Origin of the sequence: Ktedonobacter racemifer DSM 44963, assembly GCF_000178855.1 — a bacterium.
Lineage (GTDB): Bacteria > Chloroflexota > Ktedonobacteria > Ktedonobacterales > Ktedonobacteraceae > Ktedonobacter > Ktedonobacter racemifer.
In genome coordinates this window covers 690,667-806,009 of record NZ_ADVG01000003.1, presented here as the reverse complement: position 1 = coordinate 806,009, position 115,343 = coordinate 690,667, and the positions used below count along the sequence as shown (strand labels likewise).

Below are 115,343 nucleotides of genomic sequence, written 5' to 3'. Positions count from 1 at the left end.
GCCAATTCTGCACCGTCAAGCATGGCGAGATTGGCACCCTCGCCAGCGAACGGTGACATCAGGTGAGCGGCATCGCCAAGCAAAGTTACCCCAGGGGTACGTTCCCAACGGTGACCAACTGGCAGTGTGTAGATGGAGCGAGGAATAAAATTTGCATCACTCTCAGTAATGAGGGCGCGTAACTGGTCATTCCAGCCAGTAAAGTGGTTGAGTAGCCAATGCTTAGCTGCCTCAGTATCACGAAAGTCGATCCCATTGGAAGCCGCCCAGAGCTCGGGAGTCTTCAGCGCAATATAGACATTGATCCGCCCCTCGCCGTCTCGGTGCGTAATCAGCCCCTTTTCGTCGGACAGCGCAAACATCGAGCCGTGTCCAACCAGGGCAGCGCTCTCAGGATGATGCACATCTGCATCAAGGAGATGAGCTTCAACGAATGAGATACCTAAGTAGATCGGTTGCGCGTCTGAAAGCAACGGCCTGACTTTTGACCAGGCACCATCCGCGCCGATCAACAACGCTGTCGTAAACGTCTCTCCACTTGCCAGCGTTACCTCATGTCTTCCACCTTCCAGTTTGACAACATTGGTCACTTTGCTTCCCCAATGAATGGTGTGAGCTGGCAGTGATTGTAACAAGATGTCGCGCAGCGCCCCGCGATCAACCTCTGGTCGAGTATCGTTACCACTGTCTTCCCAGCGAACGGTCCCGGTCTTGTCAAGAATACGCATGTCATCGCCACTTGGAATGACAATCTCTCTAAAAGCCTCAAAAAGTCCAGCCTTCCGTAAGGCAAGCTGACCCGATTCTTCGTGCATGTCCAGGACGCTTCCCTGATGACGGGCCGTAGCCGTTGCTTCAAGCTCGTAAATCGTGGCGTCAATACCGTGCCTATGCAGCACACTGGCGAGGGTGAGACCACCAAGGCCCGCGCCGATAATAGTTATGTCTTTTTCCAATAGAGTATTTTCCTTTCTGTTATGAACGATATATCGTTTATGTCTACTTTCTCAAAGGTCAATGAACGGTCAGCTTGAGTGCCGTGGCCGTTAAGAAGAGCGCAAACGCCATGATCGCTACCCACGTACGAGCCCTATCGAGTCGCTCCCACCGGCTGACCAGAGCCTGCCAATTCTTCGGTGGTGCACCAGGCTGCCAGGTGAGCACGGCTGCGTTGATGGGGGCCGTGCCGATGAGGGCGAGCACAAAGCTGCTGAGCACAACAAGCAGTCCCGTTAAGCGGAAGGCAAAGCCCTGATCGAACCCATCTAGAACTGTTATGGCAACTCCCAGGAGGATCGTCAGAATAAAGATGACAGGCATCAATATACGCAGGCTTCGTATCAAGGTTTGGCGTATCTGGATCTGCGACTGTTCGTCCAGGATGGCGGCGATTGCGTGCCCCACACCGTAGTCAATGACGAAAAGTGCGCCAGCTAAGATACCGGCGAAGAACAAGGTCACGAAGTCGAGGACGATAGCCGGATTCATGCCTCTTTTCCCCTTTCATTTTCACCTCTATCACACAATACGATATATCGTTATCGTTATTCGAAGAATAAACGATATATCGTTAACTGTCAAGGGTGCATGAAGATAGTTTTTTAAGCAAGATCCAAGAAGTTTTTGTTACTCCGGCATGCTATGCTGATTTCACATGGATTTGAAAATATGAATTGGAGGGATCAGCATGGATATTGTTTTCGCCAGTACCACGCAGCTGGCCAGTGCTATTCGGAAGGGTCATGTTTCCGCTACAGAGGTGCTGCAAGTGCACCTGGCGCAGATTGAGGCGCATAATCCCACCCTGAATGCAGTCATAACGCTCGATGCTGAGCGAGCATATGAGCGGGCGCGGGAAGCGGACGCGGCCCTGGGTCGCGGTGAGATATGGGGACCGCTGCATGGTGTGCCCTTTACGCTGAAGGATGCCCATGCAACGGCGGGTATGCGTACCACGACAGGCTTCCCTCCGCTGGCTGACTATGTGCCGCAGGAAGATAGCACCGTCGCGGCGCGTCTCAAGGCAGCGGGCGGCATCCTCATGGGGAAAACAAATGTACCTACTATGCTGGCCGATTACCAATCCGCTAATCCTATCTTTGGCAGCACCAATAATCCCTGGAACGTCGAGCGTACACCAGGTGGCTCCAGCGGTGGAGCGGCTGCGGCCCTGGCCTCTGGGATGACCCCCTTTGAAATTGGTACGGATCTCTCGGCTTCAATCCGCATTCCAGCCCATTTTTGTGGTGTGTTTGGGCTGAAGCCAACTGAGCAGCGTGTTCCCCTTACCGGTATGATTCCTGGCCTACCAGGACCCCGGCCTGTACGCATCATGTCCTGTATCGGACCTATGGCTCGCAGCGTGGAGGACCTGGCTTTGCTGTATGCACTCATTGCCGGACCAGATGGACAGGATACCGAAGTCGCGCCTGTACTGGTCGACGAGATGCCAGAACTCGCGCTCAAGAACCTGCGGGTGGCTTTTGCGCCAACTTTCCCAGGCATTCCGGTTGCGACGGAGATAAGGACGGCACTAGAAGAGCTGGCGCAGCAGCTTACGCCCCTCTGCGCAACCGTTGAAGAGGCGACACTGCCTCAAGTGGATTTTAACCAGGATCTGGCGCGAGCCGGCGCAATGATTGGCATGATGACCGGGGCCTTCCAGCCCGAAGCGCAGGAGCATCCCACCACCCTCGCCCAGTACCTGGAGGCCCTTCACTATCGCGACCAGTCCATTCTCGCCTGGGAGCGCTTCTTCGACGAGTGGGATATCCTGCTGTGTCCGCCCACAATGGTAACGGCCTTTCCACACTGTCAGCCGGGATCACCAATACAGGTTGACGACCAGGAAGTCACATACTATATGACCGCAGCCTATGGCACGCTATTCAATTACACCGGCCACCCGGTAGCCGTGCTCCCATATAAGCGGGATCAGGCTGGTTTGCCCATCGGAATACAGGTGGTAGGCAAACGCTGGCAGGAGTCGTTCCTGCTGGCAGTAGCCCAAGCCCTCACAGAAGTAACCGGAGAGTTTCAGCGACCGCCCGGCTTTTAAAAGGTCAACTGCTACGACCAACCGAAGACGGTGGACGCTAACACGCCGATAATTGCTATAAATAAAGTCCAGGTGAGCAGGCCAAACCACCAGTACCGATTGTATACGTTAGGTGGTAGCTTGAGGATGTGTCTAATACCTTGTTCGGGGATTATAGCCAGGCCAACATTAAGGAAACCTATCCAAATTCTCACATTAGTGGGCAGAAGATACTCTAATAGACCAAGGAGGCTTAAAGCGCATCCAAATACTACACCCATTATAAATATAAGAGTGGGGCCGGCAGGGAGTTCCTCCAGGCGTGACCTTACCAGCTTCATGTTCTTTGGACGGCGCGAGGCCTCAGTAGAGAGCATCTTATCCAGGAGCCTGCGGAGGTTGGGTGAGATCGGCTTAGGATTGCTCGTCCTCCGCTAGCTCCAGGGGGTCGCGCCCGGTGAGCAGGGTTTGCAGGGTCGCGCCCAGGCTGTAGATATCGGAGCGTGGGCTGGTCTGGGCGCGACCGTACTGCTCTGGGGGCGCATAGCCAGGCGAGCCGAGTGGTACGGTGTCCCTTGCCTTATCGCGCGTAAAGCTGCGTGCAATGCCAAAATCGATCAAAAATATCTTGTTATCGGGCGTGAGCATAATGTTCGCGGGCTTGAGATCGCGAAAAATAACCGGTGGCGCCGTGATGTGCAGGGTGTGCAGGAGGCCCGCGAGCTGGACGCCCAGTGCGATGACCTCTTTCTCCTCAAGATAGCCGCCTGGAGCTTTCTGCAAATACTCCTCCAGGGTCTGGCCCTCGATATATTGTGTGACCAAATACCAGTTCCCCGCGTCGGTCAGGTGCTCGCAATAGGCGGGAATGCCGCTCAGGTTCTTCACGCGTGCCAGCATGGCGATCTCGCGGTTAAAGGTCTCGGTGGCATCAATGATCTGGCGTGCGGAGAGCTGCTTCAATTGAATACGTTTGATCGCGACCAGCGCCTGGTCGCGGCCAGCTTTCAGGTCCAGGGCGCGATAGACAGTAGAGAAGCCGCCGCGCCCGATCTCTTCCTGAATCTGGTAGCGCCCGGCCAGGACGCTGCCGGGTCGAAAATCGCAGGCTAAGGTGTTGGATGCTGTTACAAGCGCAAGCGACTCCTGGTCCTCCAGGTCCAGAGCGGCCCCGGCGCGCACTTCGAGTACTGGCTTTGGGGTAAAAGTGATAGGTGCAATCGGTGGAGTGTCGCGTTCACTATCCTGGCTCTGATGGGCAAGTGAATGCTGGCAGGAGACACAATGGCTGGCGGTGGCTTCGTTAGCCAGTCCGCACTCATCACAGAAGAGTACCATCGATGATTGCTGCATACATTTTTCTCTATCTTGCAAAGTAGTTTTTCTCAAGAAGTATAACACGCGAATGTGCAAATGATGAGGTCAATATTGTATTTAAGTCATGGATGTTTGTCTGATTGTTTGCCGCTGATATAGCTGATGAGCAGAGCGATGACCGTGACGAGGTAGATCTGGCCGGAGAGGGCTTCGATGACGACCAGGGAGCGGGCGAAGCCGCCCTCGGGTGCGAGGTCTCCATAGCCCAGCGTGGTAAGGGTGACAAAGCTGAAATAGAGGTAGTCGCTGATAGTCGGTTTCATGATTGTGGTAAAGACTGGTACGGGAATGAGGAAATCAAAGACTGTATAGAGGCAGCCGAAGAACAGCCCGATTAGGAGATAGATGCAGAGTGCCCCCAGCAGTGTTTGCATGTTGATAATGTGGCGCAAAAAGAGGCGGCGCGCGATGACAATGGGCGTAATCATGATCAAGAGCATATCTATTGTCTCCGGCAGCCAGAGATACTGCTCCCCGCGAACGATGGCCTGTACAAAGACTGTGGCAACGCTGATAGTCAGCGCGCCCAGACCAAAATACATCGTGCGCTGTCCCGAGCCAGAGGCCCACAGCGCGAGCAGGAGCGTTATTGACGTCAGAAGGACGCTGAGCGCGATCACCCAAAAGTGATTGGCGCTTCCAGCGATAATGCTAATTGAGAGCACAATAAAGACCAGCACCAGGCCATAGTTTCCCACCAGAGTAATGTGTGGATGGCGAATTTTCATCCATATTGAGGACTCGGACGTTACCCCTTCGGGTGGATCTCCAGGCTTCATACGCGCTCTCCTGGCAATTGTAGGCTGTAGAGTTAATAGATGCCTTGCATGAGCAATCTTATAACACCACTATATATGTGTTATAAAAGCAGTCAAATTTCAGCTAAAGCCTCTGCATCACATAGGCGTTACGCCCAAAGCTCCACTGGAAATTTTGTTCAGACAAGTTCCACATAAGAGACAGTCTGCCAGTACGCGAGATGGCCTCCTAAGCCCGTAGGGACCAGCTTTAGCGCGTTCGAAGGCGATTAATCGCACTTCGGCGCTAGCCAAAACTATTCCTGGACACCATTTCGCGTAATAGATTGCCATTTACCAGCCAAAATAGGCTAACGCCGCACTGCCATGAATGGCGTTCGGACGCGCTAAAGCTGGCCCCTACCGAAAAGTTGCTTTTTGCCTATTGTACCCCAATCCTTGCATGCTGGATCATCTCAACACAGAGTCGCGCCAGGGGGACCTTCCCCGGCGTTTATTTATCATCTGGTTTTAAGTTTTCCGGCTTGGTTGCATACATAGCAGTATATCCACACACAAGGCAGGTAAGGGCGACTGTGTCAGAGTATTTGCTTTTCTTGCTGAAGAGTGGGGCTGAACGCAAGGGTTGCTTGAGCATAAGGAGATGAAATCCTCCCTGAGCGGGTGTTAAAGCCTCGACCATTACACGCCTCCCTCCACATTCCGGACAGGGCTTAATATAGGGTTGTGTCATACATGTACCTGCTCCAATTAATGTAGTAAAACGTATGCATGCATAGCTCTACTGCATTTTTCGTTGTTCCTGCTTCGTTCCCAGTTGCGCTCCCACCGTAGTGTGAGTCGTCTTACACCAAGTCCACAGGCGACTTTTACGACCCGTCCGAGCCAGTACCGTGGTCGACTTCACATGGTGGGAATGCAGCTACCAGGCGCTGCGCTTCCTGCAAGAGATTGAGCGCGGCATTTTTGTCGCGGTCCGCCACCAGACCGCAGCTCTTGCACACAAAGACGCGATCAGAGAGGCGAATATCCTTCCAACGCCACCCACACCGTGAGCAGAGTTGGCTGCTGGGAAAGTAACGATCCACCTTGACGACTACCCCACCTCGATGAGTCACTTTCATGCTCAAGAGCCTGAGCAATCGACCCAGAGCCGCGTCAGAGAAGGAGCGAGACAGTTTCCGGTTCTTCATCAGCCCCTTGATGTGCAGGTCTTCGATGCCAACCAGCGCAAAGGTGTTCGCCGCTTTTGTCGTCAGTTTCTGCAGCACATCCTCACGCATGCATGCCACTTTATAGTGGAGTCGGGCGACTTTGCGACGGGCCTTCTCACGATTCTTGGATCCAGGTTTTCGACGATGGAGCCGCTTATTGGCTTGACGAAGCTTCTTCAGCGCTGTTTTCAGGAATCTTTGGTTCTCAAATTCCGTTCCATCGCTCAAGGTCGCCAGGCGATTTAAGCCAACATCGACGCCAACACTGGGGCGCCCCTTCCTCAGGGGAAATTCATCTGGCACCTCGACGGTCACACTCACAAACCACCAGTCAGCTTGACGTGTAAGACGCGCCCCAGTGACTTTTCCTGTGAAGCGAAGCTTCTCTGCCATGTTGACCCAGCCGAGCTTAGGAATCCAGATGCGATAGTCCCCAAGTTCAAATTGATCGTTTGCCAGGTAAAAGCCTGGTCTGCTTTTCTTCTTGCTCTTGAATGTGGGCCGACCGGTCTTTGTCCCGTTCTTCAAGCCCTCAAAGTAGGCGATCCAGGCTTTTGCCAGATCGAGGAAGGGCTGATCTGAGGCATTTTTGGTCACTTCCCAGGTCCAGGGATACTGCTCCCGCCTGATCTTGTTGAACTGCTTCTTCAACTTGAGTGCGGTAGGTCTCTCACCAGCCTCGTATTGCCGATTCCATTCGGCAAGTGCCCAGTTCCAAACGAAGCGTGCGGTTCCTGCGGCTTTGGCAAAATAGCCTTTTTGCTCCTCTGTAGGATGGAGGCGTATCTTATGGGCTTTGATCAACCTGGTCCTCCCTTTCCAAAACGACCGCTCGCTTCCTCATCACGTCCCTGAGAGTTTGAGAGAATAGCTATTCTCGCTTCATGCATTTTAACGCAGTATCATACATTTTTCAATACTGTTACCAACTCTTTTCGTGTTCTATAGTTTTAGACGTATGTGGATTATAGTCATCAAACAACTCTGCTATGCTATACTGGGGAAACTGAAGTATATTTAGCTTTGTTGTTTTTCTAATGGAAGGAGCCAGGATGCGGCGTGTCGCGCTCTTGCGGTCTTTGTCTCATCGTTCGTTTCGTCTCTTATTTCTGGGCCAGGCCATTTCTAACCTGGGCGACTGGTTAAATTACCTGGCGATTATCAGCATCATTGTCTACCGCTGGCATATGGGGGCCAACGCCCTGGCAGCCTTTTCCATTGTGATGTTCCTGCCCATGATCCTGCTTGGACCTGTGGCGGGGGTGTGGGTGGATCGCTGGCCGCGTAAGGCTACGATGATTGTGTGTGATCTCGTGCGGGCTGGCCTGGTGCTGGGCCTGGTCTGGGCCGCAAATATTTATATTATGCTGGTGCTGGTGGTCCTGGCGAGCGCCGTGAGTACCTTCTTTGATCCGGCCAAGCAGGCGCTCATTCGTGGGACGGTTCCGGAAGAGGATCTGCTCTCCGCTAACTCGCTCAGCCAGACGATGTTCCAGGTGGCGAAGATTCTGGGACCGGCCCTTGGTGGCATCATTGTTTTGTTGGGTGGCGCGTATGCCGCCTTTGTGTGCGATTCGGTTAGCTTTCTGGTCTCGGCCCTCTTCTTAAGCTTTCTGCCACGCCTGGTGCTTCCCGTTGCCACAGACACAGCCGAGGAGAAGGAGGCGCCAGCCAAGGGCAATTTCTGGCTGGAGTTTCGCGCTGGCTTTGCCTATATCCTTCAGCGGCGCTTATTGCTGGCTGCTGTGTTGAGCGCATCCGTGGCTCTTTTTATTATCGGTACCTTTGACTCAATGTCGGCGCTGGCGCTTCAAGCCCTGGGCTTTGATTCCTCTCTCTTTGGCTTCGCTGTGGGTTCTATTGGCCTGGGAACCGTGCTCGGTGGTCTGATCGTTGGTCAGTGGGGGAAGCGCTTCTCACCACTGCGCTTGATGGCCTTGGGCGATATCGGGGTGGGCGTGATGATTGGGCTGATTGGCCTGGGCATTATTATCCAGTTGCATATATGGCCCCCGTTCTGGACTGTTCTCTGGCTGCTGGGGGGGCTGGCCGTGGCGGGGATGATCATTCCCTATGGCTATCTCCTACAGAAGGAGACGCCGCCCGAGATGATGGGGCGCGTCTCCGGCATGGCCAACGGCATCCAGACGGCCTTCCAATTCCTCGCGCCCTTGCTGGGGGCCGTCATCGCTGACCTCTTCGGCGTGGGTAACGTCTTCGCCGTGGCGGGCGTCGCGCTGCTGCTGGTAGGCGCCTGCATCTGGCTGATGCGCGTATCGTCCAGCGTCGCCGAGCCTGAGCAGGCGGCGCCTGGTGTGCTTGGCGAGTAATTTTTGGCTGTTGCCTCGATGCAGTGAGGGTGGTGTCGTTCATTTTAGAAAGAGGAGGAATATGAATTTCTCTATTCGACCTGGCTCGAACGATGATATTGAAGACTTAGTTCAGTTATCATTGTTGGCGTGGGCACCCGTTTTTAGCTCATTCAAGCAAGTATTGGGTGAGAAAATCTATTCACCCAAAACGCCGCAGGATGCCCCTGCCCTTTCAGGCATGGGGAGGAATGCGGCGTTCCTTTGTCGGTGACTTGGGTGGAATACGCCGTAGACATTCTCTCATCTGCTCATGTATTGTTGACAGTCAGATGAAAACTATGGTATAATTTAGCGCATGCAAACGGTAGTAACAGCGAAACTCAAATTGAATACAACGCCCGAGCAATTCAAGGCATTACATACAACGCAACTGGCGTATCGGGATTCTCTCAACTATGTGAGCCAGTACGCCTTTGCGCATGGCAAGATGAGCAATGCTGTTCGTTTGCAAGATGCCACCTACGAAGAGATCCGCCTCCGTTTTCATCTGCCTTCGCAAATGGCCTGTTCTGTTCCTCGCCAAGTTGGTGCCTCGTATAAAACCCTCTGGACAAAGGTCAAGAACAATGCTGTTCATCGTAAGGAAGGGAAGACCAAGAAACGCTACAAAGGGCTTGATAAGGCTCCCAAGTTCATCTCCCCCACGTTGACCTATCAGTACAAGAAAGACTACACCTTCAAGAAAGAGCAGCAGGTGAGCATCCTGACCCTTGAGGGACGTGTTATCGTGCCCTATACTGGCTACAATAAGCATGTGGCATTGATCCAGCGTGGAGCGGAGATTGGTGCATCGAAACTCTGGTATGACAAGCCCAAGAAACAATTTTACCTTCTTGTCTCTCTTGCAATTGAGACGGCTGATCCTACACCTGAAACGCACAAGCAGGTCGCCGGAGTGGATGTGGGGATGCGATACCTTGCCGTCACGGCGACGATGCAAGGGGATTGCACCTTCCATTCAGGCAAACAGATTGTCCCCAAGGCAAACCACTACGCACGACTGAGAAAACGTCTGCAAAAGAAAGGCACTCGTTCAGCGACAAGAAGGCTCGTTGCCATCAGTGGACGAGAGAGACGGTTGAAGCAGAATACCAATCATGTCGTGAGTAAGCGGATTGTCCTACAGCACCCTCAAAGCTTGATTGGACTGGAGCATCTGACAGACATTCGAGAACGTACCAAACGACGCAAAGGCAAAAATGCAAAACAGCGAAAAGCCAATCGTACCTTCTCCAAATGGTCCTTCGCTGAGTTGCATAGCATGATTGCCTATAAAGCGCTCTTACATCGAAGTATGGCAATCAAGGTCGATGCCAACTATACCTCGCAGGCCTGCCCCAAATGTGGGCACACCTGCAAAGAGAATAGGCCCAACAAAGGATTGCTCTTCGTCTGTCAGAATTGTCAGTACACGCTCCATGCCGATCTGGTTGGTGCAAGAAACATTGCGATGCGAACGCTTCTTATCCGGCAAGACTGGATAGGAACGGGCCTCTTGTCAGTACGCCCTGATGTGTCGGACGATGAAGCCAAAGCAGCACGCCTGAAAAGGTATGCTGAATTACGGTGGAGTTCAGACACAACTCCAAGCCCTCGGCTTTAGCCGTAGGGTACTGACTCATTTATCCAGATTGGAGAAGACAGCAGAGAGAAGTAGTTGAAAGGATATGTACAGATGACGAGAAAATGCTTGTCTGGGTAGCAGAAGCAGATGGAATAGCGACTGGATTTATCGTCTATACATTAAATCGGAAGGAAAAAACTGGGGAAGTTGAATTACTTGCGGTGCATCCCGACTATCAAAACCGTGGGATTGGGACAGCATTGAACCAACTTGCGCTTGAAAAGATGAAAGCAAGCGGGATGAAGATAGCTACGTTAGGGACAGGGGGAGATCCAGGCCACGCCCCTGCCAGAAGATCCTATGAGAAGGCCGGTTATACCGCTTTACCTTTAGTTCGGTATTATAAAGACTTGTAGCAATGGGATGATTGCAGACCCTTCGCTACTGCGCTGGGTCGCGCTCTTGCTCAGCGAAATAAGCTTGCAGCAGGGGGTGCGTGAAACTGTAGCCGTTAGCAAAGTGGCGCAAAAGGTGATGCTCTGTGGTCTCTTCGAGGAAAGGGTGGACATCCAGGGGGAAAACGTTACTATAGGCTAGCCAGTAGCGTATGCTGGCGCGGCGTATAGGTGCCTCAAAATTGCTGAGTTGCTCACCGATCATCTGGATAAGTACTATGAACTGAAATACGATCAACAGGTAGAAGAGCACGAGGAGGGGTTGCTTGAGAAATGTTGGCCCCAACAGTCCTCTGGCAGTCACGTAATCAAGAGGAAGAAGTATTTGCTGGTTTAGCGATTGCCATGTTTCGCTCATAGGGGCTTCTTCTGCTGGCTTACGCTTTTTCTTCCGGCTTCTATGATGGAAGAGCCAGGCAAAAAAATCCCTTATGAAAGGCAACGTGATCTGCACGATGAGTATTCCTAAAAGCAGCCAGCCAGCAAATCCTGAGAAAAATCCATAGAGGAATGCACTCAAAAACTGCCACGAAAAGAGCCATGAGTACAATCCATAAACGACTCCAAAAAATAGGCCGCTTACCACTCCCACAACTGACCCCACAATGAGGTTAATGCTCAACTTACAGAGACGCCTTGGTTTAGTGGGTAGCCAGTCTGGCTGCGGGCTCTCTGGAAAGAAGACCGTTTGATTATGGGTCTGCATCTGCTGGGCCAGCCAACCAAGCCATCTGAGCGTGTCCGAGGGGGAAGAGCGTTTCAAATCTTCCTGGTTGTTGACCATACGCTGTACATAATCAGTCCAGATTCGCTGTCGCGCCTGACTCTCATTGTTGGGGATAGCCTGTAGTGATGCGCCACGATAGGTACGTATGAGTATTTGTAGCAGTAAAGGCGTGGTTGCCAGTTTCTGGAGTGTGGAATGCTGTTGGAGCATGGTGCGCAAGTTGGTCAATGGCTCGCCTGGCTCTTCCAGATACGTATCGACTTGCTCACGTGTGAGTGGTTGTATAACAACGGCGGCATGTAGATCCAGTTGCTCGTGGGTTGAGGCCGTCTCGTACTCGTCGCCGCTACTACAGACAACTATGGCGCTCATACGTTCTTTTCGATATGTGTTGATAGCCTTGATACAGGTGGCACGATCCGAGGCATCTACTTCGTCGAGACCGTCGAGTAGAGGCACGATAGATGCCGTTTTAGCCCATTGTTTGCTAAGCGATTCAGGAACCTTGTAGAGTAGGGTTATCTGTTGAGCCATCCAGTGTTGTAAATGCTTGAAATCACCTGGCCAGGAAGAGAGTGGCAACAGAAACGGTAAGGGCTGCGTCTCGTCCTGCTTTGCCTGCTCAACCAGGTGATATGCCAGTTCGAGAAGTAGGGTCGATTTGCCTCCCCCTTGCTCGCCCAGGATGAGTAAGGCCTGCCGAGCCTGGGCATAAGCCTTCCCAATAAACATAGGGGAGGATAGCTCTTCTTCGGGTTCCTCGGCTAGACTCTGGGATGGGTTTGACGTGTTCTGCACTGCCGTGGGTTGAGCAACCAGCTCTAGTGCTATCGGTTTCGCCCCCTGTAAGGACTCCGCGAGCATCTGCTCATAGTAGGCATGGAGGTATCCCAGCATCCGCTCACGGTTTTTTGGGCTGGATGCACTGGCTTCCCAGCCGTTTTCTTCCTGATCTGTTGTTGGCCTTATAATGCGTGCGAGAAACAAGAACGAGAGGCCAGCCAGCAATATAACGAACCAGTTGGCGAGAATCCACCTGGCGGGGATACCCGGAGGGTAGTTTGGGAACCAGAGAAGAAGAGCACTGTAGGATAAACCCAAGAATATGAGCAATGCTATATAGATTGTAGCCCTCCAGAGCCAGCGGCTAATTCCGGTCCTTCGTGATCTAGAGTCTTCGGAAGACGATGCTGCTTGCATTTTCCCTGGTATCACGCTTGTACCATCCTTTACAAAATATCTCTACAATAGAGAGACGAAAAAATATAAAAGAGATAAAAAATGTCTGGGTTGCCTGAAAAGCTGTTGTAACAAAAATTTCATCTATACGATGTATTCTGCGAGATCTCAAAAATACATAAAGTAGGGGAATATATGCGGCAAGAGCACACTCCCTCGCTGAATGATAAGGCCTATTTGACCGCGGTCTATCGACAGTACTCGCCAGCGCTCCTGGCTTATCTGTACCGGCATCTGCGCTCGCTGGAGGACGCGGAGGACCTGCTCCTCGACGTTTTTCTGGCGGCCCTGGAGCGTCCCGGCTTTGAAGGCCTGGGCGCGAAGGAACAGGAGGCCTGGCTCTGGTGCGTGGCGCGCAACAAGGTGACGGATTACCATCGCAAGCTCAAGCGCCGACAGGGCGTCTCCCTGGAGTTCGTGCCAGAGGAGGAATATGAGCAGGACTATGTGACCCCTGAAGTCGTGCTGCTTCGCAAAGAAGAGGCGACACGCCTTCATGAGCACATTAAGCGTTTGCCAGCCCTGCAACAGGAGCTGGTGCGCCTACGTTTCGCTCATGGCCTGCGCAGCGCTGAAATTGCAAATATTGTGCAGAAGAGTGAGGGCGCGGTCCGTGTCATGCTCTCACGCGCAGTCAAATTATTACGCAAAGTCTACGAAAATGAGTAGGAGGAAAACACATAGCATGAATGAACACAATGAGCCTTTCTCCCCTCAGCGCGTAGACGAGTCAATTGAAGAGATGTTGACCACAGGTCAACCTCATCTGCCTGGACAGCGATCTGAGGACGTGAATGTACGCCTGGTGCAGGACCTACAGCGTGTATATGATCCAGAGTTTACGCGTTATCAGCAGGTGTTGCAGCGGGTGGAGGAGCGCCTGGTGGAGCAGCGCGGATTGATAGAAAAGATCGGCGCCGCGCCGCGTCCGCCTCTCAGGCCTCTTCCAGCTCCGCAGGAGCGAGCGCTGTTCCAGGCACAACGCATACAGCGAGGAAATAGAAAAAACATCATGGACGATAAAAAAACTGGTCTTAGGCGCTACGAGCGCTCTCTGAGCCTCCTGGTCGCCGTCATTATCCTGGCCGTCCTGGTCGGCGGCTTCTTCGTCGCGCAGAGCCGTTTCGTGCAATTGGGTGCCTCCGGCTCAAACAATCCCAAAGTGGCCTCTAGCCCAACGCCAAAGTCGTCGCCTACTGGCAACAATGCTGTAACCATTCCAGGTGACCAGATGGGCTTCCAGAGCGTGGCCTGGTCAAACGATAGCCAGAGGATTGCCTCCACCACTGATAATGGTGTAAAGATTTGGGACGCGGCTACTGGTAAAACGCTCCAGGCAATTAAGCTTCCTGGAGAGAATGAGTGGGCTTATGGCGTGTCCTGGTCGCCAGATAGCCAGTCGCTCGCGATTGCGACGAATCAGGCCTTGCGTATCGCCAACAGTCAATCGGGTACGGTGGTGCGCTCGTATACGACATCGTTGGCGAGCACTGCAACTCCAGGAGCCATGAGCTCGCTGGTTGGTGGCTCTCATTACTCGACCCTGTTTCCTACCAGCGGTGGACTAGGCTTCAGAGGTGCTGCCTGGTCGCCTGATGGTCACTCCATCGCGGTAAATGTGAGCGCGGGACCCTCTGGATACATTCAGGTTGTGAATGCGCAGACGGCCACGCTTGACTACACGCTGAAGTGGGATGGTAGCTACAATGGGGATGGCCTGGCATGGTCATCTGATGGCCAATACCTGGCTACAAACATTTTTGATGCGCAAGGTGGAGATCCCGCAAAATCAAACTTTGTATGGGCCTGGAAACTTGCTAGTAAAGCGCTTGTCTTCAAACAGGCTGGCGGCGGTAACCCTGGCTCGCTTGCCTTCCAGCCAAAGACGCACAACCTGGCTTTCAACACATACACTATGAACGCCCCTGTGCTCATTCAAGTGTGGAATATAGAGACCAATAAACCGGTTGCTAGCCACTCTGGAGCTTATCTGGCGACGTGGTCGCCCGATGGTCAACAGTTAGCCTATAATGGTTCTACACAACTGGGTAAGAATAGCTATGAAAGCAATGTCACGATTGTAGCTGCTAATAGCGGCAAGGTCGTGCATGTTTACAAAGAGGGTGCTGTGCAAATTGCTCAGCTGTTCTGGTCGCCCAATGGCAAGTATATGCTCGCCATTGAGAAGAAGACCATAATGAGCAAAGGCCAGGTCACACCTTCAACAACGCCCGATACCCAGCCCACCACAATTCCCAATATACAGACCGTTGCTCGGGTGTTTCCGGTAGCCTGATTTACCTGAGCGCTTTGCTATAAAAGCAAGAGGGCATGGGAGGTGGGGCTGACAGCCTCGCCTCCCATGCCCTCTTGCTTTTATGTTTTACGGCAATATGCTCAGCTTGTTGCAAAACGATCTGGCGATGTGATATGACACGACGAGACAGACTGCCTGACACTCTACGATAAAAAGTGGGATATATCGTACGCGCTCCTGCAAAAGGTGCTATACTGGCTTGTGTAAGCCCCCCATGACCATGATGCAGGAGGTTTTCCCGCCCCCGGTTTGTAAGAGATAAGGAGTAATATCGTGCAACAACCACCATCCCCAGGCCCAGCGAATTATCCTGGATCATTCCCACCAGCTCCCCAGCAGCCGGGGCAGTCCCAGGCGTATCCGCCTGCATCTGCGCAGCCCAATTATGCAGGATATCCCAGTCAGCCTGGTATGCCACCTGTTAGCTATCCTTATCCTGGCTATCCGCCTCAGTCGGCGCCACCGCGTACCACAGGGGCCACTGCTTTGAAATATGGGCTGATCTTCGGCGCGATACTGGTGGTTGCTTATCTTATCAATCTCGGTGTGGGCCGTGTGCTCGTTCAGGTTTTGATAAGTGCTGAATATTCCCCAAGCGCCATCGGTGCCCTTTCCTATATACCAACTATTATCTTCACGCTGGTTTACTGGGTGATCTATTTCCTTGCAGGCCTATTCGCCGCTCGCCAGGCGCGAAATGTGACAGCCGCCACCCTGACAGGTTTGTTGGCGAGTCTCTGTTTCTTTGTGGTCTATTTTATAGTGTTGATCATCAATGTAGCCTCTGTCTGGGGAGTGATTACGCGCTATGGTGAGGTAGGAGGCTACCTGACTAGCCTGGGTGTGGGCATAGCGGTCACTCTCATCATGCAAATAGGCCTGGGTATCGGCCTGGCCGCGCTCGGTGGTTTGCTCGGAAAGGGCAAGACGGCATAGCTCGTGTTGGTGAAAAAGCAAAGGGGGAGGGTGCAGAGGATCTTCCTCCACACCTTCCCTCTTTTCGCTATGCCGTAAAAGTTGCCCAATCCATAAAAACCAGGTAAGATACGGAAAAAGTTTCCACCTGTATCCGGTGGACAATCTGGGATAGAGGGATAGTAGACGGTGAAGAGACCGAACATAGTCAAGATTTATTCAGAGAATAACCAATTTCAATATATCGAAACGCTCCGCAGAAAACGGGAGAAACGGCTCCGCCACAAAGAGTTCTTTATCGAGGGCGTGCGACCTATCAACCAGGCGCTTGCGCACCATTGGACAATCAATGCCTTCGTGTATTCGCGCGAGAAGCAGCTCTCGGACTGGGCGAAGGGTATTCTAGCGCGCTCACAGGCACAGACGCATTTTGAAGTTCCCCTGCACTTGCTAGAGAAATTGAGCAATAAAGCCGAAAGTTCAGAGCTGCTGGCGCTGGTTGCCATGCCCGAGGACAACCTGGCACGCATTCCCCTGACTCAGAATTTACTTGTGGTGGTCTTTGACCGACCGGCCAGCCCTGGCAATCTGGGAACGATCATTCGCTCATGCGACGCGCTTGAGGCCCATGGCTTGATTCTCACCGGTCATGCCGTCGACCTCTACGATCCTGAAACGATTAGCGCGAGCACCGGCTCCTTCTTTGCCCTGCCAACGGTCAGGTTGCCCTCGCAGAGAGATATTGAACCCTGGCTGCAAAGCGCGAAAAAGAAGCTTGGCGCCTTACAGATTATTGGCACAGACGAAAAAGCCGAGCAGGAAATCTCGCAGCATGATTTTACTGTTCCAACGGTCCTCATTGTCGGCAACGAAACCTGGGGCATGAGCGCGGCCTACAAGGAATTGTGCGACGCGGTTGTGCAAATCCCCCTTGTAGGCTCTGCCTCCTCGCTGAACGTGGCCTGCGCGACCTCCATCTGCCTCTACGAAGTGAGCCGCCAGAGGCGCCTGGCCTCACGAGCCAGCTCAACAAGCCAGCCTAACAAGACGGTAGTGACCCGCTAAAGCGGGTCCAAACCAATAATTTGGGCATTTCCAGTATTGGTATTTATATATGTTCTGATGTACGCCAGATTATAAATTTTTATATAATCAAGAGGTGCCGGGTGGGTGGGATAGCGAGCCGGGTGTCTCTGGCAATCAGGCTTGCAGGGCCTGGACCTGGTTGTGGTGTAGAAATTTGAGAAAGCGGTGCAGCGTGAAGGGGAGCAGCAGACAGGAGATGTCGTGCTCGCTGCACCAATCAGCCACCTCATCGTAGGCGGTGGTAACAATGGTTGGGATGGGGCTGCCCAGGAGCATCTCCAGGGGCAGCCCCACTTTTATAATACTATCGCTACTTACTACAAGCATCTCGTAGCCTTGTGAACGCTGAAGGTTAAAATGAAGCATGCTAGGGAAACTGGTGGCGTCTATATGCTCCATTTCGAGAAACTTTTCGAGCACATAGGCCAGATCGTTATTGTCTTGCACAAGGGCAATCATTGCTACGCTCCTACTCCGAATACCACACTACCAAAACCTTTGAAGCATGCCTCATATTAACATGCATCAGGATATGCGTAAATCAATGAGTACTATAGTAATAGGCTTTTTCATTCATCCTGTTCATCTTCGAGCGTTTTGTCGCGATGTGAGGGTGGCGTACGCATCCATTCCGCCAAATCGATGATCTTCTGCTGGACATAGGTCTCGTCGTCTGAGTTCTGGGCCTGCTCTTGTCCTTGCTCTATGAGGTAGTAGCGCTGGAGCAGACCGATGTACTTGATCGCCAGCTCCAGACGTTGTTTGCCGTTAAGCTCGTCCAGGTCGACGCCATCAAGCAGAGCGTTGACCTGTTGCTCTATCCGCTCGATCCAGTAGCGCAGGGTGAATTGCGGGGTATTTTTCTTGGCGTTGCGGCCCGGTTTCTGCTCTGGCATAGTGTTGTGTCCTTTCTAGGATTTTTGTTTCGGCTGATTACATGATGTAGCCATAAATGTAGACTGTGGCGTAACTGGCGATGCTGGCGTTCAACACGAACTGTCCACTGCTGAGGGGCACGGTACAGCTCATGTCGATCTCCTTATTCGTCGCCTGGACGTTCATAGTACAGGTGGGCGCGCCCGTGGGGCCAATGCTCAGGGTCGCGCTGGCGCTACTGGAACAGATGTAGGCAATATTGCAGAGCACGGCGTTGGCCGCGCCGGGAATATTGCTGACACCCGCCGCCGTGACGGTTGTCGTGCCGACGGGGAGGCTGGCGTCGTAGATTTTGTATTTAGGGATGAAGGCGACGCGTCCCAGTTTATAGGCCGGAATGCTACCACTGGTGGGACTGGCATAGGCAGCGATGACGACGGCGTCATTGAGATTATGCTCATCGAAGAAGAGGATGGCGCAGTAAGCCCCAGTCAGCATACTCGTGTTGTCCACGTGGAGCGCGACCGGTACGTTATCAAGCGTGACGGTTTGCGCCTCCATGAGGTAGATCGAGCAGGTATAGGCCGCCGGGTTAAAGCTGGCGATGAAGCCGCGCTTGATGATCTGCGCCATGCTGTCCTCCTCCTATCTGGACGTTTGGGTATTTATTGGGTTTAGGCGTCGTTGCAGGCCTGGCCGAGCTGGCTGGCGGGTAGGGCGTCGCTGCCCGCGCTGTAGCTATGGAAGTTGCCAGCGGTATAGGCTGTACCCAGGACAGTGTTGATGGTGCTGGCGATGACTGTGGCGGTCAGGGTGGCGTTTGTGCTGAGCATGTGCCACGTACCCGCCAGGGGGAGCGACCCATCGCTGGTCTGCTGGTAATAGGCGAAGGTACGCATGTTGACATAGGTGCCGATGGGGCAGGTCTGCGTGCCGCTATAGCGACCAAAGTTGATTTCCATGGCGTTCATCATAATGCTTGCTCCTATCTAGCAATAATGTATTTATTTGCGCTAAAAGGCCTCTCAGGTCGGTAGGGACCCGCTTTAGCGCGTCCAAAGGCGATTGATCGCCTGTAGGCGCAGCCTTAAACGTTCCTGAGCACTATTTTGCCTTACTTTTGCGTGTTCCCCGGCAAAAAGAGGCATGCGCTGTACTGCCATGAATGGCATTTGGACGCGGTAAACCGGGTCCATACCGAAAAACACGCATTTCGCGCTTACAGTTCGAGCCACCTATAGGTGATTTTCCAGTCGACGGCGGCGGCGAGGTCCAGGTAGAGCGTGAGGCTGTTGCTGGCGCTGGCTGGCAGCAGGAGCAGGGAGCCGTTGCCCAGGACCTCGATGAGCTGGCCTGCGGGAGCGCTGAAGGCGTCGAGGGCCGTGCCGCTGATGGTCTGGTTGCTATTGGCGTAGGTCACGTTGCCAGCGGGCAAGAGCGAGCTGTTTCCGCCCAGGCTAGCGTTGCTGACGAGCGCGTTACTGCCCAGGGCCAGGTTGCTCGTGCCACGCGTGAGCTGGTGCGTGCGTGTGCTGCCCGAGAGGCAGGTAATCGAGTAGAGCAGCACATTAGCGCTGGTATTGTTGTAGAGCGAACAGGCCACAACTGCCGCGCCGCTGGCCGTTTGCTTGCCCGTGGTGGCGCTAAAGCTCTTGCCGCCCAGCAGGGCGTTCTGGAGCGTCCCGCCCGTGACAAGCAGGTTCCCGCCCGCGTCGACGCGCAGGGCCTGCCCGATCCCCTGCGGGTTGAGCGCGCCAACCAGGCCCGAGCCGTCGTTATTGGTGAATCCACTCATATGTAATGTTGCCTCCATTTAAGGCGCTTCCTAATCGGTAGGGACCAGCTTTAGCGCGTCCGAATGCCATTTATGGCAGTGCGGCGTAAGCCTGAAGCTCGCTGGTTCACAAGGCCACTCATCACGTGATATGTCGAAGCAGGAACGTTTTAGGCTAGCGCCGAAGTGCGATCAATCGCCTTCGGACGCGCTAAAGCTGGTCCCTACCGGATTAGGAAGTCTTTAGTCGACCCTACAAACTGGCTCTAGACACCCCTATAGAGGCCACGGAAATCTGTGACGCACGCTCCATATTCGTGGCGACACTTAAACGTCAGGACATCCTGTGTAAAGTTGAGGCCGAGCATGGGCTGGTCCTGGATGAAGAGGGCGGGGTTGACCTGCCCACCGACGAAGCCAACCTCGATGGTGTCGATCTCGCGGGGGGGCGGCTGCCAGGAACCACTGCGTAGAACTAGTCAACTGGGGCGAGACGATAGGTTGGACATAGCCGAGCATGGGGTTGATGTCGTTGTTGGGTGAGCCGGGAATGCCGGCCGACTTGGTCACGACCATCGAAGTCCACTCTAGCTCGGGCGGTACGATCAGGTAGCGTGGGCGAAGGCCGATGCGCTTGCCCGCGAAGTTGGTCTGCTCGCGCATAGCGGTGACGCCCTGCTGTAGAGCGGCCGTTGAGAGGGTCTGTGCTCCCAGGTTGTTATGGGGCGCGCCTGTGGTAAAGAGGAGCTGCCCATCGTAGATGCTCGGATTATTGGCGAGGAAGCCATAGACGAACTCGGCCAGGGTATAGGCGGCGGCCACGGCCAGCTTGCCGGGAATCTGTTTGATGGCGTGCAGATCGTCGTTGATGATGGCCTCACGCGAGATGGGTACGAGATTGCCGCGCTTCTGCGCCACATAGGTCGCGGCACTATCGCCTAGCGTGATGCTCTGGTAGGGGCTATCCTCGGGCACGATGGCGAGGCTACCAAAGGCACCCATGCGCACGCGGCTCTGCTGTTTAAAGTCGCGAATGGGGGCGATGGAGACAAACTTCATCCACTCGGCGGGCCAGGCCTGGTAATCCTTGAGCAAGCGCTTGTTCATGCTTGATCCCAGCAGGTAGGAGAAGCTGGCCGTGGTGACATCGGCCTCGCTAATGAAGCCCGTGGGACCGAAAGGAGACATAGGAAGCTGCCCAAGCAGACTGGAGCCACTAATGCCGCCCTGGAGGCTGGAATCGCCCGTTACGCGGGCGTAGGCCTCGCGGATGCTGGTGAAGCCGCGCACATTGCCCAGGCGGCCCGTGTCGATCTCCAGGTCAAACATGACGTCGAAGGAGGCCTGGACCTTCTCGGCCTCGCTCATCACGCCCGTAATGCTGGACTTCTCATAGCCATGGCCGCGTACGAGACCCTCGCGCGTCAACTGGGCCATCATCGTGAGCGCGGCCGAGAGCTCGTGCTCCAGTTCTTGCTCCTCGAAGAGGCGTTGTTGGAAGCGGTCGCGCACCTGGGACTTGACCGGCTCGGGCAGGATGCTCTCGCTCAGGCGGCGTTCCAGCAGCAGCTCACAGCGCTGGCGTTGCAGCTCCTCCCGCAGGCGGTCGATCTCCTGGGCGGCGATAGAAGGGGTGCTGGTAATGGGCGCATCTATCGGAGTAGTAGAGGCTGAGGCGGTGATTTCGGAGGTCTGTGTGTTATGCTGCTCTGCCATAGGATGTTCTCCTTCTGGTAGTGACGATAGTGACGACTCGGCGTGGAGAATACGGCGGAAGGCGCCGCCCGCGCTGGGTCGAGTAACGACATCGCAGGAGTTGAGGGTGTGTATGGCGCTGATCTCTTTCGCGCCCGTGGCTTCGTTGACCTGCCAGGCACCGAACAGGTCGACCGAGAGACCGATCAGCTCGGGGCGACCCAGGGTACAGGCCTCGTTAATCAGTGTCCAGAGCCAGTTGGCGGCCTCGAAGATGTGCAGAGTGGCATCGACATGTCCTGGCTGCCCTGCCGGACCCGCGATATACTCCGCGTCGTGGTAGAAGCCCACGACATCGCGGACACTGCGCGTCTGGAGGTCGGCCTCCGAGCGTGAGTGATCTGCGTAGGCGTGCGTGTCTTCCAGCAGCGCCGCGATCTGTCGCAGCGCTGCCTGGTCATAGACGAAGCCGTTTTTGGAGCGCCCACCCTGGATGACGGTCACGCGCACGGCATGCCCGGCGCCTACGCTGGCATCTGCCAGGCGTTCAATGATACGCGCCTCTGTGATCGTGATCGGTTGTTGAGAGGCGTTTGTGAGCCCCCCATTCGGGGGCATGGGCGCACCTACCTGGTGCGGGTGCTGGTTCATGAGTTCGGCTCCTGCTCGCCGTCCTCCCATTGTTCTTCTTGCCAGAGCTGATCGTCTGCGAGTCCCTGGGCCTGGAGGGTCAGGTCACGACTGCGGTGGCTATTGATGTTGGATTGATCCATGAAAACCTCGGGATATATCTTCTCCCCAATGTCCTCATTGTGTAGCTGCTCATCTAGCATCTCCTGGGCCTGGGGGGCCAGGTCACCAGGGTGCTCATCCTTCGCTGGCGGGGGAGGCGTCTCTGGCAGTGGTGGGGTAATCTCCAGGCCCAGCCAGAGCTCCATTTCCAGCTGGTCGGTAAAACCCAGGTCCTGGTGTGTGGGGAGCTCGCTCTCGAACTGAGGTTGAATGGGATCATGCGCCAGAGAGGACATATTGCGGACGCTATAGGGATTGCCGGGGTAGGCATCAGGCTCCAGTGTGGGGCGCGTACTTGTGGGCGGGATCGCGTCCGCCTCGTGAAAGGAGTTGTGCATATGTATATCAAGCTGTTGTTTATTTTTCATAGCATTGATCCTTTCTTCATATACATTCAGGGGTATAGACTTCTCGCCGCTGCGCGGCTCGCTGAGGGTAAGGGTGTGTTGGTGGTGCCTGGCCGGAGGCCAGGCACCACCAACACACCCTTACCCAATAAGAGGTGCTGTTTGTCTGGCGATAAGATGGCTTGTCGCTCATACTCTGTGGATTGCCCTTGGCCAGCCGGGTCAAGTGTGTTGGATGGTGCGTCGCCTCCGGCGACGCACCATCCAACACACCCACAACTCTATCTGAAACGGCGCAGGTAGACACGTAGATGTGTGCCGCCTGGGATGATGCCGGCGGGAACGCTGGTGATGATCTCATACTTGGGCGCGGCCTGTACGGATGCGGTGGTCGCGGTCGGCGTGTCAGCGATGAAGACGACGCCGGCCAGATTGGTGCCCAGGGGTGCGATCAGCACGAGTTCCGCTTGCGCGTGTGGTGGCATCCCGCTTTGATCGGGTATTTGTGGATCGACGGCCAGGTCGGGTCGGAAGACGACCGCCATCGCGCTATAGCTGTAGCTGCCAGCAGTGTTGGTGACCAGCACAACGTTGCGTTGACGGCCGGTGAAGCTTTTATTCACCATCTGCTGGATGTGAGCCGCCTTCCGGTTATCGAGCGGCATGGACTGCACCCACGAGGAAGATTGGGCTGCTTAGTAGTAGTGATTGTGGCAATCGTAGTAGTTGTCTCATTGTGGAAAACCCCTCTCCATCCCATCCTTACCAACCTTCTCCCGTCCCACGTGCCCCGCCAGTGAACGTGTAAACCCTCTAGCATGTGGATAGGAGAATATGTTATACGACTATGGAAGTACCAGACATTGATCTGGTGTATATAGGAGTCAACTACGAGCAAAACATTATCATTACAGTAACCTTTGCAACTATAACATATGTTTACAAAAAATGCAAATAGAAGAGTGGTGATTTGTGAGGATGGACGACGCTACTAAATTACGCGTCTACATATAATGGTACGGAAAGTACGCGCTTATATATGGTGGCACGGAGCGTGCCGTCAAAATGGTGCCTTTGTAGGTAGAGGCTTCTTTGCGAATACCAGTGTCAGCCACCAGAGCATACCTCCTGCCAGCAAAACTAGTAGTGGTTCAATAGGAGCACGAAAACGCATATCACTATAAAAGGCAATATTTTGCATTATTGTCATTGCTAGAAAGAGATAGACTGTAAGCAGTTGCTGCTTTTTTAGTCTCCAGGTCACGAAAAAACCGATAACTGCTAAACCAACCATAAGAATGGTTGTAATCGTGATGGCATATATTATAACCTGTGCTGCTGGTTGATTGAGGTAGGCTTCAAAAGGGAGGCCATGTGCGTAGGTATAGGGTATCCACATATTTGCAAAGTGGAGAGCAAGAATATATGGGATTGTGTTTAAATGTGTGAATATCCATGACAATGCTCGCATTGTGTCTGCTTTATCATCATCGGGGGTATAGCCGAATGCGTCATGATTGCGAGCATCAGCAGGCGGTCTCCATCTGCCACGAACTTCTGGATCTCCATCAACGATGATATTGTTATATGCACCTAAAAGAACTTCTCCCATACCAGTAGAGACAAGCACGAATTTGTGGGTCACTGTATAGTTGCGATAAGTCCAGGGGATAACTATAATAGCTGCAATACAAGCAATGACCAGCATGTATTTGAGGACAATATGCCAGGGAAGTATTTTTGCAACAGCGACAAAAACGCCCCAGATGCCGACCAGGCCAAGCAGAAGCACGCCATTTGGGCGAGTAAGCGTTATAAATCCTAATAGTAGGCCACACAAAAAAAGATAGCGTTGCTTCACCATCTTATAGCTTAATTTGTTTAGCCACTGCTGCTCTGAAGGGTTTTGAACTGCGGGAGAAGATCTTTGAAGTCGAAAAAGGGTATAAATAAAACTGGTTGTAAGAAAGGTATAGAGAGACTCAGAATATAGCCATCCATCATAGATAAACAGACCCGGATAGAGAGCTGCGATTATACCACTATATAAGCCAATCCTCCGACCAAAGAGATCTCGTGCAAAGAAATAAATGACTACACACGTCCCAGAGCCAAGAAAACAGTAAAAGAGACGTGCATAAAATTCATTTTCACCAAAGAAATAATATATAGCACTTATGACAAATGGCCAGAAAGGTGGGCGGCTCACTGCTTGATGACTATTGCTTATACAATAGCAATGGTGTGAAACGATATTACGCGCAATAATATCATAGAGCGCGGCATCAAATGTAGGCTGATAACTGTGCGCAATCGTTATATTATAGGTAAGCCGTATTGCTATAGATAAAGTGAAAATTATAATTGGATATACGTAAGCTTTATAGGTTTTTGCATTCATGTTTCGGAGCTCGTATTCATGCAAGGTAAAATTTTTCTTTAGATTGGTGTTCAGATAAACAGGATCTTTTCTTACTGATGTATCTAAACGTCAATACTATCTTTTCATCAGCTTCTTCTTTCCTTCCTTAATATAAGGTTGGTTAGACTAATTGCTGTGGTAACATTAACAATACTCTATTCGAGCAAGAAAAGCAAATACTTGAAATTAACTTCTGTCACCTGTAGAATGGCTACGCTTTTGTTCATCGAGAGGCACCTGGTTTTAGCAGAGAGGAAGGATCCATGGCCGCATTACAAATTTCAAAGGACTATCCTGGCCCATATGCTTTCAGGGCGAGATTTGAACTCACTCCAGATAGTACCTTGCTGGGCTGAGGGACTCCAGGCAAAATACATGTTGATTTCATGCGGATAATCGGGGTCAGGTCCATAAGTTCGGAGGGCTATTAGAGCTTCTGTAACCTTGAGAGGGTATGGCCATGTCGTGACAAGGGCTCCACATTGCTCGATAAGGTACTTCGCGGCCCACATTCGCTTGCTCGTATGCTTTTCTGGGATAAGCAAAATGCATTCCTGGGGTAGTGTCTCCAAAACCTGCTCAATGTTTCCTCTTTTACAGTAAACTACTACCAGGCCTTCTCGACACAAGGGCACAGCAAGCGGTACACTTGCTGGTATGAATGCTCGAATCTGGAAGGCGAAAAACTCTCTTTCCCACGTGGCTTGACCAATTAAGGAAGATCGCTCTTCGCCTTCCTGGGTTCCTGGAAAACGAATCATTGGAGAGTCGCGCCGTGAGCGCCGCAGTAAAAGGACCCTCTCGCCTCACCAGGAACCGTTGTTTCAGCAGGAGGACCTGCTTATGTGGTTTGCAGGAATCGATTGGGCAGACACCCATCACGACATTCTCGTCCTCGATGAACGAGGGCAAAAACTCGCCTCGTTTCGGGTCATGCACACCTCGAAAGGCCTCGACGAGCTGGCCAGCCGTCTGACAGCCATTTGTGGTCCAGAGCACAAGGCAGAACTGGCCTGCATTGTCGAGACCACTCGTGGCTTGTTGATTACCCACTTGTTGGAAGCAGGTTTTGCTGTCTATCCGGTCAATCCCAAGACGGTGGATCGTAAACGTTCGGCATCGGGAGCCAAAACGGACCAGGTCGATGCGTATCTGCTGGCTAAACACGGGCGGTCGGAAATTGCTGATCTGCGGCGACTGGAACCCGATAGCCCGCTGATTGCCGAACTGAAAGCCCTGACACGCGATCAAGATGGCTTGATCCAGATGCAAACCCGCCTGGTCAATCAACTGACCGCCTGTCTCAAAGCGTACTATCCAGTTGCGCTTACTCTGTTTACCAAGGTGCAGCAACCTTCGACCTTGCACTTCTTGCTCGCCTATCCGACCCCGCAGGAGGCGATGAACGCTTCGTGTGAAGAGATTGCTGAGCTGTTGAAAAGCACTGGGTATCCAACGCCAAAGAAGACTGCGGCCTCGATTGTGCACCAGGTGCATCAGCCCCAGTTGACTGCCGATGAAGTGACGTGCAGGACCAAATCGCGTTTGTTGATTGCTCTGATCCGTCAATTGCAGCCCGTGATGGAAGAGATTGCCGCCTATGATCAGGAGATTGAGCGCCTTTTTTTGATGCATGCTGACAGTCATCTCTTTCGCACGCTGCCTCGTGCAGGCAAGCGGATTGCCCCACGACTGTTGGCTGAAATTGGGGATGACCGCTCGCGCTATCAGGATACTGCCAGTTTGCAAGCCTTGGCTGGCACCTCGCCAGTGCCTTATGAAAGTGGCAACTATGCCAAACCGCATCGGCGCTATGCCTGCATCAAACCGTTGCGCAACGTGCTGCAGCAGTTTGCCTGGCAAAGCATCCAGACCGAAGCATGGGCCAGCGAGTACTATGAGCGCAAACGTCGGGAAGGCAAAAGCCACACCGTCGCTGTCCGTGCGCTGGCTAATGTCTGGGTACGCATTCTCTTTGCGCTGTGGCTTAAAGGAGAACACTACCAGTCTGCGATCTTTGAACAAGCCAGACACCTGCATGCGCCTCGTGCAGCGTGAGTGCTCAACCAACCACAGATGAGCGAAGCGCTCCTTCTCCCAGGCAAAACAGGCGCCTGTTTTTTGCCTTTCAACTCGGCATGCCTTTTTTTGACCACGCAAGCTCAGGTGTGTCAAGGAAAGCGCAGCGGCTTGACACGCCTGAGCGGCGTGGTACACTCCTTCATGCCGTGTTGAAAGCATCGTTTTTCCTCCTGTTCTCAATTTTTGCCTTGTTTCAAATTGACCGTTTTTTGACTTGACATAGAGAGTCTTCCTTCTTCAATATGCTCACAATGGCAGAGAGGTTTCTGTAGCGAAAATTGGAGGGAATTGCTTTCGACTGGCAAGCGTTGGGGCGTTTTTTCTGTCTTAGGTACGAGTGTGCTCTCCTGGCTCTGCCAGGTGCGTATGGCAGAAACTTGATATATGCCCTGGCATGCCAGGCAATGTTGTATAACAGGCCAGGTCGCGCTGTACCCTTCACTTGGTTCAAATGGGTCTGGTATCAGGCGCTCGTGAATATCTACCTCGCGCTGATCAAGTGTCGATAAGGGCCAGCTATCGAAGAGGCTTATGCGTGTGTAGAGTCCACAATAAGGGCACTGGTACCAGGACCAGTGCTCATTAGCATAGCTCCATATCTTCCGACCACTCGTTTGCTCACTGCCATGACCTATGAGAACGAGTGGGGTGCCGCAATCAGCGCACTTCTCTGTGCTTGCCCTGGCGTGCTTTTCTCCTCGCTTCACTTATTCCTCTTCCTTTTTAGGGTAGTGGTTAAGAGGCCATGCACCAAAGTGCACCACCCCGAATGAAAACACTTCAGCAAGATTTTCAGAAGAACCTAATGTGTAAGTTGTTCTGTCGTCTGCGGCAGCAAGTGGGAAAAAATTGGGGACACTCCAAACCCCGCCAGGGGCAGAGCACCTGGACCTCGTTCTCGCTCACTTGCACATCACATTAGTTATGCTGGGTGACAAATTCCCTATATATATCTATACTCTAAAAAGAGAATAATGTATATGCTGCAGAAAGAGAAAACAATGGAGACACTCTCGATACGCCCCGCGGCGGAAGCGGATATTCCCCAGCTTTGCTCCCTATACTGGGATTTTCACCTCTACCATGTCCTGGGCCTTCCCGATCAATTGCGTATGCCCGAGGATGCAGACGTACAGGAACAGCAAACGTGCGAGCTAGAGAAAGGCTTGTACAGTATCATCCAGCGTGAGGATGCCGCCATCTTTGTGATTGAGCACGAAGGCGCCATCACTGGATTTGTGGAGGTCTATCTGCGCGAGGACGAGGCTCACCCGCTCAGAGTGGCTCATCGCTATGGCTACGTGCAGAGCCTCTTTGTGGCCGAAGCGCACCGAAAATTGGGGTATGGCAGGGAGCTGATGCAGGTCGCACACGATTGGGCCAGAGCGCGGGACGCGACCGAAATCCAGCTTGAGTCCTGGGAATTCGCCGCTGGCCCTTTGCACTTCTACGAAAAACTTGGCTACCGCACGGTGAAGCGTGAGATGGCTTTCCGATTCGATAGGGGCTAGCTATGGCTTCGTCATTGGCATATCCACGTTCAGTCGGCAAAGATTTGGGCATAAAACTGGTCTCTTCCCAAACGGTCAAGATAGGCGATTTTGCGTTGCTCGTAAAAGTCTTCACCCTCCCAGCGCTCGAAATACCAGATACAGTCGAAGAGGATACTCAATTTATACACATCAAAGAGGTGCCACTTTTCGTCCATGCTCAAAGCTCGATGCCTGGTGTATTCCTGTAAGATGGTCCTTGTCTCGCTAAAATCAAATACATTCTCTTCCTCCTGAAAACGAGGCCAGGTGTTCCAGTCGAAAGAAGCCTGGAAAGGATTGATCAAAGCCGCGAGATCATAGAGAAGAAAGGTGTAGTTGGCATCATCAAAGTCAATTAAAGCGCTAAACTTCCCGTCTGTGAAGAGCAGGTTGGAGAAATGAAAATCACAGTGACAGACTCCCCTGGGGAGGGATGGCGGTAGATGGAGCCCTGCGAGCGTGTGCTCAAGCCACGCCAGCTTTTCTCTGGCTTGGGCAGTGTTGATCCTTTGAGTGGCCTCTTGAGCTAGTTCCCAGCAAGACTCTACATTATAGTTCAACCTATATGGTGTATGCAGTGGTTTATAGCCCCTGGTAATAGAGTTCAGCTCGGCAACCTTCTGGACAAGCTGCCTCTTCTGTGCCTCGTTGGGATGATCTAGATGCTGACCTGTGGCAAATTCAAAGATGGCATACGGTTTTTCGTTATAGATGCCAGCATGTTCCCCGTTTCTATCTTGTAATACAGCCGGGCAGGGATAATTGCAGCGTGTCAGGTAGCGGATGAGCTCGCTTTCAAACAAGACGGACTCCAGGGAGCGATTCTGATAGTAGCGGAAAACAAATCTACCCTGGGTCGTCTGAAGAAAGTAATTCGTCTGTACCGTTCCCGTGGTAACTGGCTCAAACGCGAGAAGCTCTCCCAATGTGTAACGGGAGAGAATATCCTTCAAAGTGTGTTCTGAGAAATGTGTTTTTGCAGCCATACAGGCTATTGTAGCCAACACTAACCTGGGTTGCAATACTTTATATATCTATGTCTGTTTTACAAACAAAGTTGTCCCTGCGCTTGATTGTTCTCAGCCATGCTGGCGGTTAGACTATGGCTATAGTTTGATCGTTGTAATGAGTGCCATGCGGCAAGGAGGATTGGCATGCTTACACAGGAACAACTGGCGTTCTACCATGAAAACGGCTATATTTTGGTAAAGGGATTGCTCTCCAGAGAGGAAGCGGCGGCGTATCGCCAGGAGTGTCATGAACTGGCGGATCGGCTGGCAGCCCAGCGCAATATCGATGCGACCTGGGGCAGTGCACGCGACGCGATCATGGCGACCGATACAAAAATCCTGCATTGTCATGATGTGCAGTTTTACGCGGCCTCATTCAGTCGCTTGCTCGTCGATGAACGGATTACGGGCGTTGCGGCTGATGTTATTGGCAGCCCGAATGTGCAGTTGCACCATACCAAGATGTTTATCAAGCCGCCCGAGAAGGGATCGCCCTTCCCGTTGCACCAGGATCATCCCTTCTTCCCGCATGCCAACCATAGCATGATCGCGGCGATTGTGCATTTCGATGACGCGCCGCTGGAGAAGGGCTGTGTCCGCGTGGTGCCGGGCAGCCATAAACTGGGTCCGGTTCCACACCGTCCAGAGGGGAACTGGCACCTCTCGTTTGATGAGTATCCCCTTGAGGCGTCGCAGCCCTGTCCCGCCGAGGCTGGCGATGTGCTCTTCTTTAGCTACCTGACCATTCATGGCTCGGGCGTGAATGTAAGCAGCGAGGCGCGCACAACCGTCCTGATTCAGATGCGCGATCCCGCCGATCCGCCTACCATCGATACGCATAAGTCACGTGGGCAGGGCATGATCCTGCGGGGTATTGATCCGCTGACTATACAGCAATAGTTTCTTTGAACAGAGGAGGTTCGCCCTGGATAGTCTCGCGCCGCGCCAACGCTTTACCGATCTCAGCCATCTCACGCTCTCGTTATGCCTGGGTAGCTTCCAGAGTGAGATTGTGGGTTGGGGCTTTATCGGGCCGCGCTGGTGGCGGAATTACCTGCATACTCATTCCTTCTTTGAGGTATGCTATGCCTTCCAGGGCCAGGGCCTCTTCCGCTTCGCCGGGGTGGACTATGCTGTCCAGGCTGGTGATGTCTTTATCGCGAAACCCGGTGTGCGGCATGAGATTATCTCATCCGAGGAAGACCCGCTGGGTATCTATTTCTGGTCGTATACGCTCTATGAGCGAGCTGATGCACACAATGCGCCTGCTTCGGGCGTGGACGCGCTCCTCCGGGCCTACCTTGCCTCGCCATCAGTGGTTAGCGCGCGTACCACGGCGATGCTGCGCACGCTCGAACTCTTGACTGAGGAGGGCACGCGTCGTGAGCCGGGCTATCTCCAGGTTGTTGAAGGCCTGGTCATCAAGCTACTGTTGGATACTGCGCGCTCCGTCGTGGATACGAGTGACTTGTGTGAGCCGCTTCCCACTCCGGTTCGCACTCCAGAGGAGGCCGTGACGCAGACAATCAAGCGTTACCTGCATGATAACTATGCCCGCCCGATTACCATGCGCGACCTGGCGGCCCAGGTGCATCTCAGCGAACGCCACGCTGCGCGCCTCTTTCGCAAGGTCACAGGCGACTCGATTATGGACTATCTCACCAGGTTGCGGCTGGAGATGGCGGCGCAGCTTCTCCTGGACCGGCAGGCTCGCATGCCGATCAAAGAGATCGCTCAGGCCTGCGGCTACCCCGACGTCCGCTACTTTACCACGCTCTTCCGCCAGCGCACTGGCCTGACACCAGCCCTCTTTCGCCAACAGGGTGGCACACGTTTCTTCGCTTCTTCCCCCTCGTTGTCTTGAAACGAACCGTTCTCCGACACTTGGACAAATATGGACAAGCCACATTCACCCGGATCGGTTCCTGCTTCACCGAGGGCAGTTTCACTGAACCATCTCACGACGGATCAGCCAGAGCTGCCCTCTCCGACAGGCGTTTCACCCTTCCCGAGGAACTCCCGGTAGGGACCTGGCTGGCCGCTCAGATACAAGATCGCCAGCGCTGCCAGGTTCAGCGCGGCATTGAGGTCACGATCGATCACCAGCCCACAGGCCGGATGCTCGCAGACATAGATGCGCTCTGAAAGGTCTATCTCTTCTTTGATATGGTTGCAGCCAGAGCACAGTTTGGTGGAAGCAAACCAGCGATCTGCCCACAGCAGGTTTTCTCCTTGCCAGAACGTTTTGTAGCCCATTTGCCGCTTGAACTCGCCTAATCCGACATCGCTGATTGCCAGAGCCAGCTTGTGGTTCTGTGCGCATCCCTGCCACATTGAGATCTTCAAGCACGACCACGGCAGGACGCCTCTGGGCATCCAAGATACGAGCCTGGCGCAGCAGTTCTTTCACCTGCTTGGCCTTGACCTTGTTCGCAGTGTTTTTCGGCAGGGGCTCTGGGGGCGGCTCCTTCTTCGATCGCTTGCCACGCTTTGGCTTCACCTTGGCTTTCGGCTCTGGCAACGTAGCAGCAATCTCAGCTTTGCGGATTTCACGTTCTTCTGGAGGAAGTTGGGCGCGGGTGAGCTGGCTCGTGCCTTTGTGGAGGGCATCCTCGCGCACATAAGCAACGCGGGCATACTTGCGCGCTACTTTTTGACGGGCTTTGGCGCGGTTCTTGCTCCCTTTCTGTTTCCGGGAGAGCCAGCGATGCAGCCGCTTGATCCGCTTGAGTTCGGATGTGAGGGCTTTGGGGTTGGCAATGGCACGCCCATCGGAGCATTGAGCCAGGGTTTTGATTCCGGTATCCACGCCGATCGGCGGACCAGCTGCCTGTGGGGGATCGGGCACCTGCTCACTCACCTGCACCGAGACAAACCAGCGCCCTGCCTTTTCACTGACTGTGGCCGAGAGCACAGCGACGCCGCCGGTAGGCAAATAGCCACACTCGTGCAGGCGCAGCCGTCCGAAGCGCGGCAGTTCAATGGCTTGCTCGTAAATATGAATGCTGCCTGTCAGCCGGAAACTGCCCACTCCTTTCCGTTTGGTCTTCGGCTTGGGGAACCCCGGCTTGCCCCTCCACTTGCCTTCTTTCTTGAGGCCACAGCGGCGGAAAAAGTTCCTGTAGGCTTGATCCAGATCGCGTAACGCCTCCTGCGGCGCGGCTTTTGACACCTCGTACATCCAGGGAATCTCGGTTTGCTTGAGCGCGTTGAGTTCCCGGTGCAGTTCCATCGCACTGATCCAGCGTTTCTCCTGTTGATAGACCTCTTGCTTGCGTCTGAGCCCCCAATTCCAGGACCAGCGCGCTGCGCCTGCATGCTGTTTGCAGAGGGTGATTTGTTGGTGATTGAGATCTAATTGCGTGCGATAGCCGCGTGTAATCAGCATCGATCCGGTCCCGCCTGCCTCTTAAGAACGCCTCATCAAACGCACTCCTCGGTCCGCTCCTCTTTCATGAGAGATTCCACGCACTGCTTGATTCGTTCGGCTCTGTGCCGAGAGCCGCGCCTGCCGTACATCCGGGCCGCCATACTGGTAATGAGGCTGACAACGTCATCAACGAGATCGTCCTGCGTCTCATGGGGAAAGATGGCTTCGATGCGGCGTCCCTGGGCTTGGAGCAGCGTTGTGAGATACCTCCACCCAAAACGGGTGCCACGATCGCGGTGTTCGACAAGAAGGGTGCCAATACTTGGGTCGGCCAGCAGCTTGAGGAATTTCGGGCGGTTGTCGTTGAGGCCCGATGCAATTTCGACGACGTCTTTGGCCACTGGGTAGCCACGGGCCGCCGCGTAGTCGCGCAGGCGTTGCACCTGGTGCTCGAGATCGCTTTTTCGATCAGCAGAGGACACTCGCGCATACAAGGCGATGCGCCCCGTCTCTGGCTTCTCCGCCACCGGATCGCGCACGATCACCGTCCCTGTGGGCGTTTGGTAGGCATCGAGGGTCCCGGCTTTATACCACCGCCAGGCGGTTTTATAGGTGACTCCAGCTTTTTTGGCATACTGACTTAGCTTCATGCCCATAGATTACCATGAAATATCCATATTAGTCAATGTACTCTAAAATATTTTTAACCCTTCCAATTGACAAAGTCAGCGGTGGGTGTTTTTAATTGATAGATATACACGTAGATATACACGCATGATTATTTGCATGGAAGGGAAATCCGCTCTCTATGAACAACCTCAAAGACCTTAATTTCCTGCCCGCGCCGCGCTCAGTGCGCCGAGACGAGGATCTTTGCATCCTCCCGGCCCGCACCTCTATTGTTTTGCACGCCAGCGAGGCCGGGGTTATCTTCCCCATCGCGCAACGCTTGCAGCACGCCCTGTCCGACCAGGCGGCTGTAACGGCTGAGATCCGTGCCTCTGGAGCAGGCCTGGCGAGTGATGAATTTGGCATACAGCTCGTCCTTGATCCACAGCAGGAGGGCCACGAGCAGGGCTACCAGCTCCAGGTGACATCTAAGGCCATCACGCTTACGGCGCGGACGCCTGTAGGCCTCTTCTACGCTGTCTGTACGCTGATCCAATTGCTCCAGCAGCGCGGGCGTGCTCTGCCCTGCCTGGCGATCCTCGATTGGCCCGATGTGGCTGCACGTGGCGTGATGCTTGATATCAGCCGCGATAAAGTGCCGACCATGGAGACGTTGTTCCAGCTCATCGATCTCCTGGCCTCGTGGAAGATCAATCAGTTTCAACTCTATACTGAGCATACCTTCGCCTATCGAGCGCACCAGGAGGTATGGGGCAAGTCCTCGCCTATGACAGGTGAAGAGATTCTGGAGCTGGATGCCTATTGCCGCGAGCGCTTTGTAGAGCTGGTGCCCAACCAGAACACCTTTGGGCATATGCATCGCTGGCTGATTCATCCAACCTATGCGCCCCTGGCCGAGACAAGTGGGAACTTCCCGGTTCCCTGGGGAACCATGGAGGGACCCTTCAGCCTTGCCCCTGTTCAGCCCGGTAGCCTGGCCCTGGTGGAGGATCTCCTCAAGGAACTGCTCCCGCACTTTTCGAGCCGCATGGTCAACATCGGTTGCGATGAGACCTTTGATGTAGGACAAGGCCAGAGCCAGGAGGCCTGCCAGGAGCGCGGCCTGGGACAGGTCTACCTGGAGTATGTGCTCAAGGTGCGCGATATTGCGCAACGCCAGGGACGGATCACTCAGTTCTGGAGCGATATTCTAAATGATTATCCTGAGCTCTTTAAAGAGTTGCCGCGTGATATGATCGCTCTCGAATGGGGCTATGAGGATAGTCATCCCTTCGCCGAGCGCAGCGAGCGCCTGGCGGCGGCTGGAATGTCCTTCTATGTCTGCCCAGGCACCTCCTCCTGGAACACGCTGGCGGGGCGCGTCGATAACGCCCTGGCGAACCTGCGTAACGCGGCGGAGGCGGCCCAAACCTATGGTGCCATCGGCTACCTAAACACCGATTGGGGCGATAACGGACACTGGCAGCCCTTGCCCATAAGCTATCCCGGCTACGCGGCGGGCGCAGCCTACTCCTGGTGCCTGGCGAGCAACAGTGAGAGCGATATCCCAGCCCTGACGGGCCGCTATGCCTTTCAAGATGAGCAGGGAGAGATGGGCCAGCTTGTAGCGCGCCTGGGCAATCTCTACCAGCTCTTTGAGCGAATCTCGAATAGCACCCCCCATTTCTGGGCTATGCGCCGCTCGCTCGCGGAGCTGAAAGACAATCCCCTCTTCCCTATCCAGACCTTTATCCAGGCCGACGAGCAACTTCTGGAGATTGAGCGTGAGCTTGTGAGCATCCGTCTGCAAAGCTCTGACGCCGCGCTGATTGTGCAGGAGTACGAACTGGTGTGCCGCTTGATGCACCATGCCAGCCTGCGTGTACAGCTAGCGCATGATCCCACGAACGCCGACCTGTTAGAGAGCGCGCGCAAGGATGTCCAGAGCCTTCTCGGCGACTTCCGCCAGGTCTGGCTGGCCCGTAACCGCGAAGGTGGCCTGGCCGACAGCATCGCGCCCCTGGAGAAGATGCTCACCGAAGAGTATCGCTAAGAGGAGAATTGTCGACAAATTGTAGGGTCCAGACTTGCCTGGACTCCGAGCGAAGCGAACTTCCTCCGCGCTCGGGTATCGGCCTGCGGGCTGGGCGAGTCCATGCTGGCATGGACCCTACGACACCATGTGCCGACCGTTACATTGGGGTAAGACCATAGAAAGGACTATGAATCATGATGATGGACCCGATTGTTGCAACTGCCTCGGGCCAGGTCCGAGGCGCCACGAGGAATTCCATCTATGTCTTCAAAGGTATTCCTTATGGAGCCTCGACCGCCGGGCGTGGACGCTTTCTCCCTCCACAGAAGCCCGAACCCTGGAGCGGTGTGCGCGATGCCTTGCGCTATGGCGCTAGCAGCCCCCAGCCAGAGGGCGGCCTGGGAGTGATGCTCTCATTGAGTGGCGGCGCGGAGCCAGAGCCTCTAAGCGAGGACTGCCTCTATTTGAACGTGTGGACCCCCGCGCTCAATGATGGTGGCAAACGACCAGTAATGTTCTGGTGCCATGGTGGTGGCTTTACCATGGGCTCGGGCTCGGCAGGATTCTACGAAGGGACCAGCCTGGCACGCCGGGGCAATGCCGTGATCGTGACGGTCAACCATCGCCTTGGCCCGCTGGGTTACTGCTACCTGGGCGAGCTGGCGGGTGAGGAGTATGCAGCCTCCGGCAATGTCGGTATGCTCGACCTCGTGGCGGCCCTGGAGTGGGTGCGCGACAATATCGCGGCCTTCGGTGGCGATCCTGGCAATGTGACGATCTTTGGTGAATCGGGCGGCGGAGCCAAGGTCAGCATCCTCATGGCCATGCCTGCCGTGCAAGGCCTCTTCCATCGCGCCATCATCCAGAGTGGTCCCGCCCTGCGTGTGAGTCCACGTGCGAAGGCGACTCATCGCGCCGAGAAGCTCCTGCGTGAGCTTGAGATCGCTCCCGGCGATGTTGAGCGCCTGCGCGATATCCCCATTGAGCGGCTCTTTGAGGCCAACGCCAGGATTAACCCGAACGCGCTGGCAGGCTGGGGACCAGTCATGGATGGCAGGGTCATTCCACAGCAGCCCTTTGATCCCGTCGCCCCCGCCATCTCCGCCAATTTGCCGCTGCTGATAGGCACGAACAAGGACGAGATCACCCTCTTTACGCTGGCCGATACCGAGCTGGCGACGCTCGACGAGGCGGGCCTAAGCGCTCGCGTGAGCCAATTCGCGGGGGCCAAAACGGATGAACTGATCGCGGCCTACCGAGGTGCGCAACCCCAGGGCAGTCCCGCAGACCTCTACACGGCCATCGGCAGCGACCGCATGATGCGCATCAACTCGATCACCCTGGCCGAGCGCAAATACGCCCAGGGCGCGGCCCCAGTCTATATGTACCTCTTCACCTGGGAGACGTCGATCCTGAATGGGCGCCTGAAGTCGACGCACGCCCTGGAGATTCCCTTCGTTTTCGATAACCTCGCCTATGCCGTAGGCTTTACCGGTGGTGGCGGCCCCGAACGCCAGGGTATTGCCGACGCTATGAGCGAGGCCTGGCTCGCCTTCGCTCGCACAGGCGCCCCCGACCCCAACTGGCCCGCCTATAATCCCAAGGAGCGCGCGACCATGATCTTCGACCGCGAGAGTCGCGTCGAGCACGATCCCGCCGGACTCCAGCGCCAGGCCTGGGGCGACATGCTGATCAACGGCTTCAGCGAGTAGCCACCCTCCAGTAGCCGCGTACGCCAGTAGCAGGCCTGCTACTGGCGTACGCGGCTACTGTCCAGATCCGTTTCCTTGACGAGCTATCCCCAGGGATTATACACTGAAACTGTTCAGGTAATGATGTACCTCTGTATGCTCTATACATGGAAGGATCATCATGAGACACCATTCAAGGTCTCTTGCCCGGCGGGGGCCACACACCTGGGCACAGCCTGGGTGCGGTGTGCTGTAGGCGACCCAAAACAGTGTAAATGTCATGAAGGCATCCTGTGAGGGGCAAGTACAGCAATTGAACCTATTTGAGAGGGTGGAAACACTTTTGAGTAGGTTTAGAATGGCAGAAAAATGCAAGTACTCTGTTCAACTGGTGCCTTCACCCGCAGTTCTGACCCTCACTGCCACGAGGTCATCTTGAAGTATAGCCAGGAGTTTGTGGCGGATGGCCTGGAAATTATTTTTTATCCTCGCTGGTATCAAGAGCCGGAGCCTATCGTTCGTGCCTTGCGCTCCTGCAAACTGCCTTTCCCGGTAATGCATGTGGAGAAAAGCATCGGCGAATGCTTCGGTAGCAGCGATGCAAGCGAGCGAGAGCAGGGGATCCTGCGCTTTGAGCAGAATTGCATCTTCGCCCAACAGCTAGGGACAGAGATCGCAGTACTGCATCTGTGGGGGATGCCATCGTCTGACTTCCATTTGGAGTATAACTTGCAACCCTTAGCGCGATGCCTGGATCTCGCCGAGCAGTATGGGCTCACGCTGGCTATCGAGACAATTCCCTGTAATCGTGCTGATCCCCTCTCCAACGTCAAGCAAGCCTTTGAGCATGACCATCGTGCGCGCGTGGCCCTGGATACAGAGTTCCTGGCGTGGCATGACCAGCTTGAAGCTGTCTTCGCAGCCGCCTGGCTCTGGCAGGCAAAGCTAGTACGCCATGTGCATCTAAAAGACCACCATGGCCTGCTCGCCTCAAGCGAGGGGCGCTACTACCTGCATCCGGGCGAGGGGCATATCGATTTTCATCGCTTTGTGCGGCAACTGAAAGCAGCAGGATTTGAGGGAGCTCTGAGCCTGGAGGCGCGAGCTGTCGACTCCGAGGGTGAGATCAATGTCGCACGCATCCAGACAAGCCTGCAATTCATCAGGGACTTGATTGCCGAACGTCAAGATAATCAAAGTGAACAATGAATGGAAAGTCGAGGATGTACCAAAACATTGTAAGGCGATGTAAAACCGTGGTTTTGGCTCCCAAAAGGATATAATGGAGTAACAGCAATGATCTCATTTGGACCTGGAGGGACCCTTGACACTGAATCCGCTCTTTAACTGGCCCACACGTGAATGGGCAACCGCTCTGCCTGAAACGCTAGGGGTGAATGGCGATATATTATGCCAGCTAGATGCTGAGGCGCAGAACATAGAGAAGCTACTCAGCATCCTGGTTATACGCTCTGGTGCTATCGTCTTTGAGGGGTACTATCATGGAGGGCAGCGGGACCTCTATCATAACGTGAATTCAGTCACCAAGTCTGTGCTTGCTACGCTCATTGGTATCGCCCTGGAAAAGGGGTATTTTCACAGCCTGGATCAGTCCTTGCTCAGCTTCTTTCCCGAATACACTCCCGCCAATCTCGATGAGCGCAAGCAGCGTGTCACGCTACGTCATCTGCTGACCATGACCAGCGGACTCCAGGCGCCCAGTGATGACACAATTGATCACTTTCTGGAAGATAGCGCGACGATCCAGAGACTCTTAGATTTGCCCATGCGTGATGAGCCGGGAGAGGTCTACTACTATAACAGTGTTGACCCGCACTTGCTCACTATTTTGCTTACACGTGTCACAGGCATGACAACGGCGCAATTTGCGCGCACTTACCTCTTCGATACGCTAGGTATCTGGTGCGATAGTCAAGGTAATCCCGATCCCTGGCTTCAGCAACCCTCCCTGGCAGGACCCATGCATCCCTTTGGTTTATCAGACGGGCATCTCCCCTGGGCGGTAGATGTGCAGGGCTATTATATTGGAGCCTTTGGCTTGCGCCTGACCACGCGTGAAATGGCGAAGCTTGGCTATCTCTATCTCATGCGTGGCCGCTGGGGTGAACAACAGGTGCTCTCCAGCGCCTTCATTGAAGAGGCTACCAGCGAGCACACCAGGACTCCTCGCAACGATGGTTATGGCTATTATTGGTATCGATCAGGCTTCGCTGGCTACTCTGCTGAATGCGCTATTGGCTTTGGCGGCCAGATCATCGCTGTGCTACCCCAGCTCGACCTCGTTGTCGCTACCACATGTGAACCTGTACCTGGTTCGCCTACCAGGCGCCTCCTAGAAGACTTTATCGTGCCAGCTTGTAAGCCTGAATCAGTATAAGAGTGTGGAAACTACCAGACCCAGGAGGGTTTGGCGGGAAAGAGGATGTTCATAAATAGCTCGCCCCTGGGTGTCTATGCTCATGGGGCAGGTGCGAGAGTAGCTGGCAAATGGTCACAAAGCGGTAGCCGCGTTCAAAGAGGGTTTCTATTATTTTGGGTAGGGCGGCAAGCGTCTGGGAGCGGTCGCCACCTCCATCGTGCATCAGGATAATTGAGCCGTTCTTCACATGGTTGAGCACATTATGCAGAATTGTATCCGTGCCGGGGCGCGACCAGTCGTGTGCATCAACATCCCAGGCCACCGTGACCAGTCGGAGGCTGGTTGCGAGCTGAAGTGAAGATGCGTTATACGCCCCATAGGGGGGACGCATCACAAGGGGTCGCTGGTGGGTCACTCGTTCGATCGTGTTGTTGGTATGTTGCAACTGCCAGTACTGGCCCTCCAGGCTTAAACCGGTCATGACGGGATGACTCCAGCTATGATTTTCAATCTCATACCCGGCTTTATAGGCGCGCAACGTCAGATCAGGAAAGGCCTGAACCTGGCGTCCGATGCAGAAGAAGGTAGCTTTAATTCGATACGCTTCGAGGACGTCCAGTACCTTCGCCGTAAAATTGGGGAAGGGTCCATCATCAAAGGTCAGTGCAATTTCATGTAGATTCTTGTTCCCGTGGGTGATCAAAGGAATATGCGTCTCCGGCATCTCTACTACATACCATACCCTACCATGCCATATTGTACTATACGGAATGCTTTCCTACAACACAAGTTAATAGAAATTTTAGTTAGCGATACCAACTTTTAATGTAAATTATGCTAGCTACATGAGTTAATGCAACTTTTCAAACAGGCGTACGCGCCTACGCTCCCCAAACAGGATGCTGACGCGAGGTGCGTAGACGTTTGGGAAACGCGTCAATGCCCGCCAATGTAGGCGCGTACGTAAGTAGCGCTCTTACCCTAGTCCACTCCCCGCACTTTGGGATGCAACAGTCCCAGACCGACGATAAGCAGGCTGAGGAGGCCGCCAACCAGGAAGGTTGTGGAGGGTCCGATATGATCGGCGGCGATGCCCGCCAGGGCGTAGCCGATGGGTAGGAGGGAGTAGGAGCCAAGCGCGTCGATGCTGGAGACGCGCCCCAGGAGCTCGGCAGGCACCAGCTCTTGCAGGCTATTGGCCCAGACCAGGTTTAGTGTGCTCGTACCCGCTCCCAGGACGAACATCGCGAGGCACATTACCACAAGTACCAGGGGCAGGCCCATGACAAAGAGCATCAGTGACGCGACCATCCAGGGAAGATAGACCTCGTAGCCCCGGTGGCGCAGGCGCTTCATGCGTCCTAGCCAGATCGCCGCCAGAATCGAGCCTGTGGCCTCAAAGGCCAGAATAAAGCCGTAGAGCTGGGCGTTTGCGCCAAAGCGCAGCTTGACGAGCAGAGGCATCGCCGCGTCCAGGGGACCGCTCAGGGTCAGGTTGCTCAGGCCTGCGACAGCGATGGTTACCCACAGCCAGGGCGAGGCGAGCACCGTTCCGATCCCCTCGCGCAGGTCCTTCAGCACGCTCGATTCAGCCTCCATCGTGCGTACCAGGGCACCCTTGCGCGGCATAGTAAGCAGGCAGACAGCCGAGACGATAAAAGACAGGGCGTCAAAGCCAAATGCCAGCGCTGTGCCTCCCTGGGCGATCACCAGGCCCGCCAGCAGGGGACCGATGATGCCAGCCAGTTGCGCGCTAATGCTACGTAACGAGTTCGCGCTGGGCAGGGCCTCGGACGGCACCACCTCTGGCACGATGGCGGTATAGGCGGGATAAAAAAAGGCATCCACCACGCCGAAGAGCGCGCTTATGACCAGCACATGCCAGACCTCTAACAACTGCGTGGCGGCCAGGAGTGCCGCCACACCCACAATAGCCGCCCGCGCGAAGTCTGAACCCAGCATCATATGCAGGCGCGAGAAGCGATCCACAACCACGCCTCCCAGCAAGAGTAGCAGGAGAGTCGGCGCATTAGCGAATATCAGCACCAGGCCCATTGTGGTTGCCGAACCCGTTTTCTCCAGCACCCACCAGGCCAGGGCCACGTTATAGAAGCTATCACCCAGGCGCGAGATAGTCTGCCCGCTCCACAGCAGAGCAAAAGCGCGATGACTAAGCGATTTCAAGAAATCCATAAAGCCGGTATTTCCTTCTGTCGAAACAATCTTCAAGCCCTTGCCCGTCTGATAATTTCTGGTTGTTGGTGTGGTGCTCCCTGGCTGCCGTAGGCAGCCAGGGAGCACCACACCAACAACCATGGTAAGCGCCGCAGGCGCGAGTGGTCACACACACACACAAACATACATATAAGGCAAAAGGACATAGACCACTCAGGTATGGGTAAAAACAATAGGGGTTAAGCAGGGAGAAGGAGTTTCCAGAAGGAGAGCGTCTCAGAGGACGAAAAGAGACGAGCAAGCAGAAGGCTTTTTGCCACGAGACAACGCCTGCCAAAAGCAAACCAGGGACATAGGAGAAAGAGGCACAAAGCGCCTCACAAAGAAAGCAGCGGGAAAAGTCAGCTTCGGGCAAACCTCATCAGGAAACTCGCGTACCTGACGTTGCTCGTTTACTCACTTATTGTTCCTCCAAAAATAATCTTATACTATTAATATACGCTAAACACCCAGAAAAAGCAAGAGGAATTTTACAATGGTCATGTGTGGAGAGGCGCGCAGGCTATGCCTGCGCGCCTCTCCACACATTTACCCCCTTTTCGAGAGCCAGTGGTAGGCGTAGAACCTGTGGAAGCCAGCGGCGGTGCCCAGGCCTAGCATGGCGGCATTATCGCTGCTGGTCATGAAGGAGGCTGTGTCGACGTCCCGTGCCTTGAGGTAGCGCAGACCGCCCAGGAGCACGGCCTTGCCCAGCCCCCGTCGCTGGTAGTCAGGGTGGACACCTATGGGATCGGTATAGCCCCAGTTGCGCCCACTCTGCGCGTTCTCCTCGGGATGCACCAGGCAGATACAGTACGAGACGAGCGCCCCATCTGGGGCTTCAATCACCAGGTCCCCGCGAGGGTCATAATCCGGTTCGCGCATGATCGAGAGGCGCTGCTCGACGGTCATATTCTGCGTGCCAAAGGCGGCGCGATGTAATGCCACACACGCCTCGACCTCTTCTTCCCCAACGATATGTCGCAGCTTGTAGCCCACTGGCGGTTCCGGTTCGGGAATCTCATCGGCAAGTGTCCGCACCATCACAGGTACCTCGCCCTCCTCAAGCTCGAATCCTGCCTGGAGGAGGTAGCACAGCCTCTGCTCATCACTATCGCGGCAATTGGTCCCCAACTCCCGCTCTTCTCCGTCTGCTCCACTGGCGGCGCGCACCGCCGTCGCATAGGCGATAATCTCTGCGGGAATGCTCGTCTCCCACGCCATCGGATGTATCAAGAATGAGAAGGAACTAGAGGGAAGCGCCACATTCGCATAAGCCAGGAGCCGCCCCTTACTATCCTCCCACAGCCGGATATGTGTATGCTGTTCCCTCCGTACCGGATTAAGAAACTCATGCAGATCCGTCAGCGAGGGATAATCGACTACGTTCTCAGGTGTCGTACACACTCGGCGCAGTGCCAGCACCGCCTCCCTATCTACCTCCTCAACATAAGCACGTGTCGTAAATGTCATTTGGCCTCCTGCCTTTCCATTAAAAGCAAACAAACAATTACAGACCGCGTAGTGCTTGTAAACCGCGCACCTACCTTTTTCTCCGGCATGGGTGTGGGAGGTTGCGGAAGGTGCTTCATACCCCATACCGCTCCAGCAGCGGCCTGGCATACTGCTCAAAGAAAGCCGGGTTATCCTCTCTTAGCCAGTAGAGTGGCCTCAGCAACACTGGCGGCAAGCCATTCGCCAGCGCCTGCTCAATTGCCTCGACCGCCAGGTGTGGCTTCCCTCGATAATAGTAGGCGCACAGCATCCCTTTCCAGAAAAAAGCATCTATTGATTTGGATCTAGCATGAATTACTGCATCTAGTTGTATCAAACCCTTCTTGAGTTTTCCACGAAGCCCAAATGCAACTCCTAGGCAAACCAGAGAAGTATATTTTTGAGGTTTTATTGCAGCAAGTTGATCCAAATGTCCTGCTACTTCCAATCCAGGATATTGCTCAGTTAAAGAAACAAATACACACATCCATTTAGCTTTTAGATCGTTCAAATCTTTCTCTACCGCTGTTATAAAGTCTTGCTTAGCCTTTTCCACATCATTTATATATAAGTATGAATATGCTCGGTTGTAGTAAGCAGGAGCATAATTGGGCTCGAGGCTAATAGCGGTGTTATAGTCATCAATGGCTTTGTTATATTGTTGTAAGCTATTGTAGGAAATGCCTCGATTATTGTATAAAATGGCGCGAGTAGAATCTAGGCGAGTAGCAACGTTATAGTCATCGATAGCTTTGTTATATTGTTGCAATTTATCGTAGATAGCGCCTCGATTGTTGTAGGCGATGGCAGAGTTTTGCTCGAGGCTAATAGCGGTGTCATAGTCCGAGAAGGCGATCTGATATTGTTTTTGATCAAAGTAAACAAGGCCTCGGAGCATGAATGCATATGTATATCTTGGCTTCAAATCAATGGCCTGACTCAAAAAGCGTATACTATCGTCGTATCTTTTCTCCTCACGATGTTTTTTTCCGAGCTCATAATAAGACCCGGCGAGTGCTTCTTTTAGCTCTTCCTCTTGTGACAGGACTGTAAAGGCTTGCTCATACCATTCCACTGCCTTATCTGCATTCTGCCGGAGATTCGCCTCTCCAAGACGCCAGCAGAGGGCAGCCTCGAGTTCTTCAGGGGAGTTTAGTAGCGCTGGGAGCCTTCCAGGCGATTGTAAATAGAGTTTGTGAAGTTCTTCAAGCCCGTGTAATTCTTCTGGCGATGGCTTTCTGTTATGTAACTTGACAAGGCTACTGGTTGCCCAGGTCCAATTGTTCTGTTCGCGTATAAATAAAGAAGAGATAAAAAACTCTCCGACTTGTTTGGCTTCGCTATTGATTCTGCGGTTGTAGATGGCGGCGGCAATCATAAATGGCAGCAGGTGGCGCAGTCCTTCGACAGGGTCGAGCCAGTAGAGATGCTCGCAGAGGTCGAGGTAGAGGGCGGTCCAGTCTTCGTCTTGCAGGCGCTCTTTAAGAGTGCTGTATGCGCGCTGCTGTTCTAGCTCTTGCAGGGCGGTCTCTATGCTCTCTTTCAATGAGCTATTGATGGCCTGGATCTCTGGCTCTTTGCGGCGCTCCAGGAGGAAGAGGCGCAGGAAGTGGCGTACCTCCCGGTGGAGCGAGGGCTCGCCCTTCTCGGTGAAGATGAAGCTGTAGCGGCGATGCAGGTGGCTGAGTGTCTCTTTGTAGCGCGTTTTGGCCTCTTCTGGCGTCAGGCCGAGCGCCTGGGCCAGGATCATAGGCTCGTCGGTGCGCCGGAGCAGGGCCAGGGCGTAGAGCTTGCCGCGCTCACGCTCGTCGATGCGTGTATGCTGGAGGTAGCGGTAGACCATCTTGTCGATGATCTCTTTGCGCCCCTCAACCTCTTCGGTGACCTGATTGATATCTATCGTCTCGCTGTAGAGCGCTGCGGCAATGTTGACGGCCAGGGGAATGCCCTTCGTGACATCCCAGACGCGCGTGATCTCGTCCTGTGCTAGCATTGGCAGGGGTGGCTCACAGGGGAAGTGCTGGCAGAGCAGCTCGAAGTACTCTCTGATATTGTCGGATGTGAAGGCGCCGACATCTTCGGAGTTAAAATTGATCGAGAGGCCATGCTCAAAGGGGACAAGGTCTTTATAGCCATACTCGGGTGTGGTGCTGCGCTCGCGCTGGCCCACGCCCGACCAGAGGTTGTCGCGCCCGGCGATAATCCAGCCCACGCGTGGACCCGCTGCGGCCATGACCAGGCGCAGGAACTGATCGCCCTCGTCGACCTCCTCATAGGTATCAAAGAATACCAGGATGGGGTAATTCGCGGCACAACGGGCCAGGTCCCATCCCAGCGCGAAACCCAGCCGCCGCGCCGGATCCAGGTACTCCTCCAGCCGCTTGCCCAGGCGTCGATGAAAGCGCTGGTAGAGGTAGGCCACCTGCTCGCCCGTCAGCTGGAGCAGCGCGTCCGCCCCCTTCTTGACCTTCTCGTTTGTGACTATCCCCTTGCTTCCTGGCACATACGTGCTCAATGCGCTGGCAACGATATCGATAGTTGCGCCACGCAGGGACGAGCCGAGATCATCCTGTTCGCGCCTGACCTCCTCCAGGATCTTGCCGCTCTCGCGTCTGACCTTCTCCACTTCGCTGACCGCCTGCTGGTAGGCGCGAAAATCTCCCAGTTGCTTATCCAGCCTGGGAGCAAGCTGGGCACAGAGATCCTTGTAGTAGTGCGCCTTTGTGCCACAAATGTCTCCCTTACCCGTCGGGGTAAGCTCACTAGAGCAAGGTGAGTAACACAGCGACTTACCCGTTCTCATAGAGAGCGGGGACACCTTCACCCGAAAGGCGTGGGGGGAAAATAGCATGTCGTGTCAAAGGTGAGTGAAGCTCCAGTCCCAGGAGCCAGAGGCTCATCAGTGAAGCTGTATAGGGTGAAGTCTTGATTGGCTGAATTCAAGTCACGGCGGAAATGGAGCAGCCCACAGGAGAAGGGACTATCGCCTGTGTCCAACGTGTAGGGGAACGGTACTACTTTCCCTACAAGCTCTCGTTGGAGCCAGCCCTCACGGAGAGGGAAATGACGAAATGGGCACCTACGTACAGACTGAGACATTTGATGGAACTAAGGGATCGCCTAAACCCCGTAAGGGGCATGGTGACGGAGCGACCATACGAGTTGGGTATGTACCCAGCAAAGGGTTGCAGGAGGCCACACTCAAAAATGGTGGTTGACACGGATGTGTCAGAAGACCACTGTGGGAGTGGTGTTGAAAAGACACTGGCCTCTGGAGAGCTTCATGCATCGAAAGGGTGCACGTGGAGTTCGGAGGGGAGGGGTTGATGCTCCCGAGCAATCGGGACTTGGCCTCTTACCCTACCGCCAGTGGGTCTAGTGCAAGATTACGAAACCTTTTCGGGAAGAGATAAATGTGGCTCATATGCACACCCATAATAGGCACAGACTCGCTCAGCGAGGTGGTGAGCCGAAAGCAGCCCATTGGTTTCGGCCACATTGCGTTTGCCATGCACCCACTTGGGCTCAATTGGATTGAGCCAGGGACTTTTGGTGGGCAGTTGGAAAGGCAAAATCCGTACCCCTTCGTCCGTTTGTTTGACAGCGAGGTTGTGTTTTCTGATCCAGGTGCGCACCATCTTACTCACATGCCAGGAGGCGTTGTCCCAGATGAGGAGCCACTGACGTTTGCCTTGTGCGGCCAATTGCTGACAACACCAGTCCAGAAACTGGATGGTGATCTCACTCACCGGGCGTCCTGTGACAAAACGAAGCCACATCTGCTCTCGCACGGGTTCCTCCGTGGTTCCGTTTTGCCAGAGGACACCATAGCACGCCAATGCTTTTGGGTCAGGGTCATTCTTTTGCCAGGATTGCTCAACCAAACGGACTGGGTACTCTGGATCTTGCCAGGTGTGAAGGCGTGGAAGAGCAAATCGGCTCCACCAGACCTCGTCGAGGAAGCCAATGGCCCAATCAGAGCGGGGTTGAGCGTACGCGATCAAGCGGTCACGAGCCTTTTTTTTCGTGCATACTGCGGATCGGGGCTGGTAATCCAGTGCTTGGCTCGTTTCCAACTGACGCCCAAGCGCTTGAGCGCGCGGCGGACACTGGCAGCAGTGGTCGGGGCAGCTACGAGTCCTTGTGACAAGCAGATTTGCGCCACCAGTGGGAGAGACCAGAGATTGCGCTCGATACCAAAATCGCGCGGGCTGCGATGGAGCAGATCGCGCAAGGCTGGCAGATTCTCGTCGGCAATGCTGGTGCGTAGCCGATGAGGGCGACAGGACTCCTTCTTGAGCACGTCGAGCCCCTGCTCGTTGAAGTCTTTGATCACATTGCGCACTGTCTGGTCGTCGCAGCCCAGCTGCCGCGCAATGGCGATGGCTCGCTCTCCACGGGCTGAAGCCAGAAGGATCTGGCAACGGCGTAGCACAAAGGCTGAGCCGGAGCGTAAGTGAGCCTCGATATGGGCTCGCTCGGATTCGGTGAGTGGTCGAATGAAAATGGGTTGCATACCTTCTCATATCGGCTACTTTCCTACTTTCTTTTGGACGATTGCACTAGGGCCTGTCCCTGAGAAGGATTATAAATCGCGCGCCGCCCCTCAACCGCGAACTCCCAATCCACAGGACCACAGAGCGTGAGGCGTCCACCCATGCCCTGCTCGTTCGCCTGCGATGCGATGCCATAGTAGCGGTTGAGCAGCGTGCTTTTGCCAAAGCCACCACGCCCATAGAGCATCACGACCAGCCCTGGTAGCTTGTTGCGAGGCGAGGGCAGTTCAGGCGCGCCGGGTGCGTCGAGCTCCTCCTGGGCCAGCGTATACTTCCATTCGCGCAGCAAGCGGCCAAATTCGGCCATCTGCTGCTCGCGCCCAATAAAGATCTGGTTAAAGTCGAATGGTTCCTGCGCACCCTGCGCGTCCGGCTGAGGCGAGTGTGCCATCTACCCACATCCTTGCGCAAACTACAATTTTTATACCTCTATATAATAAAGCCTTTCCAGCCTTTATTATACCCTGGAATAATTATGTGCTGGGGAGCTGGCTGCGCCAGCTCCCCAGCACATAATTATTCCAGCTCCTCTAATTCCTGGCGCCAGAGGGCGCTGCTGGCGTCGCTGGGCATGCGCCAGTCGCCACGGGGCGAGAGGGCCACTGAGCCCACCTTGGGGCCATCGGGCATGGCCGAGCGCTTGAACTGGGCGGCGAAGAAGCGCTGGTAGAACATCTTCAGCCACTCCAGGACTTCGGCGGGCTGGTGGTGCTTGGCGAAGACCTGGCAGGCCAGCCAGTAGACCTTGCGCGGCGTGAAGCCGTGGCGCACCACCTGGAAGAGGAAGAAGTCGTGTAGCAGGTAGGGGCCGATGGTGGCCTCCGTCTCCTGTACAAGCGCGTCGTTCTCGCCCAGGGGCAGCAGCTCGGGACTGATGGGCGTGGCGTTGATGTCGTGCAGCACCTCGGAGGTGACGCCGCTGTAGACGCTCTCGGCGCACCACTCGATCAGGTAGCGCACAAGCGTCTTAGGCACGCCCGCGTTGACGTGATACATCGACATGTGGTCGGCGTTGTAGGTGCACCAGCCCAGGGCCAACTCGGAGAGGTCGCCAGTACCCACCGCCAGGCCGCCAACCTGATTGCCGATATCCATCAAGATCTGTGTGCGCTCGCGAGCCTGGGCGTTCTCATAAGTTACATTGTGCAGGTTGGGATCGTGTCCGATATCTTTGAAGTGCTGGAGAACCGCGTCGCGAATGGGGATCTGGCGCAGGGAGATGCCCAGAGATTCCGCCAGCCGCTCCGCGTTGGAGCGTGTGCGGTTCGTCGTACCAAAGCCGGGCATGGTGATCGCCACGATACCCTCGCGTGGAAGCTCTAGTATCTCGAAGGCCTGTTGGACGACCAGCAGGGCTAGCGTCGAGTCCAGGCCACCAGAGAGGGCAATCGTAATATTTTTGATGCCTGTATGCTTGAGTCGCTTGGCAAGACCCATCGACTGGAGGTGGAAGATCTCCTGACAGTGTTTGGCCCGCTGTGAGGGATCGGCGGGGACAAAAGGCGTTGGCGTGAGATCATTGCGCAGAAGCTCAGTTTGCTCGCTTGCTCCAGCTCTCTCGGGCAGGTTGAATGCTAGCGTGCGATAAGTCCTATCGGGTAGGGCCGAGGAGAAGCTGCTATTGCGCAGACGCTCGTGGTTCATGCTCTGCACATCGACGTCCGCCACGGCCATCTGGGTGGAGAAGAGGAAGCGCTCCGTCTCGGCCAGCATGCGTCCGTTCTCGTTAATGTAGGCACCCCCGGAGAAGACCACGTCGGTCGTGGACTCGCCCGGTCCCGCCCCCGCGTAGAGGTAGATCGCCAGGCAGCGCGCCGCCTGCTGCTGGATCAGCGCGCGTCGATACTCGGTCTTGCCCAGGATCTCATTGCTGGCCGAGGGATTCAGGATCACGGTCGCGCCCGCCAGGACCATGCTGCCGCTGGGTGGCTGGACCGCCCACAGATCCTCACAGATCTCAATACCAAACATACAGCCGGAGAAATTGTTGGCGGAGAAGAGCAGGTCCGTCCCGAAGGGAATGCTTTCCCCACCAAGCTGGATCTCGCTTAGCGGGCAATCCTTGGCGGAGCTAAACCAGCGCTCCTCATAATACTCGTTCGTGCTTGGCAGATAGGTTTTGGGGACGATGCCCAGTACTTTGCCATCACTGACGAAGGCGGCGCAGTTGTAGAGCTTTCCACCCAGGTGCATGGGCAGGCCCACAACGGCGGCTATCTGTGCCTCTGCCGCTGCCTGGGCGATTGCGAGCAGGGCCTCGCTCGCCTGCTGGAGCAACACGGATTGATAGAAAAGATCGGCGCAGGTATAGCCTGTGATGCATAGCTCAGGAAAGAGGGCCAGGCGAGACCCGCGTGCCGCCGCCTCCCGTAGCGCATCAATAATAATCTGTGTATTATAGCGAATATCCGCCACGCGCAATTCTGGTACCACGACCGCGACACGCAGAAAACCCAGCGAGGTCGGTGAGAATAGATCTTGCTTCACGTTTTTTCCTTCTTCCCTCTTCTGATGAAGTACCTTTGAGTATAGCATATCTGAGGTTACCTGGCTGGCGCCTTCTCATTGACAAAACACTCTTTTCTCGCGTACTCTTATCTTCGAGGAGGGAGATTCAGAACATGAAACGCTATGGACAGATTATTGGGGTAAAACCTGGGCAGATCGAAGCCTATGAGCGCATCCATGAAGAGGTCTGGCCGGAGGTACTGGCCACAATCGAGACCTGCAATATTCGTAACTATACTATTTTTCGCCACGGCACCCTGCTCTTTGCCTATTTTGAGTATATCGGAGACGACTTCGCTGCCGATATGGCGCGCATGGCCGCCGATCCCAAGACGCAGGAATGGTGGCAGCACACCGATCCCATGCAAGAACCGCTCGTCGACCGGACCGAGGGCGAATGGTGGTCCGTCATGCGCGAGGTCTTTCACACAGATTAAGAAGAGTGCCTCTATATTGATATTTAGGATTAATTGTGTGATGCCGGGTTGCCACAGGCAACCCGGCATCACACAATTAATCCTCACCTTACCTTGGGGCGCAGCTCCTGCCAGCTCTGGCGCATGGCTGCTATCTCGCCTTCGCCTGGTTGGGTGCCGCTGTAGCGCGTCATAGTGTACACATTGGTTAGCCGGGTTAGTTCTCCTTCTCCAGCGGGCATGGATTCAAGCAGGCGCTGGCGAAACTCGGCCGGAGTCTCGTCAATACGGCGCGCATAACCTGCTTTGAAGGCGTGGCGGAGAAATGCGCGATAGATCTCGCGCACAGTGCGCGTGGAAAGCTCGCCCGTAAGCTCTTCACTCCAGGCTATGTCCTGCTGCTTACGCATACGTAGATGCAAAGTGCTCAGGCCCCTGAAGATGCCTTGCCTGAGGCTCTTGAAGAAGGCTTTGAGTTGCTCTTTAAAAAGCTCCCAGGACCAGGCACTGGCGTATATCTCCACAATGATCTGCTGTGTATGGCGCCTCCTCGCGGCCCGCGCTATCATCCACCTTGTGCTTAAGATGAGCACTAGTACGACTGCCAGGATGCCAGCCGCCAGGCGCAGCAAAATGGTCCACTCTGGATCGGCCTGCCCAGGTCCAGGTTTTTTCGCTACTTTAGGCTTGCCACCAACGTTTCCGTGAGGGGGAACCTGATTTGTAGGCAAAGACTTTAACCAGTGGAAGAAGGGATCAGTCAACTGAGCCAGCCAGTTGGGCGAGAGTATAAAGGTAATCAGCAGAGCCACCAGGAGTAGCACGAGGCTAAAGAGGAGGGTGTTGAGCAAGAGCTTTCCCTCCTGTGCTCGGACACTTCCCAACAATCCTTGAGCGTGATAATGCTCATGGCGCTTCTCCGCCGCCTTCACCAGGGTATGGGCTAGCAGACCTAGAAAGAGGAAGCCCGGGATGACCAGCCAGAGCGTGCTATCTGTGGTGTTTACTCCCCCCATCGTGCGCACCAGCAGCACGCCCAGGAGAAAGCCAATCCCACTCTTGAATGCCTGTACGATGTCTTGGACCTCGATGTCCTTCCTCGACAGGGCGAGACCCCGGACACCGAAAAAGCCTATAAGCATTGCAATGAAGAGCGCCTGGACGGTATAGAGGGGATTGTTGGTAATATCATCGAATGCGAGGGCCAGCCAGCGCGGATCAAGCAGAAATGCTTGCTGAGTATACCACTGGACCCAGATCACGACCAGGAACAGCACCAGAAGCGACCCCGAGTACCAGCGCGTGGAAAGCTGCCTCAGTCTTTTTAACGTAACGCCCCCGCTTTGTGAACGCCGTGCCAGCCAGAAACCAAGCAGCCGCTGCATAGTTTGTGCCAGCCAGAGCAAGCCACAGGCCACAAGAAAGAGCCACCAGGCTGGAACAACCTGGTCAACTTCTCTAAAAGGTGGAAAGTTCGCCATGCCCTTTAACACTACCAGGACGATACAGGCATCGATAGATGCCAATAAATAGGGTAGGAGGCGTTCACCCATGCTGCCAGATGTATTTGCGTTACTATATTTTTTATGTTCCAGAGCCGTATGGCTATCCTGTGACGTGGCGGCTAACGGTGAGGATAGTGGCATGTGGTATCTCTTTCTTAGAAAGGGCAATTCAAACAGAAAGCTTTAAAGCTTGTTAGTATGCTATAAGAGTATTTGCATATATATGTATAATAAATACGCTTCTTTCTGGTTAGAAATCACAAAAAGAGAATTGATATGTAGTGTCACACCCTTTTTCAGGATATGTTCTCAGCACCTGCAGTGCTTCACATAGGGTAAGGGTGCGTGGCGGAGGTTGGCAGAGCCAACCTCCGCCACGCACCCTTACCCGGTGAGCCACGTAGCAGTGAGAAGGTCCGGCACCCTTGCGCCCATTTACATGCAGGAGTTAGAGTTATTCGACCATTCCTTCTGGATGGTATAGTTCCCCTCCTGGCGGGTCTGCCAGGCGCAGATGTCGCCAATCTCGCCATTGTTCTGGTCGTACCAGCCCTGTCCGGGGATGGGATCTGTGATCGCCTCGCACAGCTCATGTGAACTGGTCGATGTGAGCGAATCGAACGCACTGAGGTGATTAGTGCAGCCTGCGCAGTCGGGGTAGGGCATGACGGCATAGTAGATCTTGTTGTTGATGGCGTTGTGATAGCCGCAGAACGAAGAGCAGGAGCTATCACCACTCATCGTGACCGTTGTCCCGCTCGGCAGGTATACAAAGTAGAGCGTATTGGCCGTGGGTTGTGGTAGCGTAGAGTTAGCAATTGCATCGGTTATGAATTGCTGGATCTGGTCGTCTGTGACATTAGAGCCGGGCTCTGAAGTGGTAAGGGTTGTCGTGCCAGAGCGGCTCCCGCGCCCAATCTTCTGCTCGACGGTGCTATACTCAGCCATCTGGTCCAGCAGTGGACTGGTCAGGATATAGTCAAAGAAGGAGTTTAGCTTCTGCGCGAGGTCGCTCTCGGGTGCCTGCTGCCACTGGGAGCCCCAGAAGACGGTGTAGACCTCTACAGCGGTAAGCAGAGGACCATTGTTATAGACAAGTTGCGCCGTAGGAGCAGCAGTTTCTAGAGAGGGCGAATGTACAGGAACAATACGAATAGGCTCGTCGTAAGAGGGGAGGCCGGTTTCGGATGAGGTGAAGTTGCTCGCCATAAAATCCATTCTCCTTGCATTAAGGACGACGACGTGCGCATTTTGCACTCCCCCATTCTATCTCACGAGGTCAAACTCAACCAGAGTCCCTCTGCCGTTAAAACAACTATTGGCTTCCCCCGAGGGATTTCTGGCAAATTGTAGGGTCTTGCATGGACTCTTCTCACCATGCGATATGCCTACCTCTCCGCACCATTGCCAGTCATTATTAGCTGATAGCAAGGAGCGTAATCCCTACCAGGATAAGCGCGGCCGAGACTATGCGCCGCGCGCCCTGTTTCTCCGCCAGGAGGCGCGTCCCCATCAGGGTGCCGATCAAAACACTGCTCTCACGTAGTGGCGCGACCTGGCTGACTGGATTCGAGATCAGAACAAATAGAATGATCAGGTAGGCCAGGGGAGAGAGAATAGCAACCCCCAGTACCTCCAGGCGCTGCGATCTCCAGGTTTCCTTAACCTGCCCCCAATGCTTTAGCGAAGCTGGCAGCAGCAAAACAGCCATCACAATGCTTGTAAACTCCATCATCAGTAGCGGCGAGGTATGCAGCGTACTCACGGCCTCTTTATCCCACAGCGTATAGATAGCGATAAACACGCCTGTGAGGAGGGCGTACAGGATAGCGCGGCGCTTCCCCTCAGCAAAGATGCGCAGGGGATTCCCAACCAGGAAGACGATCCCCACGATAAGCAGCGCTATGCCCACTAGCGCGCCCACCGCTGGCCTCTCGTTAAAAATCGCGATGGCGAAGAGCGTTGAGAGCAGCGGACCCGTGCCGCGCGCCAGCGGATAGGAGAGCGAGAGGTCTCCAGTCTCATAGCCTCGCTGCAAGAAGAGAAAGTAGGCCAGGTGCAGGCAGGAGCTCCCCAGCGCAAAACCCACCTGGACCCAACTGAACGACGTATGCCCGGCGAAGAGCACATACGATAACACAGGCACATAGATAATGCTCGCCAGCACATTAAATAACCAGACAAAACCCTTGCTATTCCCCGCCCTCTTCGCCATAAAATTCCAGCTCGCATGCAAAAACGCCGCCACAAGCACCAGCAGAAACACAAAAGGACTCATAATTACCCAGCCTCCTGCTCTAAAAAAGAAATATTGTTTCCTAAATCAAAGATAAAATAAAGTTTCATTTCTGTCAAGGCGAATGATCGATTGAACCCTTCTTTTCAAGGGGAGTATGTGTGCTTGGTATGGCTTGTGGGCATTGCCCACAAGCCATACCAAGCACACATACTCCCCTTGAGTGCCGTAGGCGCGAAAGCTTAACCTCTCTTGACAGAAATTTTATTTCTCTATACACTAAAAGAAATAAAGTTTCTTCTCTTAATGAGACAAGGAGGAAAGGGCATGTCTTTCTCTTTTGTGCAGATTACCGACCACCATCTGGGGGAGACCGAGTCTCAATTGATGAAGGGGTATGCGACTGCACATGCTGTGCGCAAGGTTATGCGGCATATCGCGGAGCACGTCGCGGACAACATCGATTTCCTGATTATGACCGGCGACCTTGTTAATAATCCGTCTGCAACTTCTTATAGCAATGTCTGTCAGATATTCCAGTTGGAGGCTGCCTCGGCTGCTCCAGGACCAGTACTGGTCACGCTAGAGGGCCTGGAAGCATTTCCCATGTATTTTCTGCCTGGCAACCACGATGATCGCGACCAATTTTTCCGCCATCTCTTCACTGAGACGCCTCCTATGCCCCTCATGAACGCCAGCTTCCAGCATAAAGGGGTGCAGTTTATCTGCCTGGATTTTGGGGCGGGGGATGATGCCGTTATTTACCCTGAGACCCTGGCCTTTCTCGAACGCTCGTTGCAGATCGGTCTGCCATCCGTGATTGTGACACATCACCACATGGTCCCCATAGGTATTCGCTGGCTTGACACTTTCTTTCAGGATGAAGAGAAGAGTGAGGCATTCTGGAATATCGCGACCAAATACCAGGCGCAGATCCTGGGTGTGCTCAGCGGCCACGTGCATACGACATATGAGAAAATCGCGCATGGCATCCCCGTCTTTGGCCTGCGTTCAACGGCGCCCCAGCCCGTGTTCCAGGATGAGCCGCTCTTATGCCTTCAGCCGCCACATTATCGCCTGGTAACCATTCAAGATGGTATCCTCACTACGCGGATTTTTGAGGTCCCGCTATAACAGTTGTGAAGTCCCGTTATAACAGGTAGTGGGTGTGGTGCGTGCTGGTGGCCGCAGGCCACCAGCACGCACCACACCCACTAACCCGGCGAGCGCCGTAGGCGCGAGAAGTCACGCAAACAAAAGGAAGGTCATACCCATGTCGCAATCACAGGAGCGCCCCCTCATTTCGGAGGGCGTCCAGGCGCGTTTACGCGCCGCCTCGCAGACCTTGACCGAGGCCGAGGGACGCGTAGCACAGTTCTTTGAACAGCACCCCGAGGAGGCGATTCATCTCTCGGTCCAGGCCCTGGCGCAGCGTATTCAGGTCAGCGAGGCGACCATCGTACGTTGTTGCCGCTCGCTCGGCTACCAGGGATTACGCGACCTCAAACTTGCCCTGGCGGCGGAGAGTATGACCCCGCTCCATCAGATTCACGAAGACATTCTGCCTGATGACAGTGTGGGCGTGGTGGCGCGCAAAGTACTCCAATCGGACATCCAGGCCATCGCCGACACCCTGGCCGTGCTTGATGAACAGCTCTTAGAGCGCGCGGTCGAAGCCCTGGTGAACGCCACGCGTATCGAGTTCTACGGCATTGGTCCCTCCCTGCCTGTTGCCCTGGACGCCTATTACCGCTTCCTGCGCATCGGCTTGCCCGTGACCGTAACCCATGACGCCGTCATGCAGGCGGTCTCGGCCGCGAACCTGCCCCCAGGCTCCGTCGCCTTCGCCATCTCACACTCTGGTCGCACGCGTGAGACACTGAACGCGCTCCGCTCCGCCCGCGCCGCAGGCGCGTTCTGCATCCTCCTGAGCAGCCATGTACACACGCCGCTCAGCGAGTACGCCGATATAGCCCTGATCACTGCCTCGCGTGAGACCGCCTTCCGTACCGCGGCCCTTACCAGCCGCATCGCCCACCTCAGCGTAATCGACGCCCTCTACGTCGCCGTCGCCTCGCGCCGCTCCGAGTCATCCCTCATCGCTCTCGAACGCTTCTCCGAAGCCATCGACGAGCACCTCTTATAAGCCCGCGCTCGACTCTGCGATTATGCTATAGGGTCCATGCTTGCATGGACTAAAAACGTTTACGCTTCTCAAAAAGCGTAATCCACAGTCCCGGTATGACCTCTCTCCCCTATCTCACTAAAGCCCAATACTTCATATAGTCGTTTGGCAGGCAAGTTCCTGGCTCCCGTTGAAACGATAATCCTCTCTATCCCTTCCTCGACCTCCTCCACAAAGCTTACAAGCGCCTTGCCGATACCACGCCGGAAATAACTGGGATGAACCACCAGGCGATAAATATCCAGGAGGCTGCCCTCTCGCTTATATGAAATAGCCCCTGCCAACTCGCCATCTATCCAGCAGCCATAGAAGATCTCGTCACTGTTTTGAAGTGCCTCAAGGTCCTCCTGCAAAGCCGGAATAGCGGACGAGCCGATCAGTTTCGCCTCAACCAGGTAGGCCGCTCGCTGCACCTCCAGCAAGCGCTGTGCCTGCTGTATACTCTGAAGCTGAATTTTGCCTATAGCCATGAATGATTTTCTCTCTCCTGGGGCTTTAAGTTGATTGTCCTCTGCTTCAATGGACGCATGTGTTGCTTGTATGCAAAATTATATAGCCTATCTGCTAGCCAGCGTCGTGCAGGCGGTCTAGCAGCACTTTGAGGTTAAGGGGGACGCCGTGCTGCATCTCCCACCTGGCCTTCATATGAGGAATGATGAGTGTCGCGTAGAGCATAGCCAGGTGCAGGGGGGCCAGCCGCTGTGCCAGCTCAAAGGCCTCTACCAGTTGCGCACGGGCGGCATAGCGCTCCCAGGGCTGAAGATAGGCCTCACGTAAGCGAATCCGGGCCTCGGGCCAGCGGGCCTCAATGTCGAGCAGGAAAGGATACAGGCTAAAGAAGGGGTGGGCGATACAACTATCAGTCCAATCGAAGTACAGATAGTCGCCCCCGCTCAAGGCGATATTCTGCGCGTGCAGGTCGCCATGTTCAAGGGTCTCAGGAAGACCATAGCCAGCCAACTCCTGGCAGAGCGAGCGTATAAGCGGCAGTGCGTCATGCAGTCGCCGTACCTGCTCTAGCGAGAGGGCCGTAGGAGTGTCAAATAACAACGACTGCTCACTTGTGAGCAAGCGCTCAAGCTGATCTGGCAGAGTCGCCAGTGGGAGGCGTGGACACCCCAGCTCCTCCAATTGCTCTACCTGTGCGCTGTGATCAATTTGGATGTGATCAATTTGGATGTGATCAATTTGTAATATGGCATAGCGGCGCAGCGCCTCCTGCCAATCTGCCAGGTCCAGGCTCTGGTCCAGGTGCTTACTACCGAAGTCGTGCATCAAGAGCCGGTGTTCACGCTCATCCACGGCCACAAGCGCTGGCACACACCCTACCCGGTATCGTGCCAGGTGTTGTAGCAGCGTAAGCTCATGTCGGAAGAACGCAGGCAGGGCCTTAAAATAAAAAGCATTTTCCTTGGTCTGTACTCGCAGCAGGCAGCCGCGCTCCGCCACGCCCACCTGCTCTATTGAGACTAAGGGTTGGGCCTCCGGCTCTGCCAGTGCTTGCTCAATCCAGACCTTAGCCTTCGCCAACCAGTCAGGATGATACCAGGGAGTGCGCTCTTCTTCGTCCCGCTTCGCCAACCACTCTTCCAGCCATACAAGATGCTCCTCCGGCGTGATCATAAACTCTTTCAAGTCCTCGATGTCAATCCAGCAGGCATCAGCCGGAAGATTATCATAGGACGAGTGTAGCTCCATAACATAGATCCGGCTAAAGTGCATTGTCGCGCGCTCAAAGTCCTCACCCAGGCAACGCACCGTCGACAAACACACGTCAAGCAAGCCCTGCATCTCACGATTAAAGCGGGCCACCTCTTTCCACGAACTATACTCGTCTGCCTGCCACTCCACCTGGGGCAGCATCCAGCCACCTTGCACAGCCCGCAAGAGGACCCGCTTCTCTCCAGGATGCATGATAATACCCGCCATATTGAACGTATAGCGTGCCGAATCCGCCATATGCCAGTCTATACCTCCAATCTCTATAAGGAGTCTCGCCACCAGCCATAATTGTATGGGCACTACTCAATAATGGCAATACCGAGGGTGTGACGCCTTTCGTGGAGGCTTGTTCGAACAACCTGATAAAATTTCCCAGCAGAATATTAATGAGGCGTCTATGGCGGTTGGCTGTTCTTCTATTGACGGGATAGAAGAATTTGGGTATTCTCGTAGTAGAGTTAGCAGAAGCATATTTGTAGGCTCTTGCAATCAAGAAGGGTTTGAAAAGACAGGTATGGCCGATATCAGGGTAAAGTTTATGCGCAAGTACGGTTTTCGTACGCGCTGCTGTGGGCATTGCACTCCTCCGCTCCTGGCCCACGGCCGTACTATGCCCTTTTTCAGGCTCAGAAGCGCGGGAGTCGTAATTGAGTCCTAGATAAAGACGACTGAAAAAGCTGGCCGTGGGTGATATGTGCATCGCCCACGGCCTTTGTGCTTCTCTAATGTAAGAAAACAACCGTGAGGCGAACGCGCTGGCTCGTTGCCCACGGTTGTTTTCTCTCTGGGTGGCTGCTCTGGCGTGCTCCCTCACATGTACGTGAAAGGAACAAGGTTTATGACCACCCCATCTGACCGCCCATTGATGGCGAAACTCTCTGCTATCGCCGCGTACTTCGCTCTTGGCGAGATACGTTCGTATAAGCGCGCGCCTGGAACCAATCACAACTACCTGGTTGCCACTGAGGAGGGCGAATATCTCTTCAAGATCATCGTAAATACCACCCTTGAAGATGTCCTGAATGGTTTGCCTTTCCTGCAACGCCTGCAAGAGCAGAACTTCGCCGCCACGGCTTACTACTTACGCTCATCCTCTGGGCAGGTCTTCTATCATAGTCCCGATTGTGATGCCGTCGTCTTGCAGCGCTTGCCAGGCCGTAATCCCTCCCTCTCACCGGCAGTTTGCCATGAGATTGGCGTGGTCCTGGCGCGTCTGCACTTAGTTCCATGTGACAATCTGCCAGAGAAGCGGCACTGGCTCGATGCGCGCTATCTGCCCGAAACTATAGAGAAAGCTGTAAATATGTATGGTACTGAGCGTTTGCGTGAAACGCTAGCTGTAATCGACTCGCTGAAGCATTTTCAGCCAGCTACCTTTCCCCAGTGCATCATACATGGCGACCTGGATACCTCGAACTGCCTGTTTGAGGGGGAGCGTCTCGTGGCCTTTGTCGATTGGCAGGAGGTCGGCGTGAGCGCCGCAATGATGGATTTCGTTCAGACCGTGATCGGCTTCTGTTTCGTTGAACAGGATGCCGGGTCGGACTACTGGGCGCTTTTCAATTCTGAACTCTATCATGCCTTATATGCAGGTTACACGAGCATAAGGCCGCTCACTCCTTACGAGCAAGCCCATCTCGATGCCGCCTTGAAGTATGTTGGCCTGACCCAGCCCGCCTGGTCCATGCTCATGTGGGAGCACTATCATCCCGGCGAACAGATGATAGAAACCAATTTACTCTTCTGGAAATATGGCCTGGATAAACTAACGTTACCCGTCTTGTAGAGCGCGTTCCTGTCGTCGCGACAAGAGATTTCCGCACCAATCTCTTGTCGCGACCTTTTTCCCCCTTGACATCATCCCGCATTTCCGTGTACTATTGTCACTAGTTAGTGACGTCACTAATTGGTGACATTTTGCGAGGAGAAATCTGGTATGACTGAAGCTGGCAAGAGACGGGGAGAGGCCAGCCGCGAGGCTATTCTGGCGGCAGCGGAGAGCGTCTTCGCGGAACATGGCTTTGATGGTGCGCGCGTCGACGTAATTGCCCATGCCTCGGGCTATGATAAGAAGCTGATCTTTCGCTACTTTGGCGATAAGCTTGGCCTCTATGCCGAGGTGCTCAAGCGGGCCGACCAGGAATCGAATATCCTCCTGGCTCGCGTCTTTGCGCCTTTGCTGGCGGACGAAACCCTTGCTCTCCAGGCCCCGCAGTTCAGGTCCTTCCTTGAATCAATGCTCTACACTCTTTTTGACTATCTGCTTGAGCATCCGCGTTTTGTACGCATCATGACCTGGGAGATGGCTGAGGGCTGGCAGACCTATACCCAGATTGCCTCACAATTTCCTAATGAAGATCTTGATCAGTTTGAGCGCCTCTTTCATAAGGCGCGCAGCGCGGGACTGCTCAGGTCAGACTATCTGCCTGCGATCCAGTTGTCGACGATCACGCAGTTATGCCTGACCTATCTCGCCTCCCTACCTTTATATAAGACGCTGTTACCAGGAGAGGATCTCTCATCTCGCGAGGGCCTGGAAAGCGCTCGCGAGTATATCGTAGCTTTTGTGGTCGCTGGTATGATGGCCGATCCCACCGCGCCACAAAACTAGTGCAGAATGATAGGAGACAGGCGGAAAGGGGGTGCAGGGGTTCTCCCCTGCCGGGGCGCGGGGTGTCCCCGCTCTCTCCTCTTTTCCAAAACGCTTTAATGGATAGGCACTGGAAAGGAATATAAACAAAATGACAGAAATCACATTACAGGAAGTTTTCGCGCAGAAACATAATCCCTACCCGGCCTATGCGCGCCTACGCGAGCAGGGACCTCTCGCGCGCTGGAACTGGATGGGGCAGGATATGTGGCTGGCGACCACCTATGAGGACATCATCGCGCTTTTGAAAGATCCGCGCCTGACCATAGACATGCAGAAGCTTCTATCCCCAGGGCATGAGCAGAGTCCTGGTGGAGGATACTCTGCGCGCTATGTGCCCCTCGCTGGCATGCGGCACCTGCTCAACACGGATCTTCCAGATCATAGCCGCCTGCGCACCCTGGTCTCCAAAGCCTTTACCCCGCGCATGATCGAGCAGTTGCGCCCACGTATCCAGCAGATCGCGGATGACCTGCTCGACGCCGTTCAGGAGCAGGGAGAGATGGACCTGGTCGCCGACTTTGCCTTTCCGCTGCCCATTAACGTCATCTCGGAAATGTTGGGCGTCCCATCGGAAGACCGCCAGCAATTCCGTACCTGGACCCAGACCATCGTGCAGAGCCAGGGTGCCGCGCTTTCGTCCGAGAAACAGGACGCAGGCCGGGCCGCCGAGGCAGAATTCATCAACTATGTCAAAGCACTGATAGCTACAAAGCGAAAACATCCAGACAACAGTTTGACAAGCGATCTGGTGCGCGTCGAAGAGCAGGGTGATAAACTGAGCGAGAATGAGCTTATCTCCATGATCTTTCTGCTGCTTACGGCTGGACACGAGACAACGGTGAACCTGCTTGGCAACGGTACGCTGGCCCTCTTAGAGCATACGGACCAGCTAGAGCTTCTACGCGCTGATCCCAGCTTGCTTCCCTCGGCCATCGAGGAGCTTTTACGCTATACCACTCCCGTAAGCCTTACCGCTCCGCGCTGGGCCCTGGAAGACATCGTGTTGCATGGCCAGGTGATCCGCCGGGGCGAGATGGTGCGCTGCGCTCTGCTAGGGGCTAACACCGACCCCCAGGAATTCGCGGATCCCGAAGTCTTGAATATCCTGCGCCAGGAGAACCAGCACCTGGCCTTTAGCAAAGGCATTCACTTCTGCCTGGGCGCGCCCCTCGCCCGCCTGGAGGGCCAGATCGCCATCGGCACCCTGCTCCGTCGCTTGCCCCACCTACGCCTGGCAGTGTCCCCAGAGCAGATCGCCTACAAGGATGCCGGTTCCCTGCGCGCCCTCGCGGCCCTGCCGGTCACGTTCTAAGATGTGTCCGACGCTGCTGAAGCACGCGTCTTCATATTATGGTACGAGCATATCGCGCCATGATATGTAGAAGCAGGTGGCGTGCCTGATCGACGCTGCTGAAGCACGCGTCGTCCCCTTACTCAACCCGCAATGGCCCGCGCAATACGCCCTCGCGCATGGTCTCCAGGTCGCCAGCGGGTATGTACTCTACCCACCAGGTAACTCCCGCATCGGCCAGGGATTTCATCAGGGCGCGATCCTGCTCCCAGTCTTTCGAGCGGCTGCGCCCTCCAAGCTTGATCTCGTAGGGTTTTCCTCGCTGCTCTTCGCTGCGATGGCTCTCGATGAACTCCTTGAGTCTATGTACCTCATCGGGCGTCCAATCGCTGTCATCTCCCGGCTCATGTTGCTTGTAGAGGCAACATCCCTCATAGCGTGCTGCCCGGAGTGATGGCCCCTTTAGCGGCCAGCCTCCACCGACCAGGATGGGGATGCGTGGTTTCTGCACCGAAGTTGGCAGGAAGGTCATCTCCCGCACCTGGTAATACTGCCCCTCATAGCTGAAGGGCTCGCCGCTCCACAACCCCACGATGACATCTAGCGCCTCGTCCAGCATCTTCGCGCGCTCTTTAGCATCGCTCACCTCATTGACCCGAGTAAAACCAGCCTCCCCCGCGTCGCCGGAACCCACACCTAGAATAAAGCGTCCATTTGACAGTTGGTCCAGTGCCAGCGCCTCGCGCGCCACCTTCCATGGACGCCTCCTGCTTAATGGCGTAACTGACGTTCCCAGGCGTATATGTTTCGTGCCGATGGCCATCGCTGCCATCGCGATCCAGGGATCACAAGTTGGCACCGCTCCATCACTCTGATGCACAATATAATCCTCGACGAACACTCCATCCCAGCCCGCCTCTTCCGCCAGGCATCCCAACTCTGCCAGCACCCGTGCATCCCCGCACACGCCACCATTCGGGAGCGAAAGACCATACCGCATAAACCGACTCCTTTCAGACTAATCCGTTCCAAGGTCGTATTAAGCAGTATAGCCCGCCAAAATGACACCTTATGTCTTATTTGCGGTAAGCCTGGGGCATGTGTGGTGATGAAATATTAAATCTCTTGAAGGCAGGCAAGCACTCGTTGCACCTCAGGATGGTCAGAGATGGTCTCAGTAGGGAGCCATGCCACATCCTCTAGCATTTTGTGCTCCACCTCTGCATCCTCCGGATCGTATCCTAGAGTGACTTCTGCATCAGCATCAATTTCGACGAGAAAGATAGACGACGTTCCCAGATCGTATGGAAGGGTAAAGAGGAAACGGAGAATCTTTCCTTTTAAGCCTGTTTCCTCTTCCAGTTCACGCAGCGCAGCCTCTTCGGGACTCTCTTGTGGCAAGAGCCCACCACCTGGTAAGATCCATGAATAACTTCCATCACGCCACCGATGTTTTACCAGCAGTATTTCCTGGTTGTGATTGCGGAGAACCGCGGCAGCAGCCCGCGGCCTGGTAGATGTTGATGCCATATCGATGCCTTTCAACTTTTGTGTCCCCTATTGTATCATGAGGAAATAGAAAAAGCCCTGGTGTGAAAACAGGCGAGGAAGTATAATTGATGTGCGTCGATTTTTAGGCCAGGCAAGAAAGCGAGAGCCATGCGTACTGAATATGAGGCCACATTTCCTGATGTCGATCTGGAGGAGATACGCCAGCGCCTCAAACAATGTCAGGCCCGGCTGGAGCGCGAAGAATTTCTCCAGAAGCGTTACGTGTTTGACCTGCCAGAGGGACAGGATATTCCTGGCGCATGGTTGCGTCTGCGGCACGAGGGAGATCGGATTACCCTGACGCTGAAAGCGATCACAGGCCAGGCCATCGAACTACAACAAGAGCTCGAAATCGAAGTCAACGATTTTGAGCAAACCTCGGTGTTACTGAGTATGTTGGGATGCCGCAGACGCGCATACCAGGAGAGCAAGCGTGAGCTATGGGACCTGGATGGCGTGCAAATCACTCTTGATACCTGGCCGTTCTTAGAGCCATTCGTCGAGGTCGAGGGATCATCTGAACAGGCCGTACGCGATGCCTGCACTCACCTTCAGCTATCCTACGAGGAGGCCATCTTTGGCTCCATCGACCAGCTCTATGCCCGGCGATATAATATCTCGCGAGAGGTTATCACGCAACAAATCTCTAACCTGGCCTTTACCGAAGACTCACGCCATGAATTCAACCACTACATAAACCAGTAGCCGCGTACGCAAGTAGCGAGGAGAACATCTATGACAGATGCCAGGCAAGCAGACGAGCTGCGAGAGCGCGCATACCAGGATCGCATGAGCCTGCAAGAAGCGCTTGAGTTGTGCGACGGCCTGCCAAGCGTCGAGATCGAGACCATGTTGGGCAGGTGGCGTGGGAGCGAGGTCTCCACCCATCACCCAATGGATGGGATGTTAGCGACCTTTGGCTGGTACGGCAAAGAGTTTATTGATCGCGACCATGTTCACCCTCTGTTATTTTCTGATAATCATAACCAGATCTTCGCCCTCGACCCCAAGCGACTGCCCCTCTCGCTCGGACTCAAATTGCCCTTCCTACGCAACAAACTGACGCGCCAGTTGCTGTTTATGGCGCGCTTCCTCTTGCAGACCCGCCAGGCGAAGGCGCGAGTACGCATGGTAGAGTATCGCGGCAAAGTCAGTGCCTCCATGCTCTATGACAACCTGCCGATCTGCGATACCTTCCGCCTCATTGATCAAGACACGCTTCTGGGCATTATGGACTTCAAAGGCATGGAGCAACCCTTCTTCTTCAAACTGCATCGCGATAAATAGCTGTTTTCAGCATCTTAAGGATGTGTTGAGCCAAAAGAGGTGCAGGAGGGAACCCTCCTGCACCTCTTTTGGCTCAACACATCCTTAAATTCTACCCCTCAAATAGTACTACGCTCCCTTGTTTTATATACAAATATATAGCAAAATAGGTGAGGTATATAAAAAGCGCTTTTTCTATGAATTAATAGGCATATGTATCGCCAGAGCCTTGTGGCGTGAGGAGCTTCGCTCGCATGGATAGCAGAAATTTGTCTCCTTTTGAAGACAAGAACAGCAATGTATTGAAAACTGTTTCTTCTCAACCGGCCCAGCCGACCAGCTCTATAAAACCATTAAACTGGTGGTATCAGGTTGCCACTCCCTCTGAAACAGAGGCCAAAACCTCTTTCGCCGCGCAGGATAGGCTTCGCCGGTCTCGTCTCGCCAGCCTTATCCTTCTTCTTATGCTGGTTGTCCTTGTCTCCTTTATCCGACTCGCGCTCCTCGCTAAAAATCCCCTGTTATTTCCCATTATTCTGACCGCTATTGGCATTTGCTTATTGGCTCTCTTCCTAAATCGCCGGGGACATGTGACCGCAGTCGGAATAATAAGCGTTATTACGGCGAATACAGCTATCATGCTCAACCTGATTACCTCGCCAAGTGGCATGCTGGACATGAATGGCTTTCTCACGTTTGACCTGCTCGTCTTCTCAGAACTGCTGGCGGTCTCGCTGCTCCCACCGAGCAGCGTCTTTTTTGTGGCGGCCCTCAATATTGGCTGCATCTGGGGAGATATCCTCCTGCAAACGCACGCCCCCGACCTCGAACACCTCTGGCGTTCGATGTCATATACTCTGCTTGTGCGCCCTATCGCCTTGCAGATCGTCGTCGCGGTCGTAACCTACTTATGGGTGCGCGGCGCCCTGCGGGCCTTTAAGCGGGTGAACCGCATCGAAGAAGTTGAGCGTTTACAACTCGCGCTAGCCGAGCAGAAGCGTGACCTGGAGTACGGTATTCAGCAAATTCAGCAGGCGCTGGTGGAGGCGGCAAACGGCAATTTCTCCGTGCGTACCCCACTTGCGCAAGAGAATGTACTCTGGACGGTCGCCTCCTCGCTGAATACCCTGCTTGCACGCCTGCAACGCTCCAGCCAGTCAGAGCAAGAGCTACAGCGCATCCGTGGCGAGGTGCTGCGCCTGGTGAATATTGTCAGCGAGGCCGAGGTGAGGCGCGTCCCGCTACGGCTCGCAGCCACCGGCACTCTGCTCGATCCACTCTTGAAGAACCTGGCAGGTCGCTATCTCCTGCAACCCGCCTCTGGCGACCGTCCCTCGCGCCCTTAAGGCTATGTGCTGAGGCATGAAGCCGCGTGTAGCACGACGCCACGAAAGTACGCATCTACATGTAATGAATTATATGTGATGCGTACTTTCGTGGCGTCGTGCTTATTTGTTTATCTCTGTCAGATCTGTATCTCTTTTTCTCTGTAGTCAGAATGTACACGCCTAATATTAAGTAGATTTTAAGAAACATGTTTATCTGGTAATTTTATTGTGAACATTATATTAAGGAAATAATTATGGCTAAAATGTCTACATATATATGAAAATTGTAGATAAATAGCTATTGTATTTTTGAAAGCTCAACACTACACTGTCTGCTAGGTATCAAAGAAGATCTTTTCTCTGCCTTCGATGATATCGACTTTCTCTGCTCTGACAATCTGTATCTATCGGATAACTCTCTGTTTGCTGTCTTGTATACCTTACTCGCAGCTGCGCAACAGTCGGGATGTATTGGACGCCTGACTGAATGTCTCGCTGCGTAAGTATGCATTACAATTTTTCAGACCAGGAGCTATGCATTATGGTAGATATGAATGAGCATTATGATCGCCGTTTATTTTTCAAACAGGCGGGTGCTTTAGGCCTCTCCGCCGCCTCTCTCTCCGCCTTTTTAGCGGCATGTGGTAGCACCACTTCAACCACCACTACCGCCTCCTCCGTTGACCTTGCCGGGCCAATCGCTATCGGGACGCTTCTTGAGAAGGCGAAAAAAGAGGGGAAGCTTGAAGCAATTGGTATTCCACCCGAATGGGCTGATTATAAAGATATCCTGAATACCTATACCTCGAAGTATGTCAAGGTACAGTACCAGGCTGAGGCTGAGTTTTCATCGGCCCAGGAACTGGAGGTCTTCAAAAAGTCAAAGCTTCATCCCCATGGGGATATCGGCGATGTCGGCTTTAAATTCGGTCCACAGGCTGTTCAGCAGGGACTGGTTACTCCATATAAACATTCCAAGTGGGATGATATCCCCGCCGAACTGAAGGATCCCAAGGGCAACTGGTGTACCGAGTATTGGGGCGCGCAGGCTTTTGTCATCAATACAGACCTGGTAAAGAATGAGCCAGCCTCTTTCAAGGATCTGCTCAATGGCGATTACAAGAATATGGTTGGTATTGATGGCGATCCACGTGAAGCCAACGATGCCTTTATCGCTGTCTACAGTGCCGCGCTGGCGACGAGCGGTAGCCTTGATAGCATTCAGCCAGGCATTGATTTCTTCGCTCAGCTTAAGAAAAAGGGTAATTTTACCGCTGCTCGTTCTAGCGTGGCCAATGTCACAAAGGGCGAGGTCGCCATCGCGATCATGTGGGACTACCTGGGCTTAGGCTTCCGCGATCAACTCAAGGGCAAGCCCAATCTAAAGGTTATTATTCCCTCGGATGGCTCTATTGCTGGTCCCTATGTCTCCATTATCAACAAAACTGCCCCAGACCCCTACGCGGCTCGCTTGTGGATGGAGTATATCTTCTCGGACGAGGGCCAGTTGAACTACCTGAAGGGCTATGCCCACCCTGCCCGCTACCAGTCCCTGGTGAAGGCTGGCAAGATTCCAGCCGAGTTGGCGGCCAAACTTCCACCAGCCGAGCAGTATGCTAATGTGAAGTTCGTTACAGACCTCGGCAAGCTTGATGCTGCCGCCACCGCGCTCTCCAATAACTGGCAGTCCCAGGTGCTTGGACAGTAAGCGCTTTTTCATGCTTCTCCTTCATTGAGAGGCTTTAAGAATCGTCGTGAGGGCGCAGGATGTATGCTTGCGCCCTCACATGCTCTTTTAGAAGGTGGTGTGATGGACGTTCCTGTTATTTCAGGTACAGATACTACCCAGACCACGCTTAGCCGCTCTGCGAAGCGCCGCTCTCGCGTACGCTGGGGGTATTCGACGGTAAGCTGGTTGGGCCTGGCCCCGTTCCTTGTGTTTTGCCTGCTGTTTGAAATTTTACCTACCCTTGTCATTCTTCAGAGCAGTTTTACGGACGATCAGGGAACTGTAACGCTGGCCAATTATCAGCGGATTCTCACGCAACCCAGCACGCTACGTGCCTTCCAGACAAGCATCTCGCTCTCGCTCGTCTCCGCACTTATTAGCGTGGTCGTCGGCTTTATCGCAGCCTATGGCGTCTATACCATGCGTACTGGCTGGCTGCGTAATCTGCTCATAGGTTTCTCCAGCCTGGCCGCTAACTTCTCGGGCGTTCCCCTGGCCTTTGCCTTTGTTTCAACGCTGGGCGTGACGGGCTTTGTGACGGTGCTCTTTAAGACGTGGTTCCATGTCAATCTCTATGACCTGGGCTTCAATCTGTATAATTTCTGGGGCCTGGTTCTCACCTACGTCTATTTTGAGCTGCCGCTCATGCTACTGATCACTGTTCCCGCGTTAAGTGCTTTAAGGAATGTGTGGCGCGAGGCGGCGACTAATCTGGGCGCATCGACTTTTACCTACTGGCGTAAGGTGGCGTTCCCGATTCTCCTTCCATCGCTTATCGCGGCACTGATGTTGCTCTTCGCCAATGCCTTTGGCGCCTTTGCCACGGCTTATGCGCTGGCACAAGGCAATATTAACCTCGTTACGATCCTGATTAGCTTCGCGGTTGCAGGCAACGTGAGTGTCGATGTAGGCCTGGGAAATGCCCTGGCTGTGGGGATGATTCTTGTCCTTGTAATCTCTGTCTCTCTCTATGTGTTTATGTTGCGCCGCGCCAGCACCTGGCAGGGAAGGTAGAGGAAGTGATATGAAACAACAGGCGAAAAGTTTTTCCCTGGCATTAGATAAAATCGTTCTGTTTCTGGTGGTTCTCTACCTTGTCATCCCGCTCGGAGCGACCCTGGTTTTTGGCCTTAACGATGGTTCCCGTTTCAACATCGGTGTCTTGACACAGGTGTTCAGCGATGGCGACTTTTCGAAAACACTCCTTCTCTCGCTAGGCCTGGCTATTGCATCGACGCTGATCGCGGTTGTGTTGATTACGCCTACCGCTTACTGGGTGCAGCTGCGCCTTCCCCAGGCTCGCCCCCTGCTGGAGTTTCTCTCCCTTTTGCCTTTTGCGGTGCCGCCAATCGTTCTTTCACTGGGCTACCTGGAGGTTTTTGGCGATTCCCATACCTGGATTGATGTGCTTTCTCTCGGGCTGGTCCCCTTACTGAGTAATGAGCCGTTCACTATCGTCAATACGCCACAGCTATTGATCTTCGCCTACGTGGTGATTGCTCTCCCTTTTATATATCGCCCTATCGATAACAGTTTGCGTGCGCTCAATACGCGGGTGCTCTCTGAGGCGGCCTCAAACCTGGGATGTGGTTGGTGGCGCACCTTTCTCACCATCATCTTGCCAAATATCTGGCCGGGTGTTATCAGCGCCGCCCTGTTGACCTTTTCGACCGCTATGGGTGAGTTTACTATTGCCGTGCTCTCAGGCATCTATACCTTCCCTGTGTATCTGAATCAGATTGGACAGGGCGACGCTCACCAGGCTGCCTTACTCACCATTATGAGCTTTCTCATCACGCTGCTCTGTGTCCTCGGCATCCTCGTACTGGTGCGCAGCAGAACTCAGGGCAAAGGACAGACCGTTGAAATTGGCGGTGGAAGATAACTGAGGATCGTGCTTTTACAGATAAGGAATAAGAGATGGCTTTTCTCGAACTACTAGATATATCCAAGCACTTTGGGCATACCGCTGCTGTCGACAATATCGGCTTGTCGATTAAGCAGGGCGAGTTCTTGACTCTGCTTGGGCCGAGTGGTTGTGGTAAAACCACGCTCCTGCGTATGATCGCGGGCTTTGAAACACCTACAACTGGTAGCATCTTGCTTGATGGCGAAGATATCACCAACCGCCCGGCCAATAAACGCCTGATGGGGATGGTCTTTCAATCCTATGCTCTCTTCCCGCATATGAGCGCTCAGGATAATATCGGTTTTGGCATGACTATTAAACATCAGCCTAAGCATGTTATTAAGAAACGCACGGCCGAATTACTTGAACTCGTTGGACTGGCCGAGATGGGGCAGCGCTACCCGCATCAACTCTCGGGTGGGCAGCAACAACGTATCGCACTCGCGCGTGCCCTGGCCGTCGAGCCGAAAGTCTTGTTGCTTGATGAGCCGCTCTCGGCGCTTGACGCCAAGGTCAGAATCTCACTGCGTAACGAGATTCGTCGTATCCAGCAAGAGTTGAAGATAACGGCTATTTATGTCACCCATGACCAGGAAGAGGCCCTCTCGCTCTCCGACCGCATTGCGGTGATGGCAAAGGGCAAAATTGAACAATTGGATGCTCCCGAAAACATCTACAATCAGCCTCAGACAGCCTTTGCCGCAACCTTTGTCGGCAACAGTAACCAGTTCAACGGGATCATCGAGTCGGCGGCCAATGGTCTATGCCAGGTTGGCACACGGACCTTGAACGTCTCTCCCCTCTCTCAATTCCGCGACGGCGAGAGAGTCCTGATCATGGTTCGCCCTGAAGATATTGCTGTCCAGGTTGATGAGGACACTCACGATGACCTGAACGTTCTGGCGGGAAGAATTGACCTCCGCACCTTTCTAGGGCCGTTTACGCGCCTGCATGTAAGCATCGATGAAACCACAACGCTCCTGGTTGATATTCCCACGCGCCAGGCTGCAAGCTATACACCAGGCCGCCAGGTGCATGTCAGCTTCCCACCCCAGGCCTGCAAAGTCTTAGCCCTCGATGCCAAGGATGCAGAGTTAGTGCATCTCGCAGCCGCCGAGGCCGTGTAGGGTCCATGAGGGGACGACGCTACTAAAGTACGCGTCGTCCCACTTTCACCTTGCGCGCGATGGCATCGGCGAAGTGCTCGACGGCGTGGGGCGCGAGGGCGAGCCATAAGCCGGGTTCTACCAGCTCCAATTCCATCAGGCGGAGCATTCCCGCTTCATCGTGGATAAGATCCACGCGGGCGTATAAAGGCTGCGTGGGCAGAAGGGTAAGCAGCCGCTGCGAGAGGCTCAACTCATCCTCTTGCGCGGTGATCAGCCGATCTTCTGCGGAGGCATCCAGGTTGAGTGCGGGTGCGCGCTCGATGGCGTGCGTAAAGACTCCATCGATAAAGATGAGGGAGCGCTCACGCGAGCTGGTCACGGTTGAGAGAAAGGGCTGGAGCAACATATCATTGCCTGGGAGATACTGCTCAAGATGGGCCTGCCCCGCCTCTACGCATTCGCTTGTTATCAGGAGAGTCGCGTGGGCACTGGCGGAGACCGCTGGCTTGAGTATCACCCTGCTCCAATTGTGTTGCATCATCAAAGAGGCAAGATTGACCTGCGCTCCCTGTTCCAGCCAGAGCGTTGGAACGATAAGAATACCCTGCCCTTCCAGGTCGCGCAGGTAGAACTTATGCGTATTCCGGCGCAGAATGTCCAGCGGGTTCCAGAGCGCGTTCAGGCTTGCAACGTGCTCTGCCCAGGTGAGGAAATCAGCACGCTGGTGATGGTAATCCCAGGTCGCGCGAATGACCGTCATTTGCGGTTGCGACCAGTCCACCTCTGGAGCATTCCAGACGACCGGGCGGGCGCGCAGGCCGCGCTCGGCCAGGGCAGGAATGAGCAGAGCGTTATCACTATCTAGTTCAGGTAAGCTAGCACAGGTCGCCAGCGCGATATCAAACATTCAAAATAACTCGTTTCTAGGCGGGCGTTACCCTACACATAGCATGACGTAGGGTAACGCGTAGGCGCGTACGTAAGTAGCGCTACTTACTGTCTCTGGTGGTCCATAGTCCAGTTCGTATCCCAGGTCTGACCACCATCAAAGGAGAAGGCTTGCTGCCAGCGAGCACCCTCCTCTGTGATCTGGTCCCATATAAAGCGGATATGTACTGGCTTTCCGTCGAGCGGAGATTCGATGACTTGATAAAAAAGGCCTACACCCTGCTCGAAATGTCCCAATAGCGGCCTGAAATCTGGTGAATTGCGATTATCGAGCCAGACAATCGACCATTGCTGTGTCTCCTGGTCGAAGGCGCGAATGGTCATTCCTTGCACAAGTTCTCCATTGGGCAGCGTTGCCTCATACTGCTCGACCCGCACTCGACCATCAAGCTGTTTGGCGCTTGTGGAAGAAGCCGAGAATTCCTCCCATACGCCTTCTTTCTCAGGTGCGAAGGGATTTGTCCGCCGCAGGTTGCGAATATTCCAGGAGCCAAGAAGAAAATCGAAATCGGTTACTCCAGACATAAGTGTTGTTCCTCCAAAGTGTGATGTTATGACCCCAGTATATATGCTTATGCGGCGAGAATTGACCCTAATTAAGGCGGGATTACACAGATATGCCTGTTACCTGGAAAAATCAATTATAAGCTGTGCAAGTAGTCGCGTACGCCAGTAGCGGGCCTGTTACTGGTGTACGCGACCACTTAGTTAGCGTGGGGTCACGACCGCGCTGAAGGTCTGCCACATGCCGAGGAACATGGCGCGTGACATGCTGTGGAAATTGGTGGGGGCGGAATCGGCGATATAGACGTTCTGCGCATCGCCACCGCGAACCACGAAGATATGCCCATAGGGATAGTATGTCGGATGGCGCACGCTCACAATCACAGGCTTGCCGCTATTGGCGGTATCAATGACCTGCTGGAGCGTCATGGTGTGGCCCCAGTTGGTGTTGAAGCCGAAGTAGTTGGCCGTCATGGAGATGCCCTCTTCACGCAAGAGGCCCTGATCGACGCTCCAGACGCCCAGGTTTAGCTCCTCTTGCAACACATCGGAGGCAATCAGGTGGCGCCCATAGGCATCAAAGACCATCACCATGGCGAAGCCCGAGCAGGAGGAATAGACCCAGGTCTGGCGCTCATAGAGCGTGGCGTACTGGCTGGAATCGGCGGAGTCGAGGCGGACCAGGCGCGCGCTCGCGTCGAGAAATACCGGCTCGTTAGTGCCTGGATTGCCCGGGTTGGTCTTCGCGGGCTGCTCCAGGACATGCCCGGAGGGCGAATAGCTTATGTTATTGCTGTACTGTCCATCCAGGGTACCCTGCGAAAACTTCGCCAGCGTCCCACCCGCCAGGCCTACCTGGAGAAAGAGGGTTAAGCCAAAGAGCACGAGCACTCCTACGGAGACCAGCGAGCGCCTATGCGTCGACCAGGGAGAGCGAGTCGCGACTGACGGCAGCGAGGCCGTTGGACTCTCGATAGAGACGATCTGGCCCTCGTTGAGGTGCAAAATAGCGGTCACATGCCGGTCGAGCGGATGGGCCGGGAGGCGATTCTGCGTGGCAAGCACCTGCCTGTTATGCCTATGTTCTCGCCAGGCGCTTACCCCCACAACGGCGGTGATAAGCAACATCAACATGGCCAGAAAAGACGTCATCGTAGCTGCCGACATAAATATCCCTCTAAATATCCCTATATATCTGGCGCCGCACGCCCCGGCGTTTCCTCTCGCCGGAGATGACGCCGCGCTTAGTATTTCTCCAGATTGTATCGTTATCTATCAATAAGTATATGCGATAATGCTGGACATACTCCAGTTTCTCCCCAAAAACGGCCATATGCCCCAGGGAAAAGCAGAGAATGTTAACCGTCAGTATCCCAAATTGGAGAATGGCTTGACTATTGCGTCCGCATAACTAGTAGTAGCCGAGTACGCCAGTAGCGGGCAAGTAGTAGCCTTATTTAAAGGGAGGCTACATCATCCATCCTTAATAATAGCGGTACCGTCACCGATCTCTCCCTGGGCCAACCCACCCGTAGTGGTAACACCATCACCTATCCCGTTTCTTTCTACGCAACCAAACACGGCTATACATCCAAATGCCAGGGACACGTCATACTCACCTGGCAAGGCATTGGCAGCGGTTGGCGAGTTTCATCCGCTGAGACCATCTGCAATCCGCCAATTAACCGCGCACCAGCTTCGGTGAGTGATTGACGCATAACGCGAAACGCCTCCTCATAGCGTCTCGCGTCAGTGGTGAGCCGTCGACACACTGCTCACTTCGCCTGGACAACCTTTGGCCTGGTTCTTTAGTGCTACTCGTTCCAGGGGCCATTGCCATGGATACGCTCAGCAGTAATACGGGTAATATATCCCTGTGGCGCTCCATCAGGCGCGTACGTTGTGCCCGGGGCGATATAGATCTGGGCCAATTGGTTCAGCAATTCGGGGGCACCACCCTCGGTAATCCTGGCACGACCATTGATAACAAGATAGTTATCCAGTCCATTCGTTTTTCCGCTCGTTGCCATTGAGAGTGCAACCCGGGCATCACGCTGAATATTCTTCAATTTTTGGTAGAGATTGAAGTGAGCGCAAACAATTTCATCGCCATCAAGGCCAACCCAAACGACTGAGACCTGCGGACTGCCATCTTTATTCAGTGTCACCAGGTGAGCGAGATGCCCTGAGGACAAAGCTTGCCGTAATGTATCATTCAAAATCATTCTGGTCACATCCTTTCATGAGAAATGAATGACATCAGTATAGAAGGAGCCCTTAATTACGGCAAGTACGCACAATTATGTGCTATAGTATCAAAAAAGGTACTAAAGCGAGGGAATGGAGAGATGGAAAACGAGTTGTGCCAATATATCTGTCCAGTTGAATCAACGCTCGATGTCATCGGCGGAAAATGGAAGGGCATCGTCCTCTATAAATTGTTGGAGAGGCCCAGGCGCTTCAGTGAACTCAAACGCGAACTCCCTACTATCACACAAAGGATGTTAACTCTTCAATTGCGGGAGTTAGAAGAAGATGGCATCGTGCATCGTGAGATCTACAAGCAGATTCCACCAAAGGTTGAATACTCTCTGACCGATTTTGGCAAGACATTGGAGCCAATCCTGCTTGCCATGCTCACATGGGGCGGCCAATACACCAGCCAGATCATCGAAAGAAGGTCCACCAGAAAGGCTCAGTCAGCCTCCTAAAACCAATCTGACGCTGGTATCCAGGTCTGCCCGGCGGGGAAGAGGATCGCGAGCACAGTCACGTGATCGCCGGGCAGCATGCGCTCATGTGCTTGTATCGCGCTGACGATGGGGCGATAGCCAAATATGGCCTGCATGAAGGTCTGGGGCGTCATCGCGAGTGTATCCGGTGCTACGTTGGATGTATCCAGCAAACTGAGATTTGTACCGGAGATACGTAATGTAAAAGCTTCTTTTCCTATAGTAAAAGATATTTCTCCCGACCAGTGGGCCAGCGAACGCTGCCAGTGGGCCTGCCATTCCGGCAACATGGCTCGTGTCAGCGCAGGCAGGCTTACGAGGCGAGCCATCCAGCCCGCGTTTCGATGACGAAAGGTCTGCTCGTGCACTGCCTAGTGCATTCTGACGAAAGGTCATAGGAAATGTGGTATCATAGAGGGCATGAAAGCCCCCATTTTTATTCGACCACTGACCAAAGACGAACACAGCCAGATCCAGGCGGGGTTGCGTTCGTCCAATGCCTTCGTGTTGCGACGCAGCCAAATATTGCTCGCGTCTGCCCGTGGGGAGCGCGCCCCCGCTATCGCCAAGTATCTGGGCTGCGACGACCAGACCGTTCGCAATGCGATCAAAGGCTTCAATATAGCTGGACTCACCGTGCTCAAAGAGGGGTCTTCGCGTCCCCATCGACTCCGAACGACCTTCACCATCGAAGCGGCCGAGCGGTTGAAAGCGCTCTTGCACCGCAGTCCCCACGACTTTGGACTCGACCGTGGCCTGTGGACCTTGGAACTGGCGGCCAAGATCAGTTTCGAGCAGGGCATTATCCCCCACAAAACGTCGGTGGCGAGCGTGCGCTGAGCGCTCCAAAGCTTAGGGACCAATTGGAAGCGTGCCAAACACTGGATTACCAGCCCCGACCCCCAGTACCAGCAAAAAAAAACGCACGCGATCGGCTGATGGCCTGGGCGAGCACCCAACCAGGCTGCGTCATCGGGTTTGTGGACGAGGTGTGGTGGAGCAGGTTCGCTCTTCCTCGTCTGTCCGCCTGGCAAGGGAAAGATCAACCCGTGCGCTTGGTGGAACAGACGTGGCAAAAAGGTGATCCTGATCCCAAAGCTCTCGCCTGTTATGGAGTATTGTGGCAACAGGGACCGATCGATGATCCGATTCGCAAACAGATGTCGCTGCGCTTCGTGACCGGACGCCCCGTCAGCGCCATCACCACCCAATTTCTGGAGTGGTGTTGCACTCGACTACAAGCTCAAAACAAGACTTCTTGGCTGCTGATCTGGGATAATGCCTCCTTTCACGTGAGCAAGATGGTGCGGACCTGGATCAGAGAGCACAACAGCCTGGTCAAAGCCGAGGGCAAGGGCGTGCGTATTCTGCCTTTGTTTCTGCCCACGAAAAGCCCTTGGCTCAATCCCATTGAGCCCAAATGGGTCCATGCCAAACGCAATGTAGTCGAACATGATGGGCTGCTTACCGCCAAACAGCTTGCCGCACGAGTCTGTGCCTACTTTGGATGTTCCTATGAGCCACATCTTGTTCTTTCCGAAAAGGTTTCGTAATTATGCACTAGCCAAAGGTAGGATTATCCCAGGTGGAGATATCGACAACCTCAAGGTTCTCAGCCATCCAACGCGCCACAGACGAGGTGGGTGGCACACTATACACGTAAGCCTTTGGGATCTCCTGACTTTCCGCAGGAACTCTCTGGTAGCGCCAGGACAGTCTGGCAATCGAGCTCTTGCCACGCCCTGATTACGAACTTCAGGGCGTGTATACACTCCTCCAATACAGCCGGTGACAAGCCGGGCGCTCCTTACTCGCAATACACGCTCATAGATCCTATAGCCACCCAATTGCTTGCTATCACGATATGCGCTACGCATCTGCTCCTGTCGATAGCCAGGCAGCAGGCAGGTTCATAGATTTTCGCTTTCCAATTGATCGCGTAACGCAATCAGTTCAGGATCGCTCTTTGCGCGCTCTTTGAGACGAGGAGCGAGTGTCAACGCTTCCTGTAAGAGCGCGGCAGCTTTCTCCAGTTGGTTCAACTGCGTGTAAAAGCAGGCCAGATTATAGAGGAAACTCCCTTTCACCCATTCTGGCACTTTAGCCTCAATGATTCTGCTGGCGCACTTCTCACGGGTCTCAATCGCCCGAGGAAAGTTGTGATGGTCGAAATAGTACTGCGCAAGATGCTCCTGGTCGTGCTCGTAGCAACCGCCCAGGAAGGATGTATACAAAGATCTTTCCCCGGAAATTGAAGGGAAGCGACCCGGGGCTGTCAAATCTTCTTCGCTGAGTTGCTCAATTAACGTGATGAGTTCGGTGTTGACTCGCTCAGATTCAGCAAGTATCTCTGAGAATGGGCGAAGCCTGTGCTCCTCAAAATTCCTCGAGTTGAGCCGGTCCTCGTCTTCTTCGCTCTCCGGGATCTCCTGATGCTGCTGGATGGCAGTCAACCTGCGTACAAAGTCCCGATGCCAGAAGGTCCTATGAGCCATGTGATCTTTGGCAGACCAGAGATTTGGCGTCCCAATGGCATTCTGTTCGGTCTCGCTTAGCTCCTGCAAAAAAGCTTCTTTATCGCGATGCCCCTGCTGCAGGAGGTCGAGGACGATGGTCTTAAAAGGCTGTGCAGTCATGGAAGTACCCTTTCATAGTTCGCAACGACAAATTTCTCTTGTGAGAGTATCTCACGAAAAGCGGTCAAATTTGGCCCGCTTTACTGCCCTTGGATGAGAAGATACTGAAAGGCACTTCCTTTTGAGCTCCTGGCGTACGCGGCTACTCTCCAAAGTAGCCGCGTACGCCAGGAGCGTTACTCCTGCGGCGTCTCGCGCAGCGTGGTCAGGCGGCGGATGTCGGGAAAAGCGCCCGCGACGATGAGCACGACTAGCAGGGTGCCAATGCCACCAGCAACGACCGCGGCCACGGGACCAAGGAGTTGGGCCGTGAGTCCCGATTCAAAACCTCCTAGCTGGTTGGAGGTGCCAATGAAGAGCGAGTTGACCGCGCTCACCCTGCCGCGCATCTCGTCCGGAGTGCGCACCAGCGCGAGGGTCGAACGGATCACGACGCTGATGTTATCAAAGGCGCCAATGAAGATCAGTGCCAGGAATGAGAGCCAGAACCAGTGCGAGAGGCCAAAGACAATCGTTGCCAGGCCAAATCCGGCTACCCCCAGCAACAGCACCGGGCCAGCCCTCTTGAAGGGTGGACGGCGTGCCAGGAAGAGCGCCATCGCGATGCCCCCAATAGAGTCTGCGGCCTGGAGCCATCCCAGCCCCACAGGCCCAACATGCAGGATGCCGGTCGCGTAGATGGGCAGGAGCGCGACGGACCCGCCAAACAGGACCGCGAAGAGGTCGAGCGTAATCGCCGCCAGCATGACCTTGGTCTGTCCAAGGAAGCGCACACCACTCACGAGTGAGCTGAGCTTGCGCCCCTCGCCCAGGGCTCTCTTTTGTGGTTGAACATGGATAAAGATTAGCAGGATGGCAAAGGTCAGGAAGAAGCCGCTGCTCAGTAGGTAGACGGGAGTCGCACCCTGAAAGAAGCCGATCAGAAAGCCACCCGCCGCAGGCCCGATTACGGCTGAGAGCTGATTGATGCTGCTGCGCCACGTCATGGCGTTCTCATAGGCCGCCTCTGGAATGACCTGCGAGACCAGCGCCGAGTTGGCTGGCTGGCTGAAGCTTTGGGCGCCGCCTATCGCCGCCAGGCAGCAATAGATCAGCACCAGCGGACCATGCAGATAGGAGAGAAGCGCCAGGCTTAGAGAGGCCAGCACGTTGACGAGCTGTGCCACAAGCACAATATACTTGCGATTGACGCGGTCGGCGATATAGCCAGCGGGCAGGAAGAGGATAATAAGCGGGATCACCTGGGCCAGTCCGACTCCTCCAAGCACAAGCGCGGACTTCGTCTGGATATATAATTCCCAGCCAATGGCGACGGAAAGCATCTGTTGCCCAAACGTTGCCAGACCCACGCCGCTAAAAAGCAGGCGAAAGTCGAGAAATTGTAATGCGCTGGTGGAAGTGTGTGTTGTTTCTACAGGAGGAGAAATATCTCTGGCTTGATCTTCTGATACTGCCGTTTCATCTGCGATAGGTTCCATGTGTTTTCCTTGATCTAGAAAATGTCTCCCGCGATAACCTACTTGGGGTAGGGCTGGTGTGGAGTGGAAATGCCGAAGGCATTTCCACTCCACACCAGCCCTACCCTGCGAGCCACATAGTGGCGAGAAGTCTTGAAGAGATACTTTAAGACATAAGAGGTGTTAGGATAGTGGAAGAACAAAAAAGCGCCAACCTCCACATCCTACAGCCCTCTATGCTATCGCGGGCTGTACCGATGTGCGTTGGTTGACGTTAGACGCTTACGTTTATTTAATTTGATGAATATAGTGTAGCCCCTGTTGAGCCTCCCTGTCAAGGAAACTGCCAATCCCTACAAAACACCCTTTGCCTTTGAGCGTTGCAGATAATGTGCTACAGCTAATCCAGGCTTTGTGTTATCATAGATGATGGCGCAAGGAAGCAATAGAGATGCTGATGCTGCTCATGTATAAGCAAGCAGTCGTAAATTAAATTCATTTCACAAGGGATTATTTTATGTCTTACGAGAGGCAAGAGGCTCAACCTCAGACAGAGAAACAGTATGTCTTCAATATTGTTGGTGAGCAGGTAGCGTTGGGACCGGTTCACCTGGACCTGACGACGCCACTTCATCGCTGGCTGAACGATTTCGAGGTCACCCTTCTTTCAGGCGATCCGCTTATGCCGAAATCGCTGGAGGAGACGCGGGCCGAGATTGAGCGTGAAGCCGGGGGAGAGAGACAAAACCACGTTGGCTTTATTATCTATGAGCATACAACCATGCGTATGATCGGTATCGCCGAACTACGCCAGATTAACCATATTCACCGTAACGCGACCTATGGAATTCTCATCGGTGAAAAGGATTGCTGGCACAAGGGTTATGGAACTGAGACCACGCGCCTGATCCTGGACTATGGCTTTACCGTCCTAGGTTTGCATAATGTTGTTCTGCATACCTACAGCTATAACATTGCCGCGCAGCGCGCCTATACCAAAGCTGGTTTCCGCGTTGTGGGTACCAGACGCGAGGCCTGGTGTTGGGGCGGCCAATTCTACGATGAAATAATTATGGAATGTCTCTCCAGTGAGTTCGAGAGCATCAACAAGCCAATCATCCAGCTACCCGGCAGTAAATAGCTGAACAATTTGGCCCTGCTGAAGAACCAAGTATGAAGCATCTATTGGGGTAGTAGTGTATGTATGAGCAGAAAACGGCGAAAGCTGTTTTCTGCTCATACATACACTACTACCCCAATACTACGCAGGCGCGAATGCTCTCCTGTGATCCAGATATGGGCTTTTGAGCCAGGAGGTGTTTCCCAACACACACTTGGTAAATTAACTGAAGGGTGGACAGATTTTGCACTGAAGGGTGGGAATGTGATCTGAATCATGGGAATTGGCGATTCATCGCCTGGGAAAACCGCTCCCTATCTGGATTCTTCTCTCAATCCCTTGTCAATTGGCCGGCTTGGGGAAAAGGAAAACGGTTGAGAGAGATCGAAGCCAAAGAGGTTGAAGGTCTTGGCCTCATGGCGAGAGGCGTGGCCAGACTATCTGGCGCCTCTCCTTCTCGTCTGCGGGCAGGTGAGCCAGAGGGTCATTGCATCCAGGCGACGTGCGGATGATCGACCGATGCGGGGCAGGTGTAGATCTGCATTGTGTAACCGCGGCCGATGGTGACCATAACCGGCTCCCGTGGGGGGGGGAGCTGCGACCAGGATTTCTATCGAGGGCCTGGTCCTCGATGGGAATCCAGCTGCCACTACCCCCGTGCCACTCGGTGGAATCAATCCTCAGCAGGGGTTGCATCTGAGTCCCGCAGGGACAGATCGCTGGCTCGGCATCTCGGAAGCTAAAGGATGTCCAGCCTCCAACCTTCCAGCCGGGTGCCACGGATAGCTCATCGGTAAACATCTGCCGGGCGAGTGCCACTTTCCCATTGGTCTTGAGTTTTCTTGGTCGCCCACCTTTCAGTCCCCTGGCTTTCGCCGCAGCTAATCCCGCATTAGTGCGCTCTCGTATGAGATCACGCTCAAACTCGGCCAGCGCTCCCATCAGATGAAAGATCAGCTTCCCTCCTGGCGTTGTGGTGTCAATTTGCTCCGTGAGGCTCAGGAATCCAATGCCTCGCTCATTGAGGCTCCCAAGCAGGTCAATAAGATGAGCCAATGAGCGTCCTGCCCGATCCAACTTCCACACTACTAGCGTATCTCCTGGCCGCACATAAGCCAGCGCCTCGTCCAGACCTTTCCGCTCGGCCTTCGATCCGGTAATCTTGTCCACAAACCATTTCTCGCAGCCCGCTTCTTGGAGCGCATCAATTGAGAGCGTGTTTTGCTGGGCAGAAAGGCGACAGCATGAGCACTACTCCCCACGTGAGTACTACCTCTCCAAGGAACTGTCCGGAGCTAGCGGCGCAATTCGGCGTTCAGGAAGGCGACCGTTCGTTCCCATGCCAAGGCAGCGGCAGAAGCATCGTAGGCCTCCACACGATTGGCATCGAAGAACCAGTGCCTGGTTCCTGGATACGTATAACAGGTCGTCTGCCTTCCTGCTGCCCCAAGTGCCTGCTCCATTTCCACGGCGGACTCCGCCGACACGTAGGGATCCTCCTCTGCAAAGTGGCACAGGTAGGCCGCTTTCGCGCCGTGATAGTCCAGGCCAGGATAGGTGGCATAAAAGGTCACGACGGCGGCGATCTCCTCGGCCAGATTAATCGACATATCCAGCGCGTAGGAGCCTCCCAGTGAGAAAGCGACAAAGCCGAACGCGCCGCGACCGTCTGTCGGGCGGGTCGCGCCGTGTTGGCGCAAGAATTGCAACGCGCCCACGATGTCGCCGCGCCAGCGCTTCACATTCCGATCCAGTTCCGCGCCCAACGCTTCGGCTTCCTCGATCGACGCGGTCGTCTTGCCACGGTAGAAGTCGGGGGCAAGCGCCACAAAACCCGCCTCTGCGAGCCGGTCGCAGACCTGCTTGAACGGCTCCGTCAGCCCCCACCACTCGTGCAGCACCAGGACCCCTGGCCCTTGGCCACCTTGGGGCAACGCAAGATAGCCGGGTACTGTGCTTTCGCCTCCTGGAAATACAATCATGGGACCTCCTCTGTTTCAAAGTTATTTCCCACCGAGAAGCCAATGGGTTCTTCAAGAAAGATTCTGCCCAGGCACACCAAAACCGGTAAACAACCCAAAGTCACATTGAGCAGAGAGTGGACTCCCGCTACCTGTATTGCAAAACAGGCTCTTAGAGCAGCTCGTGCTGACACCCTGCGGAGGCACTTGACAGATTCCGGGTTGTCCATTATAGTTAAGTACATGCTTAACTATAATGTCTCGCTTGATTTCATCTTCCACGCGTTGGCAGACCCAGCTCGGCGAATCATAGTGGAGAGGTTGAGTCAGGGACCGGCGTCGGTCAGCGAACTCGCCAAGCCACTTGCTATGTCGCTTCCAGCAGTCGTTCAGCACCTTCAGGTGCTGGAGGCGAGCGGCCTCGTCCGATCTGAGAAGGTTGGGCGGGTGCGCACCTGCCGTATCGAGCCAGCCGTGTTGAGCACAGCCGAGCAGTGGATCTCCGAGCGGCGAACGAGTTGGGAGCATCACCTCGACAAACTTGGCGACTACCTTGCCGAACATCCGGATGAGTAGACTAAAGGAGAAAATCATGAACGAACGATCTGTACAGCACACTACTTTCGTCATCGAGCGTACCTATGGTGCCTCGCCTGCACGAGTGTTCGCTGCCTGGGCGAACCCCGAGGCCAAAGCCCAGTGGTTCCCAAAGGCCGACGAATTTGACTTCCGAGTCGGAGGACGGGAATTCAATCGCGGTACGCATGAAGGAGTGACCTACACCTACGATGCCCACTACCAGGACATTGTGCCGGACCAGCGCATCGCTTACACCTACATTATGGATCGCGATGAGACGCGGATATCAGTCTCCGTAACGACGGTGGAGTTTCAGAAATCCGCCACTGGCACGCGACTGATCTACACGGAGCAGGGGGCCTTTTTCGATGGGGAGGACAAGCCGGAATATCGCGAGCAGGGAACAAAGAGCTTTCTGGACGCCCTGGACGCGGTGCTCCAACGCGAACGTATGCCCGAAGAGAGCAAACACTAATTCCCCCAGCCGATCAGGCTCAAGCCGCTTTTGAGAGGTGATGGCCTGACCTTGCGTCAGAACCTCGTGGCCATTGGTGGGCGTGGTGCATGAACCGACAGAGCATTTGCCAGGAATGCGCTTGAGAAGCGTCTCCCTGCGGCAGGCTCATTCGCCATGCCCACAGCCTCCTGGCACCAGGGATGAGAGGGCGCAGTCTCTAATGGCTCTGCTCCTCTATACATGTGCCGTGATATCCAGGAAGAAAGAGCATGGAACCGAACCATCCACTCTTCGGTCATGTGCTTTGCTATCGCATGGAACGACAGTGAAGAAAGACGGATGACAGGACGAGAATATATCAGGTAGAAGGAAAAACACGATGACAGAAACCACAAAGACCAGGGAGAAATCTCAGACCGAATCGCCCAGGAAAGCAACGAGGAAAGAATGGCTCGGGCTTGCTGTCCTGGGGATGACTTCGCTGGTGGTGGCGATTGATTTGTTTGTGATGCTCTTGGCGCTTCCAAAGATCAGTCAGGACTTACACGCAAGTGAGACGCAGCTCCTTTGGATCACAGATATGTACGGCTTTTTGCTGGCAGGCTTTCTGATTACGATGGGGACACTCGGAGACCACATAGGCCGTCGTAAAGTATTGCTGCTTGGGAGCGCGGCTTTTGGGGCGACGTCCCTTCTGGTGGCTTTTTCGCAAAGTGCCGAGATGCTGATTTTCGCGCGGGCACTTCTGGGAGTGGCTGGTGCCATGATTGCTCCCGCAGCGCTCTCGCTCATTCGGCATATGTTTGCCGATCCGAAGGAGAATGCACGGGCTATTAGTATCTGGCTGAGTTGTTTGATCGGCGGGTCAATTGTGGGGCCGCTTGTTGGAGGGGTGCTGCTGGAGCATTTTTGGTGGGGTTCGGTCTTCCTCGTGGGTGTGCCTCCCATGGTCATTGCTCTGCTGCTTGGCAAGAAGTTCCTGCCGGAGTACAAGAACCCTGATGCGGCCCAGCTTCATTTTCCAAGTGTGTGCTTGTCGCTCGCGGCGATCCTTTCGCTGATCTATGGCATGACAGAATTAGCGGCTTACGGTTGGCAGGTGTTGCCGGTCGTAGCGTTGCTTGTTGGTATGTTGTTGAGTGTAGTGTTTGTGCGTCAGCAGCGCACATTGCCCGATCCGCTTTTGGACGTGACGCTCTTTAAGAAGCCCGCTTTCACTCTTATGCTCGTTGCGATGCTGATGAATACGATGTTTCCTGGCGGCGTCATGGTCCTTTCGACGCAGTATTTGCAGTTGGTTGCGGGACTCTCACCATTGCAAGCGGGACTCTGGATGATTCCGGCCATGTTGGCGTCTATTATTGGCTTTCAGGTGTCGCCTTCTCTTGCTCGTACGATTCGGCCAGCCTATCTGATTGCATTAGGGCTTGTCTGTTCCATCATTGGCTTGCTGATTCTGTGCCTGACGAATGTCGGTGGTGGCTTGGTGGCGCTTCTTATCGGCTTTGCGCTCTTTAATCTTGGGTCGGGGCCGCTCGTGACACTAGGTACGGGCATCGTGATCGGCTCTGTTGCGCCACAAAGGGCTGGTGCGGCTGCTGCTGTTTCTCAAACGGGAAATGAATTCGGCTTTGCCCTTGGTGTGGCGGTGGTCGGGAGCATCGGCGCGTTTGTCTATCGTATGCAAACCACAACCCTCCCCCACGAGCTTTCTGCCGATGCTACTCACGCAGTTCAAGAAACATTAGCAACAGCGGTGTCAACGGGCAGGAACCTTCCTGGCAAACTTGGGAGCGACGTCCTCTCCATTGCCAGAAATGCCTTCGTGCAGGAATATCACACGGTCGCACTGCTGAGTGCAGGAGTGCTTGCCATCATCGCAGTGGTTATCGTGGTGATGCTCAAAAATCTGCCGGCAATGGCCGAGAAAAACTAGGGGTAAGGTTTGGTTTGCTGAGACGCGTCTCAGCAAACCAAACGGTTTTGAGACAGCTCAACCGATGTTCTGAATCGACAATCAACAATTCAATGTGACAGGAAAAGCGGCGCGTCACCAAAAGCTCTTCATTTTTGCCCGTGCCGGGGGGGCCATAGCCCAGGCCGACCACGCGCGTGCGCCGACAGCCATCACATATCTCTGCAAAGCGCCTCCAGGCTTTTGTCGCCACAAAGCCTGGAGGCTCTCCCTTCGCGTCAGCTAGACCAGCGAAGCCCTTCTCACGATACCGTTTCACCCACCGGCGTACCGTACTCACAGAAATGTTGTGAGTAGACGCAACCTGGGTCTGGGTGACGCCATCCTCCAGAGCCGAACGAATGATCGTAAAGCGCTGAGTGGCTTGTGCTCTTTGGGCTTCTGAAAGGGCCGTAAGCGGAATAGGCGGTTTCGTCATGGCAAACTGCTCCAGACAGGAACCAATAGCATGCATGCTATCTTGCCCAGCATAACCGACCGCTCACCTAATTGTCAAAATTTCCGCTCACGGAATGGGTCTTCCGCTCCTTTGGTGAAGGATGAGCTTATTGAACAAAAACCCTGTGCTCTTTGAACAGAGAACCAGAACCTCGCTCTTGTCCTAGTGAAGAGCTTTCACCAAACCCGTGGAAGACCCACGGAATTCCAAAATTTACAATTACCAGCGTAATTGCTTTTTTCCATAGTAGTAGCTAAAATATGGTAGATACAGATTATAATAAAAGCAATTATCTCTTTTATGCCTTTTTTATGAAGGCCAGGCAATGAATATTTTTGCCTGAATTTAAGAGTGGCAAATATGTATATTTGGAGCAAGCATGTCAGTACATGAATCTCTCTCGACACCAGTTCAGCGTATCCTAAAAAGCTGGAAAGAGGCCCAGGTAGAGCTGGTTCATTGGGAAATTCCCGACCTGGCAGGAATGCCACGCGCTAAAACTCTTTCCTTACCCTACACAGAAGCTCTCTTTAGTGCCAATGATAAGGCTTCTTCAAATGAGCAGCATGGATTGCACATGATAGGGGTTTTGGGAACCGTAGATAGTGGTTCAAACCTGGTTCCCGAAACTTACCACAGCGAAGAGCGGGCTTATAGTGATGCGGTGCTCCTCCCTGATCTCTCGACAGCTACCCTTGTACCCTGGCTCGACCAGACTGCGCGTGTCATCTGCGATCCTTGCTGGCCCGATGGGACTCCTCTGACCGCTGCGCCGCGTCTCGTCTTGAAACAAGTCCTGCGACAGCTTGAGCAGCAGGGGTACACTGCCAGGGTGGCCCTTGAGCACGAGTTTTACCTCTTGCATGACCTGAGAGACCTCACCACCTTACGACCCGTCTTCGAGGGACTGCATATTTTTCATACTGAACGTAACCTGGCGGTGCCTGTCTTGCCCGCGTTGATGAGGCACTTGAAGGCAATGGGGCTTGAGATGCGGACCTGCAACGCGGAGTATGGCACCGGTCAGTATGAGTTAACTTTTGGCGAGCAGGAAGGCGTCATCGCTGCCGACCATGCATACACCTTTAAGCAGGCTGTGAAAGCCATCGCCAAACAGCTGGGATATCATGCGAGCTTTATGACCAAACCTTTCCCGGATCAATCGGCCAGTGGTGCACACGCTCATATTAGCCTGTGGGATGCCCAGGGCCAGAACATCTTTCTCGACCAGGACAACCCTCATGGACTTTCGCAGCTTGCCTGCTATGCCATCGCAGGTATGCTTGCCCACGCCCCTGCCGCCGCAGCACTCCTATCGCCGACACCCAACTGCTGGAGCCGCTTCCAGTATCATTCCTTCGCGCCAGTCAATCTCAGTTGGGGACTCGATGATCGCACGGCCCTGGTGCGCGCGAAAAACTCGCGCGGGCAAGGAACTCACCTGGAGAATCGCCTCCCCTCGGCCCTCGCCAATCCCTATCTCACCATTGCGACTGTCGCAGCCTGTATTCTGCTCGGTATTCGGGAGGCTAAAGAGCCACACCCGCTCATCGAAGGGCCTGCGGAGGAGAGCGAGGAGATCTCCGCGCTTCCGAAGAGCTTGCATGAAGCACTCGATGCCCTCGAACGCGACACCGCTCTTCGTGAAATCCTTGGCGTAGAGTTTACAGACATTTACCTGAAGGTCAAACGCCAGGAACTGCAACGTCAGGAGGAGTACGTTCGCCAACAAGCTGACCTGGCCGCGCTGGCCTGGCAACGCCAGGAATATCTTGCTGACTATTAATAGAGGACAAAAACATACCAGGCTCCCGAAGCGTATGAGAGTCTGGTATGTTTCTCTGCTTACAGAGGTCCAGGCAAGGCTGGGGCCTACAATTTAGCGATTACGGTGCGCTTAGACGTCTTCTTTCCCGGCAGGCTCTTCTGCACGCACGTCTTCTTCGGAGACAGCTTCTTCCTCTGTATCGACCACCTCTGATGAGGCAACGGGAGCTGCAATAGGCGTCTGTTCGCTGGCTTCTTCGGATGGCACTCCTGGCTCGATCACTGGGTTTCCGTCCTCGCCCGAGATGATATGGCCAAGCATCTCGAAGCGGGCCGGATTGCTGCGGTATAGGTAGAGGGCATAACCAGCACCAATGAGCAGCCATACCAGGACAAAGGCGGGAAGGATATTGAGTGGGAACGGGGTCGGGGCGAACCCTAGTCCCGTAAAGAAAGCCCCGATACCAGGCAAGGGGGGCATAATGAACGATGTTAGCGGAATGAGAAGGACAATCGTGCTGAGAATGGGAGCAATCACATGCGTAAACACACGGAACTCTCCGCGTCGGCGTGCATAGACGGGAGCGGCAATATTGACGAGAATATACACTAGCATAAAGCAGATGGTGCCGATGATGGCGAGCCACCCATAGGAACTAATGCCGTTGGTCTGCTGATAGGTTGTGCCATCGGCGATGCCAAGAGCATAGGAGACGCTGCCATCCTTGTTGGCGTGTTGAATGACCAGGCCAAGGAAGCCAACCACCAGCAATGAGAAGACGCTCTGGGCAATGCTAGCGATATGAGGGCTCTTCCAGCGAGGATGCGTATTCCCAAAGCTGGAGGGTAAAATTTGCTCCCGTCCCATGCTATAGAGGTAACGTGTCATGCCATTATGGAAGGATACGTTGGCGCCGAAAGTTCCCACACTGATGGCGATCAGCATACAGACGACCAGCCAGCTGCCAACAAAATTTCCCGCGAGATCAAAGTAGGGTCCAGGCGCATTGGCGATATTGCCCAGCACATCTCCTGCATGTTCCCACCCCAGACCAATGATGGCGGAGTAGGTCGTCCAGATGTAGAGGATGCCCAGGCCAGCGATCACACTGAATAAGGCAATGGGAATGGTTCTGCGTGGATTGCGCGATTCTTCCCCATACACGGCACCAGACTCGAAGCCAACCCAACTCCAGACACCCAGCGCCATCGCAATACCGATACCTAACAGTCCGCCCGGCGCGACGTTTTTGAGCGTTGAGCCTGCTGGAGTAAAGGTATGAACGAAATCGTGTCCGGCTACGCCCCCTTTGAGCGTAATCACGATATTAAAGATGAGGAGGCTTCCAATCTCCAACACAAGGAAAGGGGCAAGCACCCAAACGGACCACTTGACATCAAAATAGGCCAGGATACTTACCAGAATGATGCCCAGAGCTGCATAGGTAAGCCAGCCTCCAGGCATATGAAAGTTCAAAAAGGTTGAAAGCGTGTTGTCGGTGAGTCCGCCAAAGGCTGCCTGGGAGGCCGCTTCAAAGATCGCATAGCCTCCCAACATGAGCCAACCAGCAGTAAAGGCCGCGCGGGGACCAAGGCCGTGACTGATCCAGGCGTAGAAACCACCTGCGGACGTCACGCGCCTGGCGAAGTAAAGCATTGGGAACGCGAGTAGAAGCAGGCCAAGGGCCGAAAGGAGAAACACGAGCGGCGTAGAGGCCCCTGCCTGGGCCGCAATAGAGGGAACGTTAAAGAACATTGCGGCGATAGGAGCCGCTCCAGCCAGGCAGAAATACAAGACTCCAAAGAGACCAATCGCATTCGTGTGCAGGCGTTTTTCGGGGGTCAGAGCGTTCGTTTCTGGTTGCGTAACACGGATAGATTCTTGAGCCACAATAATACTCCTCATTTCTTAGTGAAGGTAGAAAATTTAAGTGAAGAACATCCCTGTTCTTTTTTGGGCTCGTGTGTATTACAGGATTTTTCTACTTCGCTCCTGTCATCTGTTCCACAACGGGAGCAAATGAGCGTAAATGCTCATCCCATACAACAACATAGGAAATGCCGTAGGTGTTCCGGAGAGAAGCGACCTGGTGGGCAATCTCTGAGATTGTCCCAATGCAAAGAAATGGTGAGCGCTCGACCTGTTCCGGTGAGAGTTGAAGACGATGGGCATACTGCTGAAGGGCGTAGGGTCTATCTTCCGTGACACATACATCCATCAGGATGATACTCAATTCGAGTTGTTCAAAGCGTGCTCCCGCCGCCTCGCGTATCCATGCGATTTTCTCATGCGTTGCCTCAGGCAAGGCATCTTCTCCATCAAGAACATCATTCATATGCCCGGCTCGCTCGGCATGACGTGTTCTCGGTACCAGGCCAACACAGGTTGCTTCTCTAGCTGCGAGGGAGAGCATCTTTTTTCCACTTCCCCCCAGGAACAAGGGAAAAGGCTGTTGAAGTGGTTTGGGTAGGCAGGGGACCCTTTCGAGAGCATAGTGCTGGCCGGAGAACGACAACATCTCCTGCGAAAAAAAGGCTTTTAGCACCGCAATCGATTCTGTCAACCTTTCGATACGCGTGCGAGGGGAATCAAAGGAGCGTCCAAGCTGGCGATACTCTGATTCCATCCATCCGGCGCCCATACCCAACTCAAAGCGCCCATGAGAAAGCTGATCCAGGGTTGCGGCCTCTTTTGCTAGGAGGATGGGATGACGCAGGTCATTATTGAAGACCATGCTCCCAATACGTAGTCTGGTGGTTGCATGGGCTATATGGGCCAGTGCCAGGGCAGGGGCAAACTGATCCCCGATATGATCAGGAAGAAGAAAACTGTTATACCCCAACTGCTCGGCCAGGCTGGCCTGCTTCACCATCTCTTCAAGAGAGGGTGTGGTGTTGTGACAAAATAACCCGAAACGAAATGGAAATCCTTTTCCCATACAAAGATACTTTCTATGAGAAAGGTGGCTTCTTGCGCCCTTCCTCATCTAAAAAATCGGCTTTGTAGAGACCCCTGGCTTGAGGCATGGGGTTCATGACGCGCGTGAGTATGCCTGAATGGTTCTAATTGAGAATGTGAACCTCCTGAAATGCAAAATCGGTAAAAGATGCTTTTACCTTATACACATTTCTGTTTAGACTTTGTTACTATAAGCTTTAGCTTGCTTGTTTGTCAATAACAAGTAAACTAAAGCTCCTGGAAGGTTTATTATGCCAAAAGGGTTGTGGTGCTGGACACCGCAGGTGTCCAGCACCACAACCCTCAAGAGCTATAAGGCCGAATCGTCAAGATGAGTGTCAGATAAACGAAAATTTATTGCGCTACGGCTATGATGATACCACCGGGATTTTCAACGCCGGTTGGCCCAAGAGAGAAAATGGCATAGGTCATCCCTTTGGTTAAGTGGACATCGTGTATGGCTTCCGCTGAATCGTCGATATACGAGGTATCCTTTACCGTAGCCAGTAATTGAAACTGCTGATCATGATCAGAGATCAGGCGATACACGTTGTACGCCGTAGCATTCTGCCCCGCGGACCAGGAGAGGGCAATCCCACCATTACTCGTGCGCTGATATTGCCCATGCCCAGGCGCGGCTGGTATCTGCTTTGCTTCTATCCACCTCACTTGCGTTGTGAAGACGACTGCTACCGCGCTCGTGCTTGCGTTAATGAGGATGGAAGGGGCGTATTGCTGTTGATAGGTGGCCGTCATTTGGTCCTTGAGTAATACGCCATTAAACGTGATAGTGACGGAGCCCGCTTCGGAATTCACCACCTGGGTATAGTCGATAGCCGTGCCGCCATCTGTATGTAGCGTAACCTGGGCCGTTATGGGCGATGCTCCTGGACTATAGACTTTGACGTGATCGCTGTTGTCGACCACAAAGAGGAGGCGTTTCAGTTCGCCGGTGATCTCTGTTTTGATGGCATTCACAGCCAGGGGTGTGATTGCTCCATTGTTGTCCTTTGTCGCCCCACTAGTGCTGGAAAAGTTGAGGGGCGTAGCGAGTAGGAAGTTTGTCGGCCCATGCAGGGCTGATGGCTGTAACGTTGAAGTTGGTACTGGTGGCGCAGAGGTTGGCACAGGTTGGGTCTGTGAGGCCGTTGGACCAGGGGGCAGAGAGGTCGTATGAGCATTGGTGCTACAACTGGCAAATGCTTGTAAAAGCAAGAGCATCGTTAGCGACAGAAGAAACCAATACATGGCGCAATGGCCGTCACCCTCGTTTCGTGTAAGCAAGGCGCGACTCCTTTCGCAGCAGACTAAGATTGTTCAGGCGTGTGTGGCCCGACGCTATGAACGTACGCGCCTCCATATGACCTGGATATGTAAGGCGCGTACGTTCATAGCGTCGGGCCAGTTGGCTTATTGTCTGGTGAATCTCTTAAAGCCCATAACTGGCCCGAAGTGGTTCAGGAGGTACTACATGTCGTGCCATTGAGGGTGAAGGAAGTGGGAGGCGAATTGCTGCCACTCCAGGAACCGTTGAAGCCAGGGGCGGAACTCAGTGAGGCGCCCGGAGCAATCGAGCCGTTATACGAGAGGTTGGTAATGGTCACCGCACTGCCCTGCTGTGAGAAGGTCCCGTTCCATACCTGTGTGACCGTCTGGCCATTGGGGAAGGTGAATTTTAGCGTCCAGCCGTTGATCGCCGTGCTCCCGGTATTGGTGATCGCGATGTTTACGCCAAAGCCGCCAGGCCACTGGTTGGTCACCGTATACTGCACCTTACAGGCAGTGCCGGGGGTGGGTGTCGGGCTTGGTGTTGAGCTTGGCGTGGGCGTCGGAGTTGTGGTTTGAGTCGGCGTGGGCGTGGGTGTCGTGGTCTGGGTCGGTGTGGGCGTAGCGGTTTGTGTTTGGGTCGGTGTGGGCGTGGGTGTCCCTCCTGACGAACTTGGGAACAGGATATCGACATCGGCCATGGCCATAGCGATATCGGACTGCGCCCAGAAGCGGTGGTAGTTGAATGTAGGCGCGGAACCACCGTTCAGGTACGTCTGCACCTTCGACCAGGCGGGGTCCGATGGATACTTGGGGCGCTCAGTGAGGAAGGTCGTTGACGAATCCAGCGTCGCGCCCTGAGCGTTCTTTCCCGTCCAGCCAGAAGGAATAGAGACGGAGTCGTTAAACTGGTTGTAGTCCTTGCGGGTTTCCGGGTTGGAAACACCAATGCTGTCTGAGTAGTTGGTCCACATATCATCCAGCAGCGTCTGGGCCAGGGTGCGCGACGCAGTATCGCCGGACTTGGCGGAGTAGTAGAGCAACGTCTTGGCCAGGGCAGCCGCTACACCTACATCTGTTGTGGTGTCCACCACGGTCACATGCAGGCCCGAATTGTTCACCGAGGTCGTGCTGGAAGTCCAGTTACCACCCGGCTGGCCGCTCCAGTTCAGGGTCGAGGGGATGGCATAGGTCCCATTGGAGTTGACCGTCGTCGCCGACTTGGTCCAGGCAACCCATTTATCCAGGATCGATTTAGCCATCGCGTTACCAGTCTCATAATAGTACTCGGCGACGCGCTCCATGGACCAGGCCTGGAAGCCGAACCAGTTGTTGCTGGGTGGATCGTGGTATACTGGCTGCCAGTCATATGCCATGCCGTAGAAGGTCGAAGTACCGGCAGGAGGAGCGCCGTAGCTGCCATTCCAGCTATTAGTCGCACCACCGGCAATCGCGCCTTCAGACGACTGTAACCACGTATAGAACTGCAACTGGCGTTGCAAGCTGGTTGCCCAGTCACCGGGCGCGCTTGGAGACTTCGGTTCGAGCGCGGGCACGCTGCTCAGCGCCCACGCGGCCAGAGGGTTCTGATAACCCTGGTGAGCCGCGCTGGAGCCAATGCGCCATGCCCAGCTACCGGAAGAGGGGACCGCCCCGCCCCAGGCGTAGTACCAGTCCAGCAGGTAGGTCGAGCTGTTTTTGCCACTACCAGCTGCGCAGCTCGTGCTCGTACAACCTAACGTCTTAAAGTACTTGTCATACGTACCATAGCGCAGATAGTCACCCATCTTCGAGGCTTCGGCAACTTGACTGGCAACTGCGCTCGCCTGCCCCTGGGCACTTGCCCATGTGTAGGCCCAGAAGGCCGCCTGGACGGTACGCGCGTCAGCGTCAGGGGCATCGGTATAGCGCCACTGCTGCGAGTAGCTGCCACCCGAAGCCGGTGTGTTGAAGAGGCTCAAGAAGCCGGTGCCATCGTTTCTGCCCCAGGTGAACGTCTCACACTCTGGATGAACGACCGTCTTCCAGACTGACTCTGAGGCACCGCGCTGGTACGAGTTCACAAAGGACGGCTTGGTTGTGCCATCCCCACAATGGCCGTAGCCGTACCAGTTGTCGGTGTCCAGCAGCCAGGGCATACCGTAGATGTCGGCGGTGCCGTAGGTCTGCTGGAGTTCGCTCGCCAGTGGGTCTTGTCCCACAGACACGCTGGTAGACAATTGAGTCGGATAATCGGTGATGTTGGGGGACTCGGGCGCATATTGCGCGGGGCTGCTAGCATTGTAACCACTATTGGTCGACTGGTCGGCATGCGATGGAATCATGTATTTGTCCATCGTCGCCCAGGCGCTCGTGAAGGGTTGCCAGTTTCCCGTCACTTCACCATACGTCGTCTCCAGCCAGAGCCAGAAACTGAAGGCTTCCGAGGTCGTTTCATGCCCATAGTCTGGCGCTTCAACGATGAGCGTCTCCACCGAGTGATAGGGGATGCCCAGTGGGCTGAAGTACCCGTTTACCGGGTTCTTGATCTCGCCATACAACGTCAGGAAACGCTGGGTATAAGTAGATGTGGCTTGAGTAGCGCCCGGACCGGCATACGCTACCGGAATACGTTGGACGCCTAAAACGCCAGAAATCACAAGCGCGATTGCTATGATTACCAGCGATATGGATTGAGAGATCCTCTTCCTGGTCATTCTAACCTCCTTGTTATGAAAGATGTTAACCCAGAGGATGCAGGTCATCCTAATATTGCCCGCCTGCTCGTGACATTGATGTTCCATCATAAAAATCGCGGGCAGTTCACACCTATCGATTCATCACCTCCTTCCATAGATGCCTGAGTGCCGTAAGTAATGTTACTATACTAAAATGACTGGTTTTATTTGTATTGTAGCTAACTCTTCTCTGGCACACAATGACATGCGCTAGACACCCCGTAGACAGTTAATGGCTGGGAGAACTGTTTGACAATGGCGCCAAGACGTAATACACTGATGCTTATCTTTTTGTGTTGAGAGGCTGGTTGAGGTGAAATATCTGAGCAAGTTTAAATGAAGGAATATATCTTTGGTAAATACGCATGATCACAAACAACTTCTTATAGGTCAGGTAGCGGTGGTCACTGGTGGCAGCCGTGGGATTGGGCGAGCGATTGCGCTGGCCCTGGCCGCAGAAGGTGCCTCAGTTGCAGTAGTAGCACGATCTGAAGAACAATTGGCAGAAACGACCATGCTCATCCGGGAGATGGGGGGCGAGGCAATCGCGATTGTTGGAGATGTAAGCGATCGTCAGGCAGTCGTACAGATGGCCAAGCAAGTTGTGCAGCAGCTGGGGCCGGTGGATATCCTTGTGAACAACGCAGGGCGTCACTATGCTCTTGGACCGCTGTGGCTGGTCGATCCCGATGAGTGGTTGAAGGACGTGGAAGGCAATCTCTTCAGCACATTTCTATGTATGCACGCCATCATGCCAGGTATGATCGAGCGTCGTCAGGGCAGAATCATCAATATATCCAGCGGGGCCGGTAATCTGCCACGTCCACACTCTACTGCCTATACAAGCTCCAAAGCGGCGGTCACACGCCTCACAGAGAGCGCAGCCATTTCGGCCAGGCCATACGACATCTCTATCTTCGCCATCCATCCAGGTTCGGTACGGACCGCCATGGCAGACTATCTGGTGAACTCTGAGGAAGCAAACAAGTGGGTGCCGGAATTCCGTACGATCTATGATGAGACAGAGATCCCGGCGGAGCGAGTTGGTGAACTGGTCGTCTTCCTGGCATCCGGAAAAGCGGACCTGCTCACGGGCCGCTTTCTCAACGTCTACGATGATATCCAGGAGCTTGTCAGGCAGGCCGCAGCCATTCAGCAGCAAGATCTCTATACCTTACGCCTGCGTCAATAATCCTTTTCCTCTGAGAACGTCTCGTGGTAAATTCACCCTTGAGTGAATTTACCACGAGACGTTCTGGTCTTGAGTTCTCACGCATTTTCCTGTGAGGTGTCTTTTTGAGATCCCGTAGGAGCTGTTCGTAGGCCTGTTGATAGGCCTCTAGGTCCGTCCAGTTTGTGAAAATGAATTACCTGGTCGGCGTCCCATTCAGGGTAAACGAGGTTGGGGCAGGATTGCTTCCGTTCCAACTCCCATTGAAGCCCAGCGAGATAGAGCCTCCCGGAGCAATCGTCGCGTTATAGCTGGCATTAGTAATAGTTACCTGGTTCCCGGATTGCGTCACCTGACCATTCCAGAGATTGGTAATCTGTTGCGTTCCAGGAAACGCGAACTTTAATATCCATCCATTAATGGCCGTCGAAGTATTATTGGTAATTGTGACATTCGCCGTAAAGCCGCTCGGCCACTGGTCCACCACCTGATAGGCCACATGGACACCTCCGGCAACAGGCGATGGGGTTGGTGTTGGGGACGGTGTATTTATTGGGGTCGGCGTGGGAGTCTGCCCGATCGGCGTGGGAGTGACGCTTATCCCGCCACCAAGAGCTTGAATAACCGCAGTGTATGCTGGCTTCGGGTTGTAGCTGTCATCAAAAAGTAGTGCTGCCCCTTGACCAGAGAAGGTGCCTGGTATCCATGAGTCCGGATCTCCGACACCCCATGTTGTAATATCGTTGCAACGGGTAACTGCGAGACAGGCAGATACAACCTTACTGTAGTCGGTCGCTTGTTGCTGAAGGTTCGCGCTACTGGCAGGAGTTGGCATACGAATATCCAGCTCCGTAATCTGTACATCAAGGCCGAGATCGGCGAAGCGCTGCAAGTTGGTCTGGAAGTCTGATGGCACCTGACCCACGATCAGGTGCGACTGGAAACCGACACAGTCGATGGGGATACCACGTGCCTTGAAGTCCTTGACCATGTTGTAGACGGCTGTGCTCTTTGCATTAACGCCTTCGATGTTATAGTCGTTGTAGCACAACTTGGCATTGGGATCAGCCGCGTGAGCAGACACAAAGGCGTCTTCGATATAGCTGTTCCCGATTTCATTCTGGAAGATGTCACTCCGGCGTGTCCCATCATCGTTGAATGCCTCATTGACGACGTCCCAGTACCAGATCTCGCTCTTATAATGGCTCACTTCACCGGTGATATGATTCTGCATAGCACTCAAGAGCGCGGTACCCGAGGTGATATTGCTGACCCAGCTTGCAAGCTGGTTATGCCAGACCAGGGTATGACCACGAACCTTCATGTTATGAGCCTGGGCATGAGCGACAATGGCGTCACCAGGTCCGAAATTGAACGTACCTTGCGAAGGCTCGGTCGTCTGCCATTTCATTTCGTTGCCGGGAGTGGTGCCTGTGAACTCACGATCAAAAACGGTCGTGTACGGTGTCGTGCCAAGGAGATTGCCTGTGACTGCAGCCCCAAAGACACGGCCCTTTGCCGCTGCTGCTGAACCGAGGGTATCGGCGGCCGATGCCTTGAGCAAAGGCATGCTGCACACAAACGCTAAGAGGAGAAACACCAATGTTACTACGAAAAATCCTTTTCGGGTGAGGCGATGAAACATCATTATTTTCCTTTTCCTTCCTTGGACTAAGGAAACATTCAGGACTATCTAGTGTTCTGTCAATCTTCATGGAAAAGGTTTCATGCCGCCTGCGGCGGCAGGGAATTGAGACGCAGAGGGGCTGACGCCCCTCTGCACTCCCCACCTTTCCAATCAACTTTGACAGAGTACTAGTGGAATATCATCCCGTTGTCTCTCATGGTGGAATGGATACTGGAAATTATTTGTGTTCAGTGAGTCGAGCGGAAAATTGGGTGTGAGACGAGGGTGAGACGAGGCAGGCGACTGACCAGCCGCCTGCTTCGTTTACGATGTTTATCCGACGCTACAATGAGAACCATTGAGAGTAAAGGAGGTCGGCGGATTATTAGCGCTGCTCCAGGACCCATTAAAGCCAGGTTCCGAGCTTACCGTGCCTCCCGCGGGAATGCTTCCGTTATAGGAGAGGTTGGTGATCGTTACGTTGGCCCCGCTCTGCGTGTAGTTCCCGTTCCACAACTGGGTGATTGTCTGCCCATTAGGGAAGGCAAATTGCAGGCTCCAGCCGTTGATTGGCGTTGACCCGGTATTGGTAATCGTAAAGGCCGCGCCAAAGCCACCCGTCCACTGATTTGTCACCGTGTAGGTTACCTTACAACTCCCGGAGGTCGGAGTAGGCGTAGGTGTACTCGTAGTGGTTGGAGTAGGCGTAGGCGTACTCGTGGTGGTTGGAGTAGGCGTAGGCGTATTGGTTGAAGTCCCGGTTGGCGTGGGCGTAGGCGCGCCACCCAGTGAGAGCAAGTGCGCTTTGTACCCAGCACCAAAGTTCGTCGGCGTACCGTTCCAGTCGCTAATCAGCGCTGGTGTGCCGCCGCAGTTGCCGCTGGCTGTCCAGGTCCAGGCCAGATACCCGGTATTATGCGAATCGAACCAGCTCGTCAATGTATTGACAAAACCAGATGCGCAATCATTCTCGCCGATCTCACCAGCGATCACCGGTACCTGCGCGATGACTGGTGCGATCTGCGAATCCCAGCAACTACTGTTGGAGCACGCGTTAAAATTGTAGATGTGTACTGAGGCGGCCAGATTGTTCTGCGGATCGCTGGGCTTATTCGCCAGCCACTGCGAGAGATCATTTGACCACGCCAGGCCGCCCAATAGCAGGATATTGGTCGCTCCTGTGGCACGCACGGTGTTGATCAGCGTCTGCATTCCAGCCACGGCAAATCCCACGCCTGAGCAGTTCCCCGATTGGGGGGCCGTACTACCGCTAAGCCAGCAGGTCCAGCTAATGTCGTGGGGTTCGTTATACAGATCAAAGATCACCGATGAATTGCTCTTGAACGTATTTGCCACCGAGGTCCAGAAGGCTGGGGAGTGATCCAGGTCCGTCATTGGTTGCTGGCCTGTCGACTGATTGCTCCCGGAATTGTTCCAGTGCAGATCAAGAATGACTACCAGGCCATTCGCGTTCAGCAAATTCACCCAATTGACAATGTCTGCCTGGTATTGCGCGGACGATTTCCCGTTGGCGGGAAAGCCATTGATGCCCAGCCAGCAGTCCTCATTCAGAGGTACACGTACGCTGTTGATGCCCCAGGCCAGCATATTGTTGACTGTCGCCTGGTCGACTGGCCCGTCGAAGTCGGTTGGCGCGTTTGTCGCGCTCTTGGTACACTGGTATTCCGTGCCCATACGGTCTACCCCATGGGATACAAAGACATGTCCACTGCCATCTACAATCTGATTTCCTACCACATGCAGACCCGTTGGTACGCTGGCTGCTCTGGCAGCACCAGGCGACTGTAGCGTGACCATTGCCGCGACGGAACAGAGTAGCAGCGCTACAATGGCAAATGATAGTAGTCGAAAGTGTCTCTTCCTTGACATACTTTCCTCCTGGATATTAAGAGCATGAAACGTATCCCTCCTGCTCTCAATGGTGTCCACCCATCCCGCTCATAGTGATACAGAAGAAAAGTATACTGTTTCTCTCCAGCAAAACCACAGCATGTACGAAGCATCCAATCGACAGATAAGAGGCAGGTCCCTCTTCCCTATTCTTCGAAGCTCACGCGACGACAAGTTGTTGATATCCCCAGGCAACTGCTCCGGGAGAAGAGCCTCCCAGAATCTCAACAGCATACCCTGTCTCCTGCGCGTACATTGCAGCAATGTGTTCAATTTGCGCCTGTGAGCCGCGTCGGGCAAGGACTGCGACGGTTCCACCACTGCCACCGCCAGTAATCTTTGCGCCATAGAGATTGGCTGTAGGTCCGGCCTGACTCACCAGTTCTACCAGACGGTCGGTTCCGTTTGAGCCAAGGCCACAAGCGCTATAGCTGGCATGTGATTGATACATCAGCTCGCCGAGCAGGTAGCAGTCTTCGTCAGTGAGCACTGGGTGCGCGAGTAGGGCGCGGAAGAGGCGTACGCGATGGTGCTCGTAAATTGGGTGGGCCGTCGGCTGACGAACTGCGTATGTACGCGCTGGGTCGATACGTGTCACGCTATCCGTCGAACCCTGGTACTGACGCAAAAAGGCTGCGCCATTGATCTGGTGTGGAAGACGATCGCGATAAGCTCTCTCCCAGAGCGAGGGGGAAATATTTGCTAGATAGCCCTGCCATCTACTGTCCTCGATGGAAACGCTTCGCTCACCATGGGTCTGGACTGGCAGACCAGCCAGGTCAGCAATGATGCGGTAGCCCATAAAAGCTCCGATGCGTACTGAGCCATAATCTGCGCCGGTCACGGCATGACGAATCCCTGAATCAATTCCCCAGACTTCTAGCTCGTTTGGAAGCGTGATGCTCTCCTGCAATTCAGCTGGCTGGCAGAGCAGGGCCAGCAAACTATCCTGCTCGCCACAGGCCGAGGTCATCTGGTCCATAATACCGCATGGCGCCCCGACAACGAGATTTTCCACTTTCTGGCAGAGAAGTGCCAGCTCACGACCAGCGATATGCAGATCATAGAGCGTAGATAACGCCTGCATGGTCGCAACCTCGAGCGCGGCCGACGAACTGACGCCCTTGCCTGCCGGAACATTTGAGTGGAGAAAGAGACGCAGGCCACGCTCCAATATCAACCCACACTCACGTTGTAAAACAATCAGACACCCAGCGACATAGGCTGCCCAGGAACGCTCGGGATCACGAGTGAGGAGGGTGTGTGCCGCGGCATAATCCAGCCTGGCGAGTTCGGCGAGTTCTATCGTCACCTGCGGTGGATCCTCAACCCCTGTACTCCGGAGCGTGATTGCTGACTCATCGCTGAACTGGACTGCGGCCCAGGTGGCGGCGGCAAGCGGCAACTCCAGGACGAGCGCGCCCGAATAATCGGCGATTCCGCCCATCAGATCCAGGCGACCAGGCGCGCGCGCCACCACTACTGATTGCTGGGGAGAGAAAAAATCAGTCTGATTGTTCAGGTTCGACAGAAAGCGTTCGGCGTCCGCCCGTGTCGACCCTGGCAAGTGTGTAAATCGCCACATTATGTGTATTCCTTTGTTGTTTGAGAGGTGAAAAGCCCTCGCTGGCGCAGCGCGTCGTGTAACACTGGAGCGACCTGCTGCTGAATAGCCTGGTTGGCATAGCCGATCCAGGTGACGTTGGAGGTCACATCGAGTAGCGCTGAAAGCAGTTCTCCATTCTCGTCGGTCACGATGACCCCCGCCTCACGCGCAATCAACTCGGTGCAGAGATCATACGGATGGCCGCATAAGCCAAAAATCTGCCCCCGAGCGCGCATCTGGGCATCAATGCCGGGGCGCAGGTCCGCGATCCAGCGATCGTGCCCCACCAATAATTCGTAGAGCTGGCCACCCGATGCAATGTACTGATCTTCAAAGGTGCGCGCCCTCCCCTCGCTTCCTGGACCAAGGATACGATCAATCACCGTATCCTCAATCTCTGCCAGTTCGGCGCGGCCACCTGGGAAGAAACGCGCGATGCTACCATACCCATTGGCGATCGTTGTAGCCTGTGATGGCTGGATCTGCAGCGGAGAGTGCTCGCCTGTTATGCGGTTCACGCGCTCGCCATGCGCGCCCTGGCCCGCAATAGCCCAGAGCGTATCGCTCAGGTGCTGCTTGACCAGCGGGATCTCTGTCTGAAGCGCTATCTCGATATCGTGGAGACCGGTCCGGGGACCACGATTAGGAGCCACCCCTGTTAAAATCCAGGCCGCACGTTTCTGATACATCAACCCTCGTGTCCCATCAATGGGGTCGATAATGATACGTAACTCTGCCTCGTCAGGCGCAGTTCCCGCAGGAAAAGTCATGATTCCATCCTCACCCAGGCCTTCTGCGATTAACACAAATGAGCGTTCCTGGGACAGGACGCTGAAATGTTCGATCAAGACCTCTTCAGAGATGCGATCAATGGCGAAAATGGTATCACCGGCCTGTTCCGCCACCACCAGCGAGAGTTGCTCAATGGCCTGTTGCTCGCAAACAGTCACCACCGCGTCACGAATGGCGGCATGGATAGTGCGTAACTGGGCCAGGAGCCTGGCTGCATTTGCGATCATTTCACACCTCGCAACTCTCGATAATGCGTCGTTGGTAGAGCCAACAGTTCAGCGGCTTTCGCCTCCGGGGACGTGTCGCTGATGAAATTTCCACCTCCGATTTCAGGGCCAGCTAGATATTTGAGCACATTTGGGCGTCGCAAGGGTGGGTGAAAGGCAATGAAGAAGTGATAGGCGCGATAGTCTCCACCATCACAGGGGGCCTGGTGCAACGGCATCACGTAGGGAAAGGGCATCTGCCAGAGGTTATCAAAACGCACCGTCACCTGCTTGAGTGCCTGTGCCAAAGAAGCCGTTTCCGCGTCGGTCAAGGCGTGAATATGTGGAACGCCTCTCTTTGGTGCGAGATAAACTTCATACGCATAACGAGCAAAATAGGGGACAAACGCAATGCTATACTCATCTTCAAAAAGAATACGCCGACCATCGGTCTGCTCAGCGGCAATGATATCCGCAAAGAGGCTACGCCCGGTCTCATTCAGGTAGCGTTGCGAGGCTTGCAATTCTTGCTCAATTGTCTTAAACACAAAGTTGGTTGCATAGATCTGGCCATGTGGATGTGGATTGGAGACTCCAACCACCTCGCCCTTATTCTCAAAGCAGAGCACGTGCTTCACATCATCGCGCTTGCCCAAATCCAGCGTTTGTTGTTGCCAGACCTGGACCACTTCAGTGATATGAGCAAGGGGCATCTCGGCAAGCGTCAAATTATGTAATGGACTATAACAGATTACCCGTGCATGTCCCTGGGCGCGGCGTACGCGGTTAGGGGGTGCAGGAATAGTCAATTCGTCGGGCGCATCCTGACCAACACAGGGATGATCGTTATCAAATACAAACGTCCGTTCATAATGCGGATTGCTCTGACCACTGATACGCTGGTTGCCGGGACAGAGATAGCAATCTGCAAGATAGGATGGGACAGAGGCGGCTGTGTTTTCGACCGTTGCGCCAATCCAGGGACGATTTTGCCGATGGGCGGCGATAACCACCCACTCCTCACGTAGTGGATGCCAGCGCTCTTCCCAGATAGCTTCTGTCTGGTGCGCTGTTGGGGGTAGTGTCATAGCATACTCCATACATAATGAGAAGGAACGCTCTACCGAATATCTCAGGCAATGTCTTCTGGATAGTGGTTGGGATGCCCCCTGGTCTCTGAAGGTGGCATGTGCTCAGTTACGAAAACCCTGCACATGCGTGCTGTGCCACCTCCAGGCCGTTTGCAGAATGACTTCCAGATCATACTGGGTCTTCCAGTCCAGCTCACTTTCTGCTTTGTGACAATCAGCCCAGACTGCCGCAGGATCGCCAGGGCGGCGTGGAACATATTCTACCTTGAAGTCAACACCACTGATACGCTTGGCTGCATTGATCACCTCCTGGACCGAATTGCCCACGCCCGTTCCCAGATTATAGGCCTCGCTGGTATTGGTCCGCTGGATATACTCAAGCGCTTTCACATGCGCAATCGCCAGGTCCACCACGTGAATATAGTCACGCACAGCCGTCCCATCCGCAGTAGGATAATCAGTGCCAAACACCTTGATCGATGGGGTAACACCCAGCGCCGCCTTCATTACCAGGGGAATCAGATTCTGTGTGCGGTCCCAGTCTTCTCCAATTACATTGTCGAGCGAGGCGCCTGATGCATTAAAATAGCGCAGCGCCGCATAGCGAATGCCTCGCGTTTTCTCAAACCACCTGAGCAAGGTCTCGCCCATCAGCTTCGTCTCGCCATACACACTCTCTGGGCTGAACGGGGCATTTTCCGTGACGGGCAGTTGCGTAGGGGTACCAAAGACAGAGCAACTGGACGAAAACACAATGAAGCGCACCTGATGGCGAGCCATTGTTTCGAGCAGCGAGATGCTCCCGCCAACGTTGGTACGAAAATATTTTTCTGGCTCGAGCATCGACTCACCCGGCGCTTTGTAGGCGGCAAAGTGAATAACTGCGCCGGGCTTCTCCTGTGCAAAGACGCGCTCAAGAAACGCATCATCGGTAATACTTCCTTGATAGAAGGGGAGTGAACCAATTGTCTGCCTGCTACTTCTCTCCAGCGTATCAATCACCACCACATCATAGCCGCGGGCTGTTAGTTCTCGCACTGTATGTGAGCCAATATAGCCGGTGCCACCAGTGACTAACACTTTCATAGAAGATCTAAGCTCCATTTTCTACTTTAAAGATGTGATCATATCGTTCTGTTCCCAGTATAATGCGTCAATTAGTCACTGTCAATGCACATTCGTGCAAAAATATTGCGCGATTTTAGAAGAATTACTACAAAATATGCGTGAATCTTGACTTGTGGTCAAGGGAGACCTATAATGGCCCCACTGAGAATGTGCACCACGAGAGGGAACATGACCAACGGAGCAAAGCGAGCCGAATTTATCTTACAGGAATTACGTCGTCTTGGACGAGTTGATGCAGAAGAGTTGAGTTGTCAACTAGAGGTAAACACCTCTACGATCCGGCGTGATTTAGAGCGCCTGGAAAAGCAGAACCTGCTTCGCCGCGTTCACGGAGGTGCTGTTCTCATCGACATGTTGTCCTATAGCGCTTATGGCCATGAGCTTACGTTTCAAACGAATATGAGTAGACAGGTCGAAGAGAAGACGCGAATCGCGCAAGCAGCCCTACATTTGATTCAACCAGGTGATACCATTGCGCTTTCTCCAGGCACCACAACGACCTACCTGGCACGCGCTATCCGTCACACCCAGATCCAACCATTGACGGTAGTGACGAATGCTGTCAATATCGCCATGGAACTGGCGGGCACAAAGGGAATTACGCTAACATTGACCGGCGGTTTACAGCTGGACGAATTCTTTGCTCTGGTTGGCCCTCTTGCTGAGCAGAGCTTGAGTCAGATCTATGTGGAGAAGGCCTTTCTCGGTGTTACTGGCCTGCACCCCGTTTATGGGCTGACGGGCCCCAATCAACTGGAAACCCTGACACACCGCCTGACGATGCAGCGCGCGCAACAAACCATCATCCTCGCAGACCACACGAAAATTGGCAAAGTCGCACTCCATTCGATCACGCCAATAACAACTATGCAGACGCTGGTCACTGATCGCGACGCTCCCACCGATGTGGTGATGCACTTACAAGAAATGGGAATCACTGTTTGCATGGCTTGAGAGTAGGGTTTTCTAACAATGCCTCTTTCGGTCTTGCCTCTTTCGTCAAGTCCTCACCGGATCTGCCGATGAATAGGGAAACCAGGGCAAGCACCCACCAGATCCAACAACCATCGCCTGAAATACACGCTCTCTCCAAGCGTTTCAGGCGATGCGGTGACACCACCCGCCATCTGCTGGCGGGTGGTTGGAAAGTGAGAGCCCTCACCCATGATGGCGGTTGCCATAGGGAGTCCCTGGTCGCCCAGGCCGATGAACCCGATCGCAGGTTTCACGGTGGTCGTGCTCATGAGGCAACGCTGTTCAGCTCGGTCAACTCGTCCTTAGAAAGGGTCAGCATGGCACCGGTGACATTGTCGCGCAGATGCGCGACGGATGAGGTCCCTGGGATAAGCAGAATGTTCGGTGAGCGCTGTAGCAGCCACGCCAGCGCGACGGCCATCGGTGTGGCGTTGAGACGGGTGGCGACTGATCTCAGCTTGTCGGACTGAAGAGGGGAGAAGCCACCGAGCGGGAAGTAGGGCACGTAGGCGATACTCTGTGCGGCGAGGGAGTCGATCAGCTCATCGTCGGCCCGGTTGGCGATATTGTAGAAGTTCTGCACGCACACAATCGGCGCGATGGACTGGGCCTCGGCGATCTGCTCGGCGGTCACGGTGCTGAGACCGAGGTGCTTGATCAGTCCTTCTTGCTGCAGTTGCGCGAGCACCGTGAACGGTTCGGCGATCGAGCCAGGAGTGGGTCTGTCAAGCCCCCCAACGCGCAGGTTGACGACGTCGAGTGCGTCTAGTCCGAGGTGGTCTAGATTGTCGAATACGGCCTGGCGTAGCTGCTCGGGAGCTAGCGCCTGCGGCCAGTTCCCCTCGGCGTCTCGCAACGCTCCGACCTTGGTGACGATGTGCAACGAGTCGGGATAGGGGTGCAGGGCTTCCTTGATGATCTGGTTGGTGACGTGCGGGCCATAGAAGTCGGCCGTGTCGATGTGCGTGATACCCAGCGCCACTGCCTCGCGCAGTACAGCCACGGCAGCGTCGCGGTCGGCGGGTGGGCCGAACACGTGCGGGCCAGCCAACTGCATCGCGCCGTACCCCATGCGGGTAACCGTCAGATCCTCGGCCATGGTGAATGTTCCTGCGGCTGTGGCTGGCAGATTACTATGTTTATTCGCTGAATGCGATACCATAGAAAATTTCCTCTTTCTCTCGTTGAAACGATGACAATCACGATGTGTGATACACTGAGGAGTATGACATGATGGCTATCGTATAACCAGAGCCGCTTTATCATATGATTGAGACTAGCAGGATAAGGAGCGAAGAGGATGATGGGCGACGAACAACGCAGACAGGACCTGGCGGATTTTCTACGCACTCGGCGTACGCGCCTCTCGCCTGAACAGGTCGGGTTGATACGTGGTGGGAGGCGGCGCACCCCAGGATTGCGGCGCGAAGAGGTGGCGCAGCTAGCGAATGTGGGCGTTTCCTGGTATACCCTGTTGGAGCAAGGACGCGATATTCACCCTTCAAGCGAGGTGCTACATAGCATTGCTGATGCGTTACAACTCACGCTCGCCGAACGGCACCATCTTTTCTTACTTGCCGATCAGCAACACCTCGTCGATACGCACGCATCTCATGAACAGGTAAGCCCTGCATTACGCCGTGTGCTTGACTCGCTCAATCCTACTCCGGCCTTCGTCATTGGTCGTCGTTGGAATTATCTCGCCTGGAACGCCACTGCTGAGGATGTCTTTTTGCTGTCGAGGTCGGTGCCGCCATATGAATATAATGCTGTCTGGCGTATTTTTGCTGATCCGATGAGTCTTCATATATACAACCCTAAGTGGGAGCAGGTAGCGCAGAAAGTGCTGGCGGAATTTCGTGCTGATAGTGCGTATTATGCCGATGAAGAATGGTTCAAATGCTTGATCACCGACTTACAGCGCGTAAGCCCTGAGTTTCGCGCATGGTGGCCCCGTCACGAGGTACGCGGTAGAGCCGATGCACAGAAAGGCATAGAGCATCCGCTTGTAGGACGCCTGATGTTTGAGCATACAACCTTACAGGTGCCTACCACGCCCGAACTCAAAATCATGATCTATACACCGCTGCCCGAAACGGATACGCTAGCGAAGTTACAGCAGTTGATGGATATGAAGGTAGCTGAGAATGTTATGTATTGATGTCGGCTCTATTCCTCGTGGCTTACGCGAGGCCAGCCAGCGCCCATACCTTGTCCAGGCTTTGTTTGACGGCGTCCACTCTCTCATCGGCAGGCAACTTCGCCAATTCAGCATTAAATGGCTCAACGACAACAGGACCTTCATAGTGCATACGCTTCAACACTTGAAGGAAATCAGCGATATTGATCTTTCCACTTGTGCCTGGTAGAAGGCGCTGATTATCTATCTGTTCATCAACGCTCCTATGATCAGGGGCATCATTCAAGTGAACAGAGACCACCTGATCAATGCTTAAATATGTGAGATCTTCAGATGAACCATGCGAGGTATACCAATGGAAGCTGTCAAGCAGTAGTCCTACATTCCCTGTGGCGATGCGTTCACCAAGGTCTAAAACCCCCTGAAGTGTAGAGATAAATTCATAGCGATGACCGGCCCGAAATGTCTTCGCCCCAACAAATTCCAACCCGAAGCGGCAGCCATAATCAGCAAGGATGCGCGCAATTGGCCGCAAGCGTTGTATATGGAATTCCAGGTTGGCTTCATACTCTAGTGTATCCGAGAAAGGCTTAACCCAGGTACAGCACCGGGGACTCCCCAGTTCCTGAGCGAACTTCGCGTATGCTGGGAGTAGCTCTAATCCAGCACGATACGACGCTTCGTCCCCATAATAATCAACCGGTGGTGCCCAACTCCCAGCACACACTCCTGTCGAATGAAAGAGATCCTTTACCTCTTGCACAGATGATGCTTCCGCGAGTCGAAACAATTCACCGATAGGAAGATCCAGGCCCGCGAAACCATGGCGAGACGCTAGTCCCAGTGCTTCCTCAACATGCACAGATAATGACAATGCACCCGTATTGAGGCAACGAAACATCTTCAACCTCCTGCAGGATTCTCTACTGAAATTGCTATCAATTGTATTCGTTAAGGTAAATTGTACGCTCCAATCCTGCGCTTTTTCAATGCGGTGAGGCGACACTATGGTAAGAAAATACGACCTCTTCTTGTATAGTATGTATCCTTATTTAGCATGTCCTTCTACACTGCAAAGGAAAAAAGAAACTGCGTCTCCGTCTTTTTGCCACCCTTTGGATTGGGTGATTTACCAGGTTAGGCTTCGGCCTGGTGCAATACCCTGCGCAGGGTGGCAGCCCATTCCTGCGGCATATCCTCATACGAACCATGATGGCCAGGAAACGTCACCAGTTCGCAGCCAAGCTGTTCTGCCAGGATGTGAGCCACCTGGAGGTGCCAGGTCTTTCTTGAGCGAGCCCATTCTCCCACGGCCATGAAGACCTTGACGCCATTGTGCTTGATCCGTTCAACATCTGGCAGGTAGTTCGTCACGGGCAGCAATTCCCCTTTCACCAGGAACTCGACGCCAACCTTGACGTTGAGGCGGTGTTCCCCACTCTGTTCTCGGCGGCTTCTAGTGTACTCGTTCGACCTCCTTTGAGCCTGGGCTATTTTGAGCATGGGGATGCGAACGCCAAGCATAAACTGGGTGGCAGCCACATACGAGCCAAAGCGAAAGGCTGTCAGATAGGCGCTCGCAAAGCGACGTTGCCATTTTCTGGCCTGCGGGAGCGGCAACACTCCTGGAACCGGTGGTTCATGGACAATGACCGCCCTCACCGCCTGCGGTTGGGTTTTTGCCATGTCCAGGGCAATGACCGCGCCGCTGCTGTTGCCAAACACGAACGCGGAGGTCTCACCGACTGCGTGGAGAACGGCCACGGCGTCCCGGCTCTGCTGGCTGATCTCAAAATTCTGCGGCTCATGCATGGTGCTGCGGGCATTGGCACGCCGGTCGTAGGTGATGACTTTGTATTTGTCACAGAGCAGATCCGCCACCGCTGCATAATAATCTCCATCCCCGCCGGCGGCTGGGATCATCAAGAATGGCTGTCCCTGGCCACGCACTTCATAGTACAGGTCGTCGCCTTCCGTGGTGACGCGCCCCAACTGGACAAGATTCTGGTTGGTGTTCATCGTGTCCATATTTCTCACGTTATCCTTCCATACTGTTGAATTGCTCTAGCCACTCGCCGAGAGCCTGTTTTCCTGCTTCCGTATCGCTTGGGAGGTGTTCTGGCTCCAACCAGCGGCGTAACAGGTCGCTGAGTGCCACAGCGAGTTGCTCCAGAGATGGCATGTTTTTCTGGCTGACAAGCTCAGGCGCGGAGATCAGCCCCATTTTCAGGGAGGCGAGCAGATACGTGATGACCGGAACTGGCAGATCCGTGCGAATCAGTCCAGCCTGTTGCAGTTGAGCTACGTAGGTGTCGGCATGGCCCACCAGTTGCTCGCGGGCCTTTGGATCAAACGTGTCGATGAGCCCGGCAAAGAGATCTGACTGACCCCGGATTTGCGCCGCGACAAGGGGATTGGTGAGGGCAGCAAGCATACTATGCATCCACAGCCGATGCGGTAACCCCCCCTCTGGATCGGCGGCAATCCGCTGCTTGAGGTCTTCACTGACCTGGTGGTTGGCGCGCCAGATGGCCGCACGAAACAGGTCCTTTTTGTCCTTCCAGTGCAAATAGATCGTGCCTTTGCCCACACCTGCCTCGCGAGCCACATCGTCAAGGGTGGTCCTCCGATAGCCCCAACGCACCAGCAGGTCGCTCGCGACATCGAGCAGACGCTGTTCGCGAAGCATGCGCTCATCAGGCTGAGCAGGTATCCCTTTGTTGTTTGACGTTCCATCAGTGATCTTGCTTCTGGTTTCCATGATCTCCCTTATGCTCGTATCGTCACACAAGAGTGACGATACGAGCAAATGACTTGTTGACTCAAAAAATTATTCTGGTCAAATAGTAAGCCAACAGGCCGCAAAAATCAAGGGCGCCACGTCTATGTGAATTGATTTCCTCCCACATGGCAGTGGGCTTTTGCTTACGTTGATGCGTATTGGACGAGGGGCGTAGAGGCCTTCTTGGCGTATTGTCGACTTGGTAATGTAGCTGTATTACCGCTTCTCACTCAGTTTTCGCGATGTTGAGGAACTTCTGGCCCAGCGTGGGATCGTCATCACATATGAAATAGTACTACTGTTCCTCCCACGAACGCCTACGACCATCACTCTCTCGACGTTGAAGAGTTCTTCGTCGAGAGAGTGATGGTCTGAACGGAACCGCGTTATTTGAGGGTGTGCCCAAGACAATCGTCAGTGATGGGGGAGGCATTTTCTACTGCAATCAGGCCATGCAGGTGTATCAGGCACTTGAGATTGAAAAGCTGCGTATGCTCACCAACGGCAGCACCAGCCCTGGTGCCTGTCTCCAGCGTTGGGCTTCTCTGTGATACGATAACAGGCAATCTATAAATCTTGAAAGAAGGAAGATATATGTCATCCATTGAGTTTGGCTTATTACTCCCCGCTCTACCTGGCAGAGGTATGACACGTGAAATCTACCTCAAACGGATTCGCGAGAGTCTGGATATTGTCACCGGGCATTTTCACTCGATCTGGTATGTCGATCATTTGCAGTTCCAGGATGCTCCGGTCCTGGAGGGCTGGACGGCCCTGACCTACATGGCAGCGTGTTATCCCTCTTTTCACTTTGGGAATGTTGTGCTTGCTCAGTCGTTTCGCAATCCAGCCTTGCTGGCGAAAATGGCGGCAACTGCTCAGTATATGAGTGAAGGACGCTTCATCCTTGGTATCGGTGCTGGTTGGCATCAGGAAGAGTACGATGCCTATGGTTTTCCTTATCCAACACCTGGCGTAAGAGTGGAGCAGTTGGAAGAGACGCTGACTATTCTCAAAGCTCTCTGGACCCAACCCCGAGCCACTGTGGAGGGGAAACATTATCGCGTTATCAATGCTGCGTGTGAGCCAAAGCCTGATCCATTGCCACGTATTATGGTTGGTGGAGAGCAGCCACGTATGCTCCGACTGATTGCGCGGCACGCCGACGAATGGAATATTTCACATGAAGATATCGCACACTATCGTGACCTGGTGAAAGAAAGCGAAAAGGCCTGTGCTGCTGTTGGCCGCGATCCAGCTACGTTACGCAGAAGCTGGTTTGGCGGCTGCCTGTGTGTGCCTGAAGGGACCGATATGAGCAGCGTGGATGTGTCGCATATCTCTTCCCCCAATTCTTTGATTGGTACACCCAAACAGATTATAGAGAAGCTCAAGCCATTTATTGATCTGGGTGTGGTATCTTTCCAGTTAAAAAATGAGGGATTTCCTGATACAACGTCATTGCGTTTACTGGTTGAAGAAGTTTTGCCACGAATTAATGCTTAAGCTGGCCAGGAGGCTCCTGGACGAGCCTTGCACTGGAGAAGTGGCGTTGACTCTCGCCGGAGCGAGGTTTTGGTAAGCTTCGAGCCGCGGAGGTTCATCTCCGGCATCCATGACCGGGCTTCCCCTCCGCTAATTCGGTAATACTAGCTGCTCCGTATGGTGATACGACCGCTGCCGGTCTTGGTTTTGATCTGGGCATGTGGACCACCGCCGACATCGTTACCGCCAAACTCATTGGTGATTTTGCCGGAGCCGGTTGACGCGTCGAGGTTAAACGCGGACTGGGGTGGTAGGGTCAGGCTGATTTCACCGCTCCCGGTGCGGAACTGGTATGTGCCGAGCGGATCGAGCGCGCCCCCGAAGTTGATTGTCCCGCTACCAGTCTTGAAGATGGCTCTGCCAGATAGCGTGGACTGTATGACGTAGATCTCGCCACTGCCTGTATTGAGTTCTACGCGACCATCCATAGATGTTGCCGAGATGCGCCCGCTACTCGACTTGAGCAGGACCTCGCCTCGAACCTGGTGGGCGGTCATTCCGCCACTACTTGTGCGTATATTGATGCGACCATCCAGGTCAGCGATATCAACGGCTCCACTGCCCGTGGAGAGGTCAATCTGTCCCTGCATCTCACGGGCATCGATGGCTCCGCTCCCGGTGTGCATCCTTACCTCTCCACTGACACCCTGGGCATTGATCCTGCCGGAGCCAGTCTTCAACTGTATATCGCAGTTCCGCGGCACCGTAATCTCAAAGTCGAAGTTGCGCATGCCAAACTGGAATGGGGAGTAGTTGGCGTTGCTGGTGATAGCGATGACATCGCCCTGTTGCTGGTAATCGATGCGCATTTTCTCAAGCGTCATTCCAATCCCGCTGGCTCGCTTGGTGGGGAAGACCGTTACGGCGTTCTGGTCGCCCTTGCGGATGGTGACGTTGCCGGAGACGTTGTTAAGGATCAGCCGCGCGCGTTCCTGTACCTGGAATGTCTCCATTGGCTGCGGGAGCGTGACGACGCGCCAGTTGAGGATAGCCAGATACACGCCCACCAGGATGAGCACAACGAGGCCCGTCCACATGATCCAGCTTCCCAGGAAACCGAGAATATTGCTGAGGATAATGGCGACACATAGCGCGCCAAGGATGAGAAAGATGTTGAATGCGCCGCGTTGCTGTGGCGGCCGCGATTGCAGTTTCTCTCCCTCCTGAAACCAGCTATCACCTGTATATTGGCCCGTGTAGCCTTCCTCATACCCGTGTTCCGCATCGTCGGATCGTGGTATTTCATGTTGTTCATGTTGTTCGCGCGGATCTCTGTTTACCGCACGAACCTCGAATGGAGTCTGTTCTTGTGGCACGTGGCCGCCTTCCTGGCTCTGCATAGCGCCGCTTCTCCTTAGTATTCGTATAGATGATTATGATTATCATATCCTAACATACGCAGGAAGTGGGTCCAGGTTTTAGGCTCGGCTATTTTTTCTCTAGCGGCTAGTCGAAATCGACTTTATAGGAGATGTTACAGGAAACGAGCCAGAAAGCCCCTGTGATTTATCCAGGGGCTTTCTGGCTCTTCCTTGTGTGGTGGGTGGGAGGTGTAGGCTGATACGTTGGGTCATCCCACGCTAAGGCTCCGAACAGACCGTAGCCAGCGTTGCGCCCTGAGTGATAGAATGATTGTCGCAAATGATTGTCTGATTCTGCAAATCTTGAAGAGGCGCGAGAAAACAACAAGAGAAGAGGTTTTGATGAGTACCATGATCCACAAGCCTGCAGAGCGCGAGGTCCAACGAATCCAGGCCAACCACGAAGAACTGGTTGAGCGCGTCTCACGGGTCATCCGCGAAGATGGGGTGGTCCAACCATTCCCTGGGCTGCACCTGGCCCGCGCCTCCGCGCCAACGGAGCCGTTACATGGGGTGTCCACGCCATCCTTGTGCGTGATTGCTCAGGGCAGCAAAGAGGTTCTGCTCGGCGAGAGCCGCTATCGATACGATCCCTTGCATTACCTGCTGGCCACCATCGAGCTTCCCAGCATCAGCCAGGTTCTGGAAGCCTCGAAAGCCCAGCCCTACCTCAGCCTACGCCTGGAACTCCCCCCAACTCTCGTCAGTTCGGTTCTGCTTGAGGCTGGGTACACCTCTCCAAGAAAGCAAGCGGATGCGAGAGCCATTGATGTGAGTCTGCTGGATGGAAATGTGCTGGACGCTGCCGTGCGGCTCGTCCGTCTCCTAGATGCCCCTACCGAAGCACCAGTCCTGCTGCCGTTGATTACACGGGAAATCGTCTATCGTCTTCTCATGGGAGAGCAGGGTGGTCGGCTCCGCCACCTGGCAATAATGGGAGGATACACCTCCGACATCACGAGAGCTGTCGCACGTATTCGCCAGGACTTTGACCAGCCACTGTGTATCGAGGATCTCGCGCGCGAGCTTGGCATGAGTGTTTCCGGGTTGCATCACCACTTCAAGGAGGTCACGGCGATGAGTCCCTTGCAATTCCAAAAACGGTTGCGGCTCCAAGAAGCTCGTCGTCTGATGTTGGGCGAAGACCTCGATGCTCAAGCAGCGGCCTATCGTGTCGGCTACCAGGACGCTTCCCACTTCAATCGCGAGTACAGAAGCCTCTTTGGCATCCCTCCCATGCGCGACGTACAACGGCTGCGAGGAGAAACACTCGCCTTCTCTGGACAATGAGAAAGATGGCACGCTCGATACAGGGCATGATTTGCTTCACGCCACGAGCCGTTCTCCCAGATGGGCTGATCGTGATCTTTTTTTCTAGCCAACAAGAGAACCGGACTTCATGTACGTTTTCAAGAGAGTATGGGCATATTGGAGTGTTTTGAATTTTGCTTCGTCACCGCCTGTATCTGGATGATAGCGTTTGACAAGCTGGCGATACTGCCGTTTCAGGTCCTCTTGCGTGGCTGTATGATCCAGGCCAAAGAAGCGCAATGCATTATCTATACCAGCCCGAGAGACCTGATGTGGCGCTTGAAAGCTAGAATATTGCTGTTCTGCGCGCATCCTGGCCTCCCATAACAATGTTTCAAGTGGAGCTGAAAATTCTAGCCAGGTTGCAAAGTGTAAGAGCAATTGCTTGTGCAAACACCAGTAATTACCCTTGACACTATATCGTTCATCAGTACGATATAGCGCAGCATACTCAGGGAGGAGGCGATAGGCATTGATGACTTTGCGCAAGGTAGCAAATGCGTCCTTTACAGATTGGCGAACTTCTCGATTGTGTGAATTTATACCGTGATCCTCAATATGGATCGTATAATAATCATTCCCTACATCATAAATGTTTTTTACACGTAATAGATACATTCGTTATCCTCAACCATGCGTGATACATCGTGGTTCTTTCTTTTTCTCTCTCTCCGTTCGGCAAATGCGGTATGCATGACAATTATATCACTAGCGATAACAGGATCAGTATAGATACCACAACAAAACGAGGCGACATTGAGGGGGTGGGAAGCGAGCTTCGCCTCCAGCAGCAATCATTGGCATATGCTCAGGCGATTGCATGTCAGGTGCT

104 protein-coding genes and 5 pseudogenes (1 of these 109 running past the window's edge) are annotated in these 115,343 nt (G+C 54.2%); 45 read left to right on the top strand and 64 right to left on the bottom strand.

Annotated features, from left to right (window positions below):
* Together KRAC_RS32560 and KRAC_RS32555 are read right to left on the bottom strand one after the other, a co-directional pair.
* Positions 1-956, bottom strand: the 5' portion of a protein-coding gene (locus tag KRAC_RS32560; protein ID WP_007914710.1) for an FAD-dependent oxidoreductase. It extends 175 nt beyond the left edge of the window; 956 of the gene's 1,131 nt are visible here — the first part of the coding sequence; its start codon is at positions 954-956; its stop codon lies beyond the left edge, outside the window.
* Between the two features lie 58 nt (positions 957-1,014).
* The gene (locus tag KRAC_RS32555) at positions 1,015-1,488 is read right to left on the bottom strand and encodes a DUF1772 domain-containing protein (protein ID WP_007914708.1); all 474 of its coding nucleotides are present in this window, start codon (positions 1,486-1,488) and stop codon (positions 1,015-1,017) included.
* A gap of 199 nt (positions 1,489-1,687) precedes the next feature.
* On the opposite strand from KRAC_RS32555, the gene KRAC_RS32550 reads away from it, so the two are divergent.
* The gene (locus KRAC_RS32550; RefSeq protein WP_007914706.1) at positions 1,688-3,058 is read left to right on the top strand and encodes an amidase; all 1,371 of its coding nucleotides are present in this window, start codon (positions 1,688-1,690) and stop codon (positions 3,056-3,058) included.
* A 393-nt stretch (positions 3,059-3,451) separates the two neighbouring features.
* Here KRAC_RS32550 and KRAC_RS32540 read toward each other — a convergent pair whose 3' ends face one another.
* The 3 genes from KRAC_RS32540 to KRAC_RS32525 all read right to left on the bottom strand — a co-directional run bounded on the left by KRAC_RS32540 (position 3,452) and on the right by KRAC_RS32525 (position 7,190).
* Positions 3,452-4,390, bottom strand: a complete 939-nt coding sequence (locus tag KRAC_RS32540) for a protein kinase domain-containing protein (protein ID WP_007914702.1) — start codon at positions 4,388-4,390, stop codon at positions 3,452-3,454.
* 86 nt (positions 4,391-4,476) lie between these two features.
* Positions 4,477-5,193: a potassium channel family protein gene (locus KRAC_RS32535; protein WP_007914701.1), complete on the bottom strand. Its 717-nt coding sequence runs from the start codon at positions 5,191-5,193 to the stop codon at positions 4,477-4,479.
* A gap of 848 nt (positions 5,194-6,041) precedes the next feature.
* Positions 6,042-7,190 carry an RNA-guided endonuclease InsQ/TnpB family protein gene (locus KRAC_RS32525; protein WP_007914699.1) on the bottom strand — a complete coding sequence of 383 codons (1,149 nt, stop codon included), beginning with the start codon at positions 7,188-7,190 and terminating at the stop codon, positions 6,042-6,044.
* Between the two features lie 248 nt (positions 7,191-7,438).
* Here KRAC_RS32525 and KRAC_RS32520 point away from each other — a divergent pair, with 248 nt between their 5' ends.
* The 3 genes from KRAC_RS32520 (at position 7,439) to KRAC_RS32505 (ending at position 10,738) form a co-directional block, all read left to right on the top strand.
* Positions 7,439-8,716 carry an MFS transporter gene (locus tag KRAC_RS32520; protein WP_007914698.1) on the top strand — a complete coding sequence of 426 codons (1,278 nt, stop codon included), beginning with the start codon at positions 7,439-7,441 and terminating at the stop codon, positions 8,714-8,716.
* A 337-nt stretch (positions 8,717-9,053) separates the two neighbouring features.
* The gene (locus tag KRAC_RS32510; protein WP_007914686.1) at positions 9,054-10,361 is read left to right on the top strand and encodes an RNA-guided endonuclease InsQ/TnpB family protein; all 1,308 of its coding nucleotides are present in this window, start codon (positions 9,054-9,056) and stop codon (positions 10,359-10,361) included.
* A gap of 17 nt (positions 10,362-10,378) precedes the next feature.
* A complete protein-coding gene (locus KRAC_RS32505; protein ID WP_083814934.1) occupies positions 10,379-10,738 on the top strand; it encodes a GNAT family N-acetyltransferase in 360 nt (119 codons plus the stop codon).
* Positions 10,739-10,763: 25 nt separating this feature from the next.
* Here KRAC_RS32505 and KRAC_RS32500 read toward each other — a convergent pair whose 3' ends face one another.
* Positions 10,764-12,605 (bottom strand): NACHT domain-containing protein, encoded by a 1,842-nt coding sequence (locus tag KRAC_RS32500; RefSeq protein ID WP_157507394.1) that lies wholly within the window; start codon positions 12,603-12,605, stop codon positions 10,764-10,766.
* Between the two features lie 273 nt (positions 12,606-12,878).
* On the opposite strand from KRAC_RS32500, the gene KRAC_RS32495 reads away from it, so the two are divergent.
* From KRAC_RS32495 to KRAC_RS32475, 4 genes are all read left to right on the top strand, one after another.
* Positions 12,879-13,412, top strand: a complete 534-nt coding sequence (locus tag KRAC_RS32495; protein WP_007914682.1) for an RNA polymerase sigma factor — start codon at positions 12,879-12,881, stop codon at positions 13,410-13,412.
* A gap of 16 nt (positions 13,413-13,428) precedes the next feature.
* Entirely contained in the window at positions 13,429-15,039 is a 1,611-nt protein-coding gene (locus KRAC_RS32490; RefSeq protein ID WP_007914680.1) for a WD40 repeat domain-containing protein, read from the top strand.
* A 294-nt stretch (positions 15,040-15,333) separates the two neighbouring features.
* Positions 15,334-15,996 carry a DUF3824 domain-containing protein gene (locus KRAC_RS32480; protein WP_007914678.1) on the top strand — a complete coding sequence of 221 codons (663 nt, stop codon included), beginning with the start codon at positions 15,334-15,336 and terminating at the stop codon, positions 15,994-15,996.
* A gap of 168 nt (positions 15,997-16,164) precedes the next feature.
* Complete coding sequence (locus tag KRAC_RS32475) at positions 16,165-17,040, top strand: RNA methyltransferase (RefSeq protein ID WP_007914677.1); 876 nt, start codon at positions 16,165-16,167, stop codon at positions 17,038-17,040.
* Between the two features lie 135 nt (positions 17,041-17,175).
* Here the strand turns inward: KRAC_RS32475 and KRAC_RS32470 are convergent, their stop codons facing one another.
* The 9 genes from KRAC_RS32470 to KRAC_RS32430 all read right to left on the bottom strand — a co-directional run bounded on the left by KRAC_RS32470 (position 17,176) and on the right by KRAC_RS32430 (position 24,946).
* The gene (locus KRAC_RS32470) at positions 17,176-17,520 is read right to left on the bottom strand and encodes a hypothetical protein (RefSeq protein ID WP_007914675.1); all 345 of its coding nucleotides are present in this window, start codon (positions 17,518-17,520) and stop codon (positions 17,176-17,178) included.
* Positions 17,521-17,630: 110 nt separating this feature from the next.
* The gene (locus KRAC_RS32465) at positions 17,631-17,957 is read right to left on the bottom strand and encodes a hypothetical protein (protein WP_007914673.1); all 327 of its coding nucleotides are present in this window, start codon (positions 17,955-17,957) and stop codon (positions 17,631-17,633) included.
* Positions 17,958-17,994: 37 nt separating this feature from the next.
* A complete protein-coding gene (locus tag KRAC_RS32460) occupies positions 17,995-18,570 on the bottom strand; it encodes a hypothetical protein (protein WP_007914670.1) in 576 nt (191 codons plus the stop codon).
* Between the two features lie 41 nt (positions 18,571-18,611).
* A complete protein-coding gene (locus KRAC_RS32455; RefSeq protein ID WP_007914668.1) occupies positions 18,612-18,911 on the bottom strand; it encodes a hypothetical protein in 300 nt (99 codons plus the stop codon).
* 245 nt (positions 18,912-19,156) lie between these two features.
* Positions 19,157-19,750, bottom strand: coding sequence for a hypothetical protein (locus KRAC_RS32450; protein WP_007914666.1), 594 nt, complete (start codon positions 19,748-19,750; stop codon positions 19,157-19,159).
* Between the two features lie 288 nt (positions 19,751-20,038).
* Complete coding sequence (locus KRAC_RS32445) at positions 20,039-22,057, bottom strand: phage major capsid protein (protein ID WP_040445461.1); 2,019 nt, start codon at positions 22,055-22,057, stop codon at positions 20,039-20,041.
* Positions 22,054-22,566, bottom strand: coding sequence for a hypothetical protein (locus KRAC_RS32440; RefSeq protein ID WP_007914662.1), 513 nt, complete (start codon positions 22,564-22,566; stop codon positions 22,054-22,056). Before KRAC_RS32440 ends, KRAC_RS32445 begins: the two co-directional genes overlap by 4 nt.
* 260 nt (positions 22,567-22,826) lie before the next feature.
* Complete coding sequence (locus KRAC_RS32435) at positions 22,827-23,171, bottom strand: hypothetical protein (protein WP_157507388.1); 345 nt, start codon at positions 23,169-23,171, stop codon at positions 22,827-22,829.
* A gap of 434 nt (positions 23,172-23,605) precedes the next feature.
* Complete coding sequence (locus KRAC_RS32430) at positions 23,606-24,946, bottom strand: ArnT family glycosyltransferase (RefSeq protein WP_007914659.1); 1,341 nt, start codon at positions 24,944-24,946, stop codon at positions 23,606-23,608.
* An 864-nt stretch (positions 24,947-25,810) separates the two neighbouring features.
* Here KRAC_RS32430 and KRAC_RS32420 point away from each other — a divergent pair.
* Complete coding sequence (locus KRAC_RS32420) at positions 25,811-27,025, top strand: IS110 family RNA-guided transposase (protein ID WP_007914655.1); 1,215 nt, start codon at positions 25,811-25,813, stop codon at positions 27,023-27,025.
* 200 nt (positions 27,026-27,225) lie between these two features.
* Here the strand turns inward: KRAC_RS32420 and KRAC_RS32415 are convergent, their stop codons facing one another.
* Positions 27,226-27,756, bottom strand: coding sequence for a hypothetical protein (locus tag KRAC_RS32415; RefSeq protein ID WP_007914654.1), 531 nt, complete (start codon positions 27,754-27,756; stop codon positions 27,226-27,228).
* A gap of 273 nt (positions 27,757-28,029) precedes the next feature.
* Here KRAC_RS32415 and KRAC_RS32410 point away from each other — a divergent pair, with 273 nt between their 5' ends.
* Positions 28,030-28,560 carry a GNAT family N-acetyltransferase gene (locus KRAC_RS32410; RefSeq protein WP_157507386.1) on the top strand — a complete coding sequence of 177 codons (531 nt, stop codon included), beginning with the start codon at positions 28,030-28,032 and terminating at the stop codon, positions 28,558-28,560.
* Between the two features lie 29 nt (positions 28,561-28,589).
* On the opposite strand, the gene KRAC_RS32405 is transcribed toward KRAC_RS32410, so the two are convergent.
* Entirely contained in the window at positions 28,590-29,567 is a 978-nt protein-coding gene (locus KRAC_RS32405) for a homoserine kinase (RefSeq protein WP_007914650.1), read from the bottom strand.
* A gap of 168 nt (positions 29,568-29,735) precedes the next feature.
* Here KRAC_RS32405 and KRAC_RS32400 point away from each other — a divergent pair, with 168 nt between their 5' ends.
* Together KRAC_RS32400 and KRAC_RS32395 are read left to right on the top strand one after the other, a co-directional pair.
* Positions 29,736-30,491, top strand: coding sequence for a phytanoyl-CoA dioxygenase family protein (locus KRAC_RS32400; protein ID WP_007914648.1), 756 nt, complete (start codon positions 29,736-29,738; stop codon positions 30,489-30,491).
* A 112-nt stretch (positions 30,492-30,603) separates the two neighbouring features.
* Positions 30,604-31,455 (top strand): AraC family transcriptional regulator, encoded by an 852-nt coding sequence (locus KRAC_RS32395; protein ID WP_007914646.1) that lies wholly within the window; start codon positions 30,604-30,606, stop codon positions 31,453-31,455.
* A 104-nt stretch (positions 31,456-31,559) separates the two neighbouring features.
* On the opposite strand, the gene KRAC_RS78530 is transcribed toward KRAC_RS32395, so the two are convergent.
* The 4 genes and pseudogenes from KRAC_RS78530 to KRAC_RS32385 form a co-directional block, all read right to left on the bottom strand.
* Positions 31,560-31,694, bottom strand: coding sequence for a hypothetical protein (locus KRAC_RS78530; protein WP_274532122.1), 135 nt, complete (start codon positions 31,692-31,694; stop codon positions 31,560-31,562).
* A 24-nt stretch (positions 31,695-31,718) separates the two neighbouring features.
* Positions 31,719-31,847, bottom strand: a pseudogene (locus KRAC_RS76480) (RNA-guided endonuclease TnpB family protein); the annotation flags it as partial.
* Between the two features lie 106 nt (positions 31,848-31,953).
* Positions 31,954-32,979: pseudogene (locus KRAC_RS62930) on the bottom strand (RNA-guided endonuclease InsQ/TnpB family protein); the annotation flags it as partial.
* Positions 32,980-33,014: 35 nt separating this feature from the next.
* On the bottom strand, positions 33,015-33,617 hold the full coding sequence (locus KRAC_RS32385; protein ID WP_007914639.1) for an IS607 family transposase: 603 nt from the start codon (positions 33,615-33,617) through the stop codon (positions 33,015-33,017).
* Positions 33,618-33,769: 152 nt separating this feature from the next.
* Here KRAC_RS32385 and KRAC_RS32380 point away from each other — a divergent pair, with 152 nt between their 5' ends.
* From KRAC_RS32380 to KRAC_RS32365, 5 genes and pseudogenes are all read left to right on the top strand, one after another.
* Positions 33,770-35,623 carry a beta-N-acetylhexosaminidase gene (locus KRAC_RS32380; RefSeq protein ID WP_007914638.1) on the top strand — a complete coding sequence of 618 codons (1,854 nt, stop codon included), beginning with the start codon at positions 33,770-33,772 and terminating at the stop codon, positions 35,621-35,623.
* 176 nt (positions 35,624-35,799) lie between these two features.
* On the top strand, positions 35,800-37,317 hold the full coding sequence (locus KRAC_RS32375; protein WP_007914624.1) for a carboxylesterase/lipase family protein: 1,518 nt from the start codon (positions 35,800-35,802) through the stop codon (positions 37,315-37,317).
* A gap of 172 nt (positions 37,318-37,489) precedes the next feature.
* Positions 37,490-37,624: pseudogene (locus tag KRAC_RS79845) on the top strand (RNA-guided endonuclease InsQ/TnpB family protein); the annotation flags it as partial.
* A 41-nt stretch (positions 37,625-37,665) separates the two neighbouring features.
* Positions 37,666-38,505 carry a sugar phosphate isomerase/epimerase family protein gene (locus KRAC_RS32370; protein ID WP_007914614.1) on the top strand — a complete coding sequence of 280 codons (840 nt, stop codon included), beginning with the start codon at positions 37,666-37,668 and terminating at the stop codon, positions 38,503-38,505.
* 115 nt (positions 38,506-38,620) lie between these two features.
* Positions 38,621-39,694 (top strand): serine hydrolase domain-containing protein, encoded by a 1,074-nt coding sequence (locus KRAC_RS32365; protein ID WP_007914612.1) that lies wholly within the window; start codon positions 38,621-38,623, stop codon positions 39,692-39,694.
* 49 nt (positions 39,695-39,743) lie between these two features.
* Here the strand turns inward: KRAC_RS32365 and KRAC_RS32360 are convergent, their stop codons facing one another.
* The 8 genes from KRAC_RS32360 to KRAC_RS32325 all read right to left on the bottom strand — a co-directional run bounded on the left by KRAC_RS32360 (position 39,744) and on the right by KRAC_RS32325 (position 50,475).
* Positions 39,744-40,400, bottom strand: coding sequence for a polysaccharide deacetylase family protein (locus KRAC_RS32360; RefSeq protein ID WP_007914610.1), 657 nt, complete (start codon positions 40,398-40,400; stop codon positions 39,744-39,746).
* A gap of 257 nt (positions 40,401-40,657) precedes the next feature.
* Positions 40,658-41,869, bottom strand: a complete 1,212-nt coding sequence (locus tag KRAC_RS32355) for an MFS transporter (RefSeq protein ID WP_040445454.1) — start codon at positions 41,867-41,869, stop codon at positions 40,658-40,660.
* A gap of 570 nt (positions 41,870-42,439) precedes the next feature.
* On the bottom strand, positions 42,440-43,363 hold the full coding sequence (locus KRAC_RS32350; protein WP_007914607.1) for a GNAT family N-acetyltransferase: 924 nt from the start codon (positions 43,361-43,363) through the stop codon (positions 42,440-42,442).
* Between the two features lie 115 nt (positions 43,364-43,478).
* Positions 43,479-46,187 (bottom strand): tetratricopeptide repeat protein, encoded by a 2,709-nt coding sequence (locus tag KRAC_RS62925; protein ID WP_007914601.1) that lies wholly within the window; start codon positions 46,185-46,187, stop codon positions 43,479-43,481.
* A 583-nt stretch (positions 46,188-46,770) separates the two neighbouring features.
* Positions 46,771-47,388: a transposase gene (locus tag KRAC_RS71910; protein WP_007905171.1), complete on the bottom strand. Its 618-nt coding sequence runs from the start codon at positions 47,386-47,388 to the stop codon at positions 46,771-46,773.
* Positions 47,385-47,900: a helix-turn-helix domain-containing protein gene (locus KRAC_RS71905; RefSeq protein WP_007905169.1), complete on the bottom strand. Its 516-nt coding sequence runs from the start codon at positions 47,898-47,900 to the stop codon at positions 47,385-47,387. Before KRAC_RS71905 ends, KRAC_RS71910 begins: the two co-directional genes overlap by 4 nt.
* Positions 47,901-47,923: 23 nt before the next feature.
* Complete coding sequence (locus tag KRAC_RS32330) at positions 47,924-48,331, bottom strand: hypothetical protein (protein WP_007914597.1); 408 nt, start codon at positions 48,329-48,331, stop codon at positions 47,924-47,926.
* 125 nt (positions 48,332-48,456) lie between these two features.
* A complete protein-coding gene (locus KRAC_RS32325; protein WP_007914596.1) occupies positions 48,457-50,475 on the bottom strand; it encodes an NAD(+) synthase in 2,019 nt (672 codons plus the stop codon).
* Positions 50,476-50,561: 86 nt separating this feature from the next.
* Between KRAC_RS32325 and KRAC_RS32320 the strand changes: the two genes are divergently transcribed.
* Positions 50,562-50,885 (top strand): L-rhamnose mutarotase, encoded by a 324-nt coding sequence (locus tag KRAC_RS32320; RefSeq protein ID WP_007914595.1) that lies wholly within the window; start codon positions 50,562-50,564, stop codon positions 50,883-50,885.
* Positions 50,886-50,968: 83 nt separating this feature from the next.
* Here the strand turns inward: KRAC_RS32320 and KRAC_RS32315 are convergent, their stop codons facing one another.
* The 3 genes from KRAC_RS32315 to KRAC_RS32305 all read right to left on the bottom strand — a co-directional run bounded on the left by KRAC_RS32315 (position 50,969) and on the right by KRAC_RS32305 (position 54,647).
* A complete protein-coding gene (locus tag KRAC_RS32315) occupies positions 50,969-52,510 on the bottom strand; it encodes a DUF4129 domain-containing protein (protein ID WP_007914594.1) in 1,542 nt (513 codons plus the stop codon).
* A gap of 294 nt (positions 52,511-52,804) precedes the next feature.
* A complete protein-coding gene (locus KRAC_RS32310; RefSeq protein ID WP_007914593.1) occupies positions 52,805-53,578 on the bottom strand; it encodes a hypothetical protein in 774 nt (257 codons plus the stop codon).
* A gap of 208 nt (positions 53,579-53,786) precedes the next feature.
* The gene (locus tag KRAC_RS32305) at positions 53,787-54,647 is read right to left on the bottom strand and encodes a DMT family transporter (protein WP_007914592.1); all 861 of its coding nucleotides are present in this window, start codon (positions 54,645-54,647) and stop codon (positions 53,787-53,789) included.
* A 285-nt stretch (positions 54,648-54,932) separates the two neighbouring features.
* Between KRAC_RS32305 and KRAC_RS32300 the strand changes: the two genes are divergently transcribed.
* Positions 54,933-55,739 carry a metallophosphoesterase family protein gene (locus KRAC_RS32300; RefSeq protein ID WP_007914591.1) on the top strand — a complete coding sequence of 269 codons (807 nt, stop codon included), beginning with the start codon at positions 54,933-54,935 and terminating at the stop codon, positions 55,737-55,739.
* 139 nt (positions 55,740-55,878) lie between these two features.
* Complete coding sequence (locus KRAC_RS32295; RefSeq protein WP_007914590.1) at positions 55,879-56,751, top strand: MurR/RpiR family transcriptional regulator; 873 nt, start codon at positions 55,879-55,881, stop codon at positions 56,749-56,751.
* Positions 56,752-56,819: 68 nt separating this feature from the next.
* Here the strand turns inward: KRAC_RS32295 and KRAC_RS32290 are convergent, their stop codons facing one another.
* Positions 56,820-57,260, bottom strand: a complete 441-nt coding sequence (locus KRAC_RS32290) for a GNAT family N-acetyltransferase (RefSeq protein WP_007914588.1) — start codon at positions 57,258-57,260, stop codon at positions 56,820-56,822.
* Between the two features lie 94 nt (positions 57,261-57,354).
* Complete coding sequence (locus KRAC_RS32285) at positions 57,355-58,749, bottom strand: aminoglycoside phosphotransferase family protein (protein WP_007914587.1); 1,395 nt, start codon at positions 58,747-58,749, stop codon at positions 57,355-57,357.
* 601 nt (positions 58,750-59,350) lie between these two features.
* On the opposite strand from KRAC_RS32285, the gene KRAC_RS32280 reads away from it, so the two are divergent.
* From KRAC_RS32280 to KRAC_RS32270, 3 genes are all read left to right on the top strand, one after another.
* On the top strand, positions 59,351-60,298 hold the full coding sequence (locus tag KRAC_RS32280) for a phosphotransferase (RefSeq protein WP_007914584.1): 948 nt from the start codon (positions 59,351-59,353) through the stop codon (positions 60,296-60,298).
* A 150-nt stretch (positions 60,299-60,448) separates the two neighbouring features.
* Positions 60,449-61,123 (top strand): TetR/AcrR family transcriptional regulator, encoded by a 675-nt coding sequence (locus KRAC_RS62920; protein ID WP_007914582.1) that lies wholly within the window; start codon positions 60,449-60,451, stop codon positions 61,121-61,123.
* Positions 61,124-61,253: 130 nt separating this feature from the next.
* A complete protein-coding gene (locus tag KRAC_RS32270; protein WP_007914581.1) occupies positions 61,254-62,477 on the top strand; it encodes a cytochrome P450 family protein in 1,224 nt (407 codons plus the stop codon).
* Positions 62,478-62,595: 118 nt separating this feature from the next.
* On the opposite strand, the gene KRAC_RS32265 is transcribed toward KRAC_RS32270, so the two are convergent.
* Both KRAC_RS32265 and KRAC_RS32260 read right to left on the bottom strand, forming a co-directional pair.
* Positions 62,596-63,456, bottom strand: coding sequence for an LLM class flavin-dependent oxidoreductase (locus tag KRAC_RS32265; RefSeq protein WP_007914571.1), 861 nt, complete (start codon positions 63,454-63,456; stop codon positions 62,596-62,598).
* A gap of 116 nt (positions 63,457-63,572) precedes the next feature.
* A complete protein-coding gene (locus KRAC_RS32260; protein WP_007914566.1) occupies positions 63,573-63,986 on the bottom strand; it encodes an NUDIX domain-containing protein in 414 nt (137 codons plus the stop codon).
* A gap of 129 nt (positions 63,987-64,115) precedes the next feature.
* Between KRAC_RS32260 and KRAC_RS32255 the strand changes: the two genes are divergently transcribed.
* The 7 genes from KRAC_RS32255 to KRAC_RS32225 all read left to right on the top strand — a co-directional run bounded on the left by KRAC_RS32255 (position 64,116) and on the right by KRAC_RS32225 (position 71,366).
* Positions 64,116-64,712 carry a class IV adenylate cyclase gene (locus KRAC_RS32255; RefSeq protein ID WP_007914564.1) on the top strand — a complete coding sequence of 199 codons (597 nt, stop codon included), beginning with the start codon at positions 64,116-64,118 and terminating at the stop codon, positions 64,710-64,712.
* Between the two features lie 30 nt (positions 64,713-64,742).
* A complete protein-coding gene (locus KRAC_RS32250; protein ID WP_007914563.1) occupies positions 64,743-65,294 on the top strand; it encodes a DUF4334 domain-containing protein in 552 nt (183 codons plus the stop codon).
* 233 nt (positions 65,295-65,527) lie between these two features.
* Complete coding sequence (locus KRAC_RS32245; RefSeq protein WP_007914561.1) at positions 65,528-66,619, top strand: hypothetical protein; 1,092 nt, start codon at positions 65,528-65,530, stop codon at positions 66,617-66,619.
* 523 nt (positions 66,620-67,142) lie between these two features.
* Positions 67,143-68,309, top strand: a complete 1,167-nt coding sequence (locus KRAC_RS32240; RefSeq protein WP_007914559.1) for an extracellular solute-binding protein — start codon at positions 67,143-67,145, stop codon at positions 68,307-68,309.
* A 102-nt stretch (positions 68,310-68,411) separates the two neighbouring features.
* Positions 68,412-69,344 carry an ABC transporter permease gene (locus KRAC_RS32235; RefSeq protein WP_075164426.1) on the top strand — a complete coding sequence of 311 codons (933 nt, stop codon included), beginning with the start codon at positions 68,412-68,414 and terminating at the stop codon, positions 69,342-69,344.
* Between the two features lie 10 nt (positions 69,345-69,354).
* Entirely contained in the window at positions 69,355-70,215 is an 861-nt protein-coding gene (locus KRAC_RS32230; RefSeq protein WP_007914555.1) for an ABC transporter permease, read from the top strand.
* A gap of 35 nt (positions 70,216-70,250) precedes the next feature.
* Positions 70,251-71,366 carry an ABC transporter ATP-binding protein gene (locus KRAC_RS32225; protein ID WP_007914553.1) on the top strand — a complete coding sequence of 372 codons (1,116 nt, stop codon included), beginning with the start codon at positions 70,251-70,253 and terminating at the stop codon, positions 71,364-71,366.
* Between the two features lie 22 nt (positions 71,367-71,388).
* Here the strand turns inward: KRAC_RS32225 and KRAC_RS32220 are convergent, their stop codons facing one another.
* The 5 genes from KRAC_RS32220 to KRAC_RS32205 form a co-directional block, all read right to left on the bottom strand.
* Positions 71,389-72,255: an ATP-grasp domain-containing protein gene (locus KRAC_RS32220; RefSeq protein WP_007914552.1), complete on the bottom strand. Its 867-nt coding sequence runs from the start codon at positions 72,253-72,255 to the stop codon at positions 71,389-71,391.
* A gap of 86 nt (positions 72,256-72,341) precedes the next feature.
* A complete protein-coding gene (locus KRAC_RS32215; RefSeq protein WP_007914551.1) occupies positions 72,342-72,821 on the bottom strand; it encodes a DUF1579 family protein in 480 nt (159 codons plus the stop codon).
* 183 nt (positions 72,822-73,004) lie between these two features.
* Positions 73,005-73,967 carry a C39 family peptidase gene (locus tag KRAC_RS32210; protein WP_007914549.1) on the bottom strand — a complete coding sequence of 321 codons (963 nt, stop codon included), beginning with the start codon at positions 73,965-73,967 and terminating at the stop codon, positions 73,005-73,007.
* Positions 73,968-74,383: 416 nt separating this feature from the next.
* Entirely contained in the window at positions 74,384-74,518 is a 135-nt protein-coding gene (locus KRAC_RS78525) for a hypothetical protein (RefSeq protein ID WP_274532142.1), read from the bottom strand.
* Positions 74,519-74,614: 96 nt separating this feature from the next.
* Entirely contained in the window at positions 74,615-75,025 is a 411-nt protein-coding gene (locus tag KRAC_RS32205; protein ID WP_007914548.1) for a PPOX class F420-dependent oxidoreductase, read from the bottom strand.
* Positions 75,026-75,148: 123 nt separating this feature from the next.
* Here KRAC_RS32205 and KRAC_RS32200 point away from each other — a divergent pair, with 123 nt between their 5' ends.
* A complete protein-coding gene (locus KRAC_RS32200; RefSeq protein ID WP_007914547.1) occupies positions 75,149-75,511 on the top strand; it encodes a winged helix-turn-helix transcriptional regulator in 363 nt (120 codons plus the stop codon).
* Here the strand turns inward: KRAC_RS32200 and KRAC_RS32195 are convergent.
* Positions 75,508-75,900 (bottom strand): GNAT family N-acetyltransferase, encoded by a 393-nt coding sequence (locus KRAC_RS32195; RefSeq protein WP_040445449.1) that lies wholly within the window; start codon positions 75,898-75,900, stop codon positions 75,508-75,510. The two genes, KRAC_RS32200 and KRAC_RS32195, sit on opposite strands and share 4 nt — an antisense overlap.
* A gap of 52 nt (positions 75,901-75,952) precedes the next feature.
* Between KRAC_RS32195 and KRAC_RS32190 the strand changes: the two genes are divergently transcribed.
* Both KRAC_RS32190 and KRAC_RS32185 read left to right on the top strand, forming a co-directional pair.
* Complete coding sequence (locus tag KRAC_RS32190; RefSeq protein WP_244422377.1) at positions 75,953-76,372, top strand: helix-turn-helix domain-containing protein; 420 nt, start codon at positions 75,953-75,955, stop codon at positions 76,370-76,372.
* A gap of 98 nt (positions 76,373-76,470) precedes the next feature.
* Complete coding sequence (locus KRAC_RS32185) at positions 76,471-77,085, top strand: transposase (protein ID WP_007914545.1); 615 nt, start codon at positions 76,471-76,473, stop codon at positions 77,083-77,085.
* Positions 77,086-77,442: 357 nt separating this feature from the next.
* Here KRAC_RS32185 and KRAC_RS32180 read toward each other — a convergent pair whose 3' ends face one another.
* Positions 77,443-78,168, bottom strand: coding sequence for a TPR end-of-group domain-containing protein (locus tag KRAC_RS32180; protein ID WP_007914544.1), 726 nt, complete (start codon positions 78,166-78,168; stop codon positions 77,443-77,445).
* 176 nt (positions 78,169-78,344) lie between these two features.
* A complete protein-coding gene (locus KRAC_RS32175; protein ID WP_007914543.1) occupies positions 78,345-79,646 on the bottom strand; it encodes an MFS transporter in 1,302 nt (433 codons plus the stop codon).
* 496 nt (positions 79,647-80,142) lie between these two features.
* Here KRAC_RS32175 and KRAC_RS32170 point away from each other — a divergent pair, with 496 nt between their 5' ends.
* On the top strand, positions 80,143-80,766 hold the full coding sequence (locus tag KRAC_RS32170; protein ID WP_007914541.1) for a GNAT family N-acetyltransferase: 624 nt from the start codon (positions 80,143-80,145) through the stop codon (positions 80,764-80,766).
* A 756-nt stretch (positions 80,767-81,522) separates the two neighbouring features.
* Here KRAC_RS32170 and KRAC_RS79840 read toward each other — a convergent pair.
* Positions 81,523-81,954: pseudogene (locus KRAC_RS79840) on the bottom strand (recombinase family protein); the annotation flags it as partial.
* 86 nt (positions 81,955-82,040) lie between these two features.
* On the bottom strand, positions 82,041-82,727 hold the full coding sequence (locus KRAC_RS32160; protein ID WP_007914540.1) for a dienelactone hydrolase family protein: 687 nt from the start codon (positions 82,725-82,727) through the stop codon (positions 82,041-82,043).
* A gap of 222 nt (positions 82,728-82,949) precedes the next feature.
* Here KRAC_RS32160 and KRAC_RS32155 point away from each other — a divergent pair, with 222 nt between their 5' ends.
* From KRAC_RS32155 to KRAC_RS32145, 3 genes are all read left to right on the top strand, one after another.
* Positions 82,950-83,282: an ArsR/SmtB family transcription factor gene (locus KRAC_RS32155; RefSeq protein ID WP_040446146.1), complete on the top strand. Its 333-nt coding sequence runs from the start codon at positions 82,950-82,952 to the stop codon at positions 83,280-83,282.
* A gap of 16 nt (positions 83,283-83,298) precedes the next feature.
* On the top strand, positions 83,299-83,760 hold the full coding sequence (locus KRAC_RS32150) for an SRPBCC family protein (RefSeq protein WP_007914538.1): 462 nt from the start codon (positions 83,299-83,301) through the stop codon (positions 83,758-83,760).
* Between the two features lie 361 nt (positions 83,761-84,121).
* A complete protein-coding gene (locus KRAC_RS32145) occupies positions 84,122-85,678 on the top strand; it encodes an MFS transporter (RefSeq protein ID WP_007914537.1) in 1,557 nt (518 codons plus the stop codon).
* On the opposite strand, the gene KRAC_RS32140 is transcribed toward KRAC_RS32145, so the two are convergent.
* Positions 85,644-86,135: a helix-turn-helix domain-containing protein gene (locus tag KRAC_RS32140; RefSeq protein WP_007914536.1), complete on the bottom strand. Its 492-nt coding sequence runs from the start codon at positions 86,133-86,135 to the stop codon at positions 85,644-85,646. The two genes, KRAC_RS32145 and KRAC_RS32140, sit on opposite strands and share 35 nt — an antisense overlap.
* Before the next feature lie 400 nt (positions 86,136-86,535).
* Here KRAC_RS32140 and KRAC_RS32135 point away from each other — a divergent pair, with 400 nt between their 5' ends.
* Positions 86,536-87,942, top strand: a complete 1,407-nt coding sequence (locus KRAC_RS32135) for a glutamine synthetase family protein (RefSeq protein ID WP_007914534.1) — start codon at positions 86,536-86,538, stop codon at positions 87,940-87,942.
* A gap of 111 nt (positions 87,943-88,053) precedes the next feature.
* Here KRAC_RS32135 and KRAC_RS32130 read toward each other — a convergent pair whose 3' ends face one another.
* The 4 genes from KRAC_RS32130 to KRAC_RS32115 all read right to left on the bottom strand — a co-directional run bounded on the left by KRAC_RS32130 (position 88,054) and on the right by KRAC_RS32115 (position 94,844).
* Entirely contained in the window at positions 88,054-89,814 is a 1,761-nt protein-coding gene (locus tag KRAC_RS32130) for an APC family permease (RefSeq protein ID WP_007914533.1), read from the bottom strand.
* Positions 89,815-89,905: 91 nt separating this feature from the next.
* Complete coding sequence (locus tag KRAC_RS32125; RefSeq protein WP_007914532.1) at positions 89,906-90,862, bottom strand: TIGR03621 family F420-dependent LLM class oxidoreductase; 957 nt, start codon at positions 90,860-90,862, stop codon at positions 89,906-89,908.
* 374 nt (positions 90,863-91,236) lie between these two features.
* A complete protein-coding gene (locus KRAC_RS32120) occupies positions 91,237-92,166 on the bottom strand; it encodes a hypothetical protein (protein WP_007914531.1) in 930 nt (309 codons plus the stop codon).
* A gap of 173 nt (positions 92,167-92,339) precedes the next feature.
* Positions 92,340-94,844 (bottom strand): glycoside hydrolase family 48 protein, encoded by a 2,505-nt coding sequence (locus KRAC_RS32115; RefSeq protein ID WP_007914530.1) that lies wholly within the window; start codon positions 94,842-94,844, stop codon positions 92,340-92,342.
* 373 nt (positions 94,845-95,217) lie between these two features.
* Between KRAC_RS32115 and KRAC_RS32110 the strand changes: the two genes are divergently transcribed.
* Positions 95,218-96,057 (top strand): SDR family NAD(P)-dependent oxidoreductase, encoded by an 840-nt coding sequence (locus tag KRAC_RS32110; RefSeq protein ID WP_007914529.1) that lies wholly within the window; start codon positions 95,218-95,220, stop codon positions 96,055-96,057.
* A gap of 175 nt (positions 96,058-96,232) precedes the next feature.
* Here KRAC_RS32110 and KRAC_RS32105 read toward each other — a convergent pair whose 3' ends face one another.
* From KRAC_RS32105 to galE, 6 genes are all read right to left on the bottom strand, one after another.
* Entirely contained in the window at positions 96,233-97,684 is a 1,452-nt protein-coding gene (locus KRAC_RS32105) for a glycoside hydrolase family 10 protein (RefSeq protein ID WP_007914528.1), read from the bottom strand.
* A 312-nt stretch (positions 97,685-97,996) separates the two neighbouring features.
* Positions 97,997-99,553 carry a cellulase family glycosylhydrolase gene (locus KRAC_RS32100; RefSeq protein ID WP_007914527.1) on the bottom strand — a complete coding sequence of 519 codons (1,557 nt, stop codon included), beginning with the start codon at positions 99,551-99,553 and terminating at the stop codon, positions 97,997-97,999.
* A gap of 181 nt (positions 99,554-99,734) precedes the next feature.
* A complete protein-coding gene (locus KRAC_RS32095; protein WP_007914526.1) occupies positions 99,735-101,159 on the bottom strand; it encodes a galactokinase in 1,425 nt (474 codons plus the stop codon).
* The gene (locus KRAC_RS32090) at positions 101,159-102,199 is read right to left on the bottom strand and encodes an FIG domain-containing protein (RefSeq protein ID WP_007914525.1); all 1,041 of its coding nucleotides are present in this window, start codon (positions 102,197-102,199) and stop codon (positions 101,159-101,161) included. Before KRAC_RS32090 ends, KRAC_RS32095 begins: the two co-directional genes overlap by 1 nt.
* Complete coding sequence (galT, locus tag KRAC_RS32085; protein WP_007914524.1) at positions 102,196-103,266, bottom strand: galactose-1-phosphate uridylyltransferase; 1,071 nt, start codon at positions 103,264-103,266, stop codon at positions 102,196-102,198. Before galT ends, KRAC_RS32090 begins: the two co-directional genes overlap by 4 nt.
* Before the next feature lie 105 nt (positions 103,267-103,371).
* Positions 103,372-104,355: a UDP-glucose 4-epimerase GalE gene (gene galE / locus KRAC_RS32080; protein ID WP_007914522.1), complete on the bottom strand. Its 984-nt coding sequence runs from the start codon at positions 104,353-104,355 to the stop codon at positions 103,372-103,374.
* Positions 104,356-104,565: 210 nt separating this feature from the next.
* Here galE and KRAC_RS32075 point away from each other — a divergent pair, with 210 nt between their 5' ends.
* A complete protein-coding gene (locus tag KRAC_RS32075) occupies positions 104,566-105,351 on the top strand; it encodes a DeoR/GlpR family DNA-binding transcription regulator (RefSeq protein WP_052568758.1) in 786 nt (261 codons plus the stop codon).
* 53 nt (positions 105,352-105,404) lie between these two features.
* On the opposite strand, the gene KRAC_RS32070 is transcribed toward KRAC_RS32075, so the two are convergent.
* On the bottom strand, positions 105,405-105,641 hold the full coding sequence (locus KRAC_RS32070; protein WP_007914519.1) for a hypothetical protein: 237 nt from the start codon (positions 105,639-105,641) through the stop codon (positions 105,405-105,407).
* Entirely contained in the window at positions 105,638-106,534 is an 897-nt protein-coding gene (locus tag KRAC_RS32065; RefSeq protein WP_075164425.1) for an aldo/keto reductase family oxidoreductase, read from the bottom strand. Before KRAC_RS32065 ends, KRAC_RS32070 begins: the two co-directional genes overlap by 4 nt.
* Positions 106,535-106,672: 138 nt before the next feature.
* On the opposite strand from KRAC_RS32065, the gene KRAC_RS32060 reads away from it, so the two are divergent.
* The gene (locus tag KRAC_RS32060; RefSeq protein WP_007914517.1) at positions 106,673-107,533 is read left to right on the top strand and encodes a helix-turn-helix transcriptional regulator; all 861 of its coding nucleotides are present in this window, start codon (positions 106,673-106,675) and stop codon (positions 107,531-107,533) included.
* A gap of 22 nt (positions 107,534-107,555) precedes the next feature.
* Here KRAC_RS32060 and KRAC_RS32055 read toward each other — a convergent pair whose 3' ends face one another.
* The 3 genes from KRAC_RS32055 to KRAC_RS62915 form a co-directional block, all read right to left on the bottom strand.
* Complete coding sequence (locus KRAC_RS32055) at positions 107,556-108,413, bottom strand: sugar phosphate isomerase/epimerase family protein (RefSeq protein ID WP_007914516.1); 858 nt, start codon at positions 108,411-108,413, stop codon at positions 107,556-107,558.
* Between the two features lie 236 nt (positions 108,414-108,649).
* Positions 108,650-109,540, bottom strand: a complete 891-nt coding sequence (locus KRAC_RS32050; protein ID WP_007914515.1) for an alpha/beta fold hydrolase — start codon at positions 109,538-109,540, stop codon at positions 108,650-108,652.
* A gap of 10 nt (positions 109,541-109,550) precedes the next feature.
* Positions 109,551-110,273, bottom strand: a complete 723-nt coding sequence (locus KRAC_RS62915; RefSeq protein WP_007914513.1) for a TetR/AcrR family transcriptional regulator — start codon at positions 110,271-110,273, stop codon at positions 109,551-109,553.
* A gap of 232 nt (positions 110,274-110,505) precedes the next feature.
* Here KRAC_RS62915 and KRAC_RS76475 point away from each other — a divergent pair.
* The 3 genes and pseudogenes from KRAC_RS76475 to KRAC_RS62910 all read left to right on the top strand — a co-directional run.
* Positions 110,506-110,589 (top strand): annotated as a pseudogene (locus KRAC_RS76475) (IS6 family transposase); the annotation flags it as partial.
* Between the two features lie 103 nt (positions 110,590-110,692).
* Positions 110,693-110,845, top strand: a complete 153-nt coding sequence (locus KRAC_RS71900; protein WP_157507384.1) for a hypothetical protein — start codon at positions 110,693-110,695, stop codon at positions 110,843-110,845.
* Between the two features lie 43 nt (positions 110,846-110,888).
* A complete protein-coding gene (locus tag KRAC_RS62910; RefSeq protein WP_007914511.1) occupies positions 110,889-111,800 on the top strand; it encodes an LLM class flavin-dependent oxidoreductase in 912 nt (303 codons plus the stop codon).
* A gap of 143 nt (positions 111,801-111,943) precedes the next feature.
* Here KRAC_RS62910 and KRAC_RS32035 read toward each other — a convergent pair whose 3' ends face one another.
* Positions 111,944-113,179, bottom strand: coding sequence for a DUF4097 family beta strand repeat-containing protein (locus KRAC_RS32035; protein WP_007914508.1), 1,236 nt, complete (start codon positions 113,177-113,179; stop codon positions 111,944-111,946).
* Between the two features lie 363 nt (positions 113,180-113,542).
* On the opposite strand from KRAC_RS32035, the gene KRAC_RS32030 reads away from it, so the two are divergent.
* Positions 113,543-114,490, top strand: coding sequence for an AraC family transcriptional regulator (locus KRAC_RS32030; protein WP_040446123.1), 948 nt, complete (start codon positions 113,543-113,545; stop codon positions 114,488-114,490).
* A gap of 84 nt (positions 114,491-114,574) precedes the next feature.
* Here the strand turns inward: KRAC_RS32030 and KRAC_RS73925 are convergent, their stop codons facing one another.
* Positions 114,575-114,823: a J domain-containing protein gene (locus KRAC_RS73925; RefSeq protein ID WP_169460971.1), complete on the bottom strand. Its 249-nt coding sequence runs from the start codon at positions 114,821-114,823 to the stop codon at positions 114,575-114,577.
* Positions 114,824-115,343: the final 520 nt, after the last annotated feature.

Coding starts and splice junctions, on each gene's coding strand:
- KRAC_RS32105 (WP_007914528.1), bottom strand. CDS start 97,684: ATGATGTTTCATCGCCTCACCCGAAAAGGATTTTTCGTAGTAACATTG.
- KRAC_RS32270 (WP_007914581.1), top strand. CDS start 61,254: ATGACAGAAATCACATTACAGGAAGTTTTCGCGCAGAAACATAATCCC.
- KRAC_RS62915 (WP_007914513.1), bottom strand. CDS start 110,273: ATGGAAACCAGAAGCAAGATCACTGATGGAACGTCAAACAACAAAGGG.
- KRAC_RS32205 (WP_007914548.1), bottom strand. CDS start 75,025: ATGATTTTGAATGATACATTACGGCAAGCTTTGTCCTCAGGGCATCTC.
- KRAC_RS32310 (WP_007914593.1), bottom strand. CDS start 53,578: ATGGCGAGCAACTTCACCTCATCCGAAACCGGCCTCCCCTCTTACGAC.
- KRAC_RS32285 (WP_007914587.1), bottom strand. CDS start 58,749: ATGGCGGATTCGGCACGCTATACGTTCAATATGGCGGGTATTATCATG.
- KRAC_RS32175 (WP_007914543.1), bottom strand. CDS start 79,646: ATGGAACCTATCGCAGATGAAACGGCAGTATCAGAAGATCAAGCCAGA.
- KRAC_RS32305 (WP_007914592.1), bottom strand. CDS start 54,647: ATGAGTCCTTTTGTGTTTCTGCTGGTGCTTGTGGCGGCGTTTTTGCAT.
- KRAC_RS32210 (WP_007914549.1), bottom strand. CDS start 73,967: ATGTCGGCAGCTACGATGACGTCTTTTCTGGCCATGTTGATGTTGCTT.
- KRAC_RS32490 (WP_007914680.1), top strand. CDS start 13,429: ATGAATGAACACAATGAGCCTTTCTCCCCTCAGCGCGTAGACGAGTCA.
- KRAC_RS32510 (WP_007914686.1), top strand. CDS start 9,054: ATGCAAACGGTAGTAACAGCGAAACTCAAATTGAATACAACGCCCGAG.
- KRAC_RS32550 (WP_007914706.1), top strand. CDS start 1,688: ATGGATATTGTTTTCGCCAGTACCACGCAGCTGGCCAGTGCTATTCGG.
- KRAC_RS32450 (WP_007914666.1), bottom strand. CDS start 19,750: ATGGAGGCAACATTACATATGAGTGGATTCACCAATAACGACGGCTCG.
- KRAC_RS32075 (WP_052568758.1), top strand. CDS start 104,566: ATGACCAACGGAGCAAAGCGAGCCGAATTTATCTTACAGGAATTACGT.
- KRAC_RS32155 (WP_040446146.1), top strand. CDS start 82,950: ATGCTTAACTATAATGTCTCGCTTGATTTCATCTTCCACGCGTTGGCA.
- KRAC_RS32290 (WP_007914588.1), bottom strand. CDS start 57,260: ATGGCTATAGGCAAAATTCAGCTTCAGAGTATACAGCAGGCACAGCGC.
- KRAC_RS32405 (WP_007914650.1), bottom strand. CDS start 29,567: ATGGCTGCAAAAACACATTTCTCAGAACACACTTTGAAGGATATTCTC.
- KRAC_RS32375 (WP_007914624.1), top strand. CDS start 35,800: ATGATGATGGACCCGATTGTTGCAACTGCCTCGGGCCAGGTCCGAGGC.
- KRAC_RS32215 (WP_007914551.1), bottom strand. CDS start 72,821: ATGTCTGGAGTAACCGATTTCGATTTTCTTCTTGGCTCCTGGAATATT.
- KRAC_RS32280 (WP_007914584.1), top strand. CDS start 59,351: ATGACCACCCCATCTGACCGCCCATTGATGGCGAAACTCTCTGCTATC.
- KRAC_RS32065 (WP_075164425.1), bottom strand. CDS start 106,534: ATGGTATCGCATTCAGCGAATAAACATAGTAATCTGCCAGCCACAGCC.
- KRAC_RS71905 (WP_007905169.1), bottom strand. CDS start 47,900: ATGCAACCCATTTTCATTCGACCACTCACCGAATCCGAGCGAGCCCAT.
- KRAC_RS32455 (WP_007914668.1), bottom strand. CDS start 18,911: ATGATGAACGCCATGGAAATCAACTTTGGTCGCTATAGCGGCACGCAG.
- KRAC_RS32035 (WP_007914508.1), bottom strand. CDS start 113,179: ATGCAGAGCCAGGAAGGCGGCCACGTGCCACAAGAACAGACTCCATTC.
- KRAC_RS32060 (WP_007914517.1), top strand. CDS start 106,673: ATGATGGGCGACGAACAACGCAGACAGGACCTGGCGGATTTTCTACGC.
- KRAC_RS32070 (WP_007914519.1), bottom strand. CDS start 105,641: ATGAGCACGACCACCGTGAAACCTGCGATCGGGTTCATCGGCCTGGGC.
- KRAC_RS32385 (WP_007914639.1), bottom strand. CDS start 33,617: ATGGGCATGAAGCTAAGTCAGTATGCCAAAAAAGCTGGAGTCACCTAT.
- KRAC_RS32250 (WP_007914563.1), top strand. CDS start 64,743: ATGACAGATGCCAGGCAAGCAGACGAGCTGCGAGAGCGCGCATACCAG.
- KRAC_RS32050 (WP_007914515.1), bottom strand. CDS start 109,540: ATGGACACGATGAACACCAACCAGAATCTTGTCCAGTTGGGGCGCGTC.
- KRAC_RS32140 (WP_007914536.1), bottom strand. CDS start 86,135: ATGACGAAACCGCCTATTCCGCTTACGGCCCTTTCAGAAGCCCAAAGA.
- KRAC_RS32260 (WP_007914566.1), bottom strand. CDS start 63,986: ATGGCATCAACATCTACCAGGCCGCGGGCTGCTGCCGCGGTTCTCCGC.
- KRAC_RS62925 (WP_007914601.1), bottom strand. CDS start 46,187: ATGAGAACGGGTAAGTCGCTGTGTTACTCACCTTGCTCTAGTGAGCTT.
- KRAC_RS32095 (WP_007914526.1), bottom strand. CDS start 101,159: ATGTGGCGATTTACACACTTGCCAGGGTCGACACGGGCGGACGCCGAA.
- KRAC_RS32135 (WP_007914534.1), top strand. CDS start 86,536: ATGTCAGTACATGAATCTCTCTCGACACCAGTTCAGCGTATCCTAAAA.
- KRAC_RS32555 (WP_007914708.1), bottom strand. CDS start 1,488: ATGAATCCGGCTATCGTCCTCGACTTCGTGACCTTGTTCTTCGCCGGT.
- KRAC_RS32235 (WP_075164426.1), top strand. CDS start 68,412: ATGGACGTTCCTGTTATTTCAGGTACAGATACTACCCAGACCACGCTT.
- KRAC_RS32245 (WP_007914561.1), top strand. CDS start 65,528: ATGGATAGCAGAAATTTGTCTCCTTTTGAAGACAAGAACAGCAATGTA.
- KRAC_RS32225 (WP_007914553.1), top strand. CDS start 70,251: ATGGCTTTTCTCGAACTACTAGATATATCCAAGCACTTTGGGCATACC.
- KRAC_RS32355 (WP_040445454.1), bottom strand. CDS start 41,869: ATGGATTTCTTGAAATCGCTTAGTCATCGCGCTTTTGCTCTGCTGTGG.
- KRAC_RS32265 (WP_007914571.1), bottom strand. CDS start 63,456: ATGCGGTATGGTCTTTCGCTCCCGAATGGTGGCGTGTGCGGGGATGCA.
- KRAC_RS32315 (WP_007914594.1), bottom strand. CDS start 52,510: ATGCCACTATCCTCACCGTTAGCCGCCACGTCACAGGATAGCCATACG.
- KRAC_RS32125 (WP_007914532.1), bottom strand. CDS start 90,862: ATGGGAAAAGGATTTCCATTTCGTTTCGGGTTATTTTGTCACAACACC.
- KRAC_RS32470 (WP_007914675.1), bottom strand. CDS start 17,520: ATGATTGCCCTTGTGCAAGACAATAACGATCTGGCCTATGTGCTCGAA.
- KRAC_RS32255 (WP_007914564.1), top strand. CDS start 64,116: ATGCGTACTGAATATGAGGCCACATTTCCTGATGTCGATCTGGAGGAG.
- KRAC_RS32295 (WP_007914590.1), top strand. CDS start 55,879: ATGTCGCAATCACAGGAGCGCCCCCTCATTTCGGAGGGCGTCCAGGCG.
- KRAC_RS32440 (WP_007914662.1), bottom strand. CDS start 22,566: ATGAAAAATAAACAACAGCTTGATATACATATGCACAACTCCTTTCAC.
- KRAC_RS32380 (WP_007914638.1), top strand. CDS start 33,770: ATGAACAACCTCAAAGACCTTAATTTCCTGCCCGCGCCGCGCTCAGTG.
- galT (WP_007914524.1), bottom strand. CDS start 103,266: ATGACACTACCCCCAACAGCGCACCAGACAGAAGCTATCTGGGAAGAG.
- KRAC_RS62920 (WP_007914582.1), top strand. CDS start 60,449: ATGACTGAAGCTGGCAAGAGACGGGGAGAGGCCAGCCGCGAGGCTATT.
- KRAC_RS32150 (WP_007914538.1), top strand. CDS start 83,299: ATGAACGAACGATCTGTACAGCACACTACTTTCGTCATCGAGCGTACC.
- KRAC_RS32190 (WP_244422377.1), top strand. CDS start 75,953: ATGAAAGCCCCCATTTTTATTCGACCACTGACCAAAGACGAACACAGC.
- KRAC_RS32320 (WP_007914595.1), top strand. CDS start 50,562: ATGAAACGCTATGGACAGATTATTGGGGTAAAACCTGGGCAGATCGAA.
- KRAC_RS32055 (WP_007914516.1), bottom strand. CDS start 108,413: ATGTTTCGTTGCCTCAATACGGGTGCATTGTCATTATCTGTGCATGTT.
- KRAC_RS32420 (WP_007914655.1), top strand. CDS start 25,811: ATGTGGTTTGCAGGAATCGATTGGGCAGACACCCATCACGACATTCTC.
- KRAC_RS32370 (WP_007914614.1), top strand. CDS start 37,666: ATGCAAGTACTCTGTTCAACTGGTGCCTTCACCCGCAGTTCTGACCCT.
- KRAC_RS32350 (WP_007914607.1), bottom strand. CDS start 43,363: ATGACATTTACGACACGTGCTTATGTTGAGGAGGTAGATAGGGAGGCG.
- KRAC_RS32535 (WP_007914701.1), bottom strand. CDS start 5,193: ATGAAGCCTGGAGATCCACCCGAAGGGGTAACGTCCGAGTCCTCAATA.
- KRAC_RS32540 (WP_007914702.1), bottom strand. CDS start 4,390: ATGCAGCAATCATCGATGGTACTCTTCTGTGATGAGTGCGGACTGGCT.
- KRAC_RS32360 (WP_007914610.1), bottom strand. CDS start 40,400: ATGCCGGAGACGCATATTCCTTTGATCACCCACGGGAACAAGAATCTA.
- KRAC_RS62910 (WP_007914511.1), top strand. CDS start 110,889: ATGTCATCCATTGAGTTTGGCTTATTACTCCCCGCTCTACCTGGCAGA.
- KRAC_RS78525 (WP_274532142.1), bottom strand. CDS start 74,518: ATGCGTCAATCACTCACCGAAGCTGGTGCGCGGTTAATTGGCGGATTG.
- KRAC_RS32400 (WP_007914648.1), top strand. CDS start 29,736: ATGCTTACACAGGAACAACTGGCGTTCTACCATGAAAACGGCTATATT.
- KRAC_RS32445 (WP_040445461.1), bottom strand. CDS start 22,057: ATGAACCAGCACCCGCACCAGGTAGGTGCGCCCATGCCCCCGAATGGG.
- KRAC_RS32460 (WP_007914670.1), bottom strand. CDS start 18,570: ATGGCGCAGATCATCAAGCGCGGCTTCATCGCCAGCTTTAACCCGGCG.
- KRAC_RS32435 (WP_157507388.1), bottom strand. CDS start 23,171: ATGGTGAATAAAAGCTTCACCGGCCGTCAACGCAACGTTGTGCTGGTC.
- KRAC_RS32100 (WP_007914527.1), bottom strand. CDS start 99,553: ATGTCAAGGAAGAGACACTTTCGACTACTATCATTTGCCATTGTAGCG.
- KRAC_RS32325 (WP_007914596.1), bottom strand. CDS start 50,475: ATGCTATACTCAAAGGTACTTCATCAGAAGAGGGAAGAAGGAAAAAAC.
- KRAC_RS32170 (WP_007914541.1), top strand. CDS start 80,143: ATGTCTTACGAGAGGCAAGAGGCTCAACCTCAGACAGAGAAACAGTAT.
- KRAC_RS32330 (WP_007914597.1), bottom strand. CDS start 48,331: ATGGCACACTCGCCTCAGCCGGACGCGCAGGGTGCGCAGGAACCATTC.
- KRAC_RS32465 (WP_007914673.1), bottom strand. CDS start 17,957: ATGCCAGAGCAGAAACCGGGCCGCAACGCCAAGAAAAATACCCCGCAA.
- KRAC_RS32090 (WP_007914525.1), bottom strand. CDS start 102,199: ATGATCGCAAATGCAGCCAGGCTCCTGGCCCAGTTACGCACTATCCAT.
- KRAC_RS32240 (WP_007914559.1), top strand. CDS start 67,143: ATGGTAGATATGAATGAGCATTATGATCGCCGTTTATTTTTCAAACAG.
- KRAC_RS73925 (WP_169460971.1), bottom strand. CDS start 114,823: ATGCGCGCAGAACAGCAATATTCTAGCTTTCAAGCGCCACATCAGGTC.
- KRAC_RS32300 (WP_007914591.1), top strand. CDS start 54,933: ATGTCTTTCTCTTTTGTGCAGATTACCGACCACCATCTGGGGGAGACC.
- KRAC_RS32180 (WP_007914544.1), bottom strand. CDS start 78,168: ATGACTGCACAGCCTTTTAAGACCATCGTCCTCGACCTCCTGCAGCAG.
- KRAC_RS32220 (WP_007914552.1), bottom strand. CDS start 72,255: ATGTTTGATATCGCGCTGGCGACCTGTGCTAGCTTACCTGAACTAGAT.
- KRAC_RS32030 (WP_040446123.1), top strand. CDS start 113,543: ATGAGTACCATGATCCACAAGCCTGCAGAGCGCGAGGTCCAACGAATC.
- KRAC_RS32495 (WP_007914682.1), top strand. CDS start 12,879: ATGCGGCAAGAGCACACTCCCTCGCTGAATGATAAGGCCTATTTGACC.
- KRAC_RS32520 (WP_007914698.1), top strand. CDS start 7,439: ATGCGGCGTGTCGCGCTCTTGCGGTCTTTGTCTCATCGTTCGTTTCGT.
- KRAC_RS32430 (WP_007914659.1), bottom strand. CDS start 24,946: ATGAATGCAAAAACCTATAAAGCTTACGTATATCCAATTATAATTTTC.
- KRAC_RS32145 (WP_007914537.1), top strand. CDS start 84,122: ATGACAGAAACCACAAAGACCAGGGAGAAATCTCAGACCGAATCGCCC.
- KRAC_RS32200 (WP_007914547.1), top strand. CDS start 75,149: ATGGAAAACGAGTTGTGCCAATATATCTGTCCAGTTGAATCAACGCTC.
- KRAC_RS32410 (WP_157507386.1), top strand. CDS start 28,030: ATGCTGCAGAAAGAGAAAACAATGGAGACACTCTCGATACGCCCCGCG.
- KRAC_RS32160 (WP_007914540.1), bottom strand. CDS start 82,727: ATGATTGTATTTCCAGGAGGCGAAAGCACAGTACCCGGCTATCTTGCG.
- KRAC_RS32230 (WP_007914555.1), top strand. CDS start 69,355: ATGAAACAACAGGCGAAAAGTTTTTCCCTGGCATTAGATAAAATCGTT.
- KRAC_RS32115 (WP_007914530.1), bottom strand. CDS start 94,844: ATGACCAGGAAGAGGATCTCTCAATCCATATCGCTGGTAATCATAGCA.
- KRAC_RS32185 (WP_007914545.1), top strand. CDS start 76,471: ATGGCCTGGGCGAGCACCCAACCAGGCTGCGTCATCGGGTTTGTGGAC.
- galE (WP_007914522.1), bottom strand. CDS start 104,355: ATGAAAGTGTTAGTCACTGGTGGCACCGGCTATATTGGCTCACATACA.